Origin of the sequence: Serratia sp. CY71090, from assembly GCF_052166845.1 — a bacterium.
GTDB lineage: Bacteria > Pseudomonadota > Gammaproteobacteria > Enterobacterales > Enterobacteriaceae > Serratia > Serratia nematodiphila.
Genome location: NZ_JBJNOA010000008.1, coordinates 1 through 112,026 on the forward strand (window position 1 = coordinate 1; position 112,026 = coordinate 112,026).

Below are 112,026 nucleotides of genomic sequence, written 5' to 3' on the forward strand. Positions count from 1 at the left end.
TCGGCGCCGGCGGAGCAGCTGTTCGCCGAGTTCGGCTTCACCGTGGACAACGTGGTGGCGAAGGCGCAGGCGCTGCTGAAGTAAGCGGCCTGGCGCCAGCCGATAAAAAAGCCGGTCATCATGACCGGCTTTTTTTATTCCATCACCCGATGAATCTGCAAATACTGCAGCAGCATGATGGTCTTGCCGTCTTTAATGCGGCCATCGGCGATCATCGCCACCGCTTCGCTGAACGGCAGTTCGATCACTTCGATATCTTCATCTTCAATGCCGCCGCCGGCCGCGCGCCGCTCATCGTCATGGTATTCGGCGATAAAGAAGTGCACGATCTCGGTCACGCCGCCCGGCGACATGTAGGCTTCGAAGATTTTCTTGATCTCGCCCACCTGAAAACCTGTCTCTTCCACCGCTTCGCGGCGCGCGCACTGCTCCGGCGAATCGGCGTCCAGCAGGCCGGCGCAGGCCTCGAGCAGCATGCCGCTTTCGTTGCCGTTGACATAGGTCGGCATGCGAAACTGGTTGGTCAGCACCACCGTGCCCTTGGCGCGGTTGTACAGCAAAATGGTGGCGCCGTTGCCGCGATCGTAAACCTCGCGCATCTGTTGCACCGAACCGCCGTTTTTGCGTTTCAGATCGAACGTGTACTTGTGCAGCACATACCAGTTGTCCGACAACAGCTCTTTCTTCACATTCTCAATTTTCGACGACATGACCCTTTTTCCTTGAGTTGCAACGTGAAAATCATACCGCGATTACGCTGCGCCGCAGCAGACGATTTGCAACAAAAATCACAACGCCTCTCCGGGCAAACCAGGATTAAAAATACATCGTGGGCAGACGCATAATCTGACAGACGAATCGCATCCGCAAAGACAAATCCTCAGTGGAAACCGAGCTGCAGCTGAACATCGGCGGGCATTTCGCTATTCATTTGATTACACGACGACAATTGTTCCCGTTTTGTTGACAACTTGATACAAATCGCGGTGCAATTTAGTTGCAAAAGTTATAGTTTTGCTTTCGAATGAAACTGGCGCAGCCCTCACCTGAGAGAAAAGGATTCCGTGATTGCTTGTTAAACGTTCCGTGACCGGCAGCCTGGCCAGGGCGCTGTTCGGCATCGTGATACTGTCGGTGCTCGCCACCGGGTTGGCGTTGACGACCGTCGCCGGCAGCCAGAGCGATGCCGAGGCGATCAACATTGCCGGTTCGCTGCGCATGCAAAGCTACCGCCTGGCCTTTGATCTCGATCGACAGAGCCCGGAGCTGGAGCTGCACCTGCAGCAGTACCGACAATCTTTGCAGGCGCCGGCGCTGCAAAAGCTGGCGCGCTTTTACGTCCCGGCCGAGGTGCGCAACCACTATCTGGCGCTGCAACGAACGTGGCAAGCGATGGAGCGGCAGATCCGTGACGGGCAAGCGGCCGCCTACCGGGCGGAGGTCGCCGGCTACGTCAACCGCGTCGATCATTTTGTTTCCGCTCTGCAGCGTTATTCCGAGTTGAAACTCACCCTGGTGGCCGCCGTCAGCGTGCTGGGCTACGCCGCCATCATCGGTCTGGTGCTGTTTTGCATTCGCTTTATGCGCCGCCAGGTGGTCATGCCGCTGCAGCATCTGGTCGACGCCAGCCAGCGCGTGCAACAGCGCGACTTTCGCCACCCGCAGCTGGACGTGGCGCTGCCGAACGAGCTCGGCGTGCTGTCGCAAACCTTCAGCGCCATGTCTGACGAGCTGGCCCGGCTCTATCAGTCGCTGGAGCTGAAAGTGCAGGAAAAAACCCGGCGCCTGCAGCAGGCCAACGAAACGCTGGAGGTGCTGTATCGCTGTTCACAGGCGCTGAGCGTGCGCCAGATCGATCAGCAGGCATTCGAGAATGTGCTGCGCATCGTGCGCCAAAGCGAACGACTGCGCTGCATCCGGTTGAACGTGGCGGACGATCACGGCCAGTGGCAACTGAACGAAGGAGAGCCGGCGCCGGCGCAAACCTGGAGCGCGCTGCCGATCACCCAAGGCGATAAACTGCTGGGTGAATTGCGATGGCAGCCCGAAGCGCAGCCGCCGCATCCTCACCTGATGCAGAGCCTGGCCAACATGCTGGGGCGCGGCGTCTACTTCAACCGGGCGCAAAAGCAGCACCAATATCTGCTGTTGATGGAAGAACGTGGGACCATCGCCCGCGAGCTGCACGATTCGCTGGCGCAGACGCTGTCGTTCCTGCGCATCCAGCTGACGCTGCTCCGGCGCGCCGCCGACGATCCGGCGGCGCAAACGATTGTCGACGATTTCGATCGCACGCTGGCCGATGCCTATCGCCAACTGAGAGAATTACTGGCCACCTTCCGCCTCAACATTCAGGAGGCGGATCTGAATGCCGCGCTGGAGCAACTGCTGCAGCCATTAAAGGCGCTAACCACCGCCCGGATTCAGTTACACTGTCGGCTGCCCTCGCAGGCGCTCAACGCCCAGCAGCAGGTGCACGCGCTGCAGATCGTGCGCGAGGCGGTGCTCAATGCCGTCAAGCACGCAGGAGCGAGCGAGATCGCGGTGTGTTGCGAGGTCAACGCCGCAGGCGACAACGTATTCAGCATTACCGACGACGGTTGCGGCATCGCCAGTCTGGAAGAACCGGAAGGGCATTACGGCTTGACCATCATGAGCGAACGCGCGGCGCGACTGGGAGGAACGCTGCGCATCCGGCGCAGAAGCCGCGGCGGCACGGCGGTCTGCCTGACATTCTCGCCCTGACCTTGCGGCTGTTCACTCTGCGTTACGGTTGCCGCCGGGCAGAAGGCCGCCCGGAGAGGTTTGCGGTGCAGAATGCCGCTATTTTTGAAGAGACAGTCCCACTGTGAAGCACGCCTCCGGGCGCGTTTGAGTGGCTTTACTTGCTACAGGGAGCATATTTCATGGTGATGAAGCAATACCGAGTCATGATCGTTGACGATCATCCGTTGATGCGGCGCGGCATCAAACAACTGCTGGGACTGGATGCGCGATTTGGCGTGGTGGCAGAGACCGGCAACGGCAGCGAGGCGGTTGCGCTGGCGCTGCAGCACGTGCCGGATGTGATCTTGTTGGATCTGAACATGAAGGGCATGTCCGGGCTGGATACGCTGCGGGCTCTGCGCGACGAAGGCGTGGACGCACGCATCATCGTGCTGACGGTCTCCGACGCGCGCAGCGATCTGTATGCGCTGATCGACGCCGGCGCCGACGGCTATCTGCTGAAAGACAGTGAACCGGAGCAGCTGCTGGAACACATCAGCGCCGCCGCCGAGGGGCAAAACGTGATCAGCGACGCCATGGCCGACTATTTGCTGGCGCGCAGCGAGCAGCGCGATCCCTTCACCGCCTTGACCGAACGCGAACTGGACGTCTTGCAAGAGGTGGCGCGCGGCCTGTCCAACAAACAGGTGGCGGCGCAATTGCATATCTCTGAAGAAACCGTGAAGGTGCACATCCGCAACATACTGCGCAAGCTGGACGTGCGTTCTCGCGTGGCGGCGACGGTGATGTACCTGGAGTACAAAAGCCACTGATCGCCCCGCCCCGGCCAATACGCCGGGGCCGCTTACTCGATGGCGCTGAGCAGCGCCTGATGGTGCTGATGCACCCAACTCTTGTTGAACGGCCCCCAGCTTTCCAACTGATAAAAACCGTCGTTGTTGCGCACGCCCTGCTGCACGAACTGCAGCTCGACGCCCATGCCGGGCAGCGCCTTCAGCACATCCTGCAACGTGCGGCGCGGCCAGCCGGTCAGCGCCATCAACCGCGGCACATTGGGCCGCTCACTGTGGCTGATCAGCCAGCATAAATAAAGCCGACGGGCAAATACCGGGTTAATTCCCATGCCAAGCTCCTGCTGTAAGGTGGATCCAGTTTTTATTTTTCGGCTCCCTGCGGCGAAGAAATGCGCAAGGCCTTTGATAGTAATAAAAATGTCTTAATAGCGTACAATTATCGACACCGGGGCACCCACGCCGTTTCCCGCTACCGTTATTTACACTATCTCCTTTTTTTCTCCACGCTTTCCTCGACTATCCCGAGTAAAGTGCAATAGCGCCGGAATCCTTCCCTGCCGCTGAAATGCATATTTCCGATGCGTTTTAAAGATAGAACAAGTCATAACGAGGTTCGCGCTGCATGGCCAATTTTTTTATTGATCGCCCGATTTTCGCCTGGGTGCTGGCAATTATTCTTTGCCTGACCGGGGCATTGGCGATTTTTTCTTTACCGGTAGAACAATACCCGAATTTGGCGCCGCCGAACGTGCGCATCAGCGCAACTTACCCAGGCGCCTCGGCGCAAACGCTGGAAAACACCGTTACCCAAATCATTGAGCAAAATATGACCGGCCTCGACAACATGATGTATATGTCGTCGCAGAGCACCAATACCGGCCAGGCGACCGTCACGCTGACGTTCGAAGCCGGCACCGATCCCAACGAGGCGATGCAGCAGGTGCAAAACCAGCTGCAGGCAGCGATCAAACGTTTACCGCAGGCGGTGCAGAATCAAGGGGTCACGGTCTCGAAATCCGGCGACACCACGCTGATGATGGTGGCGTTCGTCTCCACCGACAACAGTATGGACAAGCAGGACATCGCCGATTACATCGTCTCCAACCTGCAGGATCCGCTCAGCCGCATCAACGGCGTCGGCAGCATGGACGTGTATGGCTCACAATACGCCATGCGCATCTGGCTCGATCCCAACAAGCTCAACAGCTATCAGCTCACGACCCAGGACGTGGTCAAGGCCATTCAGTCGCAGAACGCCCAGGTGGCGGTCGGCCAGTTGGGCGGCACGCCGTCGGTCGATAAACAGGCGCTGAACGCCACCATCAACGCCCAGTCGCAGCTCCAGACGCCGGAACAGTTCCGCCAGATCACCCTGCGGGTCAATCAGGACGGCTCGCTGGTGACGCTGGGCAACGTCGCCACCGTCGAACTGGGCGGCGAGAACTACAACTACCTCAGCCGCTACAACGGCATGCAGGCCGCCGGCATGAACATCAAGCTGGCCTCCGGCGCCAACGAACTGCAGACCGACCAGTTGGTGAAGGACAAGATCGCCGAGCTGTCGCAATACTTCCCGCACGGGCTGGAGGCCAAAGTGGCCTATGAAACCACCCCGTTTGTCAAAGCGTCGATCAAGGACGTGGTGAAAACGCTGCTGGAGGCCATCCTGCTGGTGTTCCTGGTGATGTATCTGTTCCTGCAGAACTTCCGTGCCACGCTGATCCCCACCATCGCCGTGCCGGTGGTGCTGATGGGCACCTTCGCCATCCTCTCCGCCTGCGGCTTCAGCATCAATACCCTCACCATGTTCGCCATGGTGCTGGCGATCGGCCTGCTAGTGGACGACGCCATCGTGGTGGTGGAGAACGTCGAGCGCGTGATGAGCGAGGAAGGCTTGCCGCCGCGAGAGGCCACGCGCAAATCCATGGGGCAGATCCAGAGCGCGCTGGTCGGCATCGCCCTGGTGCTGTCGGCGGTGTTCGTGCCGATGGCGTTCTTCGGCGGCACCACCGGCGCCATCTATCGCCAGTTCTCCATCACCATCGTCTCCGCCATGGTGCTGTCGGTGCTGGTGGCGATGATCCTGACCCCGGCCCTGTGCGCGACGCTGCTTAAACCGATCGCCAAAGGGCACCATCACGGCAAGCGCGGCTTCTTCGGCTGGTTCAACCGCATGTTCAACCGCAATGCCGATCGCTATGAGCGCGGCGTGGGGCGCATTCTGCACGCCAGCGGCCGCTACATGGTGATTTATCTGCTGTTGCTCGGCGGCATGGCGCTGCTGTTCATCAAGCTGCCGACCTCGTTCCTGCCGCAGGAAGACCGCGGCATCTTCACCGTGCAGGTGCAGTTGCCGGCGGGCTCGACCCTGCAGCAGACCTCCAAAGTGGTGGAAAAGGTCGAGCGCTACTTCCTCACCGAAGAGAAACAGGACGTTTTGTCGGTGTTCGCCATCATCGGCTCCGGGCCCGGCGGCAACGGCCAAAACGTAGCGCGCCTGTTCGTGCGGCTGAAAGACTGGGATCTGCGCACCTCGGGCGCCAACAGCTCGTTCGACATCATCGATCGCGCCACGCTGGCATTCAACAAGATTAACGAAGCCCGGGTGATCGCCAGCAGCCCGCCGGCGATCACCGGTCTCGGCAACTCCTCCGGCTTCGACATGGAGTTGGAAGACCACGCCGGGCTCGGCCACGCCAAACTGATGGCGGCGCGCGATCAGCTGCTGCAGCTGGCGGCGCAAAACCCGCTGCTGTCGCGCGTGCGCCACAACGGCCTGGACGACAGCCCGCAGCTGCAAATCGATATCGATCAGCGCAAGGCTCAGGCGCTGGGCGTATCGATCGACGACATCAACAATACCCTCTCCACCGCCTGGGGCTCGACCTACGTCAACGACTTCGTCGACCGCGGCCGAGTGAAAAAAGTCTACGTGCAGGCCGCGGCGCCGTTCCGCATGCTGCCGGATGACATCAACAAATGGTATGTGCGCAACAGCGCGGGCGGCATGGTGCCGTTCTCGGCCTTCGCCAGCTCGCACTGGGAGTACGGTTCGCCACGGCTGGAGCGCTATAACGGCAGTTCGGCGCTGGAGATCGTCGGCGAGGCGGCCAACGGCGTCAGCACCGGCACCGCCATGGCGGAAATGGAAAAACTGGTCAGCCAACTGCCGACCGGTTTCGGGCTGGAATGGACGGCGATGTCCTATCAGGAACGGTTGTCCGGCTCGCAGGCGCCGGCGCTGTACGCCATCTCGCTGCTGGTGGTGTTCCTGTGCCTGGCGGCGCTGTACGAGAGTTGGTCGATACCGTTCTCGGTGATGCTGGTGGTGCCGCTGGGGGTGATCGGCGCAGTCGCCGCCACCTGGCTGCGAGGCCTGGAGAACGACGTCTATTTCCAGGTTGGCCTGTTGACCATCATTGGGCTGTCGGCGAAAAACGCCATTCTGATCGTCGAGTTCGCCAATGAGCTGAACCATAAAGGGCAGGATCTGATGTCGGCGACGCTCGACGCGTCACGCATGCGCCTGCGGCCGATCCTGATGACCTCGCTGGCGTTCATCTTCGGCGTGCTGCCGATGGCTACCAGCAGCGGCGCCGGTTCCGGCAGCCAGCATGCGGTCGGCACCGGGGTAATGGGCGGCATGATTTCCGCCACCCTGTTGGCGATTTTCTTCGTGCCATTGTTCTTTGTGCTGGTTCGCCGCCGTTTCCCGGGTAAAGCGCATCCGGCAGGCAATACGCCGGCCACCGGGGACTGATCCGCGAGATATAAAAAAAGCAGCGTCAGGTTACCGATGCTGCTTTATTTCGAACGAAAATCTCGTTCCCAAGGTGTTTCAGTGACTTTCCAATGACTCAACCTTGCCATCTGCTTCAACGCTGTGTCAGTTGCCCAACATCTCATCAATGAAGTCTTTCCAGTTTCCTAATTCACGATCAACCATAATGCTTTACAACCTCAATTATTTGACGAAGCGGATTCTACGCCTGTTTTTTGACCATGTGAAGGGAAACGGGAACGATGCCGGGCTCGGAAACCGGGCTTAGCGCACATTTTCGTATTTATCTGATCAATGTTCAGTGCAGCTATTCCCTTGTGATATCAATTTCTCCACGATAGCGTGTAAAAGGTATAAAAATACGCCAATGGAGTGTCGATCATGTCCAGCTCTTTGTCTCTCTCGCAGTTGAAAACGCAGGGCCGCTATCAGGAGGCGACCGCGCTGGCGCTAAGGCAACTGGCGGCGGAGCCGGAAGCGGCGATGCTGCACTTTCAGCTGGCCTGCCTGTATGACGTACAGGGCCTGGAGCAACAGGCCATTCCCTGCTACCTCGCGGCGTTGGCTCGCGATTTGCCGCCCGCCCAGCGCCGCGAGGCCTGGCTGGGTCTCGGCAGCACCTACCGCGCCCTGGGAGAATATTCGGCGTCGCTACGGGCTTTCGACGACGGCCTGGCCGAGTTCCCGCAGGCCAACGAGCTGATGCTGTTTCGCGCCATGGCGCTGTACAACCTGGGTGAAAATAAACGGGCCGTGACCGATCTGTTGCTGCTGCTGGCGGAAACCTCGTCAGACCCCGACATCCGCGGTTATCAACGCGCCATTCGGCACTATGCCGCCGATCTCAGTCTTATCGGTTAGAGGAAAACGATGGAAATTATCACCGACCCGAGCCGCCGCGCCATCGACTGGCAGCGGCTGTGTGAATTGCTGGAGGCCGCCGGGCTGGGCAAGCGCGATCCGCACACCTTGCGGCGCGTTTATCAACACAGCCAGTTTTGCTATTGGGGGTTTATCGGCGACGAGTTGATCGCCACTGCACATGCCATCAGCGATCTGACATCGGTCGCCTACCTGGCGGACGTGGCGATCGATCCGCGCTTTCAGGGACAAGGGCTGGGGCGCAGGTTGATGGATCGGGTGATGCAAGATCTGGCGCCGCTCGGCAAGATTTTCATCTATTCCGTGCCGGAAAAGCTCGCCTTCTATAAAAAGTACGGCTTTCACGATTTGACCACCGGCATGGTGTATGCGGACGGCGCTGCGCTGCAGCGATTGCAAAACGGTGGTTACATACGTTGATCGTTCTTCGAAAAATAATTTTTCATAAAGTCATAATTTATGTCGAAACCAATCAGAGGATTTCGCAAAGCATCAAGCTATGCCTTATCCCCTAACTTTCTTGTTTCGTCTATTATTCATGCATACCTTTATGAATAAGACTATTCTTGGGATTTTTGATGAGATATTTCCTAGGCTGTTTAATGAGATATTTCTTGGCAGTTAGACTTTTCACACAAAAAAAATCGAAATAAAGATCGAAAAAAACGATCGATGATTAATTTACGATAGGGATAATCTATGTTAATTCCTTTTAATTACCTCCCATCAATAGATGAACTCTATTCAAAAACCTCGTCTTAACCTATAAGATATTTAATTTTTTTAAAATACCCCTTATATATCAACAAAATAATTGACCGCAAAAAATTAAAAACCGCATGGGCGAATTTTAAGAATTATCACGAAAAAAAATTCAACATTGAATTATTTCAATTGTTTTTATTTTTATACTTTAAGATATCCACCGACACTAGGAATAAAAAAGGATCATAATAAAATGGAAATTGATATTTTCAGCGACTGCGCTTATACCTCCGTCGGCATCCGGCAACTCATTAACCAAACCTGGGCGGAAAAACACGCACCAGCCGGCTTTAGCCGCAGAAGGGTCTGCTTTATCGATGTCACCATCGCCAACTTTGAAGCGCGTTACCGCGATGAATATGCCAACCCCAATACCTACAAAATAGTCATTATTACCGACTGCCTGCATGAGATGGTGATTGTCGACAATAAGACCATTATATTATCAAACCTTATATCATTGAGCCGCTTCAGCCACCTGATCAGCGACTTATATAAGCGTTACAGTCACTATACCGAGCCGCCGCAACTCTCTCAGCGCGAATCGCATTTTCTCTCGGAGTGGTCGACGGGAAAATCGCTGGCCGACATCAGCAATGCCATGAATATCAGAAATAAAACCGCCAATCATTACAAATCACGAATCATGAAAAAACTCGGCGCCAGCAGGATAAAACCGCTGTTGCATATTACCCGCGTACGGTGTTTGACCGAGCGTTTAAACATAAGAATCAATAAAGAGTAGTTCTCTCTCCCCCGCGCCGCATTGGCGGCAGAACGCGTTCGCCGGCGTCTTTTAACAGCTCCGCCGGCGAAGATAGCCGTTTCATCAATTTGCCAACCTCTCTCCCTGGCGCCCAATCGTCTCTCGCGCGCATCGTTGTCTGGATCTCGCCGCCGCTTTACTGGCATTATCTCTGCTATCGCCGGGCGGCGAGAAGGCCTAAGACCGCGCCCGCCGCTCAGTATCGACTCGACGAGACAGGTAGCTTTACGCCATGGCAAATAAACCGCAACAGACAACGCTGACGATGTACGGCATCAAAAACTGCGACACCATCAAAAAAGCCCGCCGCTGGCTGGAAGATCAAGGCATAGCCTATCATTTTCACGACTACCGCGCCGACGGCCTGACCGAACAGCAACTGCGCGGTTTCGTCGCGCAACTGGGTTGGGAGCCGCTGCTCAATACCCGCGGCACCACCTGGCGCAAGCTGGATGAAGCGCAGCGCAACGCCTGTGATAACGCCGACGCCGCCATCACGCTGATGCTGGCGCAGCCGGCAATCATTAAACGTCCGCTGCTGGACGACGGCAACGGCCACGCTCTGCTCGGTTTCAACGCCGACGCTTACCAACAATTTATCGCCGAGGTTGCCGTATGACTTGCCCGGTTATCGAACTGGCCCAGCAGTTGATCAAACGCCCTTCCCTCAGCCCGAATGACGAAGGCTGCCAGCAACTGATGATCGAACGCCTGCAGGCGATCGGCTTCACCGTTGAAGCCATGAACTTCGAAGACACCCAAAACTTCTGGGCCTGGCGCGGCGAAGGGCAAACTCTGGCGTTTGCCGGGCACACCGACGTAGTGCCGACCGGCGATGAAAAACGCTGGGACAACCCGCCGTTTGAACCGGCAATCCGCGACGGCATGCTGTATGGCCGCGGCGCGGCGGACATGAAAGGCTCGTTGGCCGCGATGGTGGTGGCCGCGGAACGCTTTGTCGCCGCCAACCCGAATCACCGGGGCCGCCTGGCATTTCTGATCACTTCGGATGAAGAAGCCAGCGCCACCCACGGCACGGTTAAAGTGGTCGAAGCGCTGATGGCGCGCAACGAGCGGCTGGATTACTGCCTGGTCGGCGAGCCGTCCAGCACCGAACGCGTCGGCGACGTGGTGAAAAACGGCCGTCGCGGCTCCATCACCGCCAACCTGCATATCCACGGCGTACAGGGGCACGTCGCCTATCCGCATCTGGCGGACAACCCGGTGCACCGCGCCATGCCGGCGCTGAATGAACTGGTGGCGATCGAATGGGATCGCGGCAACGAGTTCTTCCCACCGACCAGCATGCAGATCGCCAACGTGCAGGCCGGCACCGGCAGCAACAACGTGATCCCGGGCGATCTCTACGTGCAGTTCAACTTCCGGTTCAGCACCGAACTCACCGACGCGATGATCAAGCAGCGCGTGGAAGAGCTGCTGGAACGCCACCAGTTGAATTACAGCATCGAATGGCGGCTGTCCGGTCAACCGTTCCTCACCTCGCGCGGCGCGCTGGTGGATGCGGTGGTCAACGCCGTCGAGCACTATTCTGAATTGACGCCGCAGCTGCTGACCACCGGCGGCACCTCCGACGGCCGCTTCATCGCGCAGATGGGCGCGCAGGTGGTGGAACTGGGGCCGGTCAACGCCACCATCCACAAGGTCAACGAATGTGTCAACGCCGCGGATCTGCAGCTGCTGAGCCGCATGTATCAACGCATCATGGAGCAATTGGTCGCATGATCACCGCAGAAATGCTCACCGGCCGTTCGACCGAACACCTGGCGCCGCTGAGCGGCAACCATCGGCTGCAGCCGCAGGCGGTCAATGCCTTCCTGGCGATGCAGCAGGCCGCGCGTGAAGCCGGATTCGATCTCCAGCCCGCCAGCACCTTCCGCGACTTCGACCGCCAGTTGGCGATTTGGAATGGCAAATTCTGCGGCCAGCGGCCAGTATTAGATAAGGACAGTCAACCGATCGACGTCGCGCCGCTGTCCGCCGCCGAGCGCTGTGAGGCGATCCTGCGCTGGTCAGCCCTGCCTGGCGCCAGCCGCCATCACTGGGGCAGCGATTTGGACGTGTACGATCCGTCGCTGTTGCCGGAAGGGCAAAAGCTGCAGCTGGAGCCGTGGGAATATGAAGAAGGCGGTTACTTTGCGCCGCTCAACCAGTGGCTGACGGCGCATATGGCCGAGTTCGGTTTCTATCGCCCCTTTACCGAAGACAGCGGCGGCGTGGCGGTGGAGCCGTGGCATCTGAGCTACCGGCCGCTGGCGCAAGAGGCTGAACATTTGCTGACCCCGGCGCTGTTGCTGGCGGCCTGGCAAGACAAGGAGGTCGCCGGTTTCGAATGGCTCGAACGCCATCTGCCCTCGATTTTTTCGCGTTTTATACGCAGTGAAGGAAAGGAGTAGCTATGCAATGGTTAGCTGATTACTGGTGGATTATTCTGCTGGTTCTGGTGGGGATGGTCGTCAGCGGCATCAAGGAACTGCGCCGCGTCGACGTGAAAAGCTATCTGGCCAACAAGCCGGAGATACCGCCGCACCGCGACAACAACGCCCAGTGGGATGACGAAGACGACTGGCCGAAAAAGAAATGACATCAGGGCGCTCATCGGCGCCCTGAGTTTTTAGCGAAAGGCGATCAGCTCGCCGCGCTTGCCGGACAATGCCTCGTCCCAGTAGCGCTGCGGCACGTAATAATGCAGCCTTTCCAGCGCGGCGTTCATCATGCCCTGGTTGATCGCATGCCCGACGTTCTCTTCCACGTCGAGCGTGAAATCCACGCCGCTGGCCCGTAACGCTTCTGCCGCTGCATGAGCATGTTGCACCGCGATCACCGCGTCCTCTTCACCGTGGATCAAATGCACCACGCTGTCGCCGAAAGCCTGCTCAGGCAGCTCGGCGAAACGCCCGCTGAACGCCACCACACGCCCGGCCAGCCGGGTTTCCGCTTTTAACGCCTCAAGCGCCATGATCGCCCCCTGCGAGAACCCCACCAGAGCAGTGCCGGCATAGCCCACGCCGCTCAGCTGCTGCCAATGACGCACCACGGCCACAAACTGCGGCATCACGTCTGAGATGCGGGCCGCGCGGTTCTCTTCGGTCACGTCCTGTACCGAAAACCACTGGCGCCCGGCGCCGTTGCCAAACGCTTCGGGGCCACCAATGCTCACCACCTGTGCCTGAGGAAAGTCTTTGGCGAAGTAACTGCCGCTCTCCCCCATCGCCACCGGGTTGTCGCCGACACCGTGAAACAGCAAGATCAGCTGAGCCGCCGGGGTCGCCGGGCTTTGGACAACGAAATGCTCATGTTTCATCGATGACTCCTTAATAGTAACCAAACCTGGTGCGGCGACAGTCGCCGCCGCACCGCTGACAGTGACTATACGCCGTTGAGAAATCGGGAAAATCGGGTTTTATTGAGCGAGTTATTCAATTTATTGCAACGACTGCGCCCAGTCGCGCCAGTAGCGGCAGTGTTGCGCATTCAACTGTTCCAGCGCCTGCGCCGTTTCGTGCCGCCAGTGGCGCAGCAAGGCTTTTTGGCCGCTTACGCCCGCCTGCTCCACGCAGGCCGCCGGGGATTGCCGCCGTTGCAGATGGCCGCGCAGCGCCGGCAGCGGCAGACTGCTGGCCAACAGCAAACGCTGCAATGCCCCCAGGCTGGCCTCCAGTGGCCGATGGGCGAAAGCGAACCCGGCCAGTTCGCGCCAGTCCTCTTCGCCGAGCGACGTGTCGCCGTCATCGCCCGGGATCGCCAGCGTAAGCTCGATACGCTGCCGCAGCCAGGGCCAGTCGCGCGCCAGGTGCTTGTGCGCCGCGTGCCGCAGCGCCTCCCCTTGCTCGCTCAGGGGCAAGATAGCCATCGCGGTATAACAGCCGCTGCTGGCCTCCGGCTTGCTGCCGATGCGCACCAGCTCGAAACCGCAGGATTGCCAAAAGCGCCACAGCGGCTCGGTATAGCCGAAGCTGACCGACAGGAAATCCAGCCCCTGCGCCTGGCGGCGTTGCCGCTCGACCAGCTGACGCGCGATACCCCGCCGCCGCAACGTCGGCAGCGTCGCGATGCGGGTAATGCGCCGTGACCGCAGCGTCGGCGCCCACCACTGGCCGCCATGCGCCGCCAGCGACTGCGCCACCAGGTTGCCGCGCGGCCGGCGGCGGCCGGCCCACACGTCGTGCGCCAACTCGGCGCTCAACCCGCCTTCTTCCGCCAGCCACACGGCGCCGACCACCTCCTGTCCGGCCTGCGCCAGCCCGAAATGCATGCCGGGCGCGTCCATCAGCCGGCGTAAGTCCAGCGGCGAGGTGCGGTAATGCGCGCTGCTCAGCAGAGCATAGAAACGCGCCAGCCGCTGCGGATCGGCGCACAGTTCACGCTGCTCCGCCTGGCTGTAATCGATCGCCTGACCATCCACCGGCCAGGCGGGCAGCTCGTTGAACAACAGCGCATTGTCCGTGACCCGTTCCAACGCATCGCCCTGCGCCCAGCGCATCGGCTGTTGCAGACTCAACGCCTGATAGGACGGCAGCCCGGCGCAAAACTTCAGCAGAAAACCGCGGCCGGTGCCTTCATAGCCCTGCACCGTGGTGGTCAGCAACACGCGCGGGAAATAGCCGATCAGCTGTTGCAACAGCGGCGCGGGGATCGCCGCCGCTTCATCCACCAGCAGCCAGCCCACGTCACTGACGTCCCCCTCCCGGCACTGCGCCAGCAAGGCATCGGGCGCCCAAAACTGTGCGCGCCCCTGCGCCCATTCCCCGGCCACCTCTGTGGCGGCGCGGCTCGGCCCGGTGATCCAGCAGGTCAGCGGCGACTGCGCCATCAGCATGCCGGCCAGCGTCGATTTGCCGCGGCCGCGGGCGGCGGTCAGCACCCACACGCCGGACTCGGCCTGCAACAACGCCGTCAAGATCGCCTGTTGTTCCTCGGTCGGCCCGCCATCCGGCGGCTGCCACCCCTCACGCGCCGGCAGCGCGGCCAACGTCAGGGGCTCATCCTGCCGCCAGACAGTCACTTCGCTGTCGTCGGCCAAATGATGCTGCAGATGATGAATGAAATGCGGCGTGGTGATCGGCTGCGGACAATCACTCCAGCGCAGGCTGTCGCCGTCCGGCAACTGAGGCCATTGCCGCCAGGGCGGCGTCAACAGCAGCAGCCAGCTGCCGGCGCGCAATGCGCCGCACAGCGCCGCCAACGCCTCCACGTCCAGCGAGTGACCGGCATCGAACACCGCGTGCAGCCGCTCCTGCCCCAGCAATTGGCGCACCGCGCGGCTCGGCAAAGCCGTCAGGCCGGGCGGCGGGTTTTCCCCCACCCACGGCCAGTCGCCCGGCAGCGCCGCCGCCAGCCGCTGCGCCTGTTCGCGGCACCACTCGGGTTCACCGCTGAGCACCAGCAGGCGCCGGATGCCCTGCCGCCGCATGAGTTGTTGCGCTGCCTGTAGCATAAGGCTGTATCTCAATCCGAAAAAAATGCCGGAGTCAGGCTCCGGCACTTGAGGCGTTAACGGGATGCAAAGGTGTTGCAGGTATTGGGATCGCCGCTGTCGAAGCCCTGTTTAAACCAGGTGTAGCGCTGCTGCGAAGTGCCGTGGGTGAAGCTGTCCGGCACAACGCGGCCCTGGCTCTGCTGCTGCAACCGATCGTCGCCAATCGCCTGCGCGGCATTCAGCGCCGCCTGCAGGTCGCCCTCTTCCAACATCTGCTGCTTCTCGGCGTATTTACCCCACACGCCGGCGAAGCAGTCCGCCTGCAGCTCCATTTTCACCGACAGGCGGTTCACTTCCGCCTGGCTGGCGCCTTGCTGCATCTGGCGCACCTTCGGCTCGATGCCCAGCAGGTTCTGCACGTGGTGGCCGACTTCGTGCGCCACCACATAGGCCTGAGCGAAATCACCGCCGGCGCCCAGCTTGGTCTTCATGTCCTGATAGAAAGACAGATCGATATACACCGTTCTGTCGCCCGGGCAGTAGAACGGCCCCATCGCCGCCTGACCGGTGCCGCAGCTGGTGCGCGTTACGCCGCGATACATCACCAGCTTCGGCGGTTGGTAGGTTTTGCCCATACGCTGGAAAATCTCTTTCCAGTTATCTTCGGTCGAGGCCAGCACCACCGAAGTGAATTTGGCCAGCTCATCGTCTTTCGGACTGATGTTGGCGCTCTGTTGTTGACCCTGCGGTGCGACGTTACCGCCATTCAACAGCGGCGACAGATCGATGCCGTAATAACCGGCCACCAGCACCACCACCAGAATGACGATGCCGCCCTTGCCACCCACCGGCACGCGGAAACCGCCGCCACCGCCGCCCAAACCTGAAGACTGCCCGCGACGATCCTCAACATTGTCACTTTCCCGACGCCCTTGCCAACGCATAAATACACTCCAGATATTTCCCCTGCTCGTTGAAGTTGCGCCGCGATCGTAAGCGCAAAGGCAGCTTCAAGCCTGAGTGGGATAGGTTTTAGTCATCTCACATCCATCATTATAAATGGTCTGCCGCGGAGGAAATGTAGAAATTTTCTGGAAAAACGCAGAATAGCGGGACGATCCGGCCGGATCGCCCCGAATGGCGGTGCCGACGCTTAGTCGAGTTTCACGCCGATGCGGCGCGCCACTTCTTCGTAGGCTTCGATCAGGCCGCCCAGGCTTTGACGGAAACGGTCTTTGTCCATCTTGTCCAGGGTGTTTTTGTCCCACAGGCGGCTGCCGTCCGGCGAGAACTCATCGCCCAGCACCACTTCACCGTTGAACAGACCGAACTCCAGTTTGAAGTCGACCAGGATCAGGCCGGCGTCGTCGAACAGCTGGGTCAACACGTCGTTGGCGCGGTAGCTCAGCTCGCGCATGCGCGCCAGATGCTCTTTGCTCACCCAGCCAAAGGTTTCGCAGTAGGATTCGTTCACCATCGGATCGTGCATGGCGTCGTTTTTCAGGAACAGATCGAACAGCGGCGGGTTCAGCACCAGACCTTCTTCAATGCCCAGACGCTTCACCAGCGAACCGGCGGCGCGGTTGCGGATCACGCACTCCACCGGCACCATGTCCAATTTCTTCACCAGCACTTCGTTGTCGGACAGCAGACGCTCCATCTGGGTCGGGATGCCGGCTTCTTCCAGTTTGCTCATGATGAAATGGTTAAACTTGTTGTTCACCATGCCTTTGCGATCGAACTGCTCAATGCGCTGACCATCCAGTGCTGACGTATCGTTGCGGAACTCCAACACCAACAGATCGGGATTCTCGGTGGTGTAAACGGTTTTTGCCTTTCCGCGATACAGCTCAGCTAGCTTTTGCATCTTACTTACTCCAGTGATGTATCCCCGTTGTCTCCCGAGCGCGGCCCGAAATTAGGGGGTATAGAATTGACCTAATGAATTCTTTGGCGTGCCGGACACTATTGTGCCAAACCTGCGACGCAAACGATACCGTATAGACAAAACAAAAAGGGGCCGAAGCCCCTTTTTGATTAGTTAACGCTGGTTTTGCTGAAGGCAGACTGGAATGCCGCCACCAGTGCGTCGTTTTTCGACTGGGTGAGCGGTTTGCCTTTCGGATCGATGAATTGCAGGCTGGTGCGGTTGTTGAGATCGCCGACCTGCAGCTTGTAATCCCCTTCCGCCAGCTCAGGATCCTTGACGCCCAACGCATCCCAATCGCTGCTGCTCAGGGACTTGTAGGTCACGGCGACGGTGCCCTGCGGACGGCTGCGGTCACCCACTTTCATCCCCAGTTTTTCGAGCGCCGGCGGCAGGCGATCCCACACGACGGTGTACGGGCCGCGCACCACCAGCATCGGCAGGCCGGTATCATCGGCACCGCTCTGCACGTCCAGCGCGCCGAAACGGCTGGCCGTCTGGGAGCTCGCCAGGTTATCCTGCTTGTCCAGACCTTCGATCAGGGTGTTGATCATCATGCCGTTGTAGCGCTGGATCTCAGACTGATCGGTCACCTGTTCGGTCTTGCCCTGCTGCTGCAGGCCAACGCTTTTCACCACCAGCGCCTGCTGGTAGCCCTGCTGCTGCACGCTGATCTGATAACGGCCTTCGTACTGGTTGTCTTCGTCCAGACGGTTCCACTTCACCCAGTCGGTGGTCAGGGTTTGACCGGCGTCCTGACGGGAAGCGATCGCGATGTTCTTCGCCTGCAGCAGGCTGACCACGCGCGACCACAGGTTCTGGTTCTGCGGGCTGTTTTCCAGCAGCAGCGTGCCGCTGTCGCCGGCGTATTGCGCGCGTGAACCGCTCAGCAGCGCCAACGGCTGCACCGGCGGACGAATGTCCAGCTGCTTGCCGACGTTGCCTTGCACCGTTGTGGCCGGCACGTCATAGTTGCCGCTCTGCACCGGCAGGATCATGCCGGACGGCGCGTTCAGCGCCTTGAGCGGAGCCGCGTCGAGGTAGGCCTCGTCGCCGCTGACCTGGCGCTTGTAGCGCTGATCGCTGCTGCAGGCTGCCAGCATCATCACCAATGAGATGCCCACTACTTTTGCTACCGTCGACTTTTGCAATGAATAAGCCATCAAATTTCCCTTAGAGTTACAGCAAACCGACGCTTTTCAGCGCGCGCTCCACCACCGGGCGGGCGGCTTCGCTCAACGGCGTCATCGGCAGACGCAGCGTATCGGTTGCCATCAATCCCAACGCCTTACAGGCCCACTTCACCGGAATTGGGTTTGCTTCTACAAATAGATCCTGATGCAACGGCATCAAGCGCTGATTTAAGCGGCGCGCTTCGGCAAATTTGCCCTGCGCCGCCAGCGCGCAAAGTTGCGCCATCTCGCGCGCGGCCACGTTGGCCGTCACGGAAATCACCCCTTTGCCGCCCAGTTGCATGAAGTCCAGCCCGCTGGCGTCGTCGCCGCTCAGCAAAATGAAATCTTCATCGTCAACCAGCACTTGGATCTGACTAACGCGACTTAAGTTCCCCGTCGCTTCTTTTACAGCAACAATATTCTTGATTTTCGCCAGCCGAGCGATGGTCGGCGGCAGCATGTCGCAGCCGGTGCGCGAAGGCACGTTATACAGGATCTGCGGCAGTTCGGTGCTCTCGGCGATCGCCTTGAAGTGCTGATACAGCCCTTCCTGCGTCGGCTTATTGTAGTACGGCGTTACCGTCAGGCAGCCCACCACGCCGGTGTTGGCGAAGCGGGTGGTGAGCGCGATGGCTTCGGCGGTGGCGTTGGCGCCGGTGCCGGCGATCACCGGAATGCGGCCGTCGGCCAACTCCAGCGTCTGCAGCACCACGTCAACGTGCTCGTCATGGGCAAGCGTTGCGGACTCGCCGGTGGTCCCTACGGAAACGATCGCCGCGGTGCCACTGGCTACATGATAATCGATCAATTTTTTCAGGCTCGCGCGATCGACAGCACCTTTGTCGTCCATCGGCGTAACCAGTGCAACAATACTTCCCGTAAACATTGGCCGTCCCCTCCACAAACAAGTCACTCATGGTACTTTTGCTGCCTATCCAAAAGCAAGCGCACAACCGCGTTGTAAGCGCTTGGCAGGCGGTTTTTTTTATGTTTACCATGGTAACCCCATTAAGCACGACAGGAAGCGCTATTTTGCCTCAGTCAGACGAACACTATCTCGTGATTACCGCGCTCGGCGCCGACCGCCCCGGAATCGTCAATACCATCACCCGCCACGTCAGCAGTTGCGGATGCAATATCGAAGATAGCCGTCTGGCCATGCTGGGAGAGGAGTTCACGTTCATCATGCTGCTGTCCGGCAGTTGGAACGCCATCACCCTGATCGAATCCACCCTGCCGCAAAAAGGCGCGGAGCTGGATCTGCTGATCGTGATGAAGCGCACAAACTCGCACGAAAGGCCGCCGATGCCGGCCACGGTGTGGGTGCAGGTGGAAGTGAAGGACTCGCCGCACATCATCGAACGCTTTACCGATCTGTTCGACTCCAGCCAGATGAATATCGCCGAACTGGTCTCGCGCACACAGCCGGCGGACGGCGACCTGCCGCCGCAGCTGTATATCCAAATTACCGCCCACAGCTCCGGCGATCGGGACGCCTCAAATATTGAGCAAGCCTTCCATCGCCTATGTACAGAATTGAACGCGCAAGGCAGTATTAGCGTGGTGAACTATCCACAGCATGACGAGAAAGATGGAGAGTAGTGATGAGCCCATTGAAAGCCGGTGACACAGCGCCGAAATTTAGTTTGCCTGACCAGGACGGTGAGGAAATTAATTTGGCCGACTTCCAGGGACAGCGAGTATTGGTCTATTTCTATCCGAAGGCGATGACGCCGGGCTGCACCGTGCAAGCCTGCGGCCTGCGGGACAACATGGACGAATTAAAAAAGGTCGGCGTCGAAGTGCTGGGCATCAGCACCGACAAACCGGAAAAACTGTCGCGCTTCGCCGAAAAGGAGCTGCTCAACTTCACGCTGTTGTCTGATGAAGATCATCAGGTGTCACAACAGTTTGGCGTGTGGGGCGAGAAAACCTTCATGGGCAAGACCTACGACGGCATTCACCGCATCAGCTTCCTGATCGATGCCAACGGCAAGATTGAAAAAGTGTTTGATGATTTCAAAACCACCAATCACCACGACATCGTTCTGAACTACCTGCAGCAGTAATTCTCACGAAGCGCAGCGGCCTGCTGCGCTTCGTTTCTTCCCTGTCAGTCGGCCTTGTCTTCCACCTCGACCCGCAGTTCATCCGGCCAGGCATGGATCACCGCCTTCACCAGCGTCGCCAGCGGTATGGCAAAAAACACGCCCCAAAAGCCCCACATCCCGCCGAACACGATCACCGACAGGATAATCACCAGCGGATGCAGGTTGACCGCTTCGGAGAACAAAATGGGCACCAACAGGTTGCCGTCCAGCCCCTGCACCACCAGGTAGGCGACGATCAGCGTCCAGAAATCGGCGCCGACGCCCCACTGGAACAGCGCCACCACCACCACCGGTATGGTGACCAGCACCGCGCCGATGTAGGGGATCAGCACCGAGAACCCCACCAGCACCGCCAGCAGCAGCGAGTAGCGCATATCCAACACGGCGAACACCAGGTAAGTCGCCACGCCGACAATCACCATCTCCAGCACTTTGCCGCGAATGTAGTTGGTGATCTGCTGATTCATCTCGTTCCAGACTTGCCCCGCCAGGCCGCGATTGCGCGGCAGCACGCGGCGCACCGCGTTCAGCAGCTGTTCTTTGTCCTTCAGCAGGAAGAACATCATCATCGGCACCAGGATCAGGTAGATAGCCAACGTCAGCAGGCCGACCAGCGACGCCAGCGAGAATTTCACCACCGATTCGCCCATGCCGGACAACCGGCTGCGCAGGTTTTCCGCCATCATGTCGATGATGCCGGCATCCACCAGCGCCGGATAACGCTTCGGCAGCGTCGCGGCGAAGTTATAGAACTGATTGAGCATGCCCGGCAGATCGCTCATCAGATTGATGCCCTGCTGCCAGGCGGTCGGCGCGACGACGAACACCAGCAGCATGGCGACGCCCGAGAACACCAGCAGCATGATGCTCGCCGCCCAGGTGCGCGAACAGCCGATGCGCTGCAGGCGCGCGGTCGGCCACTCGAGCAGATACGCCAGCACGATGGCAACCAGCAACGGGGTCAGAATGCCGTGCAAAAAATAGAGAATAAGGAACCCGGCAACCAGGATCACCAACAGCGCGATGGCCTGAGGATCGGTGAAGCGGCGGCGGTACCACTGTAATAACATCTCCAGCATCAGAGCGGGCTCCTTGAGATTTGGCGGGCGGGCATGGCGATTCCTGTGATGGGCCTGATTAAAGCATAGATAGAACGGGCGCACGCGGGATGTGCAAAGCACTCAGAGTACTCAAAGTTCGCCATACATCAACAGCGATCTGGCTGATTTTATCGCGCGGGCAGGCGATCGACGCAAAAATCCGCAGACGCGGCGACTGGCTCGATGAGCGGCCCCGAACGGGGCCGCGGAAGATTACAGCGAAGTAGCGACAGAAAGGGGCGAACCGACCACCAATGCGAACAACAACACACAGCCAATCGCGATCGCCGCCGCCAGATCATTTTTCATTGTCCCGTCCCCTGATGCTTAAACTGGTTATCGTCACGAACTCTGTCGGTTCTACGTTCACGGCCTTTTCCGATGCACGTCATTAAAAACCCCCGCCTAAGCGGGGGAGAAAACGTTCTGGTGCATCAAGTGTTACAAGGAGGTCATGAGGGATTGCTAACCCTAAATGACTATTTCAAGCTAGGATTATTCCCAGAACATGGCAAGCGATCGCGTCGAGGTTATCCGCACTTTGAGATAAACCTCATAAAAAAATCCCGCACGGCAGCGGGATGAAGGGATGATAACGTCATGAATTTTTTATGCGGACAATGAGGCGGTATTGTCGTCATTTGGCGACAATACCGCGCCGGCACGGTGGTCACAAGGGAAATTTGGCCACGGTGAGGAAATCAGAATTTCGCCAATGCCCGCGATCGTGCGCCCGTCAGCATCAACGAAAAAATGGGATTTTCGTCAGACAGCCACCGGGAAAAAACCGGTAGCATGGCCGATATAATCCCAAATGCCGTAGGGGGAAAAATGAACAGCAAACCGTGTGAATTTGATGAAGCCATCTGTCTGGCTATCGGGCGTGGCGTTTGTGAAGTCGTCAAGATAGGAGATGAAATCAGCATCTTCTCCCTGCTGGAAGCCATCGAGAGCTTTATCGAACGGCAGGCGCTCAGCGAAAGCGAAATCGCGGCGGCGGACGACGCGCTGGATTTGATCACCGGTTTGGTACGCCGCCAGTGCTGACGCCTGTTACGAGGCGCAGCCGATGAGCCGTTGCTCTAGCGTGACGCCGGGCATCATTTGCCGTAAACCGGCAATCAATTCGTCGCCCGCCTCGTGCAGCGCCGCCAACGGCATCGCCGGCAGGCTCTCCAGGATGAACCACATCCGCTCGGCCTCGGCGCTCAACCGGGTTCTGCCCCCCCCCCTGGCGCCAATCCCTGCATCGCCATCCTGTGCAAGCTCGCGGCGGCTTGGCACGTTTGCTCGCGGGCACCCAAGGCCCGAACATGATAGAACTGTGGCGGTGGGAAATGGCGCCGGGGGAAGCCTATGCATCGGGCGGCCACCCGACGGGCACCTTCGAGCTGCTGCACGTTGAGCGAGGCGTCTTGAGCCTTGCCGTCGAACAGACCGAGCTCATGATTGCGCCGGGCTGTTCGGCGGTCGCCAAAACGGACGGCCCACATCGGTACGCCAACGAAGGCGAAGACACGCTGATTTTCACCATGACGGTCGCCGAACTGCACGCCTGAACGGCGACCCTGACCTGAACGCTTGCACAGGAGAAGAGCCATCATGACAACCCCTGCCCCACTGGAGTGGCAGCGTGCGGACTATCTCGTCAGCACCGATCCCGCCCTGCTGGATCTCGATGCCATCCACGCTTTTCTGACCCGTTCGTCATGGGCGGAAGGAATCGATAAAGAAACCGTTCGCCAGTCCCTCGCCCACAGCTTGTGTTTCGGTTTGTATCACGGCGCCAGGCAAATCGGTTTCGCCCGGCTGATCACCGATTACGCCACTTTCGGCTATCTGTGCGACGTGTACGTGCTGGAAACATTCCAAAAAAGCGGGCTGGGCCTGTGGCTGGCGGAATGTTGCCAGGCCCATCCGCTGATGGCGACGCTGAGGCGAGTCATGCTGGTCACCAGCACCGCCCCCTGGCTCTATGAGAAAGTGGGCTATTCGGCCATCAACCGCCCCGACTTTGTCTGGCAGATCGCCCGGCCGGACATCTACCGACGGTAATGCTATTTCAGCGCCTGCTCGGCCAGCAGCCCGAGGGCGATGACGATCATCGCCGCGCCGGAGATGCGCCCCACCACCTTTGCGGCCTGCGGACGCGTGCGCAGCACCGACTGCGAACCAAACCCCACCAGCAGATACACCAGGCCGCAGCTGATCAAATGCACGACGCCCAACGCCAGCATCTGCATCGGCACCGACCATTCGGCTCGGGCGTCGGTAAATTGTGGCAGCAGCGCCAGAAACAGCAGAAACACCTTGGGGTTCAGCCCGCTGACACACACGCCTTTGCCGGCCCAGCGCAGCCAGGAATCAGAACGCTGATCTTCACCGGCGCCGGGCACCGGCGGGTGCAACAGCATGTTGAAACCGATCCACAAGAGGTAAGCCGCCCCCAACAGGGTGAGCGCCGTCAGCGCCAGTGGGTTGCCGACCAGCAGCGCGCCGACGCCCGCCACCACGATCGCAATCATCAACAAATGGCCAAACAGCAAACCGGCGACGGCGGGCACTACCACCCGACCGCGAATACCCGCCGAGATCACATAGGCCCAATCCATACCCGGCGTGATCACCAACAAAATCGACACCGCCCAAAACGCGGCGAACAGAGCGAGCGTCATGCCGGCGCCCTCTCAAACGCACCGCGCCACACCGAACAGAGAACCATTGCGCTTTCCTCGTGGAAGAAGAACGGCCTCCGCCTGCCGCGGGGGCCGTCAAAACCGTTCAACAGATGGCAAGAATATCCTCATGACGTTAAAATGTGCTTTCAATTACTTGCCTTAAATCGGCATAAACGGGGAAATTTTTCCAAATGGATAAGATTGATCGCAAGATTCTTGCTGAATTGCAGACCGACGGCCGGTTGTCGGTGACCGAGCTGGCCGAGCGGATCGGTTTGAGCGTGTCTCCCTGTCACCGCCGGGTGCGGGCATTAGAGGAGTCTGGGGTGATCAGGGGTTACCGCGCCCAACTCGATCCCGGCAGCCTGGGCTATAACTTTTCCGCTCTGGTGTTCGTCACCATGCGCGAAGGCGATCGCCGCGCCGTTGAAACCTTCGAAAACGCCATGGTGGACATTCCGCAGGTGGTGCAGGCACAGCGGTTGTTTGGCGATCCCGACTATCTGCTGCACGTTATCGCCCGCGATCTGCCCGCCTTCCAGCAACTTTACGACGAGAAGCTCTCCGCCCTGCCGGGCGTGCAACGCCTGAGCTCCACGCTGGTGATGAAAACCGTGGTGCCGGAACGCTCGTTCCTGCCGTTGGGAAAATGAGAACGGGAACGTTGCCGCTCCCGTTTTGACGACCTTAAGGCACAATCACGAAATCCGGATTGGCGATGGCGAACAGCGCCTCGCGATCCGCCGCCGGCGGATAAATCCACTGCGTGTTGATCTCCTGCTTAATCTTTTTGCCTTCCTGGCGGGTAAAGCGCACCTGGCGCTGCCAGCCTTCGGTATAGAGCGCGCCCCAGGGCCCCAAATCCAGGCAGGTCACATACTTCGGCTGGCTGTACGGATGCGTCGGCAACCCCGCCAGCTCCGCCGCCGCATTGTGGCCGGCCACGCGGCCAAGGCTCATCGCATGCTGGCAGGTCATCAGGTTGTGATTACCGAGATCGTCGGTCGCCGCCTTCACCGTATCGCCAGTCACGAAAATGCCCGCCGCCGCCGGCGCGCGCAGGAAGGCATCGCCGATCACCCGGCCGCTGCCGTCGCGCTCGCCAGGGATCTGCTCGGTCAGCGGATGCGCCCGCACGCCCGCCGCCAGGATCACCGTGTTGGCAGCGATACGCTCACCGTTCGACAGCATCACTCCCTCAGCGTCGATGGCCGAGACGCGCAGGCCGGCCCGCGCTTCCACGCCGCACTCCGCCAACGCCTGGCGTATCACCGCCCCCGGCTCTGCCCCCATCGCCGCGCCTACTTCCGGCGCGGTATCGACGATCACCACGCGCACGTTCTCGTCTTTGCCCAGCGCATCCCGCAGCCGCTGCGGCATCTCCGCCGCGCTCTCCAGCCCGGTCAGCCCCGCGCCCACCACCACGGCGGTGTTGCGCGCAGGCGTCGAAGGTTTGGCCGCCAGCGCATTGATATGGGCGCCCAAACGCTGAGCGCTTTCCAGCGTATCGACGTTGAAACCGTATTCGGCAAAGCCCGGCACCGCAGGCACGGACAGCCGGCTGCCGGTGGCCCACACCAAACGATCGTAGGCCAACTCAAGGGGTGCCCCCGCCGTCGGCGCCACCGTGAGCGTTTTAGCAGCGGCATCGATACGCTCAACAACCCCGGCCAGGTGCCGCACGCCGACGGCGGCGAGCTGCGCGGAAATGTCCGGGTTCATGTTTTCCAACACCGCTTCATACAGGCGCGGGCGGATGGTGACCGTTGGGGTCGGCGAGACCATGAGCACCTCGATATCGTCATGCTTACCGGCGAGGGTAATGGCGCGCATGGCGGACACGGCGGCCCAAAAACCGGCAAAACCGGAACCGGCGATCACTATTTTTTGCGTCATGAGATGACTCCTTCATACAGGGTTAACCGGGCGATAAGGCGTGCCCGCAGTGTTTTCGGATGAACGATGCCGTTCCGCTCCCGTAGCAGGGTGCAGAAGGCCCGCCCGCCCCTTCCGAGGAGGCGGGAATAAGTGTGTTTGCTTTCTTTAAGGAAAGGCGGAGCTTAGGTCTTGGCGCGCGCCGTTTTGCCGCTGCGCGCGGTGCGTTCCGTCATGCGTTCGTCGAGCCAGAGATTGACCTCACCGAAGAAGCCTTGCGGCGCTTTGCGGCCAAAGCGGGCCGCGACGGCGCCGAGGGTCTGCGCCGCCAGTGCGTCGCGCATCGCCTTCTCCGCCTGCAGCATCACCGCATGGATAGCGCATTTGCCGGAGACCGCCCAATCCGGCGGGGAATCATCGAACACCGCACAACGCCCGCGCACCTCCTGGCAATCGAACAGCGGCTTGTGCCCCTCGATGGCGTCGATAATTTCCAGAAAACTGATCTCGTCCGCCGGACGGGCCAACCGGTAACCGCCGCGCACCCCTTCACTGGCGGCAACGATCCCCGCCTTTTCCAGCTTGGGAAAAATCTTGGCCAGAAAGCTGGGGGAGATGCCCTGCAGCTCGGCGAGTTCGCGGCTGCTGAGTGCGCGCTGGTTATCGCCGACCAGCCACAGCAGGCAGTGGATGCCATATTCAACGCTGGTTGTGATGTACGCCATATGTCCGTTTTCGACCGTCAGTGAATCTTCAATAACGCAGACTATATGAGTCTGCGTTTATCCTGTCAATAAAACACAGATCAACTTTGTCCGCGTTTAATTCAAAATGCATGTCGCCAGCGACGAAAAAGCGCCCTTCAAAATGAAAAATAAAACTTTTTTGCTCGATTCGCGCTCGGCTAACGTTTCCTTGTCGCCTGCGGCTGACTATGATGTGATGGGTGCCGCCGCCGCGGTTTGTGAGCCGCCGCACTTTCGCGCGGATTGCGCCGCGGGAATAAAGAACTCTTGTCTGCTGCTGACGTCTTAGAAATGATTATTTAAGGGAAACGCCTGACTATGACCAACCGGTTGACCAAAACCGCGTTAGCGGTGCTGCTGCTCAGCACGCTGAACGCCACCGCCCTGGCGCCAGCACAGGCGGAAAGCCAGGACCAGTTGCCGGATATGGGCACCTCCGCCGGCGGCACCCTGAGCATCGGACAAGAGCTGGCGATGGGCGATTTCTATGTGCGCCAACTGCGCGCCAGCGCCCCGCTGATCAACGATCCGCTGCTGAGCCAGTACATCAATCAGTTGGGCAACCGGCTGGTGGCCAGCGCCTATTCGGTGCGCACGCCGTTCCATTTCTATCTGGTGCGCAACGACGAGATCAACGCCTTCGCCTTCTTCGGCGGCAACGTGGTGCTGCACTCCGCGCTGTTTCGCGTCAGCGACAACGAAAGCCAGCTGGCTTCGGTGCTGGCGCACGAAATCTCGCACGTTACCCAGCGCCACCTGGCGCGCGCCATGGAAGATCAGCAGCGCAACGCCCCGCTGACCTGGGTGGGCGCACTCGGTTCCATTTTGCTGGCGATGGCCAACCCGACCATGGGCATGGCGGCGCTGAGCGGCACCATGGCCGGCACCCAGCAAGGCATGATCAGCTTTACCCAATCGAACGAACAGGAAGCCGACCGCATCGGCATTCAGGTGCTGCAGCGCGCCGGTTTCGATCCGGAAGCGATGCCCGACTTCCTGCAGAAACTCTCGGATCAGTCGCGCTACGCCTCCAAGCCGCCGGAAATGCTGCTGACGCACCCGCTGCCGGACAGCCGCCTCTCCGACGCGCGCAACCGCGCCAACCAGATGCCGAAACACATCGTGCAGTCTTCGCAGGATTACCTGATGGCCAAGGTGCGCGCACTGGGCATGTACAGCTCGGAAGGCTACGGCCTGAACGAAGAGTTGCTCGGCTCACTCAGCAAGGGCAACGTGCGCGAACAGGCGGCCGCCAAATACGGCCGCGCCATTCTGTTCTATGAAGCGAAAAAATACGACGACGCGCGCAACATCATTCAGCCGATGCTGGCGCAGGATGCGAAAAACGTCTGGCTGATCGACCTGATGACCGACATCGATCTCGGTCAGAAACGCGCGCCGCAGGCCATCGCACGCCTGCAGGCGGCCAACGCCGCCCAGAGCAACAACCCGGTGCTGCAGCTCAATCTGGCCAACGCCTATGTCGAAGGCAACCAGCCGGCGCAGGCGTCGAAGATCCTGAACCGCTACACCTTTGCCCATCCGGACGATCCGAACGGCTGGGATCTGCTGGCGCAGGCCAGCGCCGCTCAGGGGCTGCGCGATGAAGAGCTGTCGGCCCGCGCCGAAAGCCTGGCGCTGACCGGCCGGCTCGATCAGGCCATCGGCCTGCTCAGCAATGCCAGCTCGCTGCAGAAACTCGGCAGCCTGAAACAGGCGCGCTACGATGCGCGCATCGACCAGCTGCGCCAACTGCAACAGCGCTTCCGCCAATACCAGCGCAGCTGATTCAACAAGGAATGAACGCCATGAAAAACGTCACGATTTACCATAACCCGCGCTGCTCCAAGAGCCGTGAAACCCTGGCGCTGCTGGAGCAGCACGGTGTCGATCCCAAGGTAGTGCTGTACCTCGATACGCCCCCTACGGTCGATGAGCTGAAAAAACTATTGAAAGAACTGGGCTTCACATCGGCGCGCGATCTGATGCGCAAAAAAGAAGATCTGTACAAGGAATTGAAGCTGGCGGACGACAGCCTGAGCGAAGAGCAACTGCTGGCGGCGATGACGGCGAACCCGAAACTGATCGAACGCCCGATCGTGGTGAAAGGCAGCAAGGCGCGCATCGGCCGGCCACCGGAGCAGGTGCTGGAGATTTTGTAAATTCGAATTCGGGCGCGGACTATTGCGCCCTTTCTTTTACGGTAGCGGCTACAGCCCCAGAATTTCTTTAACGAACGGAATGGTGAGCTTGCGTTGGGCAGTGATCGAGGCGCGATCGAGCTGATCGAGGGTCATAAACAGCGTGCGCATCTCGCGATCCAGCCGCTTCAGCAGGAAGCGGCCCACGTCTTCCGGCAGCTCGAAGCCGCGCAGTTTGCCGCGCAGCTGCAGCGCCAGCAGCTTCTCTTCGTCCGACAGCGGCTGCAGCTTGTAGATCTGCCCCCAGTCCAGACGTGAAGCCAAATCAGGTAAACGCAGGTTCAGCTGACGCGGCGGGCGATCCCCGGTGATGAACAAACGGGTGCGGCCGGTTTCCAGGATGCGGTTGTAAAGGTTGAAGATCGCCATCTCCCACTCTTCGTCGCCGGCGATGCATTCGATATTGTCGATGCAGACCAGCGCCAGCTGTTCCATGCCGTCCAATACTTCAGGCACGAAGTAAGCGCGCTTGTCGAGCGGCACATAGCCCACCGCTTCCCCCTTCTGCGAAAGCTCGGCGCAGGCCGCATGCAGCAAATGGCTGCGCCCGCCGCCTTCACGCGACCAGAAATAGATATAGCTGCCATGTTCCTGACGGACGGCGGATTGGATCGCGGCTAATAGGGATGGGTTCTCGCCCGGATAAAAACTGGCGAAAGTTTCATCATCGGGAAGATAAAGTGGCAGTGAAAGCTGTGCCGGCGTATTCAGAGAAGCACCTCAACCAAAACTGGCAGAAAAACGTGGGCAGTTTAACACAGAAAACGGGCGCTGTTGAACCGGCAGGATCTTATGCCGCAATAGTGAACAATGCCTAAGCGCCGCTTGATTGGCTGCGGCTCCCGCCAAGGCAAGAATTATCCGATATCATTCCCTAACCCCATGCCTGCGCAGGTTAAATTTGTCATTTAAGCCAAATCTGGCCTAGTATAGGTAGGCTAAACGCAATCACCATCAACAAGGTTTCTGCAAGGATATAGACGATGAAAGTATGGAATAAAGTGCTGTTGGCCTCCTTTATCGGGTTGTTGGTTGCCGGCTGTGATGACTCGTCCAAGGTTGACGCCAACCTGGATAAAGCCAAAGACAGCGCCGAGCAGATGAAAGACGCCGCCCAGAAAAAAGCGGACGATCTGACGGACAAGGCGAAAGCGACGGCGGATGAAATCAAAAAAGAGGCTGCCACGCAGGCTGACCAGCTGAAGGACAAAGCTTCGGCGATTAAAGAAGACGCCGCCAAGCAGGCGGACGCCATCACCAACGACGCCAAGGCCAAGGCCGCCGCGATCAAAGATGACGCCGGCAAGCAGAGCCAGCAGTTGGTGGATCAGGCCAAGGCCATCAAAAACGACGCCATCAACGGCGCCAACGATCTGACCGAGCAGGCCAAGGCCAAGACCGAAGCCATCAAGAACAGCGCCGAAAACAAAGCGCAAGAGTTGAAACAAGAAACAGATGCGGCGGTGAACGGCAATACGCAACCGGCCGCCCAGCAATAAGCCATACTCAGCAATAAAGTAAGGAGCAGTAAATGGGGATTATTTCCTGGATTATCTTCGGCCTGATCGCCGGTATTTTAGCTAAGTGGATCATGCCCGGCAAAGACGGCGGCGGCTTTATCCTGACCGTTGTGCTGGGGATCGTCGGCGCCGTGGTCGGCGGCTATATCAGCACCTTCTTCGGCTACGGCAAGGTTGACGGCTTCAACTTCGGCAGCTTCGTGGTGGCGGTTATCGGTGCCATCGTGGTGCTGTTCGTGTACCGCAAAATTCGCAGCTGAGGCGAATGCCATCAGTCAAAAGGGCAGCCCCTGGGCTGCCCTTTTCGTTACTTCTGCTCTGCCGGTTCGTCCGGCGCGTCGAGCACCTCTTCTTCCTTGCGGAACAGGCTGATGACCTTGAACAGCAGGCTCAAGCCAATGCCGACGATGGTCGCCAGCGCCATGCCTTTCAGCTCCGCCGCGCCGATATGCACCTTGGCGCCGCTCACGCCGATAATCAGGATCACCGAGGTTAAAATCAGGTTTTGCGCTTTGTTGTAATCCACTTTGGACTCGATCAACACGCGAATGCCCGAGGCGCCGATCACGCCGTACAGCAGCAGGGAAACGCCGCCCATCACCGGCACCGGCACCGCCTGGATCGCCGCCGCCAGCTTGCCGATGCAGGACAACAGGATCGCCAGCACCGCCGCGCCGCCGATCACCCAGGTGCTGTAGACCTTGGTGATGGCCATCACGCCGATGTTCTCGCCGTAGGTAGTGTTCGGCGTGGAGCCGAAGAAGCCCGAGAATACCGTCGAGATGCCGTTGGCGAACATCGAGCGGTGCAGGCCCGGATCGCGGATCAGGTCTTTTTTCACGATGTTGGCGGTCACCACCAGGTGGCCGACGTGCTCCGCGATCACCACCAGCGCCGCCGGCAGAATGGTGAAGATGGCGAACCACTCAAAGCGCGGGGTGTAGAAGGTCGGCAGCGCGAACCAGTGCGCCTCGCGGATCGGGGTCAAATCCACCACGCCCATGAAGAACGACAGCGCATAGCCCACCAGCACGCCGATCAGGATCGGGATAATCGCCAGGAAGCCACGGAACAGCACTGAACCGAGCACCGTGACCGCCAGCGTCACCAGCGAAATGGTGATGGTGGTCGAGTCGGCGCTGGTGCCTTCCGCCGGCAGCAGCCCCGCCATGTTGGCCGCCACGCCCGCCAGCTCCAGGCCGATGACGGCGACGATCGCCCCCATCGCCGCCGGCGGGAACATCACGTCCAGCCAGCCGGTGCCGGCCTTTTTCACGATCAGCGCCACCAGGCAGAACAGCACGCCACACATGATGAAACCGCCCAACGCCACTTCGTAACCGAGCGGCAACAGCAGCAGCACCGGCGAGATAAACGCGAAGCTGGAACCGAGGTAGGCCGGGATCTTGCCTTTACAGATGAACAGATACAGCAGCGTGCCGATGCCGTTGAACAGCAGCACGGTCGCCGGGTTGATCTTGAACAGGATAGGCACCAGCACGGTGGCGCCGAACATGGCGAACAGGTGCTGGAAGCTGAGCGGAATGGTCTGGAGCAGCGGCGGGCGCTCGCTGACGCCGATGGCGCGACGGGTCATGTGTGTTTTTCCTCGGTTTATTGGTTTTATAGGTTTTAGTCAAAAAAAAGCCGACTCATTAAGTCGGCTCAAATGTTTACTTGGTACCAAATATCTTGTCGCCCGCATCGCCCAGGCCAGGCACGATGTAGCCCTTATCGTTCAGACACTGATCGATGGAGGCGGTGTACAGTTCAACGTCCGGGTGCGCTTTCTCCAGCGCGGCGATGCCTTCCGGCGCCGCCACCAGGACCAGCACCTTGATGCTGTGGCAGCCGGCTTTCTTCAGCAGATCGATAGTGGCGATCATCGAACCGCCGGTGGCCAGCATCGGGTCGACGACCAGCGCCATACGCTCTTCGATGTTGGAAACCAGCTTCTGGAAGTACGGCACCGGCTCCAGGGTTTCTTCATCGCGGTAAACGCCCACCACGCTGATGCGCGCGCTCGGCACGTGCTCCAGCACCCCTTCCATCATGCCCAGACCGGCGCGCAGGATTGGCACTACGGTAATCTTTTTCCCTTTGATCTGGTCCACTTCAACTGGCCCGCACCAGCCTTCGATGGTGACTTTTTCCGTCTCCAGATCGGCGGTCGCTTCATAGGTCAGTAAACTACCCACTTCTGAGGCCAGCTCACGGAAGCGTTTGGTGCTGATGTCATTTTCGCGCATCAGGCCAAGCTTGTGTTTTACCAGCGGGTGTTTCACCTCAACGATCTTCATCATTTTTCTCCTATTAAGGTGGTTGCGGCCAAAAAAATCGCGGGATTATACCTCCTTTTTTTCGCTGCGCCACCCACAATAGCCCGATCGGGATCAACAAAAGTTTGAATATCAGTATAGATGACGAAAAAGCGGAGCCGGTTCACAAGCCGCTCGCAAACGTTTGCCTGCGCTGTTAGAATTGCCGCGCCTTATTCCGGAATCAACATCGGAAGCACAGTTTTCAAACCGCAAACCGTCGTGGGGAATCGCGCAGTGACCGACAAAACCTCTCTCAGCTATAAAGACGCAGGTGTCGATATCGATGCAGGCAACGCATTGGTAGATCGCATCAAAGGTGTAGTTAAACAGACCCGTCGCCCGGAAGTGATGGGCGGTCTGGGCGGGTTTGGCGCCCTGTGTGCGTTGCCGCAGAAATACCGCGAGCCGGTGCTGGTTTCCGGTACCGACGGCGTGGGCACCAAGCTGCGTCTGGCGATGGATCTGAAACGCCACGACACCATCGGCATCGATTTGGTGGCGATGTGCGTCAACGATCTGGTGGTTCAGGGCGCCGAGCCGCTGTTCTTCCTCGACTACTACGCCACCGGCAAGCTGGATGTGGACACCGCGGCCAGCGTGATCACCGGCATCGCCGAAGGCTGCAAGCAGTCCGGCTGTGCGCTGGTGGGCGGCGAAACCGCTGAAATGCCGGGCATGTACCACGGCGAAGATTACGACGTGGCCGGTTTCTGCGTCGGCGTAGTCGAAAAATCCGAGATCATCGACGGCAGCAAAGTGCAGTCCGGCGATGCGCTGATCGCCCTGGGCGCTTCCGGCCCGCACTCCAACGGTTACTCGCTGGTGCGCAAGATCCTGGAAGTGAGCAACACCGACCCGACCGCCACTCAGCTGGAAGGCAAGCCGCTGGCCGACCACCTGCTGGCGCCGACCAAGATTTACGTGAAGTCCGTGCTGGAACTGATCGAGAAGGCGGACGTCCACGCCATCGCTCACCTCACCGGCGGTGGCTTCTGGGAAAACATTCCGCGCGTGCTGCCGGAAGGCATGCAGGCGGTGATCGACGAAGCCAGCTGGCAGTGGCCGGCGGTGTTCACCTGGCTGCAGCAGGCCGGCAACGTCAGCCGTCATGAAATGTACCGCACCTTCAACTGCGGCGTAGGCATGGTCATCGCCCTGCCGGAAGCCGAAGTGGAAACGGCCATCGCGCTGCTGACCGCGGCAGGTGAAAAAGCGTGGAAAATCGGTAAACTGACCGCCTCTTCCGACGAACAACAAGTGGTCATCAACTGATGAAAAAGATCGTGGTGTTGGTCTCCGGCCAGGGGAGCAATCTCCAGGCGCTGATTGACGCCTGCCAGCAGGGCCGCATCGCCGCCGAGATCGTGGCGGTATTCAGCAACAAGGCGCAGGCTTACGGCCTGCAGCGCGCCGAAGCGGCGGGCATCGCCGCCCAGGCGCTGGATGCCAAGGCTTACGCCGATCGTACGGCGTTCGACGCCGCGCTGGCGGACGCCATCGACCAACATCAGCCCGATCTGGTGGTGCTGGCCGGCTACATGCGCATCCTCAGCCCGCAGTTCGTGCAGCGTTATGCCGGCCGCATGCTGAACATCCACCCTTCCCTGCTGCCGAAATACCCGGGGCTGCATACGCATCGTCAGGCCATCGACAACGGCGACAGCGAACACGGCACCTCGGTGCACTTCGTGACCGAACAGCTCGACGGCGGCCCGGTGATTTTGCAGGCCAAGGTGCCGATTTTCGCTGACGATGAAGAGGATGACGTGGTTGAACGGGTGCAAACCCAGGAACACACGATCTATCCGCTGGTGGTGAGCTGGTTCGTCGACGGCCGCCTGGCGATGCGCGATGGCGCCGCCTGGCTGGACGGCGAACGCCTGCCTGAGCAGGGTCACGCCGCCGACTGATGCGCGCAGCCTGAACCTTGCCTAAACGGCGCCCACGCGGCGCCGTTTTTTTTCGCCTTCATCCATTCTGTGAAGTTATACTTTGCACAATTTCACGGCACAGAGGAGCCCACATGTCCAGCACTGCCAGCGTCAGGTTACGCCCATTGGAACGGGACGATCTGTCGTTCGTCCACCAGATGGACAACAACGCCAGCGTTATGCGCTATTGGTTTGAAGAACCCTACGAAGCCTTTGTCGAGCTTTCCGATCTCTACGACAAACACATCCACGATCAGAGCGAGCGCCGCTTTATCATCGAGCACGAAGGCGCCAAGGTCGGCCTGGTGGAGCTGGTGGAGATCGATCACATCCACCGCCGCGCTGAGTTCCAGATCATCATCGATCCCGCCCACCAGGGCAAAGGCTACGCCAGCACCGCCGCCCGCCTGGCGATGGACTACGGCTTCTCGGTGCTGAACCTGTACAAGCTGTACCTGATCGTCGATAAGGAGAACCCGAAGGCAATCCACATCTACAGCAAGCTGGGCTTTAACGTGGAAGGCGAGCTGATCGACGAGTTCTTCGTCAACGGCGAATACCGCACCGTGCTGCGCATGTGCATTTTCCAGCCGCAATATCTGGCGAAGTTCAAAACGCCCAATGATAAGCCGCTGGTGAAGTGACAATTCGCGAGAAAAAAGAGAAAACCCGCCCAGGCGGGTTTTTTATTGGGAAATAAGTGGCTAGTATTAAGGCATGCTATTTTATCGTCAGGAAATAATCTGATGAATACGAAAGCAAATAATACTCCTCAAGATAATTAATCGAAAAATAATTAATAGTGATAGTAAGAGTAACCCTCTGCCTCTACAAAGGAAAAATGCCATGACGACCGTCTCAAACCTGCTGCTTTTTATCGGCCTGGCGATGCTCGCCATCGCCGCCGGCCTGAATACCTATAGCGGCTACGCGCCTGCAGATCCCAATAGCACCCCGCTGTTCTCCCCGCTCTGGTGGACGCGTTGGTTCCCGCTCTATGCCTCGGGCGCTGCGTTGCTGCTGGTGGGGTTGGTGCTGCGACTCGCCGATAAAACGCGTTAAGAGCCATGTTCTGATATGGCGCTTAGAAGTTAATTATCTTTCTTGCCCAGCCTACGCATCAGCCATCCACGCTGTGGCTTTTCGGCCGGTGGCAAATCAGCAACGGTCTCCAAAGTGATATCAGGTACGTTTTCCTGTGCCGCAACATTGCACGCATGCTGACAATGCGCCTGATATTCCGCTTCGTTCTGATACAGGTGGGGCTGCCACTTCAGCCAGAAAGCCTTGGCATGCTGCAGGGTTCCCCATTCATTAATTGACCAAGCCACAACGAACAACGCCAAGAACAAATAGGCGAAAAAGAATAATGAAAACAAAAATATATTACTGGCAGTGGCTTCGCTTGCCCCCAACGGAAGCACGCTGGTATAGACACCGTAAGCGATAGCCAACGCACTGACGACAAAGAATATCAGCACAAAAAAGCGCTGCTTACACAACTGGTTGACATCAAGGGCAAATACTTTGTTGTCTTCATTTTTGCTAGCTGTAAGCGAAGTACGACGCAAGAAACTGTTCAACGCAAGGTCGTTCAATGCCACCGGTCCACGGCCCAAATAGTCCACTAGTTGATGCGCCACCCATACCGGCAGGCGGATCCCAATACTTTCATATAGCGCTTTAATTTGCAGCAACGTCATGCCACTCTGCGGCGCATCCCGCAATTTCTGAATACGTGACAGGACGGACACGCGTTTTACATCGCTGACGCTATCAAACTGGCAACGTCGTCGGGAATCATATCCCTTTAACCAACGTAAAAACCACCATGCCACTCCAGAGATCAGTAGGGGTAATAACTGGAGAGATAATTCTTTGATATAAACCTCATCAATATTCATGCTTATAATTTCCTTTTATAGACAGTTATTAATCCATCGATAAAACGCAGAAACAAATGAAATGATGAATTAAAAAATCACCAAGGGTACGATTTTTATCGAGAACCCTCTATATAGCATGAATAATGTAGGAAAAATAATTATGAAAGGATTTTTATTGCGATACCGAACCATATCTGCTGGACTTTAAATTCAATGAGCGGCGTAAACCCACCGGTTTGCGCCGCTCATCCCTCACCCATACCGCCCGGTAATATAGTCTTCGGTGCGGCGCTGGCGCGGCGAGGTAAAAATCGCGTCGGTGTCGTTGTATTCCACCAGCCGCCCCTGATGAATAAAGGCGGTGTAGTCGGAGACGCGCGCCGCCTGCTGCATGTTGTGCGTCACCAGCACCACGCTATAGCGCTGCTTGAGTGCGGAAATCAGCTCTTCGATGGTCAGCGTGGAGATCGGATCCAGCGCCGAGGTCGGCTCGTCGAGCAGCAATACTTCCGGCTCGATGGCGATGGCGCGCGCGATCACCAGGCGCTGCTGCTGGCCGCTGGACAAGCGGAACGCATTTTCACGCAGCCGGTCTTTTACCTCATGCCATAGCGCGGCGGCGCGCAGCGAACGCTCCACCGCTTCATCCAGCAAACGCCGGTCGCGTACGCCCTGCAGCCGCAGGCCGTACACCACGTTTTCATAGATCGATTTCGGGAACGGGTTCGGCCGCTGGAACACCATGCCCACCCGCCGCCGCAGCGCCGCCACGTCGATCTGCGCGCCGGAGATCGCCGCGCCGTTCAGCTGCAGTTCGCCCTCGATGCGGCAGTTATCCACCAGATCGTTCATGCGGTTGAAACAGCGCAGCAGCGTCGATTTACCGCAGCCCGAGGGGCCAATCAAAGCCGTCACCCGGTGCTTCGGGATACGCAGCGAAATATCGTGCAGCACCTGTTTATCGCCATAAAACAGGTTCAGGCCGTTGACCGCCAGCGCGGTCTGTTCATCGTCGAGATGCTGGACATCCAGCCGGGGCAAACTGCCTGGCGTCATCAAACCCATTACGCACTCCCCAAAAATAGCGTCATTGTTACTGCGACCATGCTCGGTACCGCTCCCTCAACGAATGGCGGATACCCATCGCCGCCAGATTCAAACTCACCACGATCGTCACCAGCAGGAAGGCGGTGGCGAACACCAGCGGTCGCGCCGCCTCTACGCTCGGGCTCTGGAATGCCATATCGTAGATCTGGAAGCTCAAATGCATGAACTTCCGCTCCAGGTGCAGATACGGGAAAATCTCGTCCACCGGCAGCACCGGCACCGATTTCACGACCCCCACCAACATCAGCGGCGCGGTCTCCCCGGCAGCGCGCGCCACCGCCAGGATCAGGCCGGTCATCATCGCCGGCGCCGCCATTGGCAGCACGATGCGCCACAGCGTCTCGGCCCGGCTGGCGCCCAGCGCCATCGAGCCCTGCCGCAGCGAGGCGGGAATGCGCGACAGCCCTTCCTCGGTGGCGACGATCACTACCGGCAGCGTCAGCAGCGCCAGCGTCAGCGCCGCCCACAGCACGCCGGGCGTACCGAAGGTTGGGTTGGGCAAGGACTCAGGATAGAACAGCTGATCGAGCGTGCCGCCAATCATGTAAACAAAGAAGCCGAGGCCAAAAACGCCGTAGACGATCGAAGGCACCCCGGCCAGGTTGACCACCGCGATGCGGATCACCCGCGTCAGCAGATTGTTGCCGGCATACTCGTGCAGATATACCGCCGCAATTACGCCAAACGGCATCACCACGATCGACATCAGGATCACCATCAACACCGTGCCGAAAATGGCCGGGAACACCCCGCCTTCGGTATTCGCTTCGCGCGGGCTGTCGGTTAGGAACTTCTTCACCTGCTCGCCCCAGTGTGCCAGCTTCTCGGTGGTGTTCATGGCGTTCGGGTACCAGGCATCGCGCACCTGGCTGAGCGGAATGGTCAACGTCTGCCCGTGCATGTCGCGCAGCAGCAACGCATCGCGCTGGCGATCGCGGTTCAGCCCCGCCAGACGTTCGGACAACAGCTGATACTGCCGCTGCAGCTCCAGCCGCTCGGCCTTGATGGCGTCCTGTGCGCGGGCGTCCAGCTTATCGTCGCGCTGCAGGCGTTTTTCCCGCAGCCGCAGCGCGTCAAACTGCTGATTGATGCGCGCCATGTCGCGGAATTGAATGTCGTGCGCCTGGCGCGAGAGCGCGGCGATTTGCGGCAGCCTTTGCTGCAACGCCTGCCCCAGATGGCGGCCGGTCAGCGGTTGCCCGTCTTCCAGCAGCCCCGCCAGATAGCCGTAGGCGGTGCCGTGGCTGTCGCGTTCCAGCACCAACAGGCTGCGCGGCGTGCTTTGGCTGCGGATATCGCTGGCCAGCAAGGTGCGGAAATCCTGCCCCTCGCGCTCGCGATTGCCGACCTTAATCAGATAGCGTTCGACGCTCTGCGCCTCGCCCGACGGCGTAACGCCCGCCTCGGCCAGCTGGCGCCGGGAAATGCTTTGCTGCTGATACAACTCGCCAATCACCGTCACCGGTCCGGCGCCGTTCTGATTCAGTTCGAACTGATAAACCGGACTCGGCCAGAAATAGCGCATCCCCTGTCCGGCCAGCAGCAACAGAATGCCGATCAGCGCCAGCAGGCTGACGGCCACCGAACCGGCGGTCAGCCATATCCACGGCGACCCGCTCTTCACCCAGTTCTTCATGGCGCCTCCTGATTCGGCGTGTAGCGCTTGCGCAGCCGCAGGCGCACCGCCTCCGCCAGCGTGTTGAACACGAAGGTGAAGACAAACAGCGCCAGCGCGGTCAGGAACAGCACGCGGTAATGGCTGCTGCCGGAGACCGCCTCCGGCATTTCAATGGCGATGTTGGCCGCCAGCGCGCGCAGCCCCTGGAACAGGCTGCCGTCGATAATCGGCGTGTTGCCGGTGGCCATCAGCACGATCATGGTTTCCCCCACCGCGCGGCCAAAGCCGATCATCAGCGCGGAGAAAATGCCGGCGCTGGCGGATGGCAGCACCACCTTGATCACCGTCTGCCACTGGGTAGCGCCCAGCGCCAAAGAACCCTGGCTCAGGGTCGCCGGCACGCTGAACAGCGCGTCCTCCGCCAGCGAGAAGATGATCGGCACCAGCGCGAAACCCATCGCCACTCCCACCACCAGCGCATTGCGCTGGTCATAATTATCCCCCAGCCAGAAATGCAGCGGCTCACCGAACAACGCCACCTCCAGCCGCGGCCCCAGGTTGAGCGCCAGCCACACCGTCAACGCCAGCAGCGGCAGCAGCAACAGCAGATCGACACCCGGCCGGCAGCGCGGCATAAAGCGATGGGTCAACGCGCCGCACAGCAACACCGCCGCCGCCAACAGCAGCGGCAACGCCAGCACCGCCAACAGATACTGCTCAATGATCGGCGCCAGCCAAATGCCGGCCACCAGCCCGATCACCACCGTCGGCAGCGCGCCCATCACTTCGATAGCCGGTTTGATCACCCGCCGCAGCCCCGGCGTCATAAAGTAAGCGGTATAGATGGCGCCGGCCAAGGCCAGCGGGATGGCGAACAGCATCGCGTAAGCCGCCGCCTTAAAGGTGCCGAAGATCACCGGCATCAGGCTGAATTTGGGTTGGTAACTGTCTTCGCCGGAGGTGGACTGCCAGACATAGGCCGGCTGCGGGTAGTTCTCATACCACACCTTGCCCCACAACGAACGCCAGGTGACGTCCGGATACGGGTTGTCGAGCGCATAGCGCTGCCAGCCCTGCGCGCTCTCCAGCAGCAGGCCATCGCCGCGCGGCGCGAACGCCATCTGCCGCACCTCGGCGCCCAAACGGGTATTCAGCAGCGGCTGCGGTTGAATGGCGGAGAACAGCGAGAAGCCGCCATCGAGCCGCAGGGTAGCGAACACCCGGCGGTAAGGCTCAGCCACCGTCAGCTCCTGCCCGTCGGCGCCGTGGTCGAAATGCTGCACCGGCGTCAGGCGCCAGCGCCGATCTTTTTCCACCTCGAACCACTCGCGCAGGTTGCCGTCGGCGCCCTTGATCAGCAGCGCGCTGCCGCCGGGCAGCGCCGTCATCTGATACGGGGCGTGTTCGCCAAGGGTACGCGTTTCACGCAGCTGCAGCTGTGCGCCGTCGATCTGATAACGCGCCAGCCGGTTGCCGGTCAGCAGATAAAGCTGGCGGCCATCCGGCGTCAGCACCAGTTGCTCTGCGTCGTGATCCAGCGGCCGCTCGCTGAACTGCGGCGGCCGGTCGGGGCTGAAGCGGCCGAACACCAGCCGCCGATCGTCGGTCACTCCGGCCAGCAGATACTGCCCGCGATGCGCATCCGCCAGCGACAGCAGTTTCAGCGGCTTGCGCTGTGGATCCAGCGCCAATGGCTGCTGCCCGAGCGGGAACTGCCACTGCGGCCGGCCGTTTTCCGCCGTGGCGAAATCCGCGCGCGCCACCACCAACCGGCCGTCGGCCTGCGCCAACGCGAACAGATCGCGCTCGCCGGCGGCCTGCGCGAGCAGCGTCGGTTTGGCCAACAGCGTCTGCTGCGCCAGCGGCGTCTGGGCCTGGCCGCTCGGCGCCGGCGTCAGACGATAAAATTGCCCCGCGCCCTGCGCGTCGATGCGATAACCGACGCGCTGCTGCACGTCCATGCCCAGCGCCAGCGCCGGGGCCGATACCGTGAACGGCAGCGGCTGCGCCTGGCCGAGCGAGGCGGGTTTGAACAACGGCAGCACCGCGAACAGCAGATAAACGAAGATCAGCATCAACGTCATCAGCACCATCAGCCCGCTGGCGGTCACTGCCGCCTGCACGCCGCGGTCGATGCGCCCGCGCATGCGATCTCGGGGATGTTGATTGGCCGTCGTCTGTGTCATGTGTCTCGCTGTCGCTGATGTAATCGGGCTTGCGCCGTAAGATAACCGGGCATCTTATGTCAGTTTTATGACGTTTGCATGACAAAGTTACCCGCCATAACTCAGGTTTTTTACACTGCCATCAGACAATATGAATTTGATATATTGCTGAAAAATGACCATAAACACGCTTTATAACGCCAAGAATAAGCCTGCTAACCGTCATTTCATGCTGATCATTTCACTGCCGGGCATCCCGCCGCGGGGAAAATTTATTGCCGCCGAAAAACGCCGCGCGCCAACGCAATGGATATGTTGGACTTTCCTGTCAATCTCTCGCAATAATGATGAAGGACACTAGAGCGGCATCCGGGCGCTGCGTCCCGGATCCTATTCTAAATTTGAACTGGAGTGGCAATGGGTCAGGAAAAGCTCTACATCGAAAAAGAACTAAGCTGGTTATCCTTTAATGAGCGCGTGTTGCAGGAAGCCGCAGATAAGAGCAATCCCCTGATTGAACGTATGCGTTTTCTGGGCATTTACTCCAACAACCTCGACGAGTTCTATAAAGTCCGCTTCGCCGATCTCAAACGGCGCATCCTGATCAGCGAAGAGCAAGGTTCCGCCGGTTCCTCACGCCATCTGCTGAAAAAGATCCAGGCCAAGGTGCTGAAAACCGATCAGGAGTTCGACGGTCTGTACAACGATCTGCTGCTGGAAATGGCGCGCAACCAGATCTTCCTGATCAACGAACGCCAGGTGTCCGAGAACCAGCAAATCTGGCTGCGGCAATATTTCAAACAGCACCTGCGCCAGCACATCACGCCGATCCTGATCAACCACGACACCAACCTGGTGCAGTTCCTGAAAGACGATTACACCTATCTGGCGGTGGAGATCATCCGCGGCGCGCGCATCGACTATGCGCTGCTGGAAATCCCGTCCGACAAGGTGCCGCGCTTCGTCAATCTGCCGCCGGAAGCGCCGCGCCGCCGTAAGCCGATGATCCTGCTCGACAACATCCTGCGCTATTGCCTGGACGATATCTTCAAGGGCTTCTTCGACTACGACGCGCTCAACGCCTATTCGATGAAGATGACCCGTGACGCCGAATACGATCTGGTCACCGAAATGGAATCCAGCCTGCTGGAACTGATGTCCTCCAGCCTGAAACAGCGCCTCACCGCCGAGCCGGTGCGCTTCGTTTATCAGCGCGACATGCCGAACGAGATGGTGGAGCTGCTGCGCGGCAAGCTGGGCATCTCCAACTACGATTCGGTGATCGCCGGCGGCCGCTATCACAACTTTAAAGACTTCATCAGCTTCCCGAACGTCGGCAAGGCCAATCTGGTCAACAAGCCGCTGCCGCGCCTGCGCCACATCTGGTTCGACGGTTTCCGCAACGGCTTCGACGCCATTCGCGAAAAAGACGTGCTGCTCTACTACCCGTACCACACCTTTGAACACGTGCTGGAGCTGCTGCGCCAGGCGTCGTTCGATCCGAGCGTGTTGGCGATCAAAATCAACATCTACCGCGTGGCGAAAGACTCGCGCATCATCGAATCGATGATCCACGCCGCGCACAACGGCAAAAAGGTCACGGTGGTGGTCGAGCTGCAGGCGCGCTTCGACGAAGAGGCCAACATTCATTGGGCGAAGCGCCTGACCGAAGCCGGCGTGCACGTGATCTTCTCGGCGCCGGGGCTGAAAATCCACGCCAAACTGTTCCTGATTTCGCGCCGTGAAGGCGATGAAATTGTGCGCTATGCTCATATCGGCACCGGCAACTTTAACGAAAAAACCGCGCGCATCTACACCGACTATTCGCTGTTGACCGCCGACTCGCGCATCACCAACGAAGTGCGCCGGGTATTCAACTTTATCGAGAACCCCTACCGCCCGGTCACCTTCGATAACCTGATGGTGTCGCCGCAGAACTCGCGCCTGAAGTTGTATGAGCTGATCGACAACGAAATCGCCAACGCCCAGGCCGGGGAACAGGCCGGCATTATGTTGAAAATAAATAATCTGGTGGATAAAGGGCTGGTAGATCGGTTATATACCGCGTCCGGCGCCGGCGTGAAGATCCGTCTGCTGGTGCGGGGCATGTGTTCCCTGATTCCCAACCTGCCGGGGATCAGCGACAATATTCAGGTGATCAGCATCGTCGATCGCTTTTTGGAACACGATCGGGTTTACGTTTTCGACAACAAAGGTGACAAACGGGTGTATCTGTCCTCCGCCGACTGGATGACCCGCAACATAGATTACCGTATCGAAGTGGCGGTATCGCTGCTGGATCCGGCGCTGAAACAGCGCGTTCTGGACATTCTGGAGATCCTGTTCAGCGATACGGTCAAGGCCCGTTATGTGGATAAAGAACTGAGCAACCAGTACGTGCCGCGCGGCAACCGCCGCAAAGTGCGCGCCCAGGTGGCTATTTACGAGTATTTAAAAGCTCTGGAACAACCAGGACAGTAGGCCAGCAACTATGCCGCTAAAAAACACTGCAACGAACAAACCGCAGGAAATCGCCGCCATCGACCTCGGGTCGAACAGTTTCCACATGGTGATCGCCCGCGTCGTCAACGGCGCCTTACAGGTATTGGGCCGTTTAAAACAGCGGGTGCATCTCGCCGACGGATTGGACAGCAACAACGTACTCAGTGAAGAGGCGATAGAACGCGGCCTGGCCTGCCTGGCGCTGTTTGCCGAACGGCTGCAGGGCTTCCCGGCGGATAACGTCACCATCGTCGGGACCCACACCCTGCGCCAGGCGGTGAACGCCGAAGTGTTCCTCAAGCGCGCCGCCAAAGTGATCCCCTACCCGATCGAAATCATCGCCGGCCAGGAAGAAGCGCGCCTGATCTTCATGGGCGTGGAGCACACTCAACCGGAGAAAGGCCGCAAGCTGGTGATCGACATCGGCGGCGGCTCCACCGAGCTGGTGATCGGCGAAGACTTCGAGCCGCTGCTGGCGGAAAGCCGCCGCATGGGCTGCGTCAGCTTCGCCCAGCTGTTCTTCCCGGGCGGCGAGATCAGCAAAAACAACTTCCGCCGCGCGCGGCTGGCGGCGGCGCAGAAGCTGGAAACGCTGGCCTGGCAGTACCGCATTCAGGGCTGGCAGTACGCGCTGGGCGCCTCGGGCACCATCAAGGCCGCCCACGAAGTGCTGGTAGCGATGGGTGAAAAAGACGGTCTGATCACCCTGGAACGCCTGGAAATGCTCGCCGAACAGGTGCTGCAGTTCAAAAGCTTCAGCTCGCTGAGCCTGCCGGGGCTGTCGGAAGATCGCCAATCGGTGTTCGTGCCGGGGCTGGCTATCCTGTGCGGCGTGTTCGATGCGCTGGCGATCCGCGATCTGCGCCTGTCTGACGGCGCGCTGCGTGAAGGCGTGCTGTATGAAATGGAAGGCCGTTTCCGCCACCAGGACATCCGCAGCCGCACCGCCAAAAGCCTGGCCGATCACTACAACATCGACCGCGAACAGGCCAAGCGGGTGCTGGAAACCACCGAGCTGCTCTATTCGCAGTGGATGGCGCAAAACACCAAGCTGGTGCATCCGCAATTGGAAGCCCTGCTGAAATGGGCCGCCATGCTGCACGAAGTGGGGCTGAGCATCAACCACAGCGGCATGCATCGCCATTCGGCCTACATTCTGCAAAACTCCAACCTGCCCGGCTTCAACCAGGAACAGCAGCTGCTGTTGGCGGCGCTGGTGCGTTTCCACCGCAAGGCGATCAAGCTGGAAGAGCTGCCGCGCCTCAACCTGTTCAAAAAGAAACACTACCTGCCGCTGATCCAGCTGCTGCGTCTGAGCACCCTGCTCAACAACCAGCGCCAGTCGACCACCACGCCGGAAACGCTGCGCCTGACCACCGACGACAACCACTGGACGCTGCGCTTCCCGGCCGGCTACCTGGCGCAAAACAACCTGGTGCAGTTGGACTTCGAGCGCGAGCAGGCCTACTGGAACGACGTCGTCGGCTGGAAGCTGCTGATCGACGAAGAAGGTTCGCAAGACGAACAGCGCTCCGCCTGATCCCCCGCCCCCTGCCAGCCAGGGGGTTTTTCTTTCCGCCCCCGCTCCGCCAACCTAAACGAAACCCTAATACGCCGCGCCGCTCGCCGGAAAAAAATGGACAACTTTTGTCATCAGCGCCTAAAATCCGGTTACAAATTCTCGAGCGAATAACACAGGACACCGGCATACCGGGTGATATATGCGCAAGAAAACCACCGGACAGATGACGAAGATAGTGTTGTTTATCAGCTTTATCATTTTAGTCGGCCGACTGCTGTACGCCGCCGTGGTGGCGGTGCCTCATCATCAGGAAAAAAAGCAGGCCGCTGCGCAAAACGCCGCCGAAGTCAGCGCGCCGCAACAGGACGCCTCCTCTGAATAACCGCCGCGCCCCGTCCGTTTCATAAAAATGACTCCGGCACTCGCTATGCTCTATCTTTTAATGAGCCTGCGTCAGGAACGCCGAGCGCCCGTTAAGGAACACCATGTCAGCCGCAACCCATAACGTCAAAAAAGTCGCTGAACACCGCCAGCGCATTCTCACTCTGTTGTTGAACAATAAGGAATTGGTCGACGGCATTCTCGGCCGGCCAGGGGATGAACACGCCCTCAGCCAAAGCGAACTGCTGAACCAGACGGCGGAAATCACCGGCCTGCTGGACGACATGCACGCCGCCGACCTGGCGGACCTGCTGGAGGCGCTGCCGCAGGACGAACGCATGGCGCTGTGGCGGCTGGTGGGCAACAGCAAGCGCGGCCAGACGCTGGTGGAAGTCGCCGAACCGGTCTGGGACAGCCTGATCGAGGAAATGAGCGATAAAGACCTGCTCAAAGCGATCAAAACGCTGGACGTGGACGAACAGGCCTATCTGGCGCAATACCTGCCGCGTAACCTGATGGGCCGGTTACTGACCTCGCTGGAGCCGGAGCAGCGCGCTCAGGTGCGCGAGATGAGCCAGTACGCCAAAGACAGCGTCGGCTGGATGATGGATTTCGAACTGGTGACGGTGCGGCCGGACGTCACGCTCGGCGCGGTACACCGTTTTTTGCGCATGCGCAAAACCATTCCCGACGCCACCGATAAACTGTTCGTCACCGATCGCAAAAACACCCTGCTGGGCGAACTGCCGCTCACCGCAGTGCTGCTGAACGACCCGGAAATCCCGGTGCGCGAAGTGATGGACAGCGATCCCGCCACCTTTCAGCCTGAGGACAAGGCCGATGAAGCGGCCGGCGCGTTCGAACGTTATGACCTGATCAGCGCCCCGGTGGTTGACGCCAAGGGCAAACTGATGGGCCGCCTGACCATCGAAGAGATCGTCGACGCCGTCAACGAAGAGAGCGACACCAACCTGCGCCGCATGGGCGGTTTGAGCCCGGAAGAAGACGTGTTCGCCCCGGTCAGCAAGGCGGTTAAAACCCGCTGGGCCTGGCTGGCGATCAATCTCTGCACCGCATTCATCGCCTCGCGGGTGATCGGCCTGTTCGAACACACCATTTCCCAGCTGGTGGCGCTGGCGGCGCTGATGCCGATCGTCGCCGGCATCGGCGGCAACACCGGCAACCAGACCATCACCATGATCGTGCGCGCGCTGGCGCTGCACCAGATCGAAGTCGGCAACATCTCGCGCCTGATGCTCAGAGAGTTGGGCGTCGCCATCATCAACGGCGTGGTGTGGGGCGGCATCATGGGCGTGATCACCTGGCTGCTGTACGGCGACGCGGCGATGGGCGGCGTGATGACGCTGGCGATGCTGCTCAACCTGCTGCTGGCGGCGCTGATGGGCGTGGTGATCCCGATGACCATGCTCAAACTGGGCCGCGATCCGGCGGTCGGCTCGAGCGTGCTCATCACCGCGCTGACCGATACCGGCGGCTTTTTCATCTTCCTCGGTCTCGCCACCCTGTTCCTGCTGTAATACGCCAAAAGCCGGCCCCGCGCCGGCTTTTTCCACCGGATAACATCGTTGAAAACGAGCCCTGATGATTCGCCAGAATACCAGAGCCCCCGCCGCCATTTGCCGCGCTCAAACCACGCCGTATTCCCTCATCCGTCACATTATGTTAACCAAGACAAAATTAGTGATATAAATAACACCTGAGGCTTAAACGATTAAGTAAGATGAAGCGCCCATGCGACTATCAGCGTATCCGTTGATTTTCCTCGGCATGTGATGGCTCAGGGATAAGGGACTATGGAAAAGAAATGGTTTTCCGCCAGGGAACTGATGGGTAAGGCGGGGTTGCCTTCAACTCCGCAGGGGGTCAATTTGATGGCCCGGCGTGAAGGCTGGGTCAGCCGCCGCCGCAGCGGCGTACAGGGCAAAGCGCTGGAATACCATATCGACAGTCTGCCGTTCGGCGCGCGCAGCCTGTCGGCGTTGCGCGAAACCGACCATCCGGATTACGACGTCAAACGCCAGGATCCGATACGGGTCTGGATCGAGTATTACTACCACCTGACGCCGGCCGAGCGGGAAAAGCTGCTGGCGTTCCTGATGCGCGAGGGCATGAGCCGCCTGCTGCAGCTGATCGACCCCCCTCGCTAGCTCTGCGTTCAACTCTCCCCTTCCGGCGACCAGTCGTCGTTGTGCCACAGATGCAGCGTGGCGTAAGAACGCCACGGGCGCCAACGTTCAGCGTAGCGTTCTATCTGGCGCGGCGTCATGCCGGGAAAACGCTGTTTGATCAGGTAATCGCCGGCCAGGAACACATCCGGCCACGACCAGGCGCGCATCGCGATATAGCTGGCGGTCCAGCTGCCGATGCCCGGCAGCGCGGTCAGCGCCTTGATGCCCTGTTCGATATCCAGCACGTTATCGAGCTGCAGCCGCCCTTCGCCCAGCGCGCGGGCGATCTCGATCAGCGCCGCCGCGCGCTTCAGCTGCACCCCGAGCGGGCGCAGTTCTTCGGGCTGCAGCTGCGCCACCCGTTCTGCGGTGGGGAAGACATGGGTGATGCCCTCATGCGGCGTCGCCAGGGCTTCCCCCCAGCGTTCAGCCATCCGCCCGGCGAAGGTCGCCGCCATTTTTACGCTGACCAACTGGCCCAGCACCGCCCGCGCCGCCTGCTCGAAACTGTTCACGCAGCCCGGCAGGCGCAATCCCGGCGCATCGGCCGCCAGCGAGCCCAGCGCCTCATTGATGCGATCCGGCGCGGCATCCAGATCAAACAGCAGGCGCACCCGGCGCAACACCTCCGTCGTCACCAGACTGAGCGCAGGCGCGATCTCTACCCGAACCCGATTGCGCGCTTCTTCCGGCTGCACGCTGACCCAGCCGCGGTGTTCCGTGCCGCCCAGGCTGACGGCGATCGAGCGCAGGTAGCGGCGTCCGTCGACCCGCTCCACGCCCTGCACGGCGCGCGCCTGCAAGAAATTCAGCATGCGCTCCCAGTCATAGGGCGGCCGATAGCCCAGGTGAAACACCAGCCCACTGGCGGCGGCCCGTTCACCGCGCGCGCCGCCGCTGCGCAGCGCTGACGGGATCAGGCGATAGCGCGCCTTGAACAGCTCGTTGAAACGCCGCAGGCTGCCGAATCCGGCGGCGAACGCCACCTCGCTGAGCGGCAGATCAGTGTCCGCCAGCAGGCGTTTGGCCTGCAGCAGCCGATGCGACTGCGCGTAATCGATCGGTGAGGCGCCAAACTGTTCGGCGAAAATGCGCCGCAGATGGCGATCGGAAATGCCCAGCCGCGCCGCCAGCGCTTCGCAGCTGTGTTCAGACAGATAGCCCTGCTCGATGAGCTGCACCGCCACCTGCGCATAGCGGTTGCCCAGGTCGATCAGCGCCAGGCCGGGCGCCAGTTCCGGTCGGCATTTGAGGCAGGGGCGAAATCCCGCCAACTCTGCCGCCGCCGCGCTCGGATAAAAGGTGCAGTTTTCCAGCTTCGGCGTGCGGGCGCTGCACACCGGGCGACAATAGATGCCGGTGGAAGAGACGCCGACGAAAAAACGGCCGTCGAATTTGCGGTCACGCGCGCGCAGCGCGTCGTACAACGCTTGCTGTTGAGTATTCATGGCAACGCTCGGGGTCGGTTTTTTCTGCATTATGGGGCTCGGCTGGCGTGCTGACGTGCGGAATTCGGACATTAAGTTAAGCACGCCGCCGCCGCGCCCGCTAAATTTTTCGACACTCGCGCATTGGCGCATTGCCCGCCGGCCCCGTCTCGGGTAAAGTCGCCCCCCTTCATTGGCATGGGGACAAAAAAGAGATGTTTATTGGATTCGATTACGGGACCGCCAACTGTTCCGTTGCAGTGATGCGCGACCACGGCCCCGAGCTGTTGACGCTGGAAAACAACGCGCCGTATCTGCCTTCGATGCTGTGCGCGCCGACCCGCGAAGCGGTGAGCGAATGCCTGCACCGCCATTGGCAGATCCCGACCGGCAGCGAAGAAAACCAGCAGTTGCTGCGCCGCGCCATCAGTTACAACCGCGAAGAAGACATTCCGGTCAACGGCGACAGCGTGCTGTTCGGTCTGCAGGCGCTGGCGCACTACATGGAAGATCCGGAAGAGGTGTACTTCGTGCGCTCGCCGAAATCCTTCCTCGGCGCCAACGGCCTGAAGCCGCAGCAGATCGCGCTGTTCGAAGACCTGGTGTGCGCCATGATGTTCCACATCAAACGCCAGGCGGAAAACGTGCTGCAGACCGGCATCGATCAGGCGGTGATCGGCAGGCCGATCAACTTCCAGGGCATCGGCGGCGACGAAGCCAACCGGCAGGCGCAGGGCATTTTGCAGCGCGCCGCCGAACGCGCCGGTTTCAAGGACATTGAATTCCAGTTCGAGCCGGTGGCGGCGGGGCTGGACTTCGAGGCGACGCTGAGCGAAGAGCAAACCGTGCTGGTGGTGGACATCGGCGGCGGCACCACCGACTGCTCAGTGCTGCTGATGGGGCCGCAGTGGCGCGACCGCGCCGATCGCCAGCAGAGCCTGCTGGGCCACAGCGGCTGCCGGGTCGGCGGTAACGATCTGGACATCATGCTGGCCTTCAAACAGCTGATGCCGCTGTTCGGCCTCGGCGGCGAAACCGCGAAGGGCATCGCCCTGCCGGCGCTGCCTTACTGGAACGCGGTGGCGACCAACGACGTGCCGGCGCAAAACGACTTCTACAGCGCCGCCAACGGCCGCGTGCTGCGCGATCTGATCCTCGACGCGGCGGAGCCGGAAAAGGTGAAACGCCTGCTGAAAGTGTACCAGCAGCGCCTGAGCTACCGACTGGTGCGTGCGGCCGAAGAGAGTAAGATCGCCCTGTCCGGCCAAACGGCCATCAGCGCGCCGCTCAATTTCGTGCAGGCCGATCTGGCGGAGAGCATCAGCCAGGATCAGCTCGCCGACGCCATCTCGCAGCCATTGATGCGCATTCAGGAGCAGGTCAGCGCCGCGCTGGCCAGCAGCCAGACCGCGCCGCAGGTGATCTACCTGACCGGCGGCAGCGCGCGTTCGCCGCTGCTGCGCGCCGCGCTGCAACAGCAACTGCCGGGCATTCCGATCGTCGGCGGTAACGACTTCGGCTCGGTCACCGCCGGGCTGGCGCGCTGGGCGCAAACGCTGTTCCGTTGACAGCCCAAGGGCGCGGCTCGCCGCGCCTTTGTTTATTGGAGGCCCTATCATGTCCACCTTGCTTACCCTCGACAGCGCCAGGCTGCGGCTGCGCCCCTGGCGCGACGACGATCTGCCGGCCTTCGCCGCGCTTAACGCCGATCCGCAGGTGATGCGCTATTTCCCGGCGACGATGACGGCCGAGGAAAGCCGCGCGCAGGCCGAACGCATCCGCGCCTTCATGCAACAACAGGGTTGGGGGCTATGGGCGGTGGAAGTGAAAGGCGGCGCGCCTTTTATCGGCTTTGTCGGGCTGGCGCGGCCGGGCGACGATCTGCCTTGCTCCCCCTGCGTGGAGATCGGCTGGCGGCTGGCGGCGGCTCACTGGGGCAACGGCTACGCCGCTGAGGCGGCGCGCGCCGCGCTGGCGTGCGCCTTCGACACGCTGCACTTGCCGGAAGTGGTGTCCTTCACCGCCGAAGATAACCAGCCGTCGCGCCGGGTGATGACGCGCATCGGTATGCGCTTCGACGGTGAAACCTTCCTGCACCCGCGCCTGCCGGCGGGACATCCGCTGCAAAAGCACGTCTTGTACCGGCTTAACCGGCAAACGTGGCGCGAACGCCACGGCGATTAATACAGCGTATCCTTCAGCCGCTGCGGCAGCGCGTTGTCGTACTCCTCACCGTCGAAGCGCGTTTGGCTCACCGCGGCCAAGATTTGGCCGGGGCTGGGCAGCGCCGAACGTTCGAGGCGGCGGCCCTCTTCCCACAACCCCGAACGCAAGATCGCCCGGCTGCACTGGAAGAACACCGCCTCCACCCGAATGCGCAGCACCGAACGCGGCAGCTGGTTGCGGTGGGCGAAGCGCTGCAGCACCGCCGGCGTCACCACGATCTCCGCCCGCCCGTTAATCCGCAGCGTTTCGCCGATGCCGGGGATCAGCAACAGCAGCGCCACCCGGTTATCGTGCAGGATATTGCGCAGGCTATCGATGCGATTATTGCCGCGCCGGTCCGGCAACAGCAGGGTTTTCTCGTCTTCGATCTGGATAAAACCGGCCGGATCGCCGCGCGGGGAGACGTCCATGCCGTCCGGCCCGACGGTTGAGAGGGCGGCAAACGGCGCCGCCTCGATAAACGGACGGTACGCCGGGTGGATATAGCTGACTTCTTTAAAAACCGAGGGCGCGGCGGGCTTGCCGTAAAGCTGTTCCAGCGCCGCGAGGTCGTTGATGATATCGCCAGACATTGCAGTTTCCTGAATAAGTCATATTGACCCCTTCAGCATAGAGCAAAATCGCCGGCGGCTCTTACTCAGCGCTGGCGTGGTTCAGCGTCTGAATGTCGTCCGCATCCAGCGTCAGGCGGGTGGCGCTGACCAACTCATCCAGCTGCGGCAACGAGGTGGCGCTGACGATCGGCGCGGTGATGCTCGGACGCGCAATCAGCCAGGCCAACGAGACCTGCGCCGGAGAGCTGCCGTGTTTGCCCGCCACCTGATCCAGCGCTGCCAGAATGCGGAAACCGCGCGGGTTCAGGTAGCGTTCGACGATGCGATCGCCGCGCTGGCTTTTGCCCTCGTCCGCTTTGCTGCGGTATTTGCCGGTCAGAAAACCGCTGGCCAGCGCGAAGAAATTGATCACCCCGAGCCCGTGGCGCTGCGCCACGCCTTCCAGCTCGGCTTCATACCCTTCGCGCGCATACAGATTGTATTCCGGCTGCAGGGTTTCGTAGCGCGCCAATCCGTTGTTCTCGCTCACCCGCAGCGCTTCTTCCAGGCGATCCGCCTGATAGTTGGAGGCGCCGATCGCCCGCACCTTGCCGGCCTTGATCAGCGCATCGAACGCCGCCAGCGTCTCTTCCAGCGGCGTATCGCGGTCATCGTCGTGCGACTGGTAGAGATCGATATAATCGGTTTGCAGGCGCCGCAGCGAATCCTCCACCGCCTGCTGAATATAGCGCGGCGACAGCCCCTGTTTGCCTTCGCCCATCGGTTTGCCCACCTTGGTGGCGATGATCACCTGGTCGCGCTTGCCGCTCTTCTTCAGCCATTCGCCGATGACGGTTTCCGATTCGCCGCCCCGGTTGCCCGGCGCCCAGCTGGAATAAACGTCGGCGGTATCGATAAAGTTGAGCTGATTGTCCACCAGCGCATCCAGCAGGCTGAACGAGGTCGCTTGATCCGCCGTCCAGCCGAACACGTTGCCGCCAAAGGTCAACGCCGGCACCTGAATGCCCGAACGGCCCAGTTGTTTCTTGCTCATCACAAAGGCTCCATGGGTTAAATGATTTGCCTGTTAATTATTAGCGCCAAATGCAGGAAACCGTTAAAACGTATTGGCTATAAGCTGAAACAAATCACTTATAAACATAGCACGCTCAAATCACCCACTTATTAAGACAATGCTGACGGTTCCTCCATATTTCCTTCATTTTTATGCCGTCCCCGCTGGCTAAACTAGTATCCTGTAAGGAGTGTCATTTTTGTGGCAATGAGTGCCCGCACCCCTGCCTTTTGGAGAGAATTTTCACCACCATGAATGCAAAACCCCAACGCCGTTCCCTGATGCCGCGCCTGCTGGTTGCGGCCATCTTGGTCATCGCCGCCGTCTTCGCCTGGCGTTATTTTAACGCCGCTCAACCGCCGGCCGGCACGGCCCCGGGCGCGCAGCAGGCCGGCGGCAAAGCGGGGGCCGGTCGCGCGGCGGGCGAGCGGCGCGGCGCGCCGATGTCGCCGGTGCAGGCGGCGACGGCCACGCAACAGACGGTGCCGCGCTATCTTTCCGGCTTGGGCACCGCCACCGCCGCCAATACCGTGACCGTCACCAGCCGGGTCGATGGCCAACTGATGGCGATCCACTTTACCGAAGGCCAGCAGGTCAAAGCCGGCGATCTGCTGGCGGAGATCGATCCCCGGCCGTTCCAGGTGCAGCTGACCCAGGCGCAGGGACAGTTGGCGAAAGATCAGGCCACGCTGGCCAACGCCCGGCGCGATCTGGCGCGCTATCAGCAGTTGGTGAAAACCAATCTGATTTCCCGTCAGGAGCTGGATACGCAGGCCTCGCTGGTGCAGCAAACCGAAGGCGCCATCAAGGCCGATCAGGGCGCGGTCGACAGCGCCAAACTGCAGATCACCTACAGCCGCATCACTGCGCCAATCGACGGCCGCGTCGGCCTGAAACTGGTCGACGTCGGCAACTACGTCACCAGCGGCAGCACCACCGGTCTGGTGGTGATCACGCAGACGCACCCGATCGACGTGGTGTTCACGCTGCCCGAAGGCAACATCGCCGATCTGCTCAAGGCGCAAAAAGCCGGGCCGGTGAGCGTCGAAGCCTGGGATCGCACCAACCAGAACAAGCTGACGACCGGTTCGCTGCTGAGCCTGGACAACCAAATTGATACCGCCACCGGCACCATCAAGCTGAAAGCGCGTTTCGCCAACGAAGATGACGCGCTGTTCCCCAACCAGTTTGTCAACGCGCGGCTGCAGGTGGATACCCTGCACGATGCGGTGGTGATCCCAACCGCCGCGCTGCAGATGGGCAACGAAGGCAACTTCGTCTGGACGCTCGGCGAAGACAATAAGGTCAGCAAACATCGGGTCACCGCCGGCGTGCAGGACAGCCGGCAGGTGGTGATCAGCGCCGGCCTCAACGCCGGCGATCGGGTGGTGACCGACGGCATCGATCGCCTGACCGAAGGCATGCAGGTGGAAGTGCTCGCGCCGAACGACGCGCCTGCGACGTCAAAAGCCAAGCGCGAACCTGACGTTCAGAGGAAGTCCTGATGCAGGTGATGCCTCCCAACGCCGGCGGCGGTCCGTCCCGCCTGTTTATTCTGCGCCCGGTCGCCACCACGCTGCTGATGGTGGCGATATTGCTGGCGGGGATTATCGGCTATCGCGCGCTGCCGGTATCCGCGTTGCCGGAAGTGGATTACCCCACCATTCAGGTGGTGACGCTATACCCCGGCGCCAGCCCGGACGTGGTCACCTCCGCCATTACCGCGCCGCTGGAACGCCAGTTCGGCCAGATGTCCGGCCTGAAGCAAATGGCGTCGCAAAGCGCCGGCGGCGCCTCGGTGGTGACGCTGCAATTCCAGCTGACGCTGCCGCTCGATGTCGCGGAGCAGGAGGTGCAGGCGGCGATCAACGCCGCCACCAACCTGCTGCCGAACGATCTGCCCTACCCGCCGATTTACAGCAAGGTTAACCCCGCCGATCCGCCGATCCTGACGCTGGCCGTAACCTCCACCGCCATGCCGATGACGCAGGTGGAAGACATGGTGGAAACCCGCGTGGCGCAAAAAATTTCTCAGGTGACCGGCGTCGGCCTGGTGACCCTGGCCGGCGGCCAACGCCCGGCGGTGCGCGTAAAATTAAACGCCGCGGCGGTCGCCGCCTATGGCCTGAACAGCGAAACCATCCGCGCCGCCATCAGCAACGCCAACGTCAACTCGGCGAAAGGCAGCCTTGACGGCCCGACCCGATCGGTCACCCTGTCCGCCAACGACCAAATGAAATCCGCCGACGACTATCGCCAGCTGATCGTCGCCTATCAAAACGGCGCGGCGATCCGCCTGCAGGATATCGCCACCATCGAACAAGGGGCGGAAAACACCCGGCTGGCGGCCTGGGCCAACCAGCAGCAGGCGATCGTGCTGAACATCCAACGCCAGCCCGGCGTCAACGTCATCACCACCGCCGACAGCATCCGCGAAATGCTGCCGACGCTGATTAAAAGCCTGCCCAAGTCGGTCGATGTCAAGGTGCTGACCGATCGCACCACCACCATCCGCGCCTCGGTCAGCGACGTGCAGTTCGAGCTGCTGCTGGCAGTCGCGCTGGTGGTGATGGTGATCTACGTGTTCCTGCGCAACGTGCCGGCGACCATTATCCCCAGCGTGGCGGTGCCGCTGTCGCTGGTGGGCACCTTCGCCGCCATGTACTTCCTCGGCTTCTCCATCAACAACCTGACGCTGATGGCGCTGACCATCGCCACCGGCTTCGTGGTGGACGACGCCATCGTGGTGATCGAGAACATCTCGCGCTACATCGAGAAAGGGGAAAAGCCGCTCGACGCCGCGCTGAAAGGGGCCGGCGAGATCGGCTTCACCATCATCTCGCTGACCTTCTCGCTGGTGGCGGTGCTGATCCCGTTGCTGTTCATGGGCGACATCGTCGGCCGCCTGTTCCGCGAGTTCGCCGTCACGCTGGCGGTAGCGATTTTGATCTCCGCCGTGGTGTCGCTGACGCTGACGCCGATGATGTGCGCGCGCATGCTCAGCCACGAATCGCTGCGCAAGCAGAACCGTTTTTCCGCCGCCTCCGAACGCTTTTTCGAGCGGGTGATCGCGCGCTACGGCCAGTGGCTGAAAACGGTGCTTAACCATCCCTGGCTGACGCTCGGCGTGGCCGTGGGCACCCTGGCGCTGACGGTGCTGCTGTACCTGCTGATCCCGAAAGGTTTCTTCCCGGTGCAGGACAACGGCATCATTCAGGGCACGCTGGAAGCGCCGCAGAGCGTCTCGTTCAGCAACATGGCCGAGCGCCAGCAGCAGGTCGCGGCGCAGATCCTCAAGGATCCGGCGGTGGAAAGCCTGACCTCGTTCGTCGGCGTCGACGGCAGCAACGCCACGCTCAACAGCGGCCGGCTGCAGATCAACCTGAAACCGCTGAGCGAACGCAGCGACCGCATTCCGGCGATCATCAGCCGCCTGCAGCAGCAAACGGCGCAGTTCCCCGGCGTGAAGCTGTACCTGCAGCCGGTGCAGGATCTGACCATCGATACCCAGGTCAGCCGCACCCAGTACCAGTTCACCCTGCAGGCGATGTCGCTGGACGATCTCAGCCTGTGGGTGCCGCAGCTGATGGATGAGCTGAAACAAACCCCGCAGTTGGCGGACGTCACCAGCGACTGGCAGGATCAGGGGCTGGTGGCCTACGTCAACGTCGATCGCGATTCGGCCTCCCGCCTCGGCGTCACCATGAGCGACGTGGACAATGCGCTGTACAACGCGTTCGGCCAGCGCCTGATCTCCACCATCTACACCCAGGCCAACCAATACCGCGTGGTGCTGGAGCACGACGTCAGCGCGACACCGGGGCTGGCGGCGCTCAATGAGATCCGTCTGAGCGGCAACGACGGCGCCGTAGTGCCGCTGAGCGCCATCGCCAAAATCGAAGAGCGCTTCGGCCCGCTGTCGGTCAACCATCTCGATCAGTTCCCGTCGGCCACCGTTTCGTTCAACGTCGCCGACGGCTACTCGCTCGGCGAAGCGGTGGACGCGGTCACCCAGGCGGAAAAAAATCTCAACATGCCAAGGGACATCACCACCCAATTCCAGGGGGCGACCCTGGCCTTCCAGGCGGCGCTCGGCAACACGCTGTGGCTGATTTTGGCGGCGGTAGTGGCGATGTACATCGTGCTGGGCGTGCTGTATGAAAGCTTCATTCATCCGGTGACCATCCTCTCCACCCTGCCGACCGCCGGGGTCGGCGCACTGCTCGCGCTGATGATGGCCGGCAGCGAGCTGGACGTGATCGCCATCATCGGCATCATCCTGCTGATCGGCATCGTGAAGAAGAACGCCATCATGATGATCGACTTCGCGCTGGCGGCGGAACGCGAGCAGGGCTTATCGCCGCGCGACGCCATCTATCAGGCCTGTCTGCTGCGTTTTAGGCCGATCCTGATGACCACGCTGGCGGCCCTGCTCGGCGCGCTGCCGCTGATGCTGAGCACCGGCGTCGGCGCGGAGCTGCGGCATCCGCTCGGCGTCTGTATGGTCGGCGGTTTGATCATGAGCCAGATCCTGACGCTGTTCACCACGCCGGTGATCTACCTGCTGTTTGACAAACTGGCGCGCAACACGCATCGCCAGCCGGATACGCAGGAGCTGCCGTGAAATTCTTCGCCCTGTTCATTCACCGGCCGGTGGCCACCACCCTGCTGACGCTGGCCATCGCCATCAGCGGCGCGATCGGCTTTCGCCTGCTGCCGGTGTCGCCGCTGCCGCAGGTGGATTTTCCGGTGATTTCGATCAGCGCGTCGCTGCCGGGCGCCTCGCCGGAAACCATGGCGTCTTCGGTGGCGACGCCGCTGGAGCGCGCGCTGGGCCGCATCGCCGGGGTTAACGAAATGACCTCGATGAGCTCGCTCGGCAGTACCCGGGTCATTTTGCAGTTCGATCTCGATCGCGACATCAACGGCGCCGCGCGCGACGTGCAGGCGGCGATTAACGCCGCGCAAAGCCTGCTGCCGACCGGCATGCCGAGCCGCCCCAGCTACCGCAAGGTCAACCCTTCCGACGCGCCGATCATGATCCTGACGCTGACCTCGGACACCTACAGTCAGGGGCAGCTTTACGATTTCGCCTCCACCCAGCTGGCGCAGAAGATCAGCCAGACCGAGGGCGTCGGCGACGTTTCCGTAGGCGGCAGCTCGCTGCCGGCGGTGCGGGTGGAGCTGAACCCTTCGGCGCTGTTCAATCAGGGCGTGTCGCTGGACACCGTACGGCAGGCCATCGCCAACGCCAACGTGCGCCGCCCGCAGGGCGCCGTGGAAAACCCGCAGCAGCGCTGGCAGATCCAGGCCAACGACGCGCTGAAAACCGCCGATGCTTATCGTCCGCTGATCATTCATTACAACAACGGCTCGGCGGTGCGTTTAGCCGACGTGGCCGAGGTCAAAGACTCGGTGCAAGACGTGCGCAACGCCGGGATGACCGACGCCAAACCGGCGATCATTCTGGCCATCAGCCGCACGCCGGACGCCAACATCATCGAAACCGTCGATCGCATTCGCGCCGAGCTGCCCGCCCTGCAGGAAAATATCCCGGCCTCGATTCAACTCAACGTCGCGCAGGATCGTTCGCCGACCATCCGCGCGTCGCTGGCCGAGGTGGAGCAGTCGCTGGCGATCGCCATCGGGCTGGTGATCCTGGTGGTGTTCATCTTCCTGCGCTCCGGGCGCGCCACGCTGATCCCGGCGGTCGCCGTACCGGTGTCGCTGATCGGCTCGTTCGCCGCCATGTATCTGTGCGGGTTCAGCCTCAACAACCTGTCGCTGATGGCGTTGACCATCGCCACCGGCTTTGTGGTGGACGACGCCATCGTGGTGCTGGAAAACATTTCCCGCCACGTCGAGGCCGGCATGAAACCGATCAACGCCGCGCTGCTGGGCGCGCGGGAGGTCGGTTTCACCGTGCTGTCGATGAGCGTTTCGCTGGTGGCGGTGTTTATCCCGCTGCTGCTGATGGAAGGCCTGCCCGGCCGGCTATTCCGCGAGTTCGCCGTCACTCTGTCGGTGTCGATCGGGCTGTCGCTGATCGTCTCGCTGACGCTCACGCCGATGATGTGCGCCTACCTGCTGCGCCACCAGCCGCCGCGTTCGCAGCGGCGGGCGCGCGGCTTCGGTAAAATGCTGCTGGGGCTGCAGCAGGGCTACGGGCGCTCGCTGAACTGGGTGCTCGGCCACTCGCGCTGGGTGCTGGCGGTGTTCCTCGCCACCGTTGCGCTCAACGTTTGGCTGTATATCAGCATCCCGAAAACCTTCTTCCCGGAACAGGATACCGGGCGTCTGATGGGCTTTATCCAGGCCGACCAAAGCATTTCGTTCCAGGCGATGCGCGGCAAACTGGAAGACTTCATGAAAATCGTGCGCGAAGATCCGGACGTGGAAAACGTCACCGGTTTTACCGGCGGTTCGCGCACCAACAGCGGTTCGATGTTCATCTCACTGAAACCCCTGTCGGTACGCAGCGACGACGCGCAGAAAGTGATCGCCCGCCTGCGCGCCCGCCTGGCCAAAGAACCGGGCGCCAGCCTGTTTCTGATGGCGGTGCAGGATATCCGCGTCGGCGGCCGGCAGGCCAACGCCAGCTATCAATATACGTTGCTGGCGGACGATCTCGCCGCGCTGCGCGAATGGGAGCCGAAGATCCGCACCGCACTGGCCGCATTGCCCGAGCTGGCGGACGTCAACTCGGATCAGCAGGATAAAGGCTCGGAGATGGATCTGGTCTACGATCGCGAAACCATGGCGCGCCTCGGCATTTCGGTGTCCGACGCCAACAACCTGTTGAACAACGCCTTCGGCCAGCGACAGATTTCGACCATCTACCAACCGCTCAACCAATACAAAGTCGTGATGGAAGTGGCGCCACCCTACACCCAGGACGTGAGTTCGCTGGACAAAATGTTCATCATCAACAACGAAGGCAAAGCGATACCGCTCTCCTACTTCGCCAGTTGGCGGCCGGCCAACGCGCCGCTGTCGGTCAACCATCAGGGGCTGTCCGCCGCCTCGACCGTCTCCTTTAACCTGCCGGACGGCGGCAGCCTGTCGGACGCCACCGCCGCGGTCGAGCGCACCATGACTCAGCTCGGCGTGCCGTCTACGGTGCGCGGCGCGTTCGCCGGCACCGCCCAGGTGTTCCAGGACACCCTGAAGTCGCAGTTGATCCTGATCCTGGCGGCGATCGCCACGGTGTATATCGTGCTCGGCGTGCTGTACGAGAGCTATATCCATCCGCTGACCATCCTTTCCACGCTGCCTTCCGCCGGCGTGGGGGCGCTGCTGGCGCTCGAGCTGTTCGGCGCGCCGTTCAGCCTGATCGCGCTGATCGGCATCATGCTGTTGATCGGCATCGTGAAGAAAAACGCCATCATGATGGTCGACTTCGCGCTCGAATCGCAGCGCAACGGCGGCATCAGCGCCCGCGAGGCGATTTTCCAGGCCAGCCTGCTGCGTTTCCGGCCGATCATGATGACCACGCTGGCGGCGTTGTTCGGCGCGCTGCCGCTGGTGCTGACCCGCGGCGACGGCGCGGAGCTGCGCCAGCCGCTCGGCATCACCATCGCCGGCGGCCTGGTGATGAGCCAACTGCTGACGCTGTACACCACCCCGGTGGTCTACCTTTACTTCGACCGGCTGCAGGCGAAGTTCCGCCGCAACAAGCAACTGGCTCCACTGCCCCATTAATGGCCGACCGATGCTGATGAAACACGCCGCCACCGTACGCTGGCAACTCTGGATAGTGGCATTCGGCTTCTTTATGCAGACGCTGGATAGCACTATCGTCAACACCGCCCTGCCCTCGATGGCCGCCAGCCTGGGGGAGAACCCGCTGCGCATGCAGTCGGTGATCGTCTCCTATGTGCTGACGGTGGCGGTGACGCTGCCGGCCAGCGGCTGGCTGGCGGACAAGGTCGGCGTACAGCGAGTGTTTTTCAGCGCCATCGTGCTGTTTACCCTCGGCTCCCTCCTCTGCGCCCGCTCGGAAACCCTGAACGAGCTGATCGCATCGCGCGTGATTCAGGGCGTCGGCGGCGCGATGATGGTGCCGGTCGGGCGCCTGACGGTGATGAAGATCGTGCCGCGCGAGCAGTACATGGCGGCGATGACCTTCGTGACGCTGCCGGGCCAGATCGGCCCGCTGATGGGGCCGGCGCTCGGCGGTTTCCTGGTGCAATACGCCAGTTGGCACTGGATTTTCCTGATCAATATTCCGGTGGGCATCGTGGGCGCCATCGCCACGCTGCTGCTGATGCCCAACTACCAAATGCAGACCCGCCGCTTCGATCTCAGCGGCTTTATCCTGCTGGCGATCGGCATGGCGTCGCTGACGCTGGCGCTCGACGGCCATAAAGGCATGGGGCTGTCCGGCGGCGCCATCGCCGGCCTGGTGGCGCTGGGCGCAGCGGCGCTGTTAGGGTATGTTTGGCATGCCTACGGCAATAGCCGCGCCCTGTTCTCGCTGCGGCTGCTGCGCACCCCGACCTACAAAATCGGGCTGCTGGCCAGCCTGCTGGGGCGCATCGGCAGCGGCATGCTGCCGTTCATGACGCCGCTGTTCCTGCAGGTGGGCATGGGTTTCACGCCGTTCCACGCCGGGCTGATGATGATCCCGATGATCATCGGCAGCATGGGCATGAAGCGCATCGTGGTGCAGGTAGTCAACCGCTTCGGCTACCGCAACGTGCTGGTGGCCGCCACGCTGCTGCTGGCGCTGGTCAGCCTGAGCTTCCTGCTGGCGGCGATGCTCGGCTGGCTGTGGCTGCTGCCGGTGGTGCTGTTCTTCCAGGGGATGATCAACTCACTGCGCTTCTCGGCGATGAACACCCTGACGCTGAAAGATCTGCCGGACCGGCTGGCCAGCAGCGGCAACAGCCTGCTGTCGATGGTCATGCAGCTGTCGATGAGCCTCGGCGTCAGCGTCGCCGGCATCTTGATCGGCAGCTTCGCCCATCACCAGGTGGTGGCCGATAGCCCGGCCATCCACAGCGCATTTATTTACAGCTATTGCTGTATGGCGTTGATTATCGCTCTGCCCGCGCTCGCCTTCGCGCGCGTGCCGGCCGATAGCGCGCCCAACCGCACGCTGACCAAAGAGCCGGGTACCGGCTCAACGAGGTTGCAATGAGGATAGGCATTACCGGAAAACTGTTCCTGGCCATTTTCGCTACCTGCATGCTGGTGTTGATCACCATGCATTGGGGGGTGCGCGTCAGCTTTGAGCGCGGCTTTATCGATTACATCAAGAGCAGCAACGAGCAGCGCATCAACATGCTGAGCGAAGCGCTGGAGGAACAGTACAGCCATCATGGCAACTGGATATTCCTGCGCAACAACGATCAGGTGGTCTACCAGATCATGCGTTCGTTCGAGCAGAATAGCGACAGCAGCCACAATCTGCCGCCCAAGGGGTGGCGCACCCAGTTTTGGGTGGTGGACAGCCAGTTCAACCGCTTGGTCGGGCATTCGGGCCCCTTGCCGAAGGAGGGGCCACGCCACCCGATCCGCTACAACAACGAGATCGTCGGCTGGGTGCTCACCACCCCGGTCGAGCGCCTGACGCGCAATACCGACATCAACTTCGATCGCCAGCAGCGGCGCACCAGCTGGATTATCGTCGCGCTCTCCACCCTGTTGGCGGCGGCGGTGACCTGGCTGCTGTCGCGCGGCATGCTGGCCCCGGTCAAGCGCCTGGTGGCGGGCACCCACCGCCTGGCGGCCGGCGATTTCACCACCCGCGTGGCGGTCAGCAGCCAGGATGAACTGGGCAGGCTGGCGCACGACTTCAATCAGTTGGCCACCTCGCTGGAAAAAAACGAGCAGATGCGTCGCGCCTTTATGGCCGACGTGTCGCACGAGCTGCGCACGCCGCTGGCGGTGCTGCGCGGCGAGCTGGAGGCGCTGCAGGACGGCGTGCGCCAGCCGACGCCGGCGTCGCTCAGCTCGCTGCAGGCCGAGGTATCCACCCTGACCAAACTGGTCGACGACCTGCACCAGCTGTCGCTCTCCGATCTCGGCGCGCTGGCCTATCGCAAGGCGTCGGTGGACTGCGTGCACCTGGTGCAGATCGCCGTCGCCGCCTTCCGCGAACGCTTCCGCGCCAAAGGGCTGGAGATCGTCACCCATCTGCCGGCCCAGGCGCCGCTGTTCGGCGATCCCGATCGCCTGAACCAACTGTTCAATAACCTGCTGGAAAACAGCCTGCGTTACACCGACGCCGGCGGCCGGTTGGAGATCGGCGTCGAGCAGCAGCCGGGGCGGCTGCTCCTTTACTGGCAGGACAGCGCGCCGGGCATCAGCGATCAGCAACTGACGCGCATTTTCGAACGTTTCTACCGGGCGGAAGGTTCACGCAACCGCGCCAGCGGCGGTTCCGGGCTGGGGTTGGCGATCTGCCACAACATCGTGGAAGCGCACGACGGGAAAATCCGCGCCGAGCATTCGCCTTTAGGCGGCGTGCGCATTACAGTAGAATTTGCTACCCCGATAAAAAATAAGGCGCCCTGATGGACATTCAGAATCAACCCGTGCAGATCATGATTGTTGAAGATGAGCCCAAGCTGGGCCAGCTGCTGGTGGATTATCTCCAGGCGGCGGGCTACGCCACCCGCTGGCTGACCAACGGCAATGAGGTGGTGCCAACCGTGCACCAGCATCCGCCGGCGCTGATCTTGCTCGATCTGATGTTGCCGGGGGCCGATGGGCTGACGGTGTGCCGCGAGCTGCGCCGCTTCAGCGACGTGCCCATCGTGATGGTGACGGCGAAAATTGAAGAGATTGACCGCCTGTTGGGGCTGGAGATCGGCGCCGACGATTACATCTGCAAACCCTACAGCCCGCGCGAAGTGGTGGCGCGGGTGAAAACCATCCTGCGCCGCAGCTATCGGCCGCAGGAGAACGCGCGGGAAGATGACCTGCTGCATATCGATGAACCGCGCTTCCAGGCCAGCTATCAGGGGCAGTTGCTGGATCTGACGCCGGCGGAGTTCCGCCTGCTGAAAACGCTAGCCAGCCAGCCGGGCAACGTGTTTTCACGCGAGCAGCTGCTGAACAACCTGTACGACGACTACCGGGTGGTCACCGACCGCACCATCGACAGCCACATCAAAAACCTGCGCCGCAAGCTGGAACTGATCGATGGGGAAAAATCCTTTATCCGCTCGGTATACGGCGTGGGCTACCGCTGGGAAGCCGAGCCCTGCCGGCTGATGAATGGGGTTTAGGGGGAAATCAGCGCGTCCAGTCTTCAACCGCCAACCCGGGCACCATGGCGAATGCGCGATCGTTGGTCACCAGCGTCGCGCCACGGCTCTGCGCGTGAGCGGCGATCAGTTGATCCATCGCGCCCAGGATTTTGCCCTTTCTCTCCATGTTTGCCCGCATTTCACCGTAGCAGCGGGCGGCCTCGCTATCCCATGCATAGACCGTCACCGCAGCAAGAAAGGCCTCGACCATGCTTTGCAACGCCTTGTTCCGCCGTTTAGCCACACCGTAACGCAGTTCCGCCTCCGTGACGCTGGAAATACATACGGCAGAAGGCGGGAGCTTTTCCATAACGTTAAGCACCTGCGGATGCTGCCGAAACAAGTGGCTGACGGTGTTGGTATCAAACATGTACATCGCCTACTCTTCCTCTGAGAAGGGATCGCGGTCTGCAACCCCTTGCTGACGATCTTCCGCGCCAAGAAACTCTTGCGGCACCGGCGTTTGGGCGATAATGCTCAGCAGCGGTGCCCAGCTGTCCGGCTTTGCCGGATATTTGGATAAAATCACGTTGCCCTCCCGATCGCGACGGATATAGACACGATCCGTATCAAATTCAAATTCCACCGGTAACCTCACCGCCTGATTTCTGCCGTTTTTAAACAGCTTTGCGATCCTTTCCATCTCGACACCTCCACAGCAGGCATAGGCCAAAGCATATGCCTGTAGCGTGTCGATGCCAAGATGTATCGCTCATTTTTCATCCACATTGACGAAACGGCCAAACAGTACCGCACAATCTCACGGGGTGATACCCTGTTCCCCTCGTTATGCGGCGCACTGCGCAATCACGCCTTCTCCCTTAGCTTCCCGTGCGGCGCTGTGCCTCTCGGGCGAAAACTCCGCGCCGGCGCAAAAAAACTGCGCATTTTTTCAACTAAGCTGCTGTGAGGTTTAGCCGCCGATTTTCAAGCGATTGGCTACACTTACATCACGAATCGGAACCTACAGGAGAAGAACCATGGCAATCGGTCATTACGAGCTGAAAAAAGCAAAGAACGGACAGTACCACTTCAACCTGAAAGCCAGTAACGGCGAGATCATTCTGGCCAGCGAGATGTATGCCAGCAAAGCCTCGGCGGAGAACGGCATCGCCTCGGTGCAGACCAATTCACCGCACGAAGCGCAATACGAACTGAAGCACAGCGCCAGCAATCAGCCCTACTTTGTGCTGAAAGCCAAGAACCATCAGGTGATCGGCGTCAGCGAAATGTACAGCTCCGAAAGCGCGGCCAAAAACGGTATCCAGTCGGTGATAAAAAACGGCCCGACCACCGATATCCGCGATTTGAGCGCCTGATCCCCCGTTTCACCCGCGCGGTGGCGGCCACCGCGCGTTTTCCGTTTGACCGGGATCAATCTCCCTTGAATAAATCCGGTTAACTGCTGATTTCTTGCCGCGCTGCGGCTACAATCCCCCGCTTTTACTGCGCCATCAGGTGGCGTGGTGCTGACCTGAAATCAGACCGAGACACACTATGTTTACACCAGAACTTCTCTCCCCGGCCGGCACGCTGAAAAATATGCGTTACGCCTTCGCCTACGGCGCCGATGCGGTTTACGCCGGCCAGCCGCGCTACAGCCTGCGGGTGCGCAACAACGAGTTCAACCACGAGAATCTGGCGCAGGGTATCAACGAAGCGCATGCGCTGGGCAAAAAGTTCTACGTGGTGGTGAACATCGCCCCGCACAACGCCAAGTTGAAAACCTTCCTGCGCGATCTGAAGCCGGTTATCGATATGGGCCCAGATGCGCTGATCATGTCCGATCCCGGCCTTATCATGATGGTGCGCGAAGCCTTCCCGCAGATGGACATCCACCTGTCGGTGCAGGCCAACGCCGTTAACTGGGCGACGGTGAAGTTCTGGAAGCAAATGGGCCTGACCCGCGTGATCCTGTCGCGTGAACTGTCGCTGGAAGAGATCGCCGAGATCCGCGCCGAAGTGCCGGACATGGAGCTGGAGATCTTCGTCCACGGCGCGCTGTGCATGGCCTACTCCGGCCGCTGCCTGCTGTCCGGCTACATCAACAAGCGCGACCCCAATCAGGGCACCTGCACCAATGCCTGCCGCTGGCAGTACAAAGCGGAGGAAGGCAAAGAGGACGACACCGGCAATATCGTGCACCTGCACGAACCGATCCCGGTGCAAACCGTCGAGCCGACGCTGGGCATCGGCGCGCCGACCGACAAGGTGTTCATGCTGTCTGAAGCGCAAAAGCCAGGCGAATATATGAGCGCCTTCGAGGACGAACACGGCACCTATATCATGAACTCCAAGGATCTGCGCGCCATCCAGCACGTGGAGCGTCTGACGCAGCTCGGCGTGCATTCGCTGAAGATCGAAGGGCGCACCAAGTCGTTCTACTACTGCGCCCGCACCGCTCAGGTCTATCGCCGCGCCATCGACGACGCGGCCGCCGGCAAACCGTTCGATCCGACCCTGCTCACCACGCTGGAAGGCCTGGCGCACCGCGGCTATACCGAGGGCTTCCTGCGCCGCCACGTGCACGAAGCGCAGCAGAATTACGACTACGGCTCCTCGCTCTCCGAGCGCCAGCAGTTCGTCGGCGAATTCACCGGCGTGCGCCGTGATGGCTGGGCGGAAGTCGACGTGAAGAATAAGTTCGCGCTCGGCGACAGCGTCGAAATGATGACGCCGGGCGGCAACGTGGTGTTCACCCTCGAGAGCATGCAAAATAAGAAAGGCGAATCGATTGAGGTGGCGCCGGGCAACGGCCATATCGTTTATTTGCCGATCCCGCAGGATATCGATCTCAATTATGCGTTGCTGATCCGCAATTTGGCGGAAGAAAATAGCGCCGGGGCATAAAAATGAATCGCCGTCATTCGGCGGCGATTTTTAGCAAATATTAGAATTGGATCACATCAATGCGCGCGCAGCTTGGTTACTATCACGCTGCTTAAAACGAACAACGAAAATATTTGCATAGCAATACTAGGAACCACCTCCTTAGCCGGCCCAATCTCCCTTGGGCTGGCTTTTTCTTTATGGGTGCGCCTATTTTTTCCACCATTCCTATTTCCATAACTTATTCCCGTTATCCGTTTTAATAATAATAATCACGCCGCTTCGATATATAAATAACGCTACAGCGATTAATCCTCGCTTCTTTAACACTTCGCTTATTTCTGCGTAAAATTCAGATAAATTCGCATTGCTTCATATTCACTGAGCGCCGGGAAATAACCGGAATTAGCTGAATATTCTGATGGCCTGGTGGCGGCAGCTGGTTTATCTTGAGGCATTCTTGGTTTTCCGCCGGAGGATATCGGCAATGCCTCAACACTCACATGCGTCCGCCCTGCTTATCATCAACGGCAAAGGCGCCGGTAACGAAGAGCTGCGTCAGGCGGTCAACCGGCTGCGCAAAGAACAGATAACGTTGCACGTGCGCGTCACCTGGGAGCACGGCGATGCCGCGCGCTATGTCGCGGAAGCCGCGCAACTCGGCGTCGGCACCGTCGTCGCCGGCGGCGGTGACGGCACCATCAACGAAGTGGCCGCCGCGCTGGTGCAGCTGCCGGCGCATAACCGGCCGGCGCTGGGCATTCTGCCGCTCGGCACCGCCAACGACTTCGCCATGGCGTGCAATATCCCCCCATCCCCCGAACTGGCGCTGCAGCTGGCGATCAAGGGCCGCTCGGTGCCGATCGATCTGGCGAAGGTCAACGGCGAGCGCTACTTCATCAACATGGCCACCGGCGGCTTCGGCACCCGCATCACCACCGAAACGCCGGAGAAGCTGAAAGCGGCGCTGGGCGGCGTGTCCTACTTCGTGCACGGCCTGCTGCGCATGGATACGCTGCAGGCCGACCGCTGTGAAATCCGCGGGCCGGACTTCCGCTGGGCCGGCGAGGCGCTGGTGATCGGCATCGGCAACGGCAAACAGGCCGGCGGCGGCCAGGAACTGTGCCCCAGCGCGCTGATCAACGACGGCCTGCTGCAGCTGCGCCTGCTGATCGCCGATGAACTGCTGCCGGCGCTGGTCGCCGCCCTGTTCAACGACGAAGAGAGCAACAGCATCCTCAGCGCGGCGCTGCCGTGGCTCGAGATCGACGCGCCGCATGAGATGACTTTCAACCTCGACGGCGAACCGCTCAAAGGCCGCCATTTCCGCATCGAAGTGTTGCCGCAGGCCATCGAATGCCGCCTGCCGCCTAACTGCGCCCTGCTGGGCTGACCTTGCCGGGCGCAGCCGCTGCGCCCCGCTTCTTCCCCTCTGCTCACCCGCCTTCCGCGCACGATCAAATGTGATCCTCTCCGGCAAATTCATCAATTCATACTTGTATGGTAGTTAGTTCATGACGTATTTTCGCGCTATCTCTCCACAGCTACAGGATGTGAAGGTTATGAAAATCGTCAACGCCGAGGTGTTCGTCACCTGCCCAGGGCGCAACTTTGTCACGCTGAAAATCACCACCGATGACGGCATCATCGGCCTCGGTGACGCCACGCTGAACGGGCGCGAATTGCCGGTGGCCTCTTACCTGAAAGATCACCTCTGCCCGCAGTTGATCGGCCGCGACGCGCAGCGGATCGAGGACCTCTGGCAATTCTTCTACAAAGGCGCTTACTGGCGGCGCGGCCCGGTGACCATGTCCGCCATTTCCGCCGTCGACATGGCGCTGTGGGACATCAAGGCCAAGGCCGCCAACATGCCGCTGTATCAGCTGTTGGGCGGTGCCTCGCGCTCGGGAGTGATGGTGTATTGCCATACCACCGGCCACTCGATCGATGAGGTGCTCGACGACTACGCCAAACATAAAGAGCAAGGCTTCAAGGCGATCCGCGTTCAATGCGGCGTGCCGGGCATGAAAACCACCTACGGCCTGGCCAAGGGCAAAGGCCAGGCCTATGAGCCGGCCACCAAGGGCGAGTGGCCGGAAGAGCAGCTGTGGTCGACGGAAAAATACCTCGATTTCACCCCCAAACTGTTCGACGCGGTGCGCAACAGGTTCGGCTTCAACGAGCACCTGCTGCACGACATGCACCACCGCCTGACGCCAATTGAAGCGGCGCGCTTTGGTAAAAGCGCCGAGCCGTATCGCCTGTTCTGGATGGAAGATCCTACGCCGGCGGAAAATCAGGCCTGTTTCCGCCTGATCCGCCAACATACCGTCACACCGATCGCCGTCGGCGAGGTGTTCAACAGCATCTGGGACTGCAAACAGCTGATCGAAGAACAGCTGATCGACTACATCCGCACCACCCTGACGCACGCGGGCGGCATTACCGGCATGCGGCGCATCGCCGACTTCGCCTCGCTGTATCAGGTGCGCACCGGTTCACACGGCCCTTCCGATCTGTCGCCGATCTGCATGGCGGCGGCGCTGCACTTCGATCTGTGGGTGCCGAACTTCGGCGTGCAGGAATACATGGGCTATTCCGAGCAAATGCTCGAGGTGTTCCCGCACAGCTGGACGTTCGACGACGGCTATATGCATCCGGGCGACAAGCCGGGCATCGGCATCGAGTTTGATGAGAAGCTGGCGGCCCGTTACCCCTATGAACCGGCCCACCTGCCGGTCGCGCGTCTGGAGGATGGCACCTTATGGAACTGGTAAACACCATGCGCAGCGTCGTGATCGAACAGCCCGGGCGCCTGGCGCTGCAGACGCGCGCGCTGCCGCAGCCGGCGGCCGGCGAGGTGCGGGTCAAGGTGAAATTCGCCGGCATCTGCGGCTCCGACGTCCATATCTATCACGGCCATAACCCGTTCGCCCGCTATCCGCGGGTGATCGGCCACGAGTTCTTCGGCCTGATCGATGCGCTGGGCGAAGGCGTCGATTCGGCGCGCCTCGGCGAACGCGTCTCGGTAGACCCGGTGGTGAGCTGCGGCCACTGCTATCCCTGTTCGGTCGGCCGCCCCAACGTCTGCACCTCGCTGCAGGTGATCGGCGTGCACCGCGACGGCGGCTTCAGCGACTATGCCTGCGTGCCGGCGCGCAACGCCTATCCGGTTCCGCCGGCCATCAGCGATCGCCACGCCGCGATGATCGAGCCCTTCAGCATCGCCGCCAACATTACCGCCCATCTGCAACCGCGCCCCGACGACATCGCGCTGATCTACGGTGCCGGGCCGATGGGGCTCACGGTGATCCAGACGCTGAAAGGGGTGTACGGCGTCAGGCAGGTGTGGGTCGTCGATCGCATCGCCGAGCGGCTGGAGATGGCGCGCGCCAACGGTGCTGATGAAGTGTTCAACAACGCCGAGACCGCATTGCCGCAGGCGCTGCAGCAGCGCGGCGTTCAGCCGACGCTGATCGTCGATGCCGCCTGCCACCCCGCCATTTTACCGGAGGCGATCGCGCTGGCTTCGCCGGCGGCGCGCATCGGCATCATGGGCTTTTCCGGCGACGCCTGCACCCTGACCCAGCAGAGCATCACCAGCAAGGAGCTGTCGATCTTCTCCTCGCGCCTGAACAGCGCGCGCTTTCCGCAGGTGATCGCCTGGATGGCGGACGGCAAGCTGGACCCGCAGCGGCTGCTCACCCACTGCGTGCCCGCCGACGACGTCGAACGGGCGATGCAGATGTTCGAGCGGGATCAGCGCACCTGCTGCAAGGTGCTGCTGCAGTTCGAGTAACGCCAAGGCGGCATCGGGGCATGGGCGGCGCCCGCCGCCCGTGCAAACAATGAAGCATCACGATTAAAACGACACCCAGTGGAGCGCTTTATGTTTAAAAACCTGCGTTGGACCATCGTGTTCCTGCTGTTCATGGTCTACATGATCAACTACCTTGACCGCGTGGCGCTGTCGATCACCGTGCCAATGATCGAACAGGATCTGATGCTGAACGCCGAACAGTTCGGTCTGATCTTCGGCAGCTTCTTCTTCGGCTACGCCATTTTCAACTTCGTCGGCGGGCTGGCGGTCGACCGCTTCGGCCCGACGCTGGTGCTGGGCGTGGCGGTCGGCCTGTGGTCCATCTTCTGCGGCATGACGGCGATCGCCACCGGTTTTTACTCAATGCTGATCCTGCGCGTCCTGTTCGGCATGGCCGAAGGGCCGATCTGCGCCTCGGCCAACAAGATGATCAACGGCTGGTTCCCGAAGAAACAGGCGGCGACCGCCGTGGGCCTGCTCAGCGCCGGTTCGCCGTTGGGCGGCGCGGTGGCCGGGCCGATCGTCGGCTATCTGGCGCTGGCGTTCGGCTGGCGGCCGGCGTTTATGATCATCTGCGCCATCGGCATCGTCTGGATGCTGGTGTGGTTCTTCGTGGTGGCGGATAACCCGGCGAAAAGCCAACGCGTCAGCAACGAAGAACGGGCGCTGATCGCACGGTTGAAACAGGAAAATCTCGGTGAGGAAAGCGCCTTGAGCGACGCCCCGCACGGGCTGGGTTACTACCTGAAGCAGCCGATCATTCTGGTCACCGCCTTCGCCTTCTTCTGCTACAACTACATCCTGTTCTTCTTCCTGAGCTGGTTCCCCTCGTATCTGGTGCAGGCGCACAACCTGAACATCAAAGAGATGAGCCTGACCACGATGATCCCGTGGATCGTCGGCTTCGTCGGGCTGGCGCTCGGCGGCTATATTTCCGACAAGATCTTCAACATCACCGGTAAATTGCTGCTGTCGCGCAAGATCGTGCTGGTCACCAGCCTGCTGGCGGCGGCGGTGTGCGTGGCGTTGGCGGGCACCGTCAGCAGCGTGGTGCCGGCGGTGATGCTGATGTCGGTGTCGATCTTCTTCCTCTACATTACCGGCGCTCTCTACTGGGCGATCATCCAGGACGTGGTGCATAAATCCCGGGTCGGCGGCGCCAGCGGGTTCATTCATTTGATCGGCAGCGTCTCCGGCATCATCGGGCCGATCGCCACCGGCTACATCGTGCAGAACACCGGCAAATTCGACAGCGCCTTTATGCTGGCGGGCGGCGTCGCCGCGCTGGGCGCGCTGCTGGTGCTGCTGGTGATCAAGGCGCCGCGCGCAACGGCGGGCGTGCAAATCTTAAAACCCTAACGCCAGACGGGGCGGCTTCGCCCCTTTGCTTACCTCTCCAGGGACATTGAACATGAGACTTTCCGACCACAGCGCGCTGCCGGCCGCCGTTATCCGGCCCGGCTACGCACGTGAGCGCGTGAAACCGCGCATGGCGCATATCGGCTTCGGCGCGTTTCACCGCGCGCACCAGGCGATGTACGCCGACAGGCTGGCCAGCGAGCACGGCAGTGACTGGGGCTACTGCGAAATCAGCATGCAGCACGGCCGGCAAAAGATCGCCGATCTACGGCAACAAGACCTGCTGTTCTCGGTGGCGGAGATGGACGACGACGGCTGGCGGGGCCGGGTCATCGGCGTGGTGCGCCAGGCGCTGCACCTGCAAACCGACGGGCTGGCGACGGTGCTGGCGGCCCTGACGCAGCCCGAGATCGCCATCGTCTCGCTGACCATCAGCGAAAAGGGCTATTGCCACCACCCCGCCAGCGGCCGGCTGATGGCGGAACACCCGGCGATCGCGCATGATATCGCCCACCCGGCACGGCCGCAGTCGGCGCCGGGGCTGCTGCTGGCGGCGCTGCGCCTGCGCCGTGAACGCGGGCTGCCGCCGTTCGCCGTGATGTCCTGCGATAACATGCCGGCCAACGGTCGGGTCACGCGCCAGGTGCTGGTCGAACTGGCGCAGCGGCAGGATCCGGCGCTGGCCGACTGGGTGCGTCAAGAGGTCGCCTTCCCTTCCACCATGGTGGATCGCATCGTGCCGGCGGTAACGCCGGAGACTCGCCGGCAACTGCGCACCTGGCTGGGCGGCGTCGAAGATGAGGTCGGCGTGGCCTGCGAGCCGTTCAGCCAGTGGGTCATTGAGGACCGATTTCCCCAGGGGCGCCCGGCCTGGGACAAGGTCGGCGCCGAACTGGTGAGCGACGTGCTGCCGTACGAGGAGATGAAGCTGCGCATGCTGAACGGCAGCCATTCGTTTCTCGCCTACCTCGGCTACCTGGCCGGTTATCAGCACATCGGCGACTGCATGCAGGATGCGGATTTTGTCCGCGCCGCCCGTCACCTGATGCTGGCGGAACAGGCGCCGACCCTGCAGGTGCCGAACGTCGATTTGGCGCAGTATGCCGACTCGCTGCTGCAGCGTTACCGCAACCGCGCGCTGAAGCACCGCACCGCGCAGATCGCCATGGACGGCACGCAAAAGCTGCCGCAACGGCTGCTGGACGCGATCCGCTGGCATCTGGCGCGCGGCAGCCGCTTCGACTGCCTGGCGCTGGGCGTCGCCGGCTGGATGCGCTACGTCGGCGGCCGCGATGAGCAAGGCGCGCCGATCGCCATCAGCGATCCGCTGCGCGAACGCCTCGCCGCGTTGGTCGCCGGCAGCGAGGAAGGCCGGCCCCGCGTTCTGGCGCTGCTGCAACTCGACAGCGTCTTCGGCCGCGATCTGCCCGATTCGCCTGACTTCGTCCACGCTGTCAGCCACGCTTATCACCAACTGCTGAGCCTGGGGGCCAAAGCCGCCGTCGCCGCTCTGCCGCTTACCGACCGGGAGGTTTCCGATGACCGTCACCACGCATAATGCCGTCAATACCGGCAATCAACCGCTGCTGCGGCGCGTCGCCAGCGCGTCGGCCATCGGCACCGCCGCCGAATACTATGATTTCTTCGCCTACGGCACCGCTGCGGTGCTGTTCTTCGGCCAGCTGTTTTTCCCCAGCGCCGATCCGCTGATCAGCACGCTGGCGGCCTTCGCCACCTACGCGGTCGGTTTCCTGGCGCGCCCGCTGGGCGGCATCGTGTTCGGCCATATCGGCGACAAAGTCGGCCGCAAGAAGGCGCTGGTGATCACCATCCTGATCGTCGGCCTCGGCACCTTTTGCATCGGCCTGCTGCCTACCTATGAGCAGATCGGCATCTGGGCGCCGATCGCGCTGATCTTTATCCGCGTGCTGCAGGGCTTCGGCGTCGGCGGCGAACAGGCCGGCGCGGTGCTGATGACCGCCGAATACGCGCCGCCGCCGCGGCGCGGTTTCTACGCCAGCTGGGTGCAGATCGGCGCGCCTGCCGGTTTCCTGCTGCCGTCCGGGCTGTTCGCGCTGCTGACCGCCGTGCTGTCGCCGGCGCAGATGCTGGACTGGGGCTGGCGCATTCCGTTCCTGCTCAGCCTGCTGCTGGTGCTGGTTGGGCTGTTTATTCGCCTGAAGATCGACGAATCGCCGGTGTTTACCCAGATCCGCGCCACCAAAGCGGTGGAGAGCCGGCCGGTGGTGGAAGTGGCTCGCCGCTATCCCGGCCTTATCGCCAAAGGGGTGTGCGCCAAGCTGATCGAAGCCTGCGCCTTCGCCATGTTCACCGTGATCGTGCTGGCCTACGGTAAGGCCAACCACCTCAACGAAAGCATTTTGCTGGAGGCGATGATCGTGGCGGTGCTGCTGGAGATTTTCGCCATTCCGCTGATGGGCCGCCTCTCCGATCGGCTGGGGCGCAAACCGGTTTACATCGCCGGCGCGCTGCTGCAGGTGGTGTGCATCGTGCCGTTCTTTATGGCGATCAACCTCGATAATTTCTGGGTGACGCAGATCGCCATGATCGTGGTGCTGACCTTCGGCCACAGCATGTGCTACGCGCCGCAGGCCTCCTACTTCCCGGAGCTGTTCCCCACCCGCGTGCGCTGCAGCGGCATCGCGCTGATCTGGCAGATCGGCTCGCTGATCGGCAGCGGCATTCTCGGGCTGCTGGCGGTGAAGATCCTGCAGGTGACCGGCGGCCATTACTACGGGCTGGCCGGTTACATGATGGTGCTGGGCGTGGTGTCGGCCCTCGGCCTGAGCCTGATGCCGGAAACCGCGCCAGAGCGGCGCAAACAGGAATATCAGGATTGGCATCACTGAGTTCCCCTGCCTGGCGGGTGGATTTATCCCCCCGCCCTCAACCAATAATCTGCTAGTATGGTGGCATTCGAATTCCAGCCAGATGCCTGATTGTCGCCATGTCTGAAACGTACAGTCTCACCAACAACGTCCCGGTCAACCAGCAGATCTATCGCTTCCTGCGCAAAGATATCGTCGACTGCACCATCCCCCCCGGCACCCTGCTGTCCGAGAAAGAGATCTCCACTCGCTTTTGCGTTTCGCGCCAGCCGGTGCGCGAAGCCTTCATCAAGCTGGCGGAGGCCGGCCTGGTGCAGATCCTGCCGCAGCGCGGCACCTTTGTGATGAAGATTTCCGCCAAGCGCGTGGCCGACGGGCGCTTTATCCGTCAGGCGGTGGAATGCGCCATCGTGCGCCGCGCGGCCGAGCGCGCCACTCCGGCGCAGCTGATGACGCTGGAGCATAACCTGCACCGTCAAGAGCTGGCGGCGCAGAACGGGCAAACGCGCGAATTTTTGGCGCTGGACGACGAGTTCCACCAGCTGCTGACCCAGTTTGCCGACTGCCCGCTGGCGTGGGAGACCATCGAAACCATCAAGGCCACCATGGATCGGGTGCGTTTCCTCAGCCTGAGCGAAGTCTCGCCGCCGGAGAGCCTGATCAAGCAGCACTACCGCATCTACGAAGCGCTGAAAGCGCGCGATGCCGAGGCGGCGGAGCGCGCCATCCACGATCATCTGCAGGAGATGATCTACTCCATCACCCCGATCGCCCAACAGAATACCGCGTGGTTCGAGATCGAATAATCAATCGCTTAGCGCGCCGGGGGCGATCGCCCCCGCGTATTTGGCCACGCAAATGGCATTTCCTCTCAATCGCATCTATTGTTTGTCCTTGCCGGAGCAAGTTCGGTAGCATCGCTTTACAGCTTCAATCACCGCTTTTTACTGCGCCGGTGGTCAAAAACCCTTGCATTGCCGGTGTATGAAGAAGCTTAATCGGGAGTGAATCATGACTGATATTGTGCAGTTGCTAGGAAAGGAAGCGGAAGATCTGCTGCAACACCGCTGTGCCACTATCCCCGCCGAGAATCTCTACCTGCCGGGCGCCGACTTCGTCGACCGCGTAATGATCGATAACAACCGCCCCAACAGCGTGCTGCGTTCGATGCAAACCCTGTTCAACCACGGCCGCCTGGGCGGCACCGGTTATCTGTCTATCCTGCCGGTCGACCAGGGCATCGAGCACTCCGCCGCCGCCTCGTTCGCCGCCAACCCGCTGTATTTCGATCCGAAGAACATCGTCGAGCTGGCGATTGAAGCCGGCTGTAACTGCGTCGCCTCCACCTACGGCGTGCTGGCGTCGGTATCGCGCCGCTATGCGCATAAAATTCCGTTCCTGGTCAAACTCAACCACAACGAAACGCTGAGCTACCCGACCCAGTACGACCAGACCCTGTACGCCAGCGTCGAGCAGGCGTTCAACATGGGGGCAGTGGCGGTCGGCGCCACTATTTACTTCGGCTCCGAGCAGTCGCGCCGCCAGATCGAAGAGATCTCGATCGCCTTCGAGCGCGCGCATGAGCTGGGCATGGTCACCGTGCTGTGGGCCTATCTGCGCAACCCGGCGTTCAACAAGGACGGCGTGGACTACCACTCCAGCGCCGATCTGACCGGCCAGGCCAACCACATCGCCGCCACCATCGGCGCCGACATCGTCAAACAGAAAATGGCGGAAAACAACGGCGGCTACCGTGCGGTGAAATTCGGCTATACCGACGATCGCGTCTACACCAAGCTGACCACCGATCACCCGATCGATCTGGTGCGCTACCAGCTGGCCAACTGCTACATGGGCCGCGCCGGGCTGATCAACTCCGGCGGCGCCGCCGGTGAGAACGATCTGCAGGAATCGGTGCGCACCGCGGTGATCAACAAACGCGCCGGCGGCATGGGCCTGATCCTGGGGCGTAAAGCCTTCAAGAAATCGATGAAAGACGGCGTGGCGCTGATCAACGCCGTGCAAGATGCCTATCTGGACAAGAAGGTCACCATCGCCTGATGTGACGGACCGCCTGTCCCAAAGCCCGGTTCGCCGGGCTTTTTTGTGCCCGCTCCCCTTAACCCGACGCTGCCAACCTTCTCTTTCTTTCACTTTAAACTTTCAAAATAAAATATTTATCTTTCAAATTGTGATCTATTTAAAACAAATAGCCCAACAAAGTGACTACTGTAAGGCCCATGGCGACAGAGCCGCCGTTCGCTCCAGGCCATAACAGTCCATTACAGGAGAACATAATGATTGAGCTAATCACCCACGGCGCCGAGTGGTTTATCGGCCTGTTTCAGAAAGGCGGTGAAGTGTTTGTCGGCATGGTGACCGGCATTTTGCCTTTGTTGATCAGCCTGTTGGTTATCATGAACGCGCTGATCAAATTTGTTGGCCAGGAACGTATCGAACGATTGGCGCAGCGCTGCGCGGGCAACCCCGTCTCGCGTTATCTGCTGCTGCCGCTGATCGGCACCTTTGTCTTCTGCAACCCGATGACCCTCAGCCTGGGGCGTTTCATGCCGGAGAAATACAAGCCGAGCTACTACGCGGCGGCCTCCTACAGCTGCCACTCGATGAACGGCCTGTTTCCACACATCAACCCCGGCGAGCTGTTCGTTTACCTCGGCATCGCCAGCGGCCTGACCACCCTCGGCCTGCCGCTCGGCCCGCTGGCGGTGAGCTATTTCCTGGTGGGGCTGTTCACCAACTTCTTCCGCGGCTGGGTCACCGATCTGACCACCAGCCTGTTCGAACGCAAGATGGACATCCGTCTGGATCGCCAGGTGCAACTTTAATTCGTGGAGTGCAGCATGAGTGCTTATATCCGTATTGAAAAAGGCGCCAGCGGCTGGGGCGGCCCTTTGGAACTGCCGATCGAACCCGGCAAAAAAGTGGTGTACATCACCGCCGGCACCCGGCCTTCCATCGTCGATCGCCTCAGCGAATTGACCGGCTGGCCGGCCGTCGACGGTTTCAAAGAGGGCGAGCCGCCGGCGGAAGAGATCGGCGTGGCGGTGATCGACTGCGGCGGCACCCTGCGCTGCGGCCTGTACCCGAAACGCCGCATTCCGACGGTCAACATCCATGCCACCGGCCAGTCCGGCCCGCTGGCGCAGTTTATCCTCGAAGACATCTATGTCTCCGGCGTGCGCGACCACAACATCAGCCGAATCGAAGCGGCAGATAGCCAACCCGCCGCCGCCGATGCAGCGCCGCCCAAGGCGCGCGACTACGACACCAGCAAGAAGATCACCGAGCAAAGCGACGGGCTGCTGGCGAAGGTCGGCATGGGCATGGGATCGGTGGTGGCGGTATTTTTCCAGGCCGGGCGCGACACCATCGACACCGTGCTGAAGACCATCCTGCCGTTTATGGCGTTCGTCTCGGCCTTGATCGGCATCATCATGGCCTCCGGCCTCGGGGACTTTATCGCTCACGGCCTGACGCCGCTGGCCAACAGCCCGATCGGCCTGGTGACGCTGGCGCTGATCTGTTCATTCCCGCTGCTGTCGCCGTTCCTCGGCCCCGGCGCGGTCATCGCCCAGGTGATCGGCGTGCTGGTCGGGGTGCAGATCGGCCTTGGCCATATTCCGCCGCAGCTGGCGCTGCCCGCGCTGTTCGCCATTAACGCGCAGGCCGCCTGCGACTTTATTCCGGTCGGCCTGTCGCTGGCGGAAGCCAAACAGGACACCGTGCGGGTCGGCGTGCCTTCAGTGCTGGTCGGCCGCTTCCTGACCGGCGCGCCGACGGTTCTGATCGCCTGGGCCGCCTCGGCCTTCATTTATCAATAATGTGATCCCCAGGGAGACGTTTATGCACACCATTTTTCACACCACCATCACGCAGATCGGCGGCTGCGCCCGCGACGCGTTGCTGGACAACATGCTGATCACCTTCCGTGAAGGCGCCCCGGCGGATATCGAAGAGTTCTGCTTCATCCACCGCCACGGCGCAACCGCCGGCGAGCTGCAGGTCGGCAGCGTGATGGAACTGGCGCAGCAGCGCTACGCCATCACCGCCGTCGGCAGCGTCGCCACGCAGAATCTGCGCGAGCTGGGCCATATCACCGTGCGCTTCGACGGCGAAGCCGAAGCCGAATTTCCCGGCTCGATCCACGTTTCCGGCCCGACGCCGACCGATATCCCGTTGGGCAGCACGCTGTCATTTATCGCATAAGGAGTAGACCATGTCTGAAGTAGCTGTAGTGATTGGCGGCGGCCAAACGTTAGGCGCCTTTTTGAGCCACGGGCTGGCGCAGGCCGGCTATCGGGTGGCGGTGGCCGACCTGAACGCCGACAACGCCAGTCTGGTGGCACAGCAGATCAACGAAGAGTACGGCACAGGCAGCGCCTGCGGTTTTCAGGCCGACGCCACCGACGAGCAGAGCGTGATCGCACTGGCGGCGGCGGTTGACCGGGCGTTCGGCCAGGCCAACCTGCTGGTGTACAGCGCCGGCATCGCCAAGGCGGCGCCGATCACCGATTTCCCGCTGGGCGACTTCGACCGCTCGCTGCAGGTGAACCTGGTGGGCTATTTCCTCTGCGCCCGCGAGTTCTCGCGCCTGATGATCCGCGACGGCATCGCCGGGCGCATCATCCAGATCAACTCCAAGTCCGGCAAGGTCGGCAGCAAGCACAACTCCGGCTACAGCGCCGCCAAGTTCGGCGGCGTGGGGCTGACGCAGTCGCTGGCGCTCGATCTGGCGGAGTACGGCATCACCGTGCATTCGCTGATGCTCGGCAACCTGCTGAAGTCGCCGATGTTCCAGTCGCTGCTGCCGCAGTACGCGCAAAAACTGGGCATCGCGCCGGATCAGGTGGAGCAGTACTACATCGACAAGGTGCCGCTGAAGCGCGGCTGCGACTACCAGGATGTGCTGAACACCCTGCTGTTCTACGCCAGCGATAAGGCCTCTTACTGCACCGGCCAATCGATCAACATCACCGGCGGCCAGGTAATGTTCTGACGCCACCGGCGCCCCCTTCCATGGAAGGGGGCGTAAGGAGAACCCCCATGACACAAGCTCTGATCGCCTTCGCGCTGCTGGCCTGGCTGCTGCAAATCGCCTTCGGCTGGTGGCAACTGCAGCGCTTCAACCGCGCCTTCGACGGTTTATGCCGGCTGGGCGCCGTCGGCGTCGGCCGTTCCGGCGGCCGTTTCCGCCCGCGGGTGGTGCTGGCGCTGGCCTTCGACGCCGATCGGCGGGTGTGCGGCAGCCTGTTGCTGCGCGGCCTGACCGTTTTCGCCCGGCCCCGCCCGCTGTCTCATTTACACGGATTGCATCAGCGGGATTTGCGCCCGGATGTGATCTTCCCCGAGGATCGCGCATGCCAGTCTGCACTATCGTTAGCGATTGAACCCAAATCGTGATATTTTCACATTAAAAGACATTACCTTTCATAGTGAATTATTCAGCGAGGGGAAATGCCCAACTCTTGTGAACGGGAATCGCGATGAAACCAAAGCAGCGGCAGGCCGCTATCCTTGAATATCTGCAGCGGCATGGCAAAACGGCAGTGGACGCCCTGGCCGAGCATTTCTCCACCACCGGCACCACCATCCGCAAGGATCTCACCCTGCTGGAAGAAGAAGGCGAGGTGATCCGCACCTACGGCGGCGTGGTGCTCAGCCGCGACGACGGCGATCAGCCGATCGACCGCAAAACCCATATCAACACCGAGAAAAAACGCCAGATCGCCAGCGCCGCCGTGGCGCTGATCGCCGACGGCGACTCGCTGATCTTCGACGCCGGCAGCACGGTGCTGCAGATGGTGCCGCACCTGGCGCAGTTCAATAACATCACGGTGATGACCAACAGCCTGACCATCGTCAACGCGCTGGTGGAGCTGGACAACGATCAGACCATCCTGATGCCCGGCGGCACCTACCGCAAAAAATCGGCCTCGTTCCACGGCAGCCTGGCGGAATCGGCGTTTCAGCAATTCAGCTTCGACAAGCTGTTTATCGGCGCGGACGGCGTCGATCTCAACGCCGGCGTCACCACCTTCAACGAAGTGCACAACGTCAGCAAGGCGATGTGCGAAGCCGCCGGCCGCATTATTCTGTTGGTGGACTCCTCGAAATTCGGCCGCAAGAGCCCGAACGTGGTGTGCGAACTCAGCGCTGTCGACACGCTGATCACCGACCGAGACATCAACCCCGATTATCTCGCCGCCCTGCAGGCGAAAGGAATCAATATCCTTCTGGTAGGAGACCCCGATGAGTAACGCCAACGCCCTGCTCGCCTTCGCCCGCGAAACGCTGGAGATCGAGCTGACCGAAGCGCAGCGCCTGCTGGCGCGCCTGGATGACAATTTCGTCTGCGCCTGCGAGCTGCTGCTGAACTGCCGCGGCAAAGCGGTGATTTCCGGCATCGGCAAGTCCGGCCATATCGGCAAGAAAATCGCCGCGTCGCTGGCCAGCACCGGCACGCCGTCGTTCTTCGTGCATCCGGCGGAGGCGCTGCACGGCGATCTCGGCATGATCGGCGCCGACGACGTGGTGGTGTTCATCTCCTACTCCGGCCGCGCCAAAGAGCTGGACTTGATCCTGCCGCTGCTGGCGGAGAACGGCATTCCGGTGATCGCCATCACCGGCGGCAAAGAGTCGCCGCTGGCGCAGGCTGCGGCCTGCGTGCTGGATATCGGCGTTGAGCGCGAAGCCTGCCCGATGGGGCTGGCCCCCACCTCCAGCGCGGTCAACACCCTGATGATGGGCGACGCTCTGGCGATGGCGCTGATGCGCCAGCGCGGTTTCAACGCGGAAGACTTCGCCCGCTCGCACCCGGGCGGCAGCCTGGGCGCGCGCCTGCTGAACCGCGTGCATCACCTGATGCGCACCGGCGATCGCCTGCCGCGCGTGAGCGAAAGCGCCAACGTGATGGAGGCGATGCTGGAACTGAGCCGCACCGGGCTGGGGTTGGTGGCGGTCTGCGACGCGCAGCAGCGTGTGGTGGGCGTATTTACCGACGGCGACCTGCGCCGCTGGCTGGTGAAGGGTAATAGCCTGCAGGATCCGCTCAGCCCGGCGATCACCCGCCCCGGCTATCGGCTGCCGGAGCAGTGGCGCGCCGGAGAGGCGCTGGAAGCGCTGCACGAACAGCACATCAGCGCGGCCCCGGTGGTCAACATGGACGGCGTGCTGGTGGGGGCGCTCAACCTGCACGATCTGCATCAGGCCGGCATCGGCTGATCAACGCCGGGGGCGCCGGCAGCGGCGCCCCCGGTCAGATTATTTCCAGTCGGGATTGTTCTCGAACTGCTGCTTCAGCAGCGCCTTCATGTCTTCATCCGGCTTGCCGAGCCACTGGTACTTAGCATATTTCTTCGGATGATCGACGGCTTCCGGCCGCTCTTCCACCTCGACCCGCACGCCCCAGGCCTGGGATTTATCCGCGCTGAACGCCACGATCAAAAAGTTGTTGCCGCAGTCGTGCGGTTTGCACAGGTTGCCGACCAGATACTCTTTGCCTTTCCAGTTCAGATTCTGCGCCGGCGTAGAGGTGCCGACGCCCTTGCGCGCCCAGCCCGGCATCCGCGCCTGGCCTTTGACCATGTTTTGCCAGCTGGCCTGATACCCCGGCTGCTGAATCAAATCCGATGTGGTGACGATCTGCTGGGCAAAGCTGCCCGCGCTGAAGCTGAGCAGTGCGCCGAAGAGGGCGCAACGCAGCGCCTGGTGTCCCGTCATAGTCCTTCTCCCTAGGTTAAATCAGGTTTCGCCCGTAAAACCGGGCCTGAACCAGTCAGACCACGGTTGCGGCAAAAAGTTGACTCACCACCAGGCGTGAAAATGATGCACCGGCCCAATGCCGTGCCCCACTTCCAGCGTATCCGCCTGTTGCAGCGCTTGTTGCAGGTAGTCTTTGGCGGCGGCCACCGTGGCCGCCCAGTCGGCATGGCGCGGGCGCAGCGCCGCCAGCGCGGCCGAGAGCGTGCAGCCGGTGCCGTGGGTGTGGCGGGTAGCGACGCGCGGCGCGGTAAAGCGCTGCTCGCCTTCGGCGGTAAACAGCCAGTCCGGGCTCTCGCTTTCGCTCAGGTGGCCGCCCTTCATCAGCACCGCCCGGCAGCCCATCGCGAGCAGCGCCCGCCCCTGCTCGCGCATCTGCGCTTCATCTTCCGCCGGCGCGCACGCCAGCAGCGCCGCCGCTTCCGGCAGGTTCGGCGTAATGATCGACACCAGCGGCAACAGCTCGCGCCGGATAGACGCCACCGCCTCCGGCACCAGCAACGGATCGCCGCTTTTCGCCAGCATCACGGTATCCAGCACCACGAATTCCGGCCGGTAATGGCGCAGGCGTTCGGCCACCGCCTGCACGATGTCGGCGTTGGCCAGCATGCCGATCTTGACGCTGTCGATGCGCACGTCGCTGAACACCGAGTCCAGCTGCGCGGCGACGAACGCCGGATCGATGTAATACACCGACTGCACGCCGCGGGTATTCTGCGCCACCAGCGCAGTGATCACCGAGGTGCCGTAAGCGCCGAGCGCCGAGAAGGCCTTCAAATCGGCCTGAATGCCGGCGCCGCCGCTGGGATCGGTGCCGGCGATGGTCAGCGCGTTAATGCGTTTCATCACAGATCCTCCCCGCGCAGCTGATACAGGGCATCGAGGAACGCCGGCGTAAAGCTGCCCGGCCCGGCGGCCTGCCTGGCCGCGAGGCCGCCGCAGTGTGACATCACCCGACAGGCGGTCGCCACGTTGTCCAGGCGATCGCCCGGCAGGGCGCAAAACGCCGCCGCCACCGCCGACAGCGCGCAGCCGGTGCCCACCACCCGCGTCATCAGCGGGGAGCCGCCTTCGATCGCCCAGTCGCGTTGGCCGTCAGTGACATAATCCACCGCGCCGGTGACCGCCACCACCGCGCCGCTGCGCTGCGCCAGCTCACGCGCGGCGGGCAATGCCGCCAAGGAATCGTCGCCGCTGTCCACGCCGCGGCCGCTGGCCAGCAACCCGCTGAGCGCCATGATTTCCGAGGCGTTGCCGCGTATCGCCGCCGGTTTTTCGACCAGCAGCTGTTTGGCGAAGGCGGTGCGGTAGGAGAGCGCGCCGACCGCCACCGGATCCAGCGTCCAGGGCTTGGCGGCCTGATTGGCGGCGGCCACCGCCGCCCGCATCGATTCGGCGCGCAGCGCATTGAGGGTACCGACGTTGATCAGCAGGCCGTCGGCCAGCGCGCTGAACTGCGCCGCCTCTTGCGGCTCCACCACCATCGCCGGGGAGGCGCCGAGCGCCAGCAGCACGTTGGCGGTCAGCGACTGCACCACTTCGTTGGTCAGGCAGTGGATCAGCGGAGGCCGCTGTTGGAATTGGGTCAGACAGGCCGCGGCGCGAGCGCCGGGTAGTGCATCAGGTCGAGCGATCATATTCCTCCCAACCGGCGTTCAAGAAGGCGGCGCCGGCTGGGCGGCCGTGACTTCCCTACGCTGGCATTATCCAGATCAGGTAATACGGGTATTTCTCAGCCTTCACGCAGAAGGACACCCCGAGTCATGAAAATCAATAGGTTGTGATCAACACTGCGTTAATCCCTGCAGGGGATCATGCCAGCGGCGGCGCGGACAAACAAGCGATTAAATTGGCTCGCGCCTAAGCGATGCTTCCCTCTTTTCCCGCCAGATACAGGCTCAGCACGCCGGGCAGCTCCACCAGGGTGAACGCCACGCTCTGCGGCGCCGTTTTGAAGATGTGGTGCAAGGTGCCGGCCACCAGGCTTTGCAACAGCCGGGTTTGCTGCAGGATCTCCGCTTCAGCGGTCTCGGGGCGGCGCAGCTGCAGCACTCGGGCGATCAGCGCCAGGAAGCTGGACTTTTCATCCGGCAGGTTCATTTCCCGCATCACCGGCAGGTAGTCGGCGTGCTCGCGCAGGTACTGCGCATAGGGTGAAAACAGCCGCTGGATCACCTCTTCAGCGGAGAGGCGCCGCCACTCGTCGTCGCTGGCCAACGCCATGTCGCGCACCAGCGCCTCGATCGATTCGGTGTGCCGATCCGCCAGCGCCTTGATCACCGCGTGGCGATCGGGGAAAAAGTGATACATCGAGCCGATGGAGGTTTTGGCGTGCTTGGCGAGCCACTGCATGCTGAGCGCCGCCAGCCCGTCCTGCGCCACGATCGCCGCCGCCGAATCCAGAATGGTTTGTACGCGTTGCCGCCCTCTTTCCTGCTGCGGCTCTCGCCCGGTGATGTGTTCGTCGATTTGCATATTCGTTTCTGCCCGCTGTCATCAACGCATTATACCCATTTGCCGCCGCGAAGGCAGGGTGACACAAAAAACTAGATTAACTCCTCTAGTTTGAAGTAGAGTATTCATTCTAGTTTCTCCTTGCGCAAGCGTGGGGAAGACAAACAGTGACCTCACTCACTGAAAAAGAGTCATTCCATTCGGCCCGTCGACCAAGCCAATCGCCAGAGAACGCCCTATGCCCGACAAAAAACTGCTTATCACCTGCCTGACCGCGCTGCTGCTCACCGGGTGCTCACCGGCACCGTCCATGGTGGTGTTCGGCGCTTCATTCCCCGACTGGCTGTTTTGCCTGTGCGGCGGCGTGGCGGGCATGGTGGCGATCCACCTGCTGCTGCGCATCCCGGAAAAACGCGCCTGGCTGGCGCCGCAGCTGCTGACGTATCCGGCGCTGACCGCGCTGATCGCCATGCTGACCTGGTTACTGGTTTTCCCCCACTGAGACTGACGCCATGACCCAACCACAAACCTCCAACAAGCGCAGACTGCTGGTGCTTACCATCCTGGCGTTGACGCTCATCGTGGCCGCCGTCGTCGTCTGGCGGGTGGAAAACGCCCCCACTACCGACGATGCCTACGCCTATGCCGACACCATCGACGTAGTGCCGGAGGTGAACGGCCGCATCGTCGAGATGCCGATCCGCGACAACCAGGAAGTGCGGCAAGGCGATCTGCTGTTCCGCATCGATCCGCGCCCTTACCAGGACGCGCTGGCGGCCAGCGAAGCGCGCCTGATCACGCTGAATGAACAGATCAAACTGACGCAGCGTTCGGTCAACGCACAGCAGTACAACGCCGAATCGATGAACGCCATCGTCAAACGCTCGCAGGCGCTGGTGGCGCAGGCGACCGACACCCTCAACCGCCGGCAGAAGCTGCTCGGCAAGAACTACGTTTCGGCGGAAGAAGTGGAAACCGCCCGCACCTCCCAGCGCTCGGCGCAGGCGGAACTGCAGGCCGCATTGCTGCAGGCGAAACAGGCGGAAGCCGCCGTCAGCGGCGTCGAAGCCCTGGTCGCGCAGCGCGCCGAAGTGCAGGCCGACATCGCCATCGCCAAACTGAACCTGGAGTTCACCGAGGTGAGAGCGCCGTTCGACGGCCGCATCGCCTCCCTGAAAACCACCGTCGGCCAATATGCCTCCAGCACCAAACCGGTGTTCACGCTGATCGACACCCGCCACTGGTACGTGGTCGCCAACTTCCGCGAAACCGACCTGAAAGGCGTGCATCCCGGCGTGCCGGCCACGCTGTATTTAATGAGCGACGCCGGCCAGACCTTCAGCGGCAAGGTGGAGTCGGTCAGCTACGGCGTGCAGCCCGACGACGGCGGCACCGTGCTGGGCGGGCTGCCCAACGTGTCGCGCAACATCAACTGGGTGCACGTTTCTCAGCGCTTCCCGGTCAAGATCGCGGTCGAGGCCCCCAACCCGGCGCTGTTCCGCGTGGGCGCTTCGGCGGTGGCCAAGCTGAACCTGCGCCATGAAGAGTAAAACGATGTCTCGCGGCTGGCTGTCCCAGTTGATCGACGAGCTGCGCCCTTCGGACAGCCGCATCAACCTGGTGATCCGCGCCCTGCTCTCCAGCGCGATCGCCATCGTGATCTCGCAGACGCTGCAGGTACCCTGGCTGGCGCTGTCGCTGATCGCTGTCTTCTTTATCACGCAGTCCAATATCGTGATCACCCGCGCAATCGGCATCCTGTTCTTCGTCAGTTCCACGCTGGCGATCGGCGCCGCTATCCTGGTGCTGAAGTTCACCTACGACTACCCGATGCTGCGCATCCTGCTCTCCAGCGCGCTGTTTTTCCTCAGCGTGTTCCTGATGCGGGTGACCAAGGTTGGGGTGCTGTTCTTCCTGATGGCGCTGGTGGTGATCTACACGCAAAGCTTTGTCGATCTCACTCCGCAGGCGGAAGTGGTGATACGGCTGGTGCTGTGGGTATGGGTGGCGATCAACTACGCCATCCTGCTCACCCTGATCGTCAATACCCTGCTGCTGCCGGCCGAACCGCTGAAACAGCTAAAGGGCCGGATGAACGCGGTGTTGGACGAAACCCGCGCTATGTTGGCCAACGGCGGCGAGACGCGCGATCTGAGCGCCATCTCCCAGCACGCCACCGAGCTGCATAAGCTGCTGCGCTTTTCGGTGATGCGCAGCGATCGCTGCCGCGCCAACGAGCCCGGTTATCTGGCGCTGATCACCCTGGTGTTGCAGCTCAATATCCTGGCCTACCAGCTGCCGCCGGCTTTCGGCGCGGCCGCGCATCAATTGGCGCAAGAGATAGACGCCGCCTGCCGCGCACTGCAAACCGCGATAAGCCACGACAGCGCGCTGCGATTTTCCGTCGCGATCGCCGGCAGCGACGATCCGCAGGTGCCGGCGCCGCTCAATGAAATGGCCGGCCTCCTGCAGGTCTACGCCAACCGCAGCGACTACGCCGACGCCCTGCAGGCCGCGCCGCCGCCAAAAGTGCCCTTCTTTACCCCTGACGCCCTGACCAACCCGGTTTACATCCAGTTTTCGTTGAAAACGCTGCTGACCGTGCTGGTCGCCTACGTGTTTTATACCGCCGTCGATTGGTCCGGCATTCATACCATCATGCTGAGCTGCCTGATCGTGGCGCAGCCCAGCCTCGGCGCCACACAGCGGCGGGCGCGGCTGCGTCTCGGCGGCGCGGCGATCGGCAGCCTGCTGGCGCTGATCTCGGTGGTGTGGATCATGCCTCACCTCAACAGCCTCGTCGGCTTGCTGCTGCTGACGCTGCCGGTGATCGCCCTCTCCGCCTGGATCGCCGCCGGCTCCGAGAAAATAAGCTATGCCGGGGTACAGATCCTGTTCACCTTTTCCCTGGCGCTGCTGGAAAGCTTCGGCCCGGTCACCGGACTGACCGAGATCCGCGATCGCCTGATCGGCATCGTGCTGGGGGTAGGGTTCGCCACCTTCATTCACGCCACGCTGTGGCCGGAATACGAAGGGGAGTCACTGCGGCAGCAGGTTGCCAACGTGCTGCGGGAACTGTCGCGCTTCCTCGGCGGCGAGAACACAAACGCCATCGGCATCTGGCAAAAGATCGAGGGCTGCGAAGCGGTGGTGGCCCGGGTGACGCTGGAGCCCACCTGGCAGCTGGCGGACGACAACCATGAAAGCTTCACCCGGCATATACAACTGATCTTTAACCAGACGCGCAGCCTGTTGCTGACCAGCGAAAAGCTCAACACCTATCTGGCAGGCGGCGGCGCGGCGCTGTCCGCGCAGGAACGCCAGGCGCTGATCGAGGTGCAACATCAGGGCGGGCGCGTTCTCGCCGAGTATGCGGCGCAGCTTTCCCGCGCGCCGCAAGCGTTGCGGGCGCCCGACTTTCATCCACCGTTGGCCGCCCTGCACGCCGACACCGTGCGCCATCTTGCTCAGGAGCTGAGCGACGGAGTCAATCGCCTGCCCGCCTGGGGCGACGCCTAGCATTTTCCGTTTGTGGTCATGCACGCCCGGCGCCATGCGCTATAGTGAGCACAAACCACCGGGAGATGTCATGCAAATAAGATCTTACCAAGAGGCCGATCGCCCCTTCCTGCGCACGCTGTACCTGGCGTCGCGCAAGGCGGCATTCGGTTGGCGCAATACCTCAAACTACCAGTTGGAAGATTTCGACCGCGCGACGCTGGGCGAAGCGATTTGGGTGGCGGAAGACGGCGGCGTGCTGCTGGGATTCGTCTCCATCTACCGCGAAGACAACTTCATTCATAACCTGTATGTCGATCCCCATCAGCCGCCGCGCGGCGTCGGCAGTGCGCTGCTGCAAGCGGCGCAAGCCACCTTCACCGCCACCGGCTCGCTGAAATGCCTGGTGAAGAATGAAAAGGCGCTGGCGTTCTACCGCAAACACGGTTGGCGCATCATCTCCACCGGCAACGACGGCGAAGAAGATTATTACCTGATGCATTCGCCGGCCCGCTAGCTCTTACCCGCGGCATCCGGCATCCCACGCAGCGTCAGCCGCCAAAACAGCAGCGCGCTCAGGCTGACGCCCGCCCCCAGCCAGCAGACGCCGCTCCACCCCGCCCAGGCGTACATATGGGTGCCGGCAAAGGCGCCCAGCCCGCTGCCGACGGCGTAAAACAGCATGTAGCAGCCCACCAGCCGGCTATGCGACTGCGGGTGGGCGCTGAAGATCATGCTCTGGTTCAGCACGTGGATCGCCTGTCCCGCCAGATCCAGCAGCACAATGCCCGCCACCAGCCAAGCCAGGCCGCTGCCGAGCAAACCGAGCGGCAGCCAGGCCAACGTCAACAGCAGCAGACACGCGCCGCTGGCCGCCTGCCCCAGCCCACGATCCGCCAGATGCCCGGCGCGCACCGCCGCCAGCGCGCCCACTGCGCCGACCAGGCCGAACGCTCCCACCGCGGCATGGGTGAAGTTGAACGGCGGCTGGCTCAGCGGCAACACCAGCGAACTCCAAAAGAGGCTGAAAGCGCCGAACATCAGCAGCGCCAACATGCCGCGAATTTGCAGCGTGCGGTCACGCCGCAACAGGCTCAACATTGAACGCAACAGCGCGGGATAACTCAGCGTGCTGGGCGCGGTGCGCGGCACAGGCAGCAGGCGCGACAGGATCGGCAGCAATACCAGCGTCACTCCGGCGGAGAAGAAGTACACCGTGCGCCAGCCGCCAACGTCCGCCAGCGCGCCGGACAAGGTGCGCGCCAGCAACAGCCCCAGCACCACCCCGCCCTGCGCCGCGCCGACCACCCGCCCGCGCTCCTGCGGCGCCGCCAGGGCGGCGGCGAATGCGATCAGCCCCTGCGTCATGGCGGTGCCCAGTAGCCCCACCAGCAACATCCCCGCCAGCAGCCAGGGCGCGCTGTGCGCCCAGCCCACCAGCAGCAGCGCGCCGATCAGCCCCAGCTGTTGCCCCGCCAGCAATCGATGCCGGTTCAACCGATCCCCCAGCGGCACCACCAACAGCAACGCCAGCGCGCAGCCCAACTGAGTCACGGTGATCACCATGCCGACCGCAGCCAGGCTGATGGAAAAATCACGGGCAATGGCGTCCAGCAGCGGCTGCGCATAATAAACGTTGGCCACGCTAAAGGCGCTGGCACCGGCCAACAGCAGCACCAGGGCGGCCGGCAGGCGCCCCAGCGCCGTACAGGGAGGATCCAGCAGTTTGTCGCTCATCGCACACCTCAATCTGGTTTCATAATTAAACCCAATGAACTTTAGGTGCGGAGGTTTTATAATGCAACCAGAATATGTCGCTGGAGATAAACGCCGTGAAACGTAAAAGCCTGGAAGACGCGCCGTGCCCGGTAGCGCGCACGCTGGATGTGATTGGCGACTGGTGGTCGCTGCTGATCGTGCGCGACGCCTTCGACGGCGTCACCCGTTTCAGCGAGTTTCAAAAAGGGCTGGGGATGGCGAAGAACATTCTTGCCACCCGGCTGCGCGCCCTGGTGACGCACGGCGTGCTGGAGATCGTGCCCGCCGCGGACGGCAGCGCCTATCAGGAGTATGTGCTGACCGAGAAAGGCCGCGCGCTGTTTCCGGTGATCGTTGGCCTGCGCCAGTGGGGGGAAGATCATTTGTTCGCCGAGGGAGAGACGCACTCAACGCTGGTGGAAAGCGACAGCGGCCGCCCCGTGCCGCGCCTGACGCCGATCGGCAGCGCCGGGCAGACGCTCACCCCGCTGAATACCCGGGTGGTGAAGGTGGGGGAACGGTGATGAGAGTTAGTGGCGGAGCCCGCAGCTCACCCGCTGAAAAACCTGGCGGATAAAGAGCCATTCCAGACACCCGGCCAGCAGATAAACCGCGCCAAAAACGAGCGCACCAAACCATTCCGTATCGTTAAAATGGAAAAAACCACTGGCGTCAATCAGCCAAGCGGTTTGATTCTGGTTTAGCCTGGGTACAGGAAAAAGCTTTATTGTCAGCACAGCCAGCCCAACAACAGCCAATACGTTAGCGAGCAACAGGGCAAATTTTTTCATAGCCTTTCACCTCGATAGTCCCATATGCCTGTAATGTCGTTCCCGGAACTCTGGCTGTTTTCGATTTCAGCAATGCAGCTCGCAGACGATTGAATTCGTTTTGGGAATAAAAGGTTACACATCCTTCGGATAATCCAAGTGGACCGATTGGATGCAACCTGAATTGTCCACGCATAATGCCGTTAATCCATGTTCTATCGTTAACTGTTCCATCATCTCTGTATAAAGCAAACCAACTATTGTGATCTACATTGGTCACAATATCTTTTATGAAAGTAATAGTCTGCGACTTTAAACCACCGGATGGCCGATCCACAATCCAGTAAGTACCGGCTGGTATAGCCCCGTGATTGGGAACATCTGTGCATCCTGGTTGATTTGTATACTGTTTATTACCAGAAAACACAGAGAACATCCCAACCCCTTGACACAACAGAGTGTTTATTTTGTTTCCATTATGAACTAAAAAGCAGCGAAGCATTTTATTTCCCCCATCCTTTGGCTGAGCACCGATAATATCCAGCAAATAAAATTTTATCTATCTTATTGATTTTGTGAATATTGTTAACTCATGATGATAGAATCAGCAATGAGTAAGGCCCAATCAGCATTGATGGCGCATGCATCACCTTCCGCTATTGCATCTATTCTCGAACAGCTTCCGCAACCCCCAGCGGGTAATGTATAGTCCGCGTTTTACGGAGATCCCATGCTGACCAACTCATCCATTCGTCTGAACAAATACATTAGCGAGAGCGGCATCTGCTCACGCCGCGACGCCGATCGATACATCGAACAGGGCAACGTTTTCATCAACGGTAAACGCGCCACCGTTGGCGCCCAGGTATTTGCCGGCGATGTCGTGAAGGTTAACGGTCAGCTGATCGAACCGCGCAATGAAGAAGATCTGGTGCTGATCGCGCTGAATAAACCGGTCGGCATCGTCACCACCACCGAGGACGGCGAGCGCGACAACATCGCCGACTTCGTCAACCACAGCAAGCGCATCTTCCCGATCGGCCGCCTGGACAAGGATTCGCAGGGGCTGATCTTTCTGACCAACCACGGCGATCTGGTCAACAAGATCCTGCGCGCCGGCAACAATCACGAGAAAGAGTATCTGGTGACGGTCAACAAGCCGGTGACCGACGAGTTTATTCGTGGCATGGGCGCCGGCGTGCCGATGCTGGGCACCGTGACCAAAAAGTGCAAGGTGAAGAAAGAGGCGCCGTTCGTGTTCCGCATCACGCTGGTGCAGGGGCTGAACCGCCAGATCCGCCGCATGTGCGAACACTTCGGCTACGAGGTCACCAAGCTGGAACGCACGCGCATCATGAACGTCAGCCTGAAAGGGTTGCCGCTGGGCGAGTGGCGCGATCTGACCGATGACGAGCTGATCGAACTGTTCAAGCTGATTGAAGGCTCTTCATCCGAGGCCAAACCGGCGAAAAAAGCCCCGGCCAAATCCGCCGCGGCGAGAAAGCCGAGCGCCGGCGGGCCGAAAAGCGCCGACAAAGCCGCTGCGCCGGCCGGCCGCAAGCGCTTTACCCAGCCGGGGCGCAAGAAAAAAGGGCGTTAAACGCCTTCTCCCGCTCAGCCCGCCGTTGCGCGGGCTTTTTTATCGTGAAAGTCAGCCACTCACCATAAAAAAGGCCCGCATCAAGCGGGCCTGCAAGTACCAGAGAAGTCTAGAGGAAAAATCAGAACGACCAGCGCAGGTTGGCGTTGACCGAATTAACGCGGGTATCGGCGCCGAATTGCCCCTGATAGCCGACATCCAGCGTCGCGGCGCGCGACAGTTTCACGCTCACGCCGATATCGCCCACCATCACGTTGTCATCCACGGCCTGGCCCTGCGTGACGAACGCGTCGCTGCCGGCAAACGCCATGCGCGATGAGGTGTTCTTATCGCCGTAAGCATGCTGCCAGCCAAGCGAGCCGTAGAGGCTGACGTTCTTCGGCAGTTCGGTCACGCCGCGCACCCCGAGCGTGGAGTAGAAGGTATTCATCGTTTCATTGCGCACGCTCAACGCCGCCGCGCCGCCCGACTCCTGGAAGCTGTCGGTATGCAGGCGGATATAGCTCAGGTTGATGAACGGTTCGACGTTCATCTCCGGCTGGCCGAAACGGTAACCCGCTTCGGTGAACGCCAGCAGCGAGTTCGCGTCGTAATCTGACTTCAGCCGATCCGAGAAGCCGCTGAAATCGACGTTGCGCTTGCCTTCAATCTTGTGCCAGGTGTAACCCAGCGCGCCGCGCAGTGAGAACGCATCCTGCTGCCCGGCCGCATACAAACCGAGGTGGTAGTTGTCGGTATCGGCCTTGGAGCGGCGGCTGTCAACGTCGTAGTCGCCGCGGCTGTAACCGAAGTAACCGCCAATGCGCACGTTATGGTCCGCCAGTTTGCGATCAGCCCCCAACAGGAAGCCGGTGGTGTTTCCATCCAGCTTGCCCACGTTGCCGTTGCCGCTGTTTCTGCCCCAGGAACTGAAGGTCTGCCCCCAGACGTCGCTGTTTTGCGCCTGCGCCGGTTGCACCAGCGACATCGCCAACGGCGGTACCGGCAGGCTGTCGTTGTCGAACAGGCGCAGCATGCGCTGGTTCAGCACGTTGAACAGCTGGGTGCTACCGGCGATCAGGTTAGACTGCATCGACGGATAGACTTCGCCGGACAGCTGATTGAACGCCTCGCGCGCTTCCGGCGCGCTCAGCAGCAGCAGCGAGTTGTACAGCGCCAGCGAAGGGCCGCTCTGCGTCAGCGTCGAGAGCGCGCCGGCGGTATTCCACTGGTTGCCGCTTTCGGCCACCGTTTGGAAAATGCCCGGCTTGCCGCTGCCTGGGTTCTCGCCCCCCGGATTTTCCCCGCCTGGGTTTTCTCCGCCCGGGTTCTCGCCCCCTGGATTCTCACCGCCTGGGTTTTCCCCGCCCGGATTCTCGCCCCCAGGATTCTCACCGCCTGGGTTTTCCCCGCCCGGATTCTCGCCTCCTGGATTCTCGCCGCCTGGGTTTTCCCCGCCCGTGTCTTTCTGCGCGATGGTCAGATCGACGGCGTTGGCGCTGTGGTTCAGCGCCACATCGAGGAAGGCGGACTTGGAGACCGCCGACGCGAACTGGCCGTCAATGCCGCCGTCCGAGGTCAGAATGCGGTAGCTTTGGCCGGTTTTATAGCTGGTTTGCGGATCCAGCGCCGTCACCTGCACTTTGGCCCGATCGCTGATGGTGGTTTTGCCCGCCACCAGCAGCTGGTCGCTGCGGCCGTCGCCGGCAATATCAACGTCGTAGAAGGATTCGCCGATAAAGTTCAGGTAGCGTTTCAGCGTCAGCGTGCCGATATTGCCATCGCCGGGCGAGATATGACCGCCGGACTGGATCTCGGTCTGGCCCAGCGTGCCGTTGCCGCCCAGCGTGCCGCCGGCCTTGATCGAGGCGGCGCTGCTGTAACCCTGCCCGTTATTGACGTCGGAACCCGCCGTCGCGTTCAGGATCAGCGTGCCGCCGTTCTCGGCGCCGAGGGTTTGGATCTCGAAGATGTCGTCTTCTTTCTGGGTATTGATGTCACTGGCGATGATGAGCTTGCCGCCGCGCGCGGTGACGTTCGCCTGCAGCCCAGTGAGATCTCCGTTCAGCGTCGTGTGCCCGGCGCTGTTGATCACCTCGCCTTCGCCGCTCATCTTGTTGCTGAAAACGTAATTGCCGTCGGTATGGTTAAAGTACACATAGCTGCGGAACAATCCGCCCCGCAGGGCGATCGCCGTCTGGGCATCGATGGTGCCTGCGGCGCCCGCCGCGCCGAGCGTCGGCTCGGTCAACCCGGTGCCGGTGTCCATATTGCCGCGGCTGCCGATAATCAGCGCGCCGCGGTTCGAGCCGGAACCGGTCTTGCCCAGCACCACTTCGTTGCCGCCGGCGGAGAATGTCCCGCCGTCCATGACCGCCAACACGCCGTTGCCGTAATCGCCGACGTTGACGCTGCTGCCGCTGGTAAAGCGCGAGCCGTTGCCGGCGATCACCAGCTCGGCGGTTTTACGCGCGCCGGAGACGCCCGCTACCTGGATGTTGCCGACATTGACCGCAGCGCCGTTCAACACGTCCAGATCGCCGTACAGCGTGAGCGCGCGGCCGACGTTCCACTGGGAATTAGCCCCCGTGACCGTGGCTTTCGGGCTCAGCGTATCGCTCTCACCCGGCCCGCTGCCATTGCCGATGCGCGCGTCAAAAGCGGTGCTCAGCACCGCGCCGTCTTCAATCGCCAGCGTGGATCGTGCCCCTAAATCGGTGCCGACACTGAGAAAATTGCTGGTGACGCGAGAACCGGCACCGGTGGCGATCAGGTGGCTGTCGTAGCCACGGGTGGTGCCGACCACGATCTCTTTCGCGCTGGCCAGCGCGCCGTCTTCAACCCGCAGGGTGCCCCGCCCCAGATTCAGGCCGCCGCGCAGCACGAACTGATCGTTCACCGCGTTCAGCTCGGCGTTCGGCCCGCGAACCGTGACCACGCTGTCGTGAATTTGGCCGTTGAACATCCGGCCGATATTGATGTTATAGGCGCTGATCTTGCCATTCTCGATCAGCAGGTTGCCGCTTTGATTACGGCCGACGTAAACGTCCCCGGTGTAGGCCAATGATTCGGTAATTTTTGAGTCGCCGTCAAAAATGGCATCGTCTGCGCGAGCGAGATCGGCGGGCGCCAGCATCAACAACGGCGCGGAAAATAGAGCGAGGTAAAGTTTGGAAAGCGGTGTTCTAACCGCTAAAGGGTGCGATGTCTTGTCATTCACGGGCTATCTCCGTACTCGTTAGCGTGATGTCGCGAAATTTATTGTTATAGGGAACTCAATACACTAGAGGAGAAGTGAGGCGTTATTTCGCGCACGCCGGTTTAGTGATCGTCGAAGCAAAAGCTTATTGCCCCCCGGCGCTGACGCTCCGACGATGAAAAACCAGGAAGCGGTAATACCGCCCCCAAAGCGAATTATTTATGCGTGACCACCGGCGTACAGGTCGGCGCGCTCAGCGACGGCGACGAACCTAAAATTCCCGGCATCATCAACGACGAGCAATCGAAAATGCGGCCTTTTTCCGTGGTGGCGCGATATGAAAGTTTTTGGCCGCCCAGCGCATCCGGCTGTGCGCCATTGACGTTGGTCACGGTAATTTCGTCCGACGATCCCAGCCCCAGCATTTTGGCGGTTTCCGCCTGCAGTAATGGAATGGCCTGATCGGTTTTCAGGGTGGAACAACCGGCTACCATCATCGTAACGGTTAAAGCGATAAGTGGTTTCTTCATAAATTATCCTTTATAACCAATCAGTTAAAATTACCGATTGGCTTTATGTTTTCTCTTATCCAAATCCTCGAATAATATATTTCCCTTTCCTAAACGAAAAAACCCTCCTAAAGTAGGGAGGGTTGATAATAATTCATCAGACCTATCTGATATTTGAAGGCGAAAGGAGAATCCTTTGGGGCAGGATTATGCGTTGGTCGTTGATGACCATCCATTGGTAGCAAGCGGCATCGCTAATTTTCTCAGCACGCATTGCCGATTCAAACAGGCGCATGTGGTGACCAATGAAGAGAATTGCTACCGTCATATTAGGGAAAACGGCCCGCCGCGTTTACTGGTGATCGATTTTTGGCTCTCTTCCGGTACGGCGTTGAAATTACTCAAAGAAGTAAAACAACGTTATCCGCAGGTACGGATTTTGGTGGTCAGCGGCGACGAGAATAACGATATCTGGCAGAAAGTTAACAATGCCGGCGGGCATGGATTCGTGCTAAAAAACGAACCGCCTGAATTATTCGCCAGGGCGGTTTTTGCGCTGAGTAATAATCAGGATTGGTTCCCTGACGGTAATGAAACCATCGTTAAAAGCCATCATGAGCACTTAAATAAATTCAATTTAACGCCGAGGCAAATCGACGTATTAACTATGATGCTGCGCGGCCTGCCAAATAAAAGAATTGCGACGCAACTGTCTATTTCCGAACCCACCGTCAAAGAGCATATCAGCAATATATTGAAAAAGATCGGCGTCAACAGTCGGGTGGAAGCCATCACGCTGTTGCACGGCAAACGGGATCCGTCGTCATGAGGTTTTTCCAGCATTTACAAAATGATGGCATCTCCCCACGCGCGCAGATCCGCCTGCTGGACAACACCTTCATGCGGCTGGTGTTCAGCTTTACCGCCGTGCCTTTTGTCGGCATCCCTTTCGCCATCTGGATTTATTTGCTGGGGGATGAACTTGGCCCAACCATTGCCTGGATCATGGTTTACCTGCTATGCGCCGTGGCGATCAGAATATGGCATCGGCGCTACCTGCGCGAGGCCAAAGAAAATGATGAAGACACCGTGCTGCGCCGCTGGCTGCCGCGCATTAATAAGGTGGCCTTTATTCACGGCTTGGGGATCTCCTCACTCTATTTAATTACGCCGCAGACCCATAACTTTGACTTTTTTCTGCTGCTCAATATCAGCATCGCCGCGATCGTCGCCGCCAACGCAACGCACCTGACGCCGGTCATCAGCACCTTTACCCGCTTTTTCTTCGCCTCCTGGGGGCTGCTGAACCTCGGCATCATCTGGCGGCTGGAAGACGTGATGTTCATCGTGCTGATGCTGAACTTGCTGTACGGCTTCGCCATTTACCGCCACGCGTTAACCTCGCATGCGTTCTTTATTCAGCAGGCGCTGCTCGAAGAACAAAGCTCGCGCCTGGCGGAGCAGTTCCGTCAGGCCAAAGAAGAGGCGGAACAGGCGCTGCTGGATAAGAACCAATTCCTGACCACCGCCAGCCACGATCTGCGCCAGCCGGTGCACGCCATGGGCTTTCTGATCGAGGCCATCATCCACAAAAACCGCGACGACAGCCTGACGCCGCAGCTGCTGGATCTGCAGCAGAGCGTGCGTTCGGTGCATTTGATGTTCAATTCGCTGCTCGATCTCAGCAAGATCGAATCCGGCAACGTGCGCACCGCCGCCACCCATGTGGATATCGGCGCCCTGCTCGACTCGGTGGTCACCCTGTTCCGCGAAGAGGCCAACAGCCGCACCCTGGCGCTGCGCACCTGGCGGCCCAAACGGCGCATCAGCGTGATGGGCGATCCGCTGCTGGTGCGGCAATCGCTGATCAACCTGATCCAGAACGCTCTGCGCTATACGCAACAGGGCGGCGTATTGATCGCCATCCGCCCGCGCGGCGCCGAGTGCCTGGTGGAAGTGTGGGACACCGGCGTGGGCATCGCCGACGAAGAGAAAAGCAAAATCTTCTCCCCTTACTACCGCCCCGAGCTGGCGTGGAAAATCGACAGCGCCGGCCACGGGCTGGGGCTGGCGGTGGTGGCGCGCTGCGCCAAGCTGATGAAGGTGAAGTACGGCATGCACTCCGTCGAAGGCAAAGGCTCACGCTTCTGGATGCGCTTCACGCAATACATCGGCGAAGATAAGGCGCCGGAAACCGCCGCCGCCTACGACAACACCGCCACGCCTACCCGCTATGCACCGCTGCGCGGCGCCTGCCTGGTGGTGGACGACGATCCCTTGGTGACCTCCGCTTGGGAGAGCCTGATGAGCACCTGGGGCATCACCGTGCGCTGCGCGGCCTCCGCCGAGGAAGCCTTCGCCATTGTCGACGGCGGCTTCACGCCGTTCGCCGTGCTGTGCGACCAGCGCCTGCGTTCCGGCGAGAGCGGCTTCGACATCCTGCAGGCATTGTTCGAACGCCTGCCGAACGTAAGCGGCGCGATGGTCAGCGGCGAGTTCAATTCGCAAATATTGCAAGAGGCCGAGCAGGAAGGCTATCTGGTGCTGCGCAAGCCGCTGGAACCGGCCAGGCTGCATGCGCTGCTGACGCAGTGGGGGGCGGGCTAGCGCATATTGAGGGCTATCAGGCCATGATTAAACGCTTAAACAGCAGCTGCTGGATATCCTGCCGATGGGACAAGATAGCATGGGCAGTCACGGTAGCTGCTTCTACGGAATACAAAACCCGGTAACCTTCAACGTGGTTAAACTCCCGGTACTTTGCACAGCCAATCTTCAGCAGCTCAGGGCAAATCTGGCATCCCTGCGGGAACTGGCCAACGATGCGCTCAAACTGAGTGAGAATGTCTGCGATAACCGGGCGTGGCTCAACATCAACACGGCGCAGGAAACCCGCTATTGTGTCGATGCAGTGCTTTACCGTAAGCGTGTACTCAAAGGTCACCTGCTGTTCCATTGCAATCCTTTAATGTTGAGCACTGTAATGCTTAAAGCCCATCCAACAGCTGTTCCTTTGAGAACACGCGCCCTTCCGCTTTATCTTTCTCTGACAGCGTCAGCAATTTAAGCAGAGCAATGGCGTTATCTCGTTCCTGCTGCTGCTCATAGGATTCTATCACGTAGGCGGGAACCCCATTTTGCGTGACCAGGATAGGTTCAGAGAGATCGAGCGTGGCCGCGTTTTTTTTAACGTAGCTGATGGTCTCTACTTTCATCGTGCCCCCAGGCGCTACCAATCATATTAAGGTCTGAATGTAGTCTATATTTAGACCACAAGCAATGTTCTGTTTTACCCATGATTTACCTCATGGCTGACAACAGACAGAAAAGACATGGCCATATAAAGAAAAAACCCTCTGAAAAAACAGAGGGTTTTAGTTACTTCGGCCTAGTTACGAACGTGCTGCGAAGGGGGTAAATCATTCCCACTCAATCGTCGCCGGCGGCTTGCCGCTGATGTCGTACACCACGCGGGAGATGCCGTCCACTTCGTTGATGATGCGGTTGGACACGCGGCCGAGGAAGTCATACGGCAGATGCGCCCAGTGCGCGGTCATGAAGTCGATGGTTTCTACCGCACGCAGGGAGACCACCCAGTCGTATTTGCGGCCGTCGCCCATCACGCCGACCGAACGCACCGGCAGGAACACGGTGAACGCCTGGCTGACTTTGTTGTACAGGTCTGCTTTGTGCAGCTCTTCGATGAAGATGGCGTCGGCGCGGCGCAGCAGATCGCAGTACTCTTTCTTCACTTCGCCCAGCACGCGCACGCCCAGACCCGGGCCCGGGAACGGGTGACGGTACAGCATGTCGTACGGCAGGCCCAGTTCCAGGCCAATTTTGCGCACTTCGTCTTTGAACAGCTCTTTCAGCGGCTCGACCAGGCCCAGCTTCATCTCTTTCGGCAGGCCGCCCACGTTATGGTGCGATTTGATCACGTGCGCTTTGCCGGTGGCGGAAGCGGCGGATTCGATCACGTCCGGGTAGATGGTGCCCTGCGCCAGCCATTTCACCTGCTCTTGCTTGCAGGCTTCTTCGTCGAACACTTCAACGAACACGCGGCCGATGATTTTACGCTTGGCTTCCGGCTCGTCGACGCCCGCCAGTGCGGTCAGGAAGCGGTTTTCCGCCTCGACGTGCACGATATTCAGGCCGAAGTGGTCGCCGAACATTTCCATCACCTGCTTGGCTTCGTTCAGGCGCAGCAGGCCGTTGTCGACGAACACGCAGGTCAGGCGCTTGCCGATGGCGCGGTGCAGCAGCATCGCGGTCACGGAGGAGTCAACGCCGCCGGACAGGCCGAGGATCACGTGGTCTTCACCCACCTGCTCGCGGATGCGCTCTACCGCATCTTCGATAATGGTGGCCGGCGTCCACAGGGCGTCACACTGGCAGATATCCAGTACGAAGCGCTCCAGCATGCGCTGGCCCTGACGGGTGTGGGTCACTTCCGGGTGGAACTGCACGCCGTAGAAGCGTTTTTCTTCGTTGGCCATAATGGCGAACGGGCAGGTGTCGGTGCTGGCAACGGTCACGAAGTCGGACGGGATCGCGGTCACTTTGTCGCCGTGGCTCATCCACACGTCCAGCAGCGGTTTGCCGGCCGGGCTGATGGCGTCTTCGATGTCGCGCAGCAGCGCGCTCTCGTTGACGATTTCCACCTGCGCGTAGCCGAACTCGCGTTCGTTGGAGCCCTGCACATGGCCGCCCAGCTGCATCGCCATGGTCTGCATGCCGTAGCACACGCCCAGCACCGGCACGCCGGCGTTGAACACGTAGTCCGGGGCGCGCGGGCTGCCGGCTTCGGTGGTGCTTTCCGGGCCGCCGGACAGGATGATGCCGCTTGGGTTGAATTCGCGGATCTGCTCTTCGCTAACGTCCCAGGCCCACAGTTCGCAGTAAACGCCGATTTCGCGCACGCGGCGGGCGACCAGTTGGGTGTATTGCGAACCGAAGTCCAGTATGAGGATGCGATGCTTATGGATATTTTGTGTCATGTGAGGCGAATTCCAGCAACAAGAGAAAAAGAGCGAAAATGTATGTTTTCGGGATGGGGCTTGGCGCCCCACCCCGGCCTCTCACTCAGGAGAGGTTAAGGCATCAGCCCATGCGGTAGTTCGGCGACTCTTTGGTGATGGTCACGTCGTGCACGTGGCTTTCCTGAATGCCGGCGCCGCTGATGCGCACGAACTCCGCCTTGGTGCGCAGATCGTCGATGGTGGCGCAGCCGGTCAGGCCCATGCAGGAGCGCAGGCCGCCCATCTGCTGGTGCACGATGGCTTTCAGCATGCCTTTATAGGCCACGCGGCCTTCGATACCTTCCGGCACCAGTTTGTCGGCGGCGTTATCGGTCTGGAAGTAACGGTCGGAAGAGCCTTTGGACATCGCGCCCAGCGAGCCCATGCCGCGGTAAGATTTGAACGAACGGCCCTGATACAGCTCGATTTCGCCCGGAGATTCTTCGGTGCCCGCCAGCATGGAGCCGACCATCACGCAGGATGCGCCTGCGGCGATCGCTTTGGCGATGTCGCCGGAGAAGCGGATGCCGCCGTCGGCGATAACCGGAATGCCAGTGCCTTCCAGCGCTTCCACCGCGTCGGCGATGGCGGTGATCTGCGGCACGCCCACGCCGGTCACGATACGGGTGGTGCAGATGGAGCCAGGGCCGATACCGACTTTCACCGCGCTCACGCCGGCCTCAGCCAGCGCTTTGGCGCCCGCTGCGGTCGCGACGTTGCCGCCGACGATCTGCAGATCCGGGTATTTGGCGCGGGTTTCGCGAATGCGCTGCAACACGCCTTCGGAGTGGCCGTGCGAGGAGTCGATCAGCAGAACGTCAACGCCCGCCGCCACCAGCGCGTCGACGCGCTCTTCGTTGCCGGCGCCGGCGCCGACCGCCGCGCCTACGCGCAGACGGCCGTGCTCGTCTTTACAGGCGTTCGGCTTACGTTCCGCTTTCTGGAAGTCTTTAACGGTGATCATGCCCAGCAGGTGGAAGCTGTCGTCCACCACCAGCGCTTTCTCTACGCGCTTTTCGTGCATCTTCTGCAGCACCACGTCGCGCGCTTCACCTTCTTTCACGGTGACCAGGCGATCTTTCGGCGTCATCACCGCAGTCACCGGCTGGGTCAGATCGGTCACGAAGCGCACGTCGCGGCCGGTGATGATGCCGACCAGCTCGTTGTCTTCGGTGACGACCGGATAACCGGCGAAGCCGTTGCGCGCGGTCAGCTCTTTCACTTCTTGCAGCGTGGTGGCCGGAGTAACGGTCTGCGGGTCGGTGACTACGCCGCTTTCATGTTTCTTCACGCGGCTGACTTCTTCAGCCTGGCGCTCGATGGACATGTTTTTGTGGATGAAGCCCAGGCCGCCTTCCTGCGCCAGCGCGATGGCCAGGCCGGATTCGGTAACGGTATCCATGGCTGCGGACAGCATAGGGATGTTCAGGCGGATGGTTTTGGTCAGTTGGGTGCCGAGCTCTGCGGTGTTAGGCAGAACCGTGGAGTGGGCTGGAACCAGGAGGACGTCGTCAAACGTCAGAGCTTCTTTAGCGATACGTAGCATGGGCAATATCTCACCAGGGTGGGCTGTGAAAAAGATAAAATATTGCCGCGGCATTATACAGAGCGGAATCGGTTGCCTCCAGCACTTTCTTACAAAAAGTCTTGATTACCTTTTTCAGCCATGTAGTATCGACCAATTAAGTGATTGTTTTGAAATTTGATCTGGGTCACATGTCGCTACCTGTTTCGCCTTCCATTTTTACCGTAAGCCGCCTGAATCAGACGGTTCGCCAACTGCTGGAAAGGGAAATGGGGCAGATTTGGCTCTCCGCAGAGATCTCCAACCTCTCCCAGCCCGCCTCCGGCCACTGGTATTTCACGCTGAAAGACGACCGCGCCCAGGTGCGCTGCGCGATGTTCCGCAACAGCAACCGACGCGTCACCTTCCGGCCGCAAAACGGCCAGCAGGTCTTGGTGCGCGCCAGTATCACGCTGTATGAACCGCGCGGCGACTATCAGCTGATCGCCGAGAGCATGCAGCCCGCCGGCGACGGCCTGCTGCAGCAACAGTTCGAGCAGTTGAAACAGCGCCTGAGCGCCGAAGGGCTGTTCGATCAGCAGTTCAAGCAGCCGCTGCCCGCCCCGGCCAAACGCGTCGGGGTGATCACCTCCGCCAGCGGCGCGGCGCTGCACGATATCCTGCAGGTGTTGCAGCGGCGCGATCCGTCGCTGCCGATCGTCATCTACCCCACCTCGGTGCAGGGTGCGGAAGCGCCGATGCAGATCGTGCGCGCCATCGAGACCGCCAACCGACGCGACGAATGCGACGTGCTGATCGTCGGCCGCGGCGGCGGTTCGCTGGAAGATCTGTGGAGCTTCAACGACGAACGCGTGGCGCGGGCGATCTTCGCCAGCCGCATTCCGATCGTCAGCGCCGTCGGCCATGAAACCGACGTCACCATCGCCGACTTCGTTGCCGACCTGCGCGCGCCAACCCCATCCGCCGCCGCCGAACTGGTCAGCCGCAATCAGCTTGAGCTGTTGCGCCAGCTGCAGTCGCAGCAGCAGCGGCTGGAGATGGCGATGGATTACTACCTGGCGCAGCGCCAGCAGCAGTTCACCCACATTCACCACCGTTTACAGCAGCAGCATCCGCATCTGCGCCTGGCGCGTCAGCAGACGCTGCTGTTCAAGCTGCAGCGCCGGATGGAAGACGGCATGCAGCAACAGCTGCGCCTGGCCGCCCGCCGCAGCGAGCGCGCCCAGCAGCGGCTGGCGCAGGTGCAGCCGCAGGGCCGCATTCACCGCTACCAACAGCGCGTGCAGCAGCAGGAATACCGTCTGCAGCAGGCGATGGAGCGGCAGCTCAACGCCTACCGCCAGCGCTTCGGCGTGGCCTGCAGCCAGCTGGAGACCGTCAGCCCGCTGGCGACGCTGGCGCGCGGCTACAGCGTGACGCAAACTCCGCGCGGCGAGCTGCTGAAAACCACCAAGCAGGCGCAGGTCGGCGAACTGCTGAAAACCCGCCTGCAGGATGGTTGGGTGGAAAGCGAGGTGAAAACCATCACCGTCGCTAAAAAGCCGCGCAAGAAGCGCGCGACCGAGTAAGCCCTACTCCAGCGTAAAACGCTCGCCCGGTTCGCCGTTCACCCACAGCGCGCGCGTTTCGCCTTCCGGCAGGCTGAGCGTCAGCGTGCGCCAGGCCGGGCGGAAATGCCCTTCAGTCGTGATATCCAGTATGATGCGCTGATGGTCACAGCGCATTTCCCAGCGCAGCCACAGCGCATCGCCCTGCCGCCAACCTTCGCTTTCGCCGTCGTCCTCAAACAACAGCCCGCTGCTCACGCCGCAGCCCTTGAGCGGAAACAGCCGCAGCTCGCGCCGATCGTCGGCGGCCACGTCCACATGCGCCAGCCGCTGCGACAGCGGCAGCGCCGCCCCGGCGCGCACCAGCAGCGGCAGACGCTCCAGCGGCGCCGCCAGCGTCACCGTCTGGCCGCCGCCGAACCACTGGCCGCTGTAGAAGCAGTACCAGCCTTCGCCGTTATCCGGCAGATACACCGAACGGCGACGCTGCCCCGGTTCCACCACGCTGGCCACCAGCAGATCGCGGCCGATCAGAAAATCGTCGTTTTCGCCAAAGGTGCGCACATCCTGTTCGTGATCGAGAAAAGTCGGGCGCAGCATCGGCTCGTCGTCGGCGCAGGCCTGCCACAACAGGGTGTAGAAATACGGCAGCAGCCGGTAACGCAGGTTGATCGCCTCGCGCACCGCCGGGGTAGCGGCCGGGTACATCCAGGGCTCATTGACCGTGGCGTCGTCGTTCCAGGAGTGAATGGTGAAACGCGGATGCATCACGCCGTTTTGTACCCAGCGCACCAGCAGCTCCGCGTCCGGCTTGTCGCCGGAGAAGCCGCCGACGTCGTGGCCGAGGTTATACAAGCCGGACAGGCTCATGCCCAGCCCCATGCGGATGTTGTAGCGCAGCGTCTGCCAACTGGTGCGGTTGTCGCCGCTCCAGGTCTGCACATAGCGCTGCATGCCGGCGCAGCCGGAGCGTGAGATCAGGTACGGCCGCTTCTGCGGCGCGAAGCGCTGCTGGGCCTCCATCGAGGCGCGCATCATCAGCAGCGGCATCACCGGGCGGATGTGCTTGATGGCGATCGGCCGCCCGAAGCCGTGACAGCGCGCTTCGCCATCCCACACTTCGTACTCGTTGTTGTCGTTCCAGGTGGAATCGATGCCCATCTCCAGCAGCTGCTGCGTGACGCCCTGCTGCCACCAGCGCACCGTCGCCGGGTTGGTGAAGTCGAGGTGCGATCCTTCATCGTCCCAGAAGCTGGAGCGTTCCGGCGCGTCGCTTTGCGAATCGCGGATAAACAGCCCCTGCGCCGCCACCTCTTGATACTGCGGATGATCCTGCAGCAGGCACGGCTTGATGTTGGCCGCCAGCCTGAGGCCGGCGTCGTGAAACGCCTGGCTGAGCAGCTTGGGCTGCGGCACCTTGTCGTAGTTCCAGTTGAACACGTAGCGCTTGTGGTTAATCGAGGTGTAGCCCGACGACAGCTGGAAGGAGTCGCAGGGAATGGCGTGCTGGCGGCACAGCGCAATGAACTGCTGCAGCTGCTGCTGGGCGTCCGGCGCGTCGGTGTAGTGCATGGTCGAGCCGCTGTAGCCCAGGCTCCACTTCGGCCCGAAGTGGGTGCGGCCGGTCAGGCGCACGAAGGCCTTGGTGACGTCCAAAACCTTCGGCCCGAGGAACAGGTAGTAATCCAGATCGCCCGCTTCGGCCTGATAGCGGCGATAGGCCGCGTGGTAATTGTCGATCTCGTTGCCCAGATCCAGCCAGCAGCTGCTCAGGTTGTCGTAGAACAGGCCGAAGCTCGCCTCCGGCCCACGGGTGATGGTGAACGGAATGTGCTTGTACAGCGGATCGGTGCTGGCGGCGTTGTAGCCCATGGCGTCCAGATTGCGCATCTCGAAGCGGCGGCCGGTGCGTTCCAGATCGCCGGCTTTCTCCCCCAGGCCGTAATAGCGCTCATCGGCAAAACGCCGCTGGTAGTGCGCCACGCCGTCGCCGTGCGCATTGAGCAGGTAGGCGCTGGTCGGCCGATCCGCCGCCAGCGGCCGCCACTCGCCGGCGGCATTGCAATGCTCCCATTCCAACCACAGCGGCTGATGCACCGTCACGCGCAGCAGCGGCGTGCTGACCACCAGCCGATCGCTCTCCTGGCGCAGCTGATAGCCCGGCAGGCTGAAACCGGCGACGCTGAGCCGATCGCGCCCCTCCCAGGGCACATCGTCCTGCGGCGCGATGCTCCAGGTGCGATCCAGCGCCAGCTCGCCGTCGCGTTTGATCAGCACGCGGAACAGGCCGTCTTCCAGCACGTACAGGCAGAAACGGTGGCGTTCATCGACCAGCAGCTCGACATGGTCGGCATGCTGCGCCGCCAGCGTCCAATTTTTCAAGGTTTTCATAAATATTCCACTTAGCTGTGTGAAGGGGTTTTCTTACCGCCGCGCTCGGCGATCAGGGCAATCAGGAACACAGCGCCGATCAGATCGAAGAAGCCCATCGCGATGAACAGCGGGTTGAAGCCGATGGTGTCGGACACCGCGCCGATCAGCAGCGTGAACAGGAAGCTGGCGATCCAGGCACTGGAGCCGCGCATGCCGTTGACCGTCGCCATCTGGTTTTTATCGAACGACTCCACCACCAGCGCGCTGAGCATGCAGGAGATCACCTGATGGCCGAAACCGCCGATCGAGATCAGCAGGATCGCCACATAGGGATCTTGGGTGATCGCCACGAACGCCAACGACACCATCAGGAAAGCGCCGGTCACCGAGCTGGCGACCACCGAGTTGACGCGGCTGCAGCCGAACCATTTGCGGTACAGGGTGGTGAGATAGCCGCTGGCGACGCTGCCGATATCCGCCGCCAGGAACGGCAGCCAGGCGAACATCGCGATCTGTTTCAGATCCATGCCGCGTTCGGTGGCCAGGTACAGCGGCACCCAGAAACTGAAGACCGCCCAGGCCGGCTCGGCGAGAAAGGCCGGGATGGCGATGCCGTAAAACTTCTTGTTCTTGCACAGGCTGGCCAGCGAAGTGAAAAACGGCAGCTTCGGCAACACCGGCTCGTTGTCTTCGCGGATCAGATCCAGCTCTTGCTGGCTGAGGTTCGGGTGCTGCTGCGGCGAGTGGTAGAACAGCCACCACAGCACGACCCAGATCAGCGCCAGCCCGCCGGAGAACAGGAACGCCCCCTGCCAGCCAAAGGAGACGTGAGCGATGACGATGATCGGCGGCGCCAGCATGGCGCCGATGGAGAAACCGACGCCCGCCCAGCCGGCGGCGATCGGCCGCTCCTTTTTCGGGAACCAGTCGGAGATCGCCTTGGCGTTGGCCGGGGTAGCCGCCGCCTCCGCGCCCCCCATGAAGAAGCGCAGAATGGCCAGTTGCAGCCAGCTGCCGGCGCCGGCGTGCAGCATGCATACCACCGCCCAAATGCCGGCGCAGATCAGAAAGCCCATCTTCAGGCCGATAACGTCGATCAGCCAGCCGCAGATCGGCTGGAACACCGTGTAGGCCAGCTGGAACGACGCCACTACCCAGGCATATTGCTCGGTGCTCATGTTCAGGCTGGTTTTCAGCTCCGGCGCCAGAATGCCCAGCGAGTTGCGGGTAATGTAGTTGACCGTGACGCCCAGCAAGAACAGCGCCAGCATCCACCAGCGTAGCGATTTGAACTTGCGCCGGCCGCTCTGCGCGACCGTCTGATTGATCTCCACACTCATCGGTTATCTCCCCGCGGCCGCCTGTGACAGCGACGCGCGCATTGGTAAGGTACGTTGCGCTATCAAAAGGGGACGGTGAACACAGGCCAACGCTCGCATAACAGACCGGCAGTCCATCACAACCCCATGATTTATTTTTTGTTTTCTTTTTCGCACACCGTTAAAATTGGACTGACAGGTCGTTAAAATTGGTGTACCAATGCAGACTACTCAGCGATAGCGCACAGCGAAACGGAGTTTTTTGCAAAAATTTTCACAGACGGGTGAAAAAATAGTCATAATGGCCGATAAATCCAGTCAAGACGCTGAAAATCCGCAGTGAAAATATTCTCATGGACGAATTTGAAGGAGATCACAAAATGAACGGAAAGCTGAAAATCCAGGAGATCGCCCGCCAAACCGGGCTGTCGATCAGCACCGTTTCCCGCGTGCTGGCCGGCAAGGCCAACACCAGCGCCGAGGCGCGCCGCAAGGTGCTGGACTGTGCGCAGCAAAACGGCATTCTGCAGGGCATTTCCAGCGGCCGGCTGATGCTGAACAACGTGATGGTGTTCGCGCCGCAGCGCGCGTTCGACGTGCGCACCGACATCTTCTACTACAAGGTCATTCAGGGCATTGCCGCCGCGCTGATGGAGCACGAGGTGCGCATCCGCTACTGCGGGCTGGAAGAGCAGCGCAGCGACGGCGCGCTGTTTCTGGAAAAGATGAGCGATCCGCACACCGAAGCGGCGCTGATCATCGGCATCGACGACGAGCATATCCACACCCTGGCGGCCGATCTGCACAAACCTTGCGTGCTGATCAACTGCAGCGATCGGCAGATGCGGCTGGACAGCGTCTCGCCGGATCATCAGTTGATCGGCGATTACTCCGCCAGCTACCTGTTCCAGCAGGGGCATAGCCATATTCTCAACCTGCAGTGTCTGCGCCGCCACACCATGGAGCTGCGGCTGGCGGGCATCCGGCAAGCCTACGCCCGGCATCATCTGCCGTTCGACGACGGCCGCCATCTGGTCACCACCTCCGGCTTCGGCAGCGAAGAGGCCGAGCAGGCGCTGACCACCTATCTCGATGGCATCCACGGCCACGCCCCGCTGCCGACGGCGATCCTGGCCGGTGGCGACTACATGGCGGTCGGGGCGGTCAAGGCGCTCAACAAGCGAGGGTTGAACGTGCCGGGCGACGTGTCGGTGATGAGCACCGACGGCTTCAACCTGGCGGAAATCCATGACGTGCCGCTGACCTCGGTGCAGGTGCCGCGCGACGAACTGGGTTACGAGGCGATCCAACTGCTGCAGCGGCGCATGCTGCGCGCCGACGCACCGCCGTGCAATCTGCTGCTGCACGGCCGGCTGGCGGTGCGCGCCTCGGTGCGGCGCATCAGCCCGCACAAGACTGCGCCGGCGGTGAGCACGCATGACCACAGGCTTTATGACGAGTAGGCTACACTTAGGCACAGTGCATTCATTCGATGAGGTAAAATTTTTTGCCTAAGGAGAGCCACTATGCCAGCCCAGCGCATGCGTTCCGTCATTCCTCCCTACATGCTGCGCCGCATCATTGAACACGGCAATGCCCCGCAGCGCGACTGCGCGCTGCACACTCTGAACCACGTGCAAAGCCTGCTCGGCAACAAGCCGCTGCGTTCACCGACCGAGAAAAACGCGCGAGCCGGCGAAGCGCTCCGCGATATCTACGACGCCCAGAACGGCACCCAACTGCCCGGCAAACAGGTGCGTAAAGAGGGCCAGCCCAGCAACCACGATGTGGCGGTGGACGAAGCCTACGACTACCTCGGCGTCACCTACGATTTCTTCTGGCAGGCCTACCGCCGCAACTCACTGGATAACCAGGGGCTGCCGCTGGTCGGCAGCGTACACTACGGCAAGGAGTACCAGAACGCTTTCTGGAACGGCCAGCAGATGGTGTTCGGCGACGGCGACGGCGAGATTTTCAACCGTTTCACCATCGCCATCGACGTAGTCGGCCACGAGCTGGCGCACGGCGTGACCGAGAGCGAAGCCGGGCTGATCTACTACCAGCAGTCCGGCGCGCTCAACGAATCGCTGTCCGACGTGTTCGGTTCGCTGGTCAAGCAGTTCCACCTGCAGCAAACCGCCGATAAAGCCGACTGGCTGATCGGCGCCGGGCTGCTCGCCAAGGGCATCAAAGGCAAAGGGCTGCGCTCGATGTCGGCGCCCGGCACCGCCTACGATGACCCGCTGCTGGGTAAAGACCCGCAGCCCGCCAGCATGAAGGATTATATCCAGACCAAGGAAGACAACGGCGGCGTGCACCTCAACTCCGGCATCCCCAACCGCGCCTTCTACCTGGCGGCGACGGCGCTCGGCGGCTTTGCCTGGGAGAAAGCCGGCTACGTCTGGTATGACACGGTATGCGACAAAGCGCTGCCGCAAAATGCCGATTTCGCCACCTTCGCCCGCGCCACGGTGAAACATGCGCAAGCGCGTTTCGACCAGAGCGTGGCGGACAAGGTGCAGCAAGCCTGGCATCAGGTGGGGGTGGAATAATGAAACCGCTGCCGACGCTCAATCAGGATACGGTCATTGAGCTGGCGCGCGAGGGAGGCTTCGCCTACATTCCCAAGCTGGCGGGCCAGCGCCGCATCGCGCTGGCCGATATCACGCCGGAGCAGCGGCAGCGCCTGAATCAGCTGCTGAACCAGACGCTGCCCTTTGCGCAGGAAGAAGGCCAGCCCAACTCCCCCGGCTGCGGCGACCAACGCTACTATCGCATACAGATCGACTACACCAGCCCCACCCTGAGCACCGAGATCGTGCTGTTAATCCCGGAAAGCAGCGCGCCGCAGGCGCTGGTGGATCTGTGGAAAACCGGCCAGGTGGATGAGTGAGGGCTTACAGCGGCTGATAGCTGAAATTCACCCGCTTTTTGGAGATCAGCCCGTGCCCGTTCTGGCACAGGTAATCCACCGCCCCGCAGGCTTTCAATTCTTGCAGCGGCTGCCCGCACTCCGGGCAGCTCGCCAGCTGCCGATAATCGCGCTGACAGGCGGCACAATGGTAGTGACCCGCTACCCAATTCATGGTCTGACGACAGTGCGGACAGTGCGCGTCCATAACGACTCCCAGGTTAAATCGCGCCCCATGAGCGCAAAAAATAGATCCCCAACGCGGTGGTGAAGAACGATCCGACGGTGGTGATGGCAATAATGT

General features: G+C 61.0%; 107 protein-coding genes, 3 pseudogenes and 1 riboswitch (1 of these 111 only partly in view). Of the genes and pseudogenes, 67 read left to right on the forward strand and 43 right to left on the reverse strand.

Annotation, left to right across the window (positions count from 1 at the left end; translation table 11 throughout):
* Positions 1-84, forward strand: a pseudogene (locus tag ACJ8OK_RS15500) (transketolase-like TK C-terminal-containing protein); the annotation flags it as partial.
* A 50-nt stretch (positions 85-134) separates the two neighbouring features.
* On the opposite strand, the gene nudK reads toward ACJ8OK_RS15500, so the two are convergent.
* Positions 135-710: a GDP-mannose pyrophosphatase NudK gene (nudK, locus tag ACJ8OK_RS15505; protein WP_060560031.1), complete on the reverse strand. Its 576-nt coding sequence runs from the start codon at positions 708-710 to the stop codon at positions 135-137.
* Positions 711-1,068: 358 nt separating this feature from the next.
* Between nudK and narQ the strand changes: the two genes are divergently transcribed.
* Entirely contained in the window at positions 1,069-2,745 is a 1,677-nt protein-coding gene (narQ, locus tag ACJ8OK_RS15510) for a nitrate/nitrite two-component system sensor histidine kinase NarQ (protein ID WP_442530665.1), read from the forward strand.
* Between the two features lie 161 nt (positions 2,746-2,906).
* Entirely contained in the window at positions 2,907-3,539 is a 633-nt protein-coding gene (locus tag ACJ8OK_RS15515) for a response regulator (protein WP_442530666.1), read from the forward strand.
* Between the two features lie 32 nt (positions 3,540-3,571).
* Here ACJ8OK_RS15515 and ACJ8OK_RS15520 read toward each other — a convergent pair whose 3' ends face one another.
* A complete protein-coding gene (locus ACJ8OK_RS15520; RefSeq protein WP_004941750.1) occupies positions 3,572-3,850 on the reverse strand; it encodes a winged helix-turn-helix domain-containing protein in 279 nt (92 codons plus the stop codon).
* Between the two features lie 293 nt (positions 3,851-4,143).
* Between ACJ8OK_RS15520 and acrD the strand changes: the two genes are divergently transcribed.
* A complete protein-coding gene (gene acrD / locus ACJ8OK_RS15525) occupies positions 4,144-7,281 on the forward strand; it encodes a multidrug efflux RND transporter permease AcrD (protein WP_004941747.1) in 3,138 nt (1,045 codons plus the stop codon).
* A 126-nt stretch (positions 7,282-7,407) separates the two neighbouring features.
* Here acrD and ypfM read toward each other — a convergent pair whose 3' ends face one another.
* Entirely contained in the window at positions 7,408-7,467 is a 60-nt protein-coding gene (ypfM, locus tag ACJ8OK_RS15530) for a protein YpfM (protein WP_100396732.1), read from the reverse strand.
* A 216-nt stretch (positions 7,468-7,683) separates the two neighbouring features.
* Between ypfM and ACJ8OK_RS15535 the strand changes: the two genes are divergently transcribed.
* From ACJ8OK_RS15535 to ACJ8OK_RS15565, 7 genes are all read left to right on the forward strand, one after another.
* Positions 7,684-8,163, forward strand: a complete 480-nt coding sequence (locus ACJ8OK_RS15535; protein ID WP_306403635.1) for a tetratricopeptide repeat protein — start codon at positions 7,684-7,686, stop codon at positions 8,161-8,163.
* Between the two features lie 9 nt (positions 8,164-8,172).
* Positions 8,173-8,604 carry a GNAT family N-acetyltransferase gene (locus ACJ8OK_RS15540; protein WP_033632412.1) on the forward strand — a complete coding sequence of 144 codons (432 nt, stop codon included), beginning with the start codon at positions 8,173-8,175 and terminating at the stop codon, positions 8,602-8,604.
* A 538-nt stretch (positions 8,605-9,142) separates the two neighbouring features.
* Complete coding sequence (locus tag ACJ8OK_RS15545) at positions 9,143-9,694, forward strand: LuxR C-terminal-related transcriptional regulator (protein WP_442530667.1); 552 nt, start codon at positions 9,143-9,145, stop codon at positions 9,692-9,694.
* A gap of 253 nt (positions 9,695-9,947) precedes the next feature.
* Complete coding sequence (locus ACJ8OK_RS15550; RefSeq protein ID WP_442530668.1) at positions 9,948-10,334, forward strand: ArsC family reductase; 387 nt, start codon at positions 9,948-9,950, stop codon at positions 10,332-10,334.
* Complete coding sequence (gene dapE / locus ACJ8OK_RS15555) at positions 10,331-11,458, forward strand: succinyl-diaminopimelate desuccinylase (protein WP_082997719.1); 1,128 nt, start codon at positions 10,331-10,333, stop codon at positions 11,456-11,458. The genes ACJ8OK_RS15550 and dapE overlap by 4 nt, the downstream gene beginning before the upstream one ends.
* Positions 11,455-12,129, forward strand: coding sequence for a M15 family metallopeptidase (locus tag ACJ8OK_RS15560; RefSeq protein ID WP_442530669.1), 675 nt, complete (start codon positions 11,455-11,457; stop codon positions 12,127-12,129). Before dapE ends, ACJ8OK_RS15560 begins: the two co-directional genes overlap by 4 nt.
* A 2-nt stretch (positions 12,130-12,131) precedes the next feature.
* Positions 12,132-12,317 (forward strand): YpfN family protein, encoded by a 186-nt coding sequence (locus ACJ8OK_RS15565; protein ID WP_004941720.1) that lies wholly within the window; start codon positions 12,132-12,134, stop codon positions 12,315-12,317.
* Between the two features lie 30 nt (positions 12,318-12,347).
* Here ACJ8OK_RS15565 and ypfH read toward each other — a convergent pair whose 3' ends face one another.
* From ypfH to dapA, 6 genes are all read right to left on the reverse strand, one after another.
* Positions 12,348-13,037 (reverse strand): esterase, encoded by a 690-nt coding sequence (gene ypfH / locus ACJ8OK_RS15570; RefSeq protein ID WP_442530670.1) that lies wholly within the window; start codon positions 13,035-13,037, stop codon positions 12,348-12,350.
* Positions 13,038-13,157: 120 nt separating this feature from the next.
* Entirely contained in the window at positions 13,158-15,170 is a 2,013-nt protein-coding gene (locus tag ACJ8OK_RS15575; RefSeq protein ID WP_085058804.1) for a tRNA(Met) cytidine acetyltransferase TmcA, read from the reverse strand.
* Between the two features lie 56 nt (positions 15,171-15,226).
* Positions 15,227-16,096, reverse strand: coding sequence for a KPN_02809 family neutral zinc metallopeptidase (ypfJ, locus tag ACJ8OK_RS15580; protein WP_033632407.1), 870 nt, complete (start codon positions 16,094-16,096; stop codon positions 15,227-15,229).
* A gap of 209 nt (positions 16,097-16,305) precedes the next feature.
* Positions 16,306-17,019 carry a phosphoribosylaminoimidazolesuccinocarboxamide synthase gene (gene purC / locus ACJ8OK_RS15585; protein WP_004941708.1) on the reverse strand — a complete coding sequence of 238 codons (714 nt, stop codon included), beginning with the start codon at positions 17,017-17,019 and terminating at the stop codon, positions 16,306-16,308.
* Positions 17,020-17,189: 170 nt separating this feature from the next.
* The gene (gene bamC / locus ACJ8OK_RS15590) at positions 17,190-18,242 is read right to left on the reverse strand and encodes an outer membrane protein assembly factor BamC (RefSeq protein ID WP_033632406.1); all 1,053 of its coding nucleotides are present in this window, start codon (positions 18,240-18,242) and stop codon (positions 17,190-17,192) included.
* A gap of 16 nt (positions 18,243-18,258) precedes the next feature.
* A complete protein-coding gene (gene dapA, locus ACJ8OK_RS15595; RefSeq protein WP_029988781.1) occupies positions 18,259-19,140 on the reverse strand; it encodes a 4-hydroxy-tetrahydrodipicolinate synthase in 882 nt (293 codons plus the stop codon).
* Positions 19,141-19,250: 110 nt separating this feature from the next.
* Here dapA and ACJ8OK_RS15600 point away from each other — a divergent pair, with 110 nt between their 5' ends.
* Positions 19,251-19,856, forward strand: a complete 606-nt coding sequence (locus ACJ8OK_RS15600) for a glycine cleavage system transcriptional repressor (RefSeq protein ID WP_369783268.1) — start codon at positions 19,251-19,253, stop codon at positions 19,854-19,856.
* A 2-nt stretch (positions 19,857-19,858) separates the two neighbouring features.
* Entirely contained in the window at positions 19,859-20,323 is a 465-nt protein-coding gene (gene bcp, locus ACJ8OK_RS15605) for a thioredoxin-dependent thiol peroxidase (protein ID WP_015378709.1), read from the forward strand.
* 44 nt (positions 20,324-20,367) lie between these two features.
* Here bcp and ACJ8OK_RS15610 read toward each other — a convergent pair whose 3' ends face one another.
* On the reverse strand, positions 20,368-21,444 hold the full coding sequence (locus tag ACJ8OK_RS15610; protein ID WP_015378710.1) for an AI-2E family transporter: 1,077 nt from the start codon (positions 21,442-21,444) through the stop codon (positions 20,368-20,370).
* A gap of 852 nt (positions 21,445-22,296) precedes the next feature.
* Between ACJ8OK_RS15610 and ACJ8OK_RS15615 the strand changes: the two genes are divergently transcribed.
* Positions 22,297-22,512, forward strand: a complete 216-nt coding sequence (locus ACJ8OK_RS15615; RefSeq protein WP_004941687.1) for a hypothetical protein — start codon at positions 22,297-22,299, stop codon at positions 22,510-22,512.
* Between the two features lie 6 nt (positions 22,513-22,518).
* Here ACJ8OK_RS15615 and ACJ8OK_RS15620 read toward each other — a convergent pair.
* Positions 22,519-22,698: pseudogene (locus ACJ8OK_RS15620) on the reverse strand (hypothetical protein); the annotation flags it as partial.
* A gap of 38 nt (positions 22,699-22,736) precedes the next feature.
* On the opposite strand from ACJ8OK_RS15620, the pseudogene ACJ8OK_RS15625 reads away from it, so the two are divergent.
* Together ACJ8OK_RS15625 and ACJ8OK_RS15630 are read left to right on the forward strand one after the other, a co-directional pair.
* Positions 22,737-23,024: pseudogene (locus ACJ8OK_RS15625) on the forward strand (cupin domain-containing protein); the annotation flags it as partial.
* Between the two features lie 43 nt (positions 23,025-23,067).
* Positions 23,068-23,520: a GNAT family N-acetyltransferase gene (locus tag ACJ8OK_RS15630; RefSeq protein ID WP_049242895.1), complete on the forward strand. Its 453-nt coding sequence runs from the start codon at positions 23,068-23,070 to the stop codon at positions 23,518-23,520.
* 2 nt (positions 23,521-23,522) lie between these two features.
* Here the strand turns inward: ACJ8OK_RS15630 and ACJ8OK_RS15635 are convergent, their stop codons facing one another.
* Positions 23,523-24,140 (reverse strand): LysE family translocator, encoded by a 618-nt coding sequence (locus ACJ8OK_RS15635; RefSeq protein WP_004941674.1) that lies wholly within the window; start codon positions 24,138-24,140, stop codon positions 23,523-23,525.
* Positions 24,141-24,334: 194 nt separating this feature from the next.
* Here ACJ8OK_RS15635 and ACJ8OK_RS15640 point away from each other — a divergent pair, with 194 nt between their 5' ends.
* Positions 24,335-24,796, forward strand: a complete 462-nt coding sequence (locus ACJ8OK_RS15640; RefSeq protein ID WP_021504394.1) for an Lrp/AsnC family transcriptional regulator — start codon at positions 24,335-24,337, stop codon at positions 24,794-24,796.
* 34 nt (positions 24,797-24,830) lie between these two features.
* Here the strand turns inward: ACJ8OK_RS15640 and ACJ8OK_RS15645 are convergent, their stop codons facing one another.
* Both ACJ8OK_RS15645 and ACJ8OK_RS15650 read right to left on the reverse strand, forming a co-directional pair.
* On the reverse strand, positions 24,831-26,039 hold the full coding sequence (locus tag ACJ8OK_RS15645; RefSeq protein WP_306403637.1) for an NAD(P)/FAD-dependent oxidoreductase: 1,209 nt from the start codon (positions 26,037-26,039) through the stop codon (positions 24,831-24,833).
* A gap of 164 nt (positions 26,040-26,203) precedes the next feature.
* Positions 26,204-26,743 (reverse strand): RrF2 family transcriptional regulator, encoded by a 540-nt coding sequence (locus ACJ8OK_RS15650; protein ID WP_004941666.1) that lies wholly within the window; start codon positions 26,741-26,743, stop codon positions 26,204-26,206.
* Between the two features lie 339 nt (positions 26,744-27,082).
* On the opposite strand from ACJ8OK_RS15650, the gene ACJ8OK_RS15655 reads away from it, so the two are divergent.
* Together ACJ8OK_RS15655 and arsC are read left to right on the forward strand one after the other, a co-directional pair.
* A complete protein-coding gene (locus ACJ8OK_RS15655) occupies positions 27,083-28,552 on the forward strand; it encodes a beta-barrel assembly-enhancing protease (RefSeq protein WP_033632402.1) in 1,470 nt (489 codons plus the stop codon).
* 20 nt (positions 28,553-28,572) lie between these two features.
* A complete protein-coding gene (gene arsC, locus ACJ8OK_RS15660) occupies positions 28,573-28,926 on the forward strand; it encodes an arsenate reductase (glutaredoxin) (protein WP_015378717.1) in 354 nt (117 codons plus the stop codon).
* Between the two features lie 48 nt (positions 28,927-28,974).
* On the opposite strand, the gene hda is transcribed toward arsC, so the two are convergent.
* The gene (hda, locus tag ACJ8OK_RS15665) at positions 28,975-29,676 is read right to left on the reverse strand and encodes a DnaA inactivator Hda (protein WP_025159568.1); all 702 of its coding nucleotides are present in this window, start codon (positions 29,674-29,676) and stop codon (positions 28,975-28,977) included.
* A 272-nt stretch (positions 29,677-29,948) separates the two neighbouring features.
* Here hda and ACJ8OK_RS15670 point away from each other — a divergent pair, with 272 nt between their 5' ends.
* Positions 29,949-30,464, forward strand: coding sequence for an E3 ubiquitin--protein ligase (locus ACJ8OK_RS15670; protein WP_103086188.1), 516 nt, complete (start codon positions 29,949-29,951; stop codon positions 30,462-30,464).
* Positions 30,465-30,496: 32 nt separating this feature from the next.
* Positions 30,497-30,745, forward strand: a complete 249-nt coding sequence (locus ACJ8OK_RS15675) for a GlsB/YeaQ/YmgE family stress response membrane protein (protein ID WP_004941647.1) — start codon at positions 30,497-30,499, stop codon at positions 30,743-30,745.
* 47 nt (positions 30,746-30,792) lie between these two features.
* Here the strand turns inward: ACJ8OK_RS15675 and uraA are convergent, their stop codons facing one another.
* Positions 30,793-32,082, reverse strand: coding sequence for a uracil permease (uraA, locus tag ACJ8OK_RS15680; protein ID WP_021504398.1), 1,290 nt, complete (start codon positions 32,080-32,082; stop codon positions 30,793-30,795).
* A gap of 76 nt (positions 32,083-32,158) precedes the next feature.
* Entirely contained in the window at positions 32,159-32,785 is a 627-nt protein-coding gene (gene upp / locus ACJ8OK_RS15685; RefSeq protein ID WP_004941642.1) for a uracil phosphoribosyltransferase, read from the reverse strand.
* A 255-nt stretch (positions 32,786-33,040) separates the two neighbouring features.
* Between upp and purM the strand changes: the two genes are divergently transcribed.
* The 4 genes from purM to ACJ8OK_RS15705 all read left to right on the forward strand — a co-directional run bounded on the left by purM (position 33,041) and on the right by ACJ8OK_RS15705 (position 35,799).
* Positions 33,041-34,078, forward strand: a complete 1,038-nt coding sequence (purM, locus tag ACJ8OK_RS15690; protein WP_033632401.1) for a phosphoribosylformylglycinamidine cyclo-ligase — start codon at positions 33,041-33,043, stop codon at positions 34,076-34,078.
* Positions 34,078-34,716, forward strand: coding sequence for a phosphoribosylglycinamide formyltransferase (gene purN / locus ACJ8OK_RS15695; RefSeq protein WP_021504400.1), 639 nt, complete (start codon positions 34,078-34,080; stop codon positions 34,714-34,716). Before purM ends, purN begins: the two co-directional genes overlap by 1 nt.
* 113 nt (positions 34,717-34,829) lie before the next feature.
* Positions 34,830-35,381 (forward strand): spermidine N1-acetyltransferase, encoded by a 552-nt coding sequence (gene speG, locus ACJ8OK_RS15700; protein WP_004941631.1) that lies wholly within the window; start codon positions 34,830-34,832, stop codon positions 35,379-35,381.
* Between the two features lie 202 nt (positions 35,382-35,583).
* Entirely contained in the window at positions 35,584-35,799 is a 216-nt protein-coding gene (locus ACJ8OK_RS15705) for a hypothetical protein (RefSeq protein WP_135638483.1), read from the forward strand.
* A gap of 29 nt (positions 35,800-35,828) precedes the next feature.
* On the opposite strand, the gene ACJ8OK_RS15710 is transcribed toward ACJ8OK_RS15705, so the two are convergent.
* The 4 genes from ACJ8OK_RS15710 to ACJ8OK_RS15725 form a co-directional block, all read right to left on the reverse strand.
* Complete coding sequence (locus tag ACJ8OK_RS15710) at positions 35,829-36,641, reverse strand: hypothetical protein (protein WP_033632399.1); 813 nt, start codon at positions 36,639-36,641, stop codon at positions 35,829-35,831.
* Between the two features lie 234 nt (positions 36,642-36,875).
* A complete protein-coding gene (gene pstB / locus ACJ8OK_RS15715) occupies positions 36,876-37,688 on the reverse strand; it encodes a phosphate ABC transporter ATP-binding protein PstB (protein WP_004941613.1) in 813 nt (270 codons plus the stop codon).
* A gap of 28 nt (positions 37,689-37,716) precedes the next feature.
* Positions 37,717-39,366, reverse strand: a complete 1,650-nt coding sequence (gene pstA, locus ACJ8OK_RS15720) for a phosphate ABC transporter permease PstA (protein ID WP_135638489.1) — start codon at positions 39,364-39,366, stop codon at positions 37,717-37,719.
* Entirely contained in the window at positions 39,363-41,534 is a 2,172-nt protein-coding gene (locus ACJ8OK_RS15725) for an ABC transporter permease subunit (RefSeq protein ID WP_442530671.1), read from the reverse strand. The genes pstA and ACJ8OK_RS15725 overlap by 4 nt, the downstream gene beginning before the upstream one ends.
* Before the next feature lie 396 nt (positions 41,535-41,930).
* Between ACJ8OK_RS15725 and ppk1 the strand changes: the two genes are divergently transcribed.
* The 5 genes from ppk1 (at position 41,931) to ACJ8OK_RS15750 (ending at position 48,086) form a co-directional block, all read left to right on the forward strand.
* Entirely contained in the window at positions 41,931-43,994 is a 2,064-nt protein-coding gene (gene ppk1 / locus ACJ8OK_RS15730) for a polyphosphate kinase 1 (protein ID WP_004941606.1), read from the forward strand.
* Between the two features lie 10 nt (positions 43,995-44,004).
* Positions 44,005-45,555 carry an exopolyphosphatase gene (gene ppx, locus ACJ8OK_RS15735; RefSeq protein WP_033632396.1) on the forward strand — a complete coding sequence of 517 codons (1,551 nt, stop codon included), beginning with the start codon at positions 44,005-44,007 and terminating at the stop codon, positions 45,553-45,555.
* Between the two features lie 181 nt (positions 45,556-45,736).
* Positions 45,737-45,919, forward strand: coding sequence for a YfgG family protein (locus ACJ8OK_RS15740; protein WP_004941600.1), 183 nt, complete (start codon positions 45,737-45,739; stop codon positions 45,917-45,919).
* 103 nt (positions 45,920-46,022) lie between these two features.
* Entirely contained in the window at positions 46,023-47,456 is a 1,434-nt protein-coding gene (mgtE, locus tag ACJ8OK_RS15745) for a magnesium transporter (RefSeq protein WP_004941597.1), read from the forward strand.
* A gap of 276 nt (positions 47,457-47,732) precedes the next feature.
* Complete coding sequence (locus tag ACJ8OK_RS15750; protein ID WP_048325280.1) at positions 47,733-48,086, forward strand: DNA-binding protein; 354 nt, start codon at positions 47,733-47,735, stop codon at positions 48,084-48,086.
* Positions 48,087-48,094: 8 nt separating this feature from the next.
* Here ACJ8OK_RS15750 and alkA read toward each other — a convergent pair whose 3' ends face one another.
* Complete coding sequence (alkA, locus tag ACJ8OK_RS15755; protein WP_442530672.1) at positions 48,095-49,585, reverse strand: DNA-3-methyladenine glycosylase 2; 1,491 nt, start codon at positions 49,583-49,585, stop codon at positions 48,095-48,097.
* A gap of 164 nt (positions 49,586-49,749) precedes the next feature.
* Between alkA and yegD the strand changes: the two genes are divergently transcribed.
* Positions 49,750-51,102: a molecular chaperone gene (yegD, locus tag ACJ8OK_RS15760; protein ID WP_033632391.1), complete on the forward strand. Its 1,353-nt coding sequence runs from the start codon at positions 49,750-49,752 to the stop codon at positions 51,100-51,102.
* Between the two features lie 49 nt (positions 51,103-51,151).
* The gene (locus ACJ8OK_RS15765; protein ID WP_033632390.1) at positions 51,152-51,718 is read left to right on the forward strand and encodes a GNAT family N-acetyltransferase; all 567 of its coding nucleotides are present in this window, start codon (positions 51,152-51,154) and stop codon (positions 51,716-51,718) included.
* Here ACJ8OK_RS15765 and ACJ8OK_RS15770 read toward each other — a convergent pair.
* Both ACJ8OK_RS15770 and ACJ8OK_RS15775 read right to left on the reverse strand, forming a co-directional pair.
* Positions 51,715-52,332 (reverse strand): pyridoxamine 5'-phosphate oxidase family protein, encoded by a 618-nt coding sequence (locus ACJ8OK_RS15770; protein ID WP_033632389.1) that lies wholly within the window; start codon positions 52,330-52,332, stop codon positions 51,715-51,717. The two genes, ACJ8OK_RS15765 and ACJ8OK_RS15770, sit on opposite strands and share 4 nt — an antisense overlap.
* Before the next feature lie 61 nt (positions 52,333-52,393).
* The gene (locus ACJ8OK_RS15775; protein WP_033632388.1) at positions 52,394-53,347 is read right to left on the reverse strand and encodes an aldo/keto reductase; all 954 of its coding nucleotides are present in this window, start codon (positions 53,345-53,347) and stop codon (positions 52,394-52,396) included.
* Between the two features lie 272 nt (positions 53,348-53,619).
* Here ACJ8OK_RS15775 and ACJ8OK_RS15780 point away from each other — a divergent pair, with 272 nt between their 5' ends.
* The 6 genes from ACJ8OK_RS15780 to baeR are packed head-to-tail and all read left to right on the forward strand — an operon-like array spanning position 53,620 to position 64,605.
* Positions 53,620-54,873 (forward strand): MdtA/MuxA family multidrug efflux RND transporter periplasmic adaptor subunit, encoded by a 1,254-nt coding sequence (locus ACJ8OK_RS15780; protein WP_442530673.1) that lies wholly within the window; start codon positions 53,620-53,622, stop codon positions 54,871-54,873.
* Positions 54,873-57,992: an MdtB/MuxB family multidrug efflux RND transporter permease subunit gene (locus ACJ8OK_RS15785; RefSeq protein WP_033632386.1), complete on the forward strand. Its 3,120-nt coding sequence runs from the start codon at positions 54,873-54,875 to the stop codon at positions 57,990-57,992. The genes ACJ8OK_RS15780 and ACJ8OK_RS15785 overlap by 1 nt, the downstream gene beginning before the upstream one ends.
* Complete coding sequence (gene mdtC / locus ACJ8OK_RS15790; RefSeq protein ID WP_442530674.1) at positions 57,989-61,069, forward strand: multidrug efflux RND transporter permease subunit MdtC; 3,081 nt, start codon at positions 57,989-57,991, stop codon at positions 61,067-61,069. Before ACJ8OK_RS15785 ends, mdtC begins: the two co-directional genes overlap by 4 nt.
* Before the next feature lie 10 nt (positions 61,070-61,079).
* Positions 61,080-62,510, forward strand: a complete 1,431-nt coding sequence (gene mdtD, locus ACJ8OK_RS15795; RefSeq protein ID WP_213929626.1) for a multidrug transporter subunit MdtD — start codon at positions 61,080-61,082, stop codon at positions 62,508-62,510.
* Positions 62,507-63,889, forward strand: a complete 1,383-nt coding sequence (gene baeS / locus ACJ8OK_RS15800) for a two-component system sensor histidine kinase BaeS (protein ID WP_016926705.1) — start codon at positions 62,507-62,509, stop codon at positions 63,887-63,889. Before mdtD ends, baeS begins: the two co-directional genes overlap by 4 nt.
* The gene (gene baeR, locus ACJ8OK_RS15805) at positions 63,889-64,605 is read left to right on the forward strand and encodes a two-component system response regulator BaeR (RefSeq protein WP_004941568.1); all 717 of its coding nucleotides are present in this window, start codon (positions 63,889-63,891) and stop codon (positions 64,603-64,605) included. Before baeS ends, baeR begins: the two co-directional genes overlap by 1 nt.
* Positions 64,606-64,612: 7 nt before the next feature.
* On the opposite strand, the gene ACJ8OK_RS15810 is transcribed toward baeR, so the two are convergent.
* Both ACJ8OK_RS15810 and ACJ8OK_RS15815 read right to left on the reverse strand, forming a co-directional pair.
* Entirely contained in the window at positions 64,613-65,002 is a 390-nt protein-coding gene (locus tag ACJ8OK_RS15810) for a type II toxin-antitoxin system VapC family toxin (RefSeq protein ID WP_213929633.1), read from the reverse strand.
* A 3-nt stretch (positions 65,003-65,005) separates the two neighbouring features.
* Complete coding sequence (locus ACJ8OK_RS15815; RefSeq protein ID WP_004941563.1) at positions 65,006-65,269, reverse strand: antitoxin; 264 nt, start codon at positions 65,267-65,269, stop codon at positions 65,006-65,008.
* Between the two features lie 337 nt (positions 65,270-65,606).
* On the opposite strand from ACJ8OK_RS15815, the gene ACJ8OK_RS15820 reads away from it, so the two are divergent.
* The 17 genes from ACJ8OK_RS15820 (at position 65,607) to gutQ (ending at position 82,725) form a co-directional block, all read left to right on the forward strand.
* Entirely contained in the window at positions 65,607-65,945 is a 339-nt protein-coding gene (locus ACJ8OK_RS15820; protein WP_004941561.1) for a YegP family protein, read from the forward strand.
* Positions 65,946-66,123: 178 nt separating this feature from the next.
* Positions 66,124-67,476 (forward strand): prephenate-dependent tRNA uridine(34) hydroxylase TrhP, encoded by a 1,353-nt coding sequence (trhP, locus tag ACJ8OK_RS15825; RefSeq protein WP_004941558.1) that lies wholly within the window; start codon positions 66,124-66,126, stop codon positions 67,474-67,476.
* A gap of 466 nt (positions 67,477-67,942) precedes the next feature.
* A complete protein-coding gene (gene yegS / locus ACJ8OK_RS15830) occupies positions 67,943-68,848 on the forward strand; it encodes a lipid kinase YegS (protein ID WP_015378742.1) in 906 nt (301 codons plus the stop codon).
* Between the two features lie 169 nt (positions 68,849-69,017).
* Positions 69,018-70,232: a D-mannonate dehydratase ManD gene (gene manD / locus ACJ8OK_RS15835; protein WP_442530675.1), complete on the forward strand. Its 1,215-nt coding sequence runs from the start codon at positions 69,018-69,020 to the stop codon at positions 70,230-70,232.
* A gap of 5 nt (positions 70,233-70,237) precedes the next feature.
* Positions 70,238-71,254: a Zn-dependent oxidoreductase gene (locus ACJ8OK_RS15840; RefSeq protein WP_442530726.1), complete on the forward strand. Its 1,017-nt coding sequence runs from the start codon at positions 70,238-70,240 to the stop codon at positions 71,252-71,254.
* 90 nt (positions 71,255-71,344) lie between these two features.
* On the forward strand, positions 71,345-72,634 hold the full coding sequence (locus tag ACJ8OK_RS15845; RefSeq protein ID WP_015378745.1) for an MFS transporter: 1,290 nt from the start codon (positions 71,345-71,347) through the stop codon (positions 72,632-72,634).
* 52 nt (positions 72,635-72,686) lie between these two features.
* Complete coding sequence (locus tag ACJ8OK_RS15850) at positions 72,687-74,192, forward strand: mannitol dehydrogenase family protein (RefSeq protein WP_261441102.1); 1,506 nt, start codon at positions 72,687-72,689, stop codon at positions 74,190-74,192.
* Complete coding sequence (locus ACJ8OK_RS15855) at positions 74,173-75,504, forward strand: MFS transporter (RefSeq protein ID WP_048325252.1); 1,332 nt, start codon at positions 74,173-74,175, stop codon at positions 75,502-75,504. Before ACJ8OK_RS15850 ends, ACJ8OK_RS15855 begins: the two co-directional genes overlap by 20 nt.
* 98 nt (positions 75,505-75,602) lie before the next feature.
* Positions 75,603-76,289 (forward strand): GntR family transcriptional regulator, encoded by a 687-nt coding sequence (locus ACJ8OK_RS15860; protein ID WP_004941533.1) that lies wholly within the window; start codon positions 75,603-75,605, stop codon positions 76,287-76,289.
* Positions 76,290-76,494: 205 nt separating this feature from the next.
* The gene (gene fbaB / locus ACJ8OK_RS15865) at positions 76,495-77,544 is read left to right on the forward strand and encodes a class I fructose-bisphosphate aldolase (protein WP_033632372.1); all 1,050 of its coding nucleotides are present in this window, start codon (positions 76,495-76,497) and stop codon (positions 77,542-77,544) included.
* 236 nt (positions 77,545-77,780) lie between these two features.
* Complete coding sequence (gene srlA, locus ACJ8OK_RS15870; RefSeq protein ID WP_033632371.1) at positions 77,781-78,329, forward strand: PTS glucitol/sorbitol transporter subunit IIC; 549 nt, start codon at positions 77,781-77,783, stop codon at positions 78,327-78,329.
* A gap of 15 nt (positions 78,330-78,344) precedes the next feature.
* Positions 78,345-79,325, forward strand: coding sequence for a PTS glucitol/sorbitol transporter subunit IIB (srlE, locus tag ACJ8OK_RS15875; protein WP_033632370.1), 981 nt, complete (start codon positions 78,345-78,347; stop codon positions 79,323-79,325).
* 22 nt (positions 79,326-79,347) lie between these two features.
* Complete coding sequence (gene srlB / locus ACJ8OK_RS15880; RefSeq protein ID WP_442530676.1) at positions 79,348-79,710, forward strand: PTS glucitol/sorbitol transporter subunit IIA; 363 nt, start codon at positions 79,348-79,350, stop codon at positions 79,708-79,710.
* A gap of 10 nt (positions 79,711-79,720) precedes the next feature.
* Complete coding sequence (gene srlD, locus ACJ8OK_RS15885; protein WP_015378751.1) at positions 79,721-80,500, forward strand: sorbitol-6-phosphate dehydrogenase; 780 nt, start codon at positions 79,721-79,723, stop codon at positions 80,498-80,500.
* Between the two features lie 47 nt (positions 80,501-80,547).
* Positions 80,548-80,904 (forward strand): transcriptional regulator GutM, encoded by a 357-nt coding sequence (gene gutM, locus ACJ8OK_RS15890; protein WP_033632369.1) that lies wholly within the window; start codon positions 80,548-80,550, stop codon positions 80,902-80,904.
* A gap of 83 nt (positions 80,905-80,987) precedes the next feature.
* On the forward strand, positions 80,988-81,761 hold the full coding sequence (gene srlR / locus ACJ8OK_RS15895) for a glucitol operon DNA-binding transcriptional repressor SrlR (RefSeq protein ID WP_015378752.1): 774 nt from the start codon (positions 80,988-80,990) through the stop codon (positions 81,759-81,761).
* A complete protein-coding gene (gutQ, locus tag ACJ8OK_RS15900; protein ID WP_049278613.1) occupies positions 81,754-82,725 on the forward strand; it encodes an arabinose-5-phosphate isomerase GutQ in 972 nt (323 codons plus the stop codon). The genes srlR and gutQ overlap by 8 nt, the downstream gene beginning before the upstream one ends.
* A 39-nt stretch (positions 82,726-82,764) precedes the next feature.
* Here gutQ and ACJ8OK_RS15905 read toward each other — a convergent pair whose 3' ends face one another.
* The 4 genes from ACJ8OK_RS15905 to ACJ8OK_RS15920 form a co-directional block, all read right to left on the reverse strand.
* Positions 82,765-83,223: an inhibitor of vertebrate lysozyme family protein gene (locus tag ACJ8OK_RS15905; protein WP_033632367.1), complete on the reverse strand. Its 459-nt coding sequence runs from the start codon at positions 83,221-83,223 to the stop codon at positions 82,765-82,767.
* Positions 83,224-83,307: 84 nt separating this feature from the next.
* Complete coding sequence (gene thiD, locus ACJ8OK_RS15910; protein ID WP_442530677.1) at positions 83,308-84,108, reverse strand: bifunctional hydroxymethylpyrimidine kinase/phosphomethylpyrimidine kinase; 801 nt, start codon at positions 84,106-84,108, stop codon at positions 83,308-83,310.
* A complete protein-coding gene (thiM, locus tag ACJ8OK_RS15915) occupies positions 84,108-84,899 on the reverse strand; it encodes a hydroxyethylthiazole kinase (RefSeq protein ID WP_442530678.1) in 792 nt (263 codons plus the stop codon). Before thiM ends, thiD begins: the two co-directional genes overlap by 1 nt.
* Positions 84,900-84,934: 35 nt before the next feature.
* Positions 84,935-85,031: riboswitch (TPP riboswitch) on the reverse strand.
* Between the two features lie 91 nt (positions 85,032-85,122).
* Positions 85,123-85,737 (reverse strand): TetR/AcrR family transcriptional regulator, encoded by a 615-nt coding sequence (locus tag ACJ8OK_RS15920; protein WP_085058814.1) that lies wholly within the window; start codon positions 85,735-85,737, stop codon positions 85,123-85,125.
* A 217-nt stretch (positions 85,738-85,954) separates the two neighbouring features.
* Between ACJ8OK_RS15920 and ACJ8OK_RS15925 the strand changes: the two genes are divergently transcribed.
* From ACJ8OK_RS15925 to ACJ8OK_RS15940, 4 genes are all read left to right on the forward strand, one after another.
* Entirely contained in the window at positions 85,955-86,218 is a 264-nt protein-coding gene (locus ACJ8OK_RS15925; RefSeq protein ID WP_442530679.1) for a YtcA family lipoprotein, read from the forward strand.
* Positions 86,219-86,228: 10 nt separating this feature from the next.
* Positions 86,229-87,266 (forward strand): multidrug transporter subunit MdtN, encoded by a 1,038-nt coding sequence (gene mdtN, locus ACJ8OK_RS15930; RefSeq protein ID WP_082997550.1) that lies wholly within the window; start codon positions 86,229-86,231, stop codon positions 87,264-87,266.
* A 4-nt stretch (positions 87,267-87,270) separates the two neighbouring features.
* On the forward strand, positions 87,271-89,235 hold the full coding sequence (locus ACJ8OK_RS15935) for an FUSC family protein (RefSeq protein WP_442530680.1): 1,965 nt from the start codon (positions 87,271-87,273) through the stop codon (positions 89,233-89,235).
* Between the two features lie 70 nt (positions 89,236-89,305).
* The gene (locus ACJ8OK_RS15940; RefSeq protein WP_442530681.1) at positions 89,306-89,731 is read left to right on the forward strand and encodes a GNAT family N-acetyltransferase; all 426 of its coding nucleotides are present in this window, start codon (positions 89,306-89,308) and stop codon (positions 89,729-89,731) included.
* Here ACJ8OK_RS15940 and ACJ8OK_RS15945 read toward each other — a convergent pair.
* Positions 89,728-90,951: an MFS transporter gene (locus ACJ8OK_RS15945; protein ID WP_060560053.1), complete on the reverse strand. Its 1,224-nt coding sequence runs from the start codon at positions 90,949-90,951 to the stop codon at positions 89,728-89,730. The two genes, ACJ8OK_RS15940 and ACJ8OK_RS15945, sit on opposite strands and share 4 nt — an antisense overlap.
* Positions 90,952-91,046: 95 nt before the next feature.
* On the opposite strand from ACJ8OK_RS15945, the gene ACJ8OK_RS15950 reads away from it, so the two are divergent.
* Positions 91,047-91,496, forward strand: a complete 450-nt coding sequence (locus ACJ8OK_RS15950) for a winged helix-turn-helix transcriptional regulator (protein ID WP_074469416.1) — start codon at positions 91,047-91,049, stop codon at positions 91,494-91,496.
* 6 nt (positions 91,497-91,502) lie between these two features.
* Here ACJ8OK_RS15950 and ACJ8OK_RS15955 read toward each other — a convergent pair whose 3' ends face one another.
* Both ACJ8OK_RS15955 and ACJ8OK_RS15960 read right to left on the reverse strand, forming a co-directional pair.
* Positions 91,503-91,763 (reverse strand): DUF1158 family protein, encoded by a 261-nt coding sequence (locus ACJ8OK_RS15955; RefSeq protein WP_048325223.1) that lies wholly within the window; start codon positions 91,761-91,763, stop codon positions 91,503-91,505.
* Positions 91,735-92,289, reverse strand: a complete 555-nt coding sequence (locus ACJ8OK_RS15960) for a DUF2778 domain-containing protein (protein WP_229705521.1) — start codon at positions 92,287-92,289, stop codon at positions 91,735-91,737. Before ACJ8OK_RS15960 ends, ACJ8OK_RS15955 begins: the two co-directional genes overlap by 29 nt.
* A 183-nt stretch (positions 92,290-92,472) precedes the next feature.
* On the opposite strand from ACJ8OK_RS15960, the gene rluF reads away from it, so the two are divergent.
* Positions 92,473-93,342: a 23S rRNA pseudouridine(2604) synthase RluF gene (gene rluF / locus ACJ8OK_RS15965; protein ID WP_049278608.1), complete on the forward strand. Its 870-nt coding sequence runs from the start codon at positions 92,473-92,475 to the stop codon at positions 93,340-93,342.
* A gap of 121 nt (positions 93,343-93,463) precedes the next feature.
* On the opposite strand, the gene ACJ8OK_RS15970 is transcribed toward rluF, so the two are convergent.
* Positions 93,464-96,541 (reverse strand): autotransporter outer membrane beta-barrel domain-containing protein, encoded by a 3,078-nt coding sequence (locus ACJ8OK_RS15970; RefSeq protein ID WP_442530682.1) that lies wholly within the window; start codon positions 96,539-96,541, stop codon positions 93,464-93,466.
* Between the two features lie 194 nt (positions 96,542-96,735).
* Positions 96,736-97,050 (reverse strand): hypothetical protein, encoded by a 315-nt coding sequence (locus ACJ8OK_RS15975; protein WP_015378764.1) that lies wholly within the window; start codon positions 97,048-97,050, stop codon positions 96,736-96,738.
* 175 nt (positions 97,051-97,225) lie between these two features.
* Here ACJ8OK_RS15975 and ACJ8OK_RS15980 point away from each other — a divergent pair, with 175 nt between their 5' ends.
* Both ACJ8OK_RS15980 and ACJ8OK_RS15985 read left to right on the forward strand, forming a co-directional pair.
* Entirely contained in the window at positions 97,226-97,858 is a 633-nt protein-coding gene (locus ACJ8OK_RS15980) for a response regulator transcription factor (protein ID WP_135638503.1), read from the forward strand.
* Positions 97,855-99,636 (forward strand): hybrid sensor histidine kinase/response regulator, encoded by a 1,782-nt coding sequence (locus ACJ8OK_RS15985; RefSeq protein WP_060560055.1) that lies wholly within the window; start codon positions 97,855-97,857, stop codon positions 99,634-99,636. The genes ACJ8OK_RS15980 and ACJ8OK_RS15985 overlap by 4 nt, the downstream gene beginning before the upstream one ends.
* 16 nt (positions 99,637-99,652) lie before the next feature.
* Here the strand turns inward: ACJ8OK_RS15985 and ACJ8OK_RS15990 are convergent, their stop codons facing one another.
* From ACJ8OK_RS15990 to guaB, 4 genes are all read right to left on the reverse strand, one after another.
* Positions 99,653-99,985, reverse strand: coding sequence for a type II toxin-antitoxin system RelE/ParE family toxin (locus tag ACJ8OK_RS15990; RefSeq protein ID WP_442530683.1), 333 nt, complete (start codon positions 99,983-99,985; stop codon positions 99,653-99,655).
* 31 nt (positions 99,986-100,016) lie between these two features.
* Positions 100,017-100,244: a type II toxin-antitoxin system Phd/YefM family antitoxin gene (locus tag ACJ8OK_RS15995; protein WP_442530684.1), complete on the reverse strand. Its 228-nt coding sequence runs from the start codon at positions 100,242-100,244 to the stop codon at positions 100,017-100,019.
* A gap of 204 nt (positions 100,245-100,448) precedes the next feature.
* Positions 100,449-102,026, reverse strand: a complete 1,578-nt coding sequence (gene guaA, locus ACJ8OK_RS16000; protein ID WP_033632331.1) for a glutamine-hydrolyzing GMP synthase — start codon at positions 102,024-102,026, stop codon at positions 100,449-100,451.
* A 103-nt stretch (positions 102,027-102,129) separates the two neighbouring features.
* Positions 102,130-103,593 carry an IMP dehydrogenase gene (gene guaB / locus ACJ8OK_RS16005; protein WP_004941460.1) on the reverse strand — a complete coding sequence of 488 codons (1,464 nt, stop codon included), beginning with the start codon at positions 103,591-103,593 and terminating at the stop codon, positions 102,130-102,132.
* A 170-nt stretch (positions 103,594-103,763) separates the two neighbouring features.
* On the opposite strand from guaB, the gene xseA reads away from it, so the two are divergent.
* Positions 103,764-105,140: an exodeoxyribonuclease VII large subunit gene (xseA, locus tag ACJ8OK_RS16010; RefSeq protein ID WP_033633602.1), complete on the forward strand. Its 1,377-nt coding sequence runs from the start codon at positions 103,764-103,766 to the stop codon at positions 105,138-105,140.
* Positions 105,141-105,143: 3 nt separating this feature from the next.
* Here the strand turns inward: xseA and ACJ8OK_RS16015 are convergent, their stop codons facing one another.
* Both ACJ8OK_RS16015 and ACJ8OK_RS16020 read right to left on the reverse strand, forming a co-directional pair.
* Entirely contained in the window at positions 105,144-107,510 is a 2,367-nt protein-coding gene (locus ACJ8OK_RS16015; protein WP_442530685.1) for a glycoside hydrolase family 31 protein, read from the reverse strand.
* 11 nt (positions 107,511-107,521) lie between these two features.
* A complete protein-coding gene (locus tag ACJ8OK_RS16020; protein ID WP_049186739.1) occupies positions 107,522-108,832 on the reverse strand; it encodes an MFS transporter in 1,311 nt (436 codons plus the stop codon).
* Positions 108,833-109,191: 359 nt separating this feature from the next.
* Here ACJ8OK_RS16020 and ACJ8OK_RS16025 point away from each other — a divergent pair, with 359 nt between their 5' ends.
* From ACJ8OK_RS16025 to ACJ8OK_RS16035, 3 genes are all read left to right on the forward strand, one after another.
* Positions 109,192-110,274, forward strand: a complete 1,083-nt coding sequence (locus ACJ8OK_RS16025; RefSeq protein WP_004941451.1) for a LacI family DNA-binding transcriptional regulator — start codon at positions 109,192-109,194, stop codon at positions 110,272-110,274.
* Positions 110,275-110,337: 63 nt separating this feature from the next.
* Entirely contained in the window at positions 110,338-111,363 is a 1,026-nt protein-coding gene (locus tag ACJ8OK_RS16030; RefSeq protein WP_015378772.1) for a M4 family metallopeptidase, read from the forward strand.
* Complete coding sequence (locus tag ACJ8OK_RS16035; RefSeq protein WP_099982485.1) at positions 111,363-111,704, forward strand: protealysin inhibitor emfourin; 342 nt, start codon at positions 111,363-111,365, stop codon at positions 111,702-111,704. Before ACJ8OK_RS16030 ends, ACJ8OK_RS16035 begins: the two co-directional genes overlap by 1 nt.
* Before the next feature lie 4 nt (positions 111,705-111,708).
* Here the strand turns inward: ACJ8OK_RS16035 and ACJ8OK_RS16040 are convergent, their stop codons facing one another.
* Both ACJ8OK_RS16040 and ACJ8OK_RS16045 read right to left on the reverse strand, forming a co-directional pair.
* Complete coding sequence (locus tag ACJ8OK_RS16040; protein WP_004941446.1) at positions 111,709-111,930, reverse strand: zinc ribbon domain-containing protein; 222 nt, start codon at positions 111,928-111,930, stop codon at positions 111,709-111,711.
* A gap of 13 nt (positions 111,931-111,943) precedes the next feature.
* A protein-coding gene (locus ACJ8OK_RS16045) for an AEC family transporter (RefSeq protein WP_044030671.1) crosses the window boundary here: on the reverse strand, positions 111,944-112,026 show its 3' end. The gene runs 874 nt beyond the window's last position; 83 of the gene's 957 nt are visible here — the last part of the coding sequence; its start codon lies beyond the right edge, outside the window; its stop codon occupies positions 111,944-111,946.

What these genes read in the sequence shown, in the direction of transcription:
- nudK (WP_060560031.1), bottom strand. Translation starts at nt 710, where the DNA reads ATGTCGTCGAAAATTGAGAATGTGAAGAAAGAGCTGTTGTCGGACAAC.
- ACJ8OK_RS15515 (WP_442530666.1), top strand. Translation starts at nt 2,907, where the DNA reads ATGGTGATGAAGCAATACCGAGTCATGATCGTTGACGATCATCCGTTG.
- ACJ8OK_RS15520 (WP_004941750.1), bottom strand. Translation starts at nt 3,850, where the DNA reads ATGGGAATTAACCCGGTATTTGCCCGTCGGCTTTATTTATGCTGGCTG.
- acrD (WP_004941747.1), top strand. Translation starts at nt 4,144, where the DNA reads ATGGCCAATTTTTTTATTGATCGCCCGATTTTCGCCTGGGTGCTGGCA.
- ACJ8OK_RS15535 (WP_306403635.1), top strand. Translation starts at nt 7,684, where the DNA reads ATGTCCAGCTCTTTGTCTCTCTCGCAGTTGAAAACGCAGGGCCGCTAT.
- ACJ8OK_RS15540 (WP_033632412.1), top strand. Translation starts at nt 8,173, where the DNA reads ATGGAAATTATCACCGACCCGAGCCGCCGCGCCATCGACTGGCAGCGG.
- ACJ8OK_RS15545 (WP_442530667.1), top strand. Translation starts at nt 9,143, where the DNA reads ATGGAAATTGATATTTTCAGCGACTGCGCTTATACCTCCGTCGGCATC.
- ACJ8OK_RS15550 (WP_442530668.1), top strand. Translation starts at nt 9,948, where the DNA reads ATGGCAAATAAACCGCAACAGACAACGCTGACGATGTACGGCATCAAA.
- dapE (WP_082997719.1), top strand. Translation starts at nt 10,331, where the DNA reads ATGACTTGCCCGGTTATCGAACTGGCCCAGCAGTTGATCAAACGCCCT.
- ACJ8OK_RS15560 (WP_442530669.1), top strand. Translation starts at nt 11,455, where the DNA reads ATGATCACCGCAGAAATGCTCACCGGCCGTTCGACCGAACACCTGGCG.
- ACJ8OK_RS15565 (WP_004941720.1), top strand. Translation starts at nt 12,132, where the DNA reads ATGCAATGGTTAGCTGATTACTGGTGGATTATTCTGCTGGTTCTGGTG.
- ypfH (WP_442530670.1), bottom strand. Translation starts at nt 13,037, where the DNA reads ATGAAACATGAGCATTTCGTTGTCCAAAGCCCGGCGACCCCGGCGGCT.
- ACJ8OK_RS15575 (WP_085058804.1), bottom strand. Translation starts at nt 15,170, where the DNA reads ATGCTACAGGCAGCGCAACAACTCATGCGGCGGCAGGGCATCCGGCGC.
- ypfJ (WP_033632407.1), bottom strand. Translation starts at nt 16,096, where the DNA reads ATGCGTTGGCAAGGGCGTCGGGAAAGTGACAATGTTGAGGATCGTCGC.
- purC (WP_004941708.1), bottom strand. Translation starts at nt 17,019, where the DNA reads ATGCAAAAGCTAGCTGAGCTGTATCGCGGAAAGGCAAAAACCGTTTAC.
- bamC (WP_033632406.1), bottom strand. Translation starts at nt 18,242, where the DNA reads ATGGCTTATTCATTGCAAAAGTCGACGGTAGCAAAAGTAGTGGGCATC.
- dapA (WP_029988781.1), bottom strand. Translation starts at nt 19,140, where the DNA reads ATGTTTACGGGAAGTATTGTTGCACTGGTTACGCCGATGGACGACAAA.
- ACJ8OK_RS15600 (WP_369783268.1), top strand. Translation starts at nt 19,251, where the DNA reads ATGGTAACCCCATTAAGCACGACAGGAAGCGCTATTTTGCCTCAGTCA.
- bcp (WP_015378709.1), top strand. Translation starts at nt 19,859, where the DNA reads ATGAGCCCATTGAAAGCCGGTGACACAGCGCCGAAATTTAGTTTGCCT.
- ACJ8OK_RS15610 (WP_015378710.1), bottom strand. Translation starts at nt 21,444, where the DNA reads ATGCTGGAGATGTTATTACAGTGGTACCGCCGCCGCTTCACCGATCCT.
- ACJ8OK_RS15615 (WP_004941687.1), top strand. Translation starts at nt 22,297, where the DNA reads ATGAACAGCAAACCGTGTGAATTTGATGAAGCCATCTGTCTGGCTATC.
- ACJ8OK_RS15630 (WP_049242895.1), top strand. Translation starts at nt 23,068, where the DNA reads ATGACAACCCCTGCCCCACTGGAGTGGCAGCGTGCGGACTATCTCGTC.
- ACJ8OK_RS15635 (WP_004941674.1), bottom strand. Translation starts at nt 24,140, where the DNA reads ATGACGCTCGCTCTGTTCGCCGCGTTTTGGGCGGTGTCGATTTTGTTG.
- ACJ8OK_RS15640 (WP_021504394.1), top strand. Translation starts at nt 24,335, where the DNA reads ATGGATAAGATTGATCGCAAGATTCTTGCTGAATTGCAGACCGACGGC.
- ACJ8OK_RS15645 (WP_306403637.1), bottom strand. Translation starts at nt 26,039, where the DNA reads ATGACGCAAAAAATAGTGATCGCCGGTTCCGGTTTTGCCGGTTTTTGG.
- ACJ8OK_RS15650 (WP_004941666.1), bottom strand. Translation starts at nt 26,743, where the DNA reads ATGGCGTACATCACAACCAGCGTTGAATATGGCATCCACTGCCTGCTG.
- ACJ8OK_RS15655 (WP_033632402.1), top strand. Translation starts at nt 27,083, where the DNA reads ATGACCAACCGGTTGACCAAAACCGCGTTAGCGGTGCTGCTGCTCAGC.
- arsC (WP_015378717.1), top strand. Translation starts at nt 28,573, where the DNA reads ATGAAAAACGTCACGATTTACCATAACCCGCGCTGCTCCAAGAGCCGT.
- ACJ8OK_RS15670 (WP_103086188.1), top strand. Translation starts at nt 29,949, where the DNA reads ATGAAAGTATGGAATAAAGTGCTGTTGGCCTCCTTTATCGGGTTGTTG.
- ACJ8OK_RS15675 (WP_004941647.1), top strand. Translation starts at nt 30,497, where the DNA reads ATGGGGATTATTTCCTGGATTATCTTCGGCCTGATCGCCGGTATTTTA.
- uraA (WP_021504398.1), bottom strand. Translation starts at nt 32,082, where the DNA reads ATGACCCGTCGCGCCATCGGCGTCAGCGAGCGCCCGCCGCTGCTCCAG.
- upp (WP_004941642.1), bottom strand. Translation starts at nt 32,785, where the DNA reads ATGAAGATCGTTGAGGTGAAACACCCGCTGGTAAAACACAAGCTTGGC.
- purN (WP_021504400.1), top strand. Translation starts at nt 34,078, where the DNA reads ATGAAAAAGATCGTGGTGTTGGTCTCCGGCCAGGGGAGCAATCTCCAG.
- speG (WP_004941631.1), top strand. Translation starts at nt 34,830, where the DNA reads ATGTCCAGCACTGCCAGCGTCAGGTTACGCCCATTGGAACGGGACGAT.
- ACJ8OK_RS15705 (WP_135638483.1), top strand. Translation starts at nt 35,584, where the DNA reads ATGACGACCGTCTCAAACCTGCTGCTTTTTATCGGCCTGGCGATGCTC.
- ACJ8OK_RS15710 (WP_033632399.1), bottom strand. Translation starts at nt 36,641, where the DNA reads ATGAATATTGATGAGGTTTATATCAAAGAATTATCTCTCCAGTTATTA.
- pstB (WP_004941613.1), bottom strand. Translation starts at nt 37,688, where the DNA reads ATGGGTTTGATGACGCCAGGCAGTTTGCCCCGGCTGGATGTCCAGCAT.
- pstA (WP_135638489.1), bottom strand. Translation starts at nt 39,366, where the DNA reads ATGAAGAACTGGGTGAAGAGCGGGTCGCCGTGGATATGGCTGACCGCC.
- ACJ8OK_RS15725 (WP_442530671.1), bottom strand. Translation starts at nt 41,534, where the DNA reads ATGACACAGACGACGGCCAATCAACATCCCCGAGATCGCATGCGCGGG.
- ppk1 (WP_004941606.1), top strand. Translation starts at nt 41,931, where the DNA reads ATGGGTCAGGAAAAGCTCTACATCGAAAAAGAACTAAGCTGGTTATCC.
- ppx (WP_033632396.1), top strand. Translation starts at nt 44,005, where the DNA reads ATGCCGCTAAAAAACACTGCAACGAACAAACCGCAGGAAATCGCCGCC.
- ACJ8OK_RS15740 (WP_004941600.1), top strand. Translation starts at nt 45,737, where the DNA reads ATGCGCAAGAAAACCACCGGACAGATGACGAAGATAGTGTTGTTTATC.
- mgtE (WP_004941597.1), top strand. Translation starts at nt 46,023, where the DNA reads ATGTCAGCCGCAACCCATAACGTCAAAAAAGTCGCTGAACACCGCCAG.
- ACJ8OK_RS15750 (WP_048325280.1), top strand. Translation starts at nt 47,733, where the DNA reads ATGGAAAAGAAATGGTTTTCCGCCAGGGAACTGATGGGTAAGGCGGGG.
- alkA (WP_442530672.1), bottom strand. Translation starts at nt 49,585, where the DNA reads ATGCAGAAAAAACCGACCCCGAGCGTTGCCATGAATACTCAACAGCAA.
- yegD (WP_033632391.1), top strand. Translation starts at nt 49,750, where the DNA reads ATGTTTATTGGATTCGATTACGGGACCGCCAACTGTTCCGTTGCAGTG.
- ACJ8OK_RS15765 (WP_033632390.1), top strand. Translation starts at nt 51,152, where the DNA reads ATGTCCACCTTGCTTACCCTCGACAGCGCCAGGCTGCGGCTGCGCCCC.
- ACJ8OK_RS15770 (WP_033632389.1), bottom strand. Translation starts at nt 52,332, where the DNA reads ATGTCTGGCGATATCATCAACGACCTCGCGGCGCTGGAACAGCTTTAC.
- ACJ8OK_RS15775 (WP_033632388.1), bottom strand. Translation starts at nt 53,347, where the DNA reads ATGAGCAAGAAACAACTGGGCCGTTCGGGCATTCAGGTGCCGGCGTTG.
- ACJ8OK_RS15780 (WP_442530673.1), top strand. Translation starts at nt 53,620, where the DNA reads ATGAATGCAAAACCCCAACGCCGTTCCCTGATGCCGCGCCTGCTGGTT.
- ACJ8OK_RS15785 (WP_033632386.1), top strand. Translation starts at nt 54,873, where the DNA reads ATGCAGGTGATGCCTCCCAACGCCGGCGGCGGTCCGTCCCGCCTGTTT.
- mdtD (WP_213929626.1), top strand. Translation starts at nt 61,080, where the DNA reads ATGCTGATGAAACACGCCGCCACCGTACGCTGGCAACTCTGGATAGTG.
- baeS (WP_016926705.1), top strand. Translation starts at nt 62,507, where the DNA reads ATGAGGATAGGCATTACCGGAAAACTGTTCCTGGCCATTTTCGCTACC.
- baeR (WP_004941568.1), top strand. Translation starts at nt 63,889, where the DNA reads ATGGACATTCAGAATCAACCCGTGCAGATCATGATTGTTGAAGATGAG.
- ACJ8OK_RS15810 (WP_213929633.1), bottom strand. Translation starts at nt 65,002, where the DNA reads ATGTACATGTTTGATACCAACACCGTCAGCCACTTGTTTCGGCAGCAT.
- ACJ8OK_RS15815 (WP_004941563.1), bottom strand. Translation starts at nt 65,269, where the DNA reads ATGGAAAGGATCGCAAAGCTGTTTAAAAACGGCAGAAATCAGGCGGTG.
- ACJ8OK_RS15820 (WP_004941561.1), top strand. Translation starts at nt 65,607, where the DNA reads ATGGCAATCGGTCATTACGAGCTGAAAAAAGCAAAGAACGGACAGTAC.
- trhP (WP_004941558.1), top strand. Translation starts at nt 66,124, where the DNA reads ATGTTTACACCAGAACTTCTCTCCCCGGCCGGCACGCTGAAAAATATG.
- yegS (WP_015378742.1), top strand. Translation starts at nt 67,943, where the DNA reads ATGCCTCAACACTCACATGCGTCCGCCCTGCTTATCATCAACGGCAAA.
- manD (WP_442530675.1), top strand. Translation starts at nt 69,018, where the DNA reads ATGAAAATCGTCAACGCCGAGGTGTTCGTCACCTGCCCAGGGCGCAAC.
- ACJ8OK_RS15840 (WP_442530726.1), top strand. Translation starts at nt 70,238, where the DNA reads ATGCGCAGCGTCGTGATCGAACAGCCCGGGCGCCTGGCGCTGCAGACG.
- ACJ8OK_RS15845 (WP_015378745.1), top strand. Translation starts at nt 71,345, where the DNA reads ATGTTTAAAAACCTGCGTTGGACCATCGTGTTCCTGCTGTTCATGGTC.
- ACJ8OK_RS15850 (WP_261441102.1), top strand. Translation starts at nt 72,687, where the DNA reads ATGAGACTTTCCGACCACAGCGCGCTGCCGGCCGCCGTTATCCGGCCC.
- ACJ8OK_RS15855 (WP_048325252.1), top strand. Translation starts at nt 74,173, where the DNA reads ATGACCGTCACCACGCATAATGCCGTCAATACCGGCAATCAACCGCTG.
- ACJ8OK_RS15860 (WP_004941533.1), top strand. Translation starts at nt 75,603, where the DNA reads ATGTCTGAAACGTACAGTCTCACCAACAACGTCCCGGTCAACCAGCAG.
- fbaB (WP_033632372.1), top strand. Translation starts at nt 76,495, where the DNA reads ATGACTGATATTGTGCAGTTGCTAGGAAAGGAAGCGGAAGATCTGCTG.
- srlA (WP_033632371.1), top strand. Translation starts at nt 77,781, where the DNA reads ATGATTGAGCTAATCACCCACGGCGCCGAGTGGTTTATCGGCCTGTTT.
- srlE (WP_033632370.1), top strand. Translation starts at nt 78,345, where the DNA reads ATGAGTGCTTATATCCGTATTGAAAAAGGCGCCAGCGGCTGGGGCGGC.
- srlB (WP_442530676.1), top strand. Translation starts at nt 79,348, where the DNA reads ATGCACACCATTTTTCACACCACCATCACGCAGATCGGCGGCTGCGCC.
- srlD (WP_015378751.1), top strand. Translation starts at nt 79,721, where the DNA reads ATGTCTGAAGTAGCTGTAGTGATTGGCGGCGGCCAAACGTTAGGCGCC.
- gutM (WP_033632369.1), top strand. Translation starts at nt 80,548, where the DNA reads ATGACACAAGCTCTGATCGCCTTCGCGCTGCTGGCCTGGCTGCTGCAA.
- srlR (WP_015378752.1), top strand. Translation starts at nt 80,988, where the DNA reads ATGAAACCAAAGCAGCGGCAGGCCGCTATCCTTGAATATCTGCAGCGG.
- gutQ (WP_049278613.1), top strand. Translation starts at nt 81,754, where the DNA reads ATGAGTAACGCCAACGCCCTGCTCGCCTTCGCCCGCGAAACGCTGGAG.
- ACJ8OK_RS15905 (WP_033632367.1), bottom strand. Translation starts at nt 83,223, where the DNA reads ATGACGGGACACCAGGCGCTGCGTTGCGCCCTCTTCGGCGCACTGCTC.
- thiD (WP_442530677.1), bottom strand. Translation starts at nt 84,108, where the DNA reads ATGAAACGCATTAACGCGCTGACCATCGCCGGCACCGATCCCAGCGGC.
- thiM (WP_442530678.1), bottom strand. Translation starts at nt 84,899, where the DNA reads ATGATCGCTCGACCTGATGCACTACCCGGCGCTCGCGCCGCGGCCTGT.
- ACJ8OK_RS15920 (WP_085058814.1), bottom strand. Translation starts at nt 85,737, where the DNA reads ATGCAAATCGACGAACACATCACCGGGCGAGAGCCGCAGCAGGAAAGA.
- ACJ8OK_RS15925 (WP_442530679.1), top strand. Translation starts at nt 85,955, where the DNA reads ATGCCCGACAAAAAACTGCTTATCACCTGCCTGACCGCGCTGCTGCTC.
- mdtN (WP_082997550.1), top strand. Translation starts at nt 86,229, where the DNA reads ATGACCCAACCACAAACCTCCAACAAGCGCAGACTGCTGGTGCTTACC.
- ACJ8OK_RS15935 (WP_442530680.1), top strand. Translation starts at nt 87,271, where the DNA reads ATGTCTCGCGGCTGGCTGTCCCAGTTGATCGACGAGCTGCGCCCTTCG.
- ACJ8OK_RS15940 (WP_442530681.1), top strand. Translation starts at nt 89,306, where the DNA reads ATGCAAATAAGATCTTACCAAGAGGCCGATCGCCCCTTCCTGCGCACG.
- ACJ8OK_RS15945 (WP_060560053.1), bottom strand. Translation starts at nt 90,951, where the DNA reads ATGAGCGACAAACTGCTGGATCCTCCCTGTACGGCGCTGGGGCGCCTG.
- ACJ8OK_RS15955 (WP_048325223.1), bottom strand. Translation starts at nt 91,763, where the DNA reads ATGAAAAAATTTGCCCTGTTGCTCGCTAACGTATTGGCTGTTGTTGGG.
- rluF (WP_049278608.1), top strand. Translation starts at nt 92,473, where the DNA reads ATGCTGACCAACTCATCCATTCGTCTGAACAAATACATTAGCGAGAGC.
- ACJ8OK_RS15975 (WP_015378764.1), bottom strand. Translation starts at nt 97,050, where the DNA reads ATGAAGAAACCACTTATCGCTTTAACCGTTACGATGATGGTAGCCGGT.
- ACJ8OK_RS15985 (WP_060560055.1), top strand. Translation starts at nt 97,855, where the DNA reads ATGAGGTTTTTCCAGCATTTACAAAATGATGGCATCTCCCCACGCGCG.
- ACJ8OK_RS15990 (WP_442530683.1), bottom strand. Translation starts at nt 99,985, where the DNA reads ATGGAACAGCAGGTGACCTTTGAGTACACGCTTACGGTAAAGCACTGC.
- ACJ8OK_RS15995 (WP_442530684.1), bottom strand. Translation starts at nt 100,244, where the DNA reads ATGAAAGTAGAGACCATCAGCTACGTTAAAAAAAACGCGGCCACGCTC.
- guaA (WP_033632331.1), bottom strand. Translation starts at nt 102,026, where the DNA reads ATGACACAAAATATCCATAAGCATCGCATCCTCATACTGGACTTCGGT.
- guaB (WP_004941460.1), bottom strand. Translation starts at nt 103,593, where the DNA reads ATGCTACGTATCGCTAAAGAAGCTCTGACGTTTGACGACGTCCTCCTG.
- xseA (WP_033633602.1), top strand. Translation starts at nt 103,764, where the DNA reads ATGTCGCTACCTGTTTCGCCTTCCATTTTTACCGTAAGCCGCCTGAAT.
- ACJ8OK_RS16015 (WP_442530685.1), bottom strand. Translation starts at nt 107,510, where the DNA reads ATGAAAACCTTGAAAAATTGGACGCTGGCGGCGCAGCATGCCGACCAT.
- ACJ8OK_RS16020 (WP_049186739.1), bottom strand. Translation starts at nt 108,832, where the DNA reads ATGAGTGTGGAGATCAATCAGACGGTCGCGCAGAGCGGCCGGCGCAAG.
- ACJ8OK_RS16025 (WP_004941451.1), top strand. Translation starts at nt 109,192, where the DNA reads ATGAACGGAAAGCTGAAAATCCAGGAGATCGCCCGCCAAACCGGGCTG.
- ACJ8OK_RS16030 (WP_015378772.1), top strand. Translation starts at nt 110,338, where the DNA reads ATGCCAGCCCAGCGCATGCGTTCCGTCATTCCTCCCTACATGCTGCGC.
- ACJ8OK_RS16035 (WP_099982485.1), top strand. Translation starts at nt 111,363, where the DNA reads ATGAAACCGCTGCCGACGCTCAATCAGGATACGGTCATTGAGCTGGCG.
- ACJ8OK_RS16040 (WP_004941446.1), bottom strand. Translation starts at nt 111,930, where the DNA reads ATGGACGCGCACTGTCCGCACTGTCGTCAGACCATGAATTGGGTAGCG.